The organism is Hyphomicrobium sp. B1 (genome assembly GCF_049532635.1).
GTDB lineage: Bacteria > Pseudomonadota > Alphaproteobacteria > Rhizobiales > Hyphomicrobiaceae > Hyphomicrobium_B.
Genome location: NZ_CP134871.1, coordinates 4,096,183 through 4,211,011 on the forward strand (window position 1 = coordinate 4,096,183; position 114,829 = coordinate 4,211,011).

Here is a 114,829-nt window from a genome sequence, read left to right on the forward strand (position 1 = left end):
GCATCATGTAATTCAGCGCTGCCGCCAGCCCAATCGCTTCGACGATCATCGGCGTGCCGGCCTCGAACCGGTGCGGCGGTTCGTTATAGGTGACGTTATCGAGCGTTACACTTTCGATCATATCGCCGCCACCTTCGTACGGCGGCATGGACTGCAACAACTGGCGCTTTCCATACAGGACGCCGATCCCCGACGGGCCATAGGTCTTGTGCCCCGTGAAGACGTAGAAATCCGCATCGAGATCGCGCACGTCGACACCCATGTGCACAGCCGCCTGGCTGCCGTCGATCAGCACCGGCACGCCCTTGGCGTGCGCGATACGAATGATCTCCTTCACCGGATTGATCGTGCCGAGCACGTTCGACATATGCGTCACGGCAACAAGCTTCGTGCGCGGCGTAATAAGCGCCTCGAGCTTGTCGATTATCAGCTCGCCGCGATCCGTCATCGGCGCCCATTTCAGCACAGCACCGTTGCGCGCGCGCAGGAAGTGCCACGGCACGATGTTGGCGTGATGCTCCATGATCGTGATGACGATCTCGTCGCCCTGCCCGATTCTGGGCTCACCGAATGACCGCGACACGAGATTGATCGCGCTCGTCGCATTGCGCGTAAAGATAATCTCGTCCGCATGCTCGGCGTTGAGAAACCGGCGCACCGTCTCACGCGCGGCTTCGTATTTGTCGGTCGCCGTATTCGAGAGGAAATGCAGCCCGCGGTGCACGTTGGCATATTCGTAGCGATAGGCATGATCCATCGCCTCGATGACGGACAGCGGCTTCTGCGCCGACGCTCCATTGTCGAGATAGACGAGAGGCTTGTCGTTCACTTCCCGAAACAGGATCGGAAAATCCGCCCGAATGCGCTCGACATCGTAAGGCGCGCCGGTGAGCCCCGCCTGCGACGCGGCGCTTCGGGAAGCGGCAATGCTGGTTTCATGTCCCATATGTTATCCGCCCAGACTTTCGGCCCTAAACTATCGGCCCGCCGAGCGCCCGAGCCACTGCGTAGCGTAAGCCGCTAGCGCGCCTCGAAGCTGCTCGTTTTCAACCTTCTCGATAGCTTCACCAATAAAGGATTCGATCATCAGCGCCCGCGCCTCTTTCTCCGGAATGCCGCGCGAACGGCAATAAAAGAGAAGATCGGGATCGAGTTCCGCCGCCGTCGTGCCGTGGCCGCAGACGACGTCGTCGGCGTAAATCTCGAGCTCAGGCTTCGAATCGAATTCGGCATCTTCCGACAGCATCAGCGCTTGCGACATCTGCTTACCGTCAGTCTTCTGCGCATCAGGGCGAACAATGATCTTGCCTTGGAACACGCCACGGCCGTGATCTTCCAGCACGCCTTTGAATAGTTCGCGGCTCTCGCAGCGCGGCACCGCATGATCGACGACAAGCGTCGTATCGATATGCTCCGCCCGCCGCGCGAGATAGGCGCCGGAAAGATCGATCTTGCCGCCCTCACCTTCGAAAATGACGTTGAGGCCGTTGCGCGCCAGGCCGAGCCCAGCCGAAAACTGGAAGCTGCGATAGGTTGCATCGGCGTCGAGCGTCACATCGCAATTCGACAGATGCAGAGCCTTGCCTTCGTCGACCGCGACCTTTGCATGATGCAGCGTCGCGCCTTTGCCAAGGACAACATCCGTCAGCGCATTGAGCTGCACGTCCTGCGCCGCGCCCGGCAGAACGACGTGCGCTTCGATCACGCTCGCCGACGCACCGGCTTCAACCGTCACGAAATTGCGCACGGCAACTGAGGAAGCCTCGGCACCTGCTCGAACGAAAACGATCATCAGTGGCTTTGCGACTGACGCGCCTTCCGTCACGCGCACGACGGCGCCGTCGGTCATGAAGGCCGTATTGAGCGTTTCAATCGCATCGCCGCCCTCCGGAGTGGAAACGAGAGCCGCACTCACGTCTTCCGTCGCCGTTGCCAACAACTCGCCAAGCGCCGCAACCTCGATGCCCGCCGCGTCGGCAAAATCGCTAAGCCCTGCTCGATGGTGACCATTCACGAAAACGATCCGATGCGCATCGACGTGGGCCAACGGCCCGAGCGCCACGATCAATTCCGCGATCGTCAACGGCGTTACGTCGTCGGGCGCAGCGGGAAAGATGTCTTTCACGTTGGCGCGAAGATCGGTGTATTTCCATTCCTCGATGCGCCGATGAGGCAGGCCAAGGCCACTGAAAGCCCCGATCGCTTGCGCGCGCCGCTCACGCACGACATCGGTTCCCGGCAGCTTTCCGGCCGCAGCCTCGAAGCTTTCCGAAATGGCCTGTTCGGCCTTCGTCTTCATCACTGCAACGTTCATATTAAGCCGCCTTGTGCGTGTATTCCGCGTAGCCGGACTTCTCGAGTTCGAGCGCCAGCTCTTTACCGCCCGTCTTCTGGATGCGGCCATCGGCAAGGACGTGCACCTTATCCGGCACGATATAGTTCAACAGCCGCTGATAGTGCGTAATGACGACGAACGCGCGGTCCTTGTCGCGCAGCGCGTTGACGCCCTCAGAGACGATGCGCAGCGCATCGATATCGAGACCGGAATCGGTTTCATCGAGCACGCACAGCGTCGGCTCCAACAGCGCCATCTGCAGGATTTCCGAGCGCTTCTTCTCGCCGCCTGAGAAGCCCACGTTGACAGGGCGCTTCAACATATCGACGTCGATGTTGAGCTTCTGGCCCTTCTCTTTGACGAGTTTTAAAAACGCCGGCGTCGTCAGTTCGGCCTCGCCGCGCTTCTTGCGTACCGCGTTGAGAGCCGTCCGCAGGAACGTCAATCCCGCGACGCCCGGAATTTCCATCGGATACTGGAACGCCAGGAACACGCCCTTCGCAGCGCGCTCGTCCGGCTCCATGTCGATGATCGACTCCCCATTCCACAGAATGTCGCCGTCAGTGACCTCGTAGCCGTCGCGCCCCGCAAGCACATATGCGAGCGTCGACTTGCCGGAGCCGTTCGGCCCCATGATGGCGTGCACTTCGCCCTTCGGTACGGTCAGCGAAAGCCCCTTGAGGATCTCACGATCCTCATCCGCGAGCTTCACGTGCAGATTTTTGATTTCAAGCATCTTTCACCACTCAAATTTCGAATATTTCATGCAATTTATTGCGCGTTTGATCGACGACCGAACGCAATTTATTCATGGCCGTGGGGCTGTTTCTAGCCGCTAAAATAGTTTCGCTGGCGACCTTGACCTCGGGTTCGAATTGGCTTTCCGGCGACGGCAAGACAAACGCTACGAGCACCGAATGAGTCGAATTGGAAATCACGAGACCGTTTCCGTTCCGAACTGCCGATATTCCCAGCGTTTTCCAGCCGGCGACTGTTTGCGTGATTTGGTCGTAGAACCAATCAGCAGGTTCCCCTTGAAAGCACTCTTTCACCCAACGCTTCCTTCCAGCGAAATGCCGATCAACTTCTGGCTCTCAGCCATAAACTCCATCGGCAATTGCTGCAGCACGTCGCGCACAAAACCGTTGACGACGAGCGCTATGGCCTCTTCCGACGAAAGTCCGCGCTGCCGGCAATAGAACAGCATGTCGTCCGAAATCTTCGACGTCGTCGCTTCGTGCTCGAAGTGCGCGCTAGAATTCTTCGCTTCGATGTACGGGACCGTATGCGCCCCGCACTTGTCGCCGATCAGCAGAGAGTCGCAGTTCGTGAAGTTCCGAACGTTCGTCGCTTTGCGATGCGCCGACACCAGCCCGCGATAGGTATTCTGCGAATAGCCCGCCGCAATGCCCTTCGAGATGATCCGACTCGACGAGTTCTTACCGAGATGGATCATCTTCGTGCCGCTGTCGACCTGCTGATAGCCGTTCGACACCGCAATCGAATAAAATTCGCCGCGTGAATAGTCGCCGCGCAGAATGCAGCTCGGATATTTCCACGTGATCGCGGAACCCGTCTCAACCTGCGTCCACGAAATCTTCGAGTGATGCCCGCGGCAATCGCCGCGCTTCGTCACGAAATTGTAGACGCCGCCCTTGCCCTGCGCGTCGCCCGGATACCAGTTCTGGACCGTCGAATACTTTATCTCGGCTTCATCGAGCGCGACCAGTTCGACGACCGCTGCGTGCAGCTGATGCTCATCACGCATCGGCGCCGTGCAGCCTTCCAGATAAGAGACGTAAGCGCCCTTGTCGGCGATGATCAGCGTGCGCTCGAACTGACCCGTCTGCTTCGCATTGATGCGGAAGTACGTCGAAAGCTCCATCGGGCAGCGAACGCCCGGCGGCACGTAGACGAACGAGCCATCGGAGAACACCGCCGAGTTGAGCGCTGCATAGAAATTGTCCGACTGCGGCACGACCGAGCCCAGATACTTCTTCACCAACTCGGGATGCTCGCGCACCGCTTCCGAGATCGAGCAGAAGATCACGCCAGCTTTCTTCAGTTCATCCTTGAACGTCGTGACGACCGACACGCTGTCGAACACGGCGTCGACCGCAACGCGCGAACCCTGCACGCCAGCCAGCACTTCCTGCTCTTTCAGCGGAATGCCGAGCTTCTTGTAAGTCTCCAGCAATTCCGGATCGACCTCGGCAAGGCTCTTCGGGCCCTCTGTCGATTTCGGCGCGGAATAATAATAGAGGTCCTGAAAGTCGATCTTCGGATAATGGACCTTCGCCCACGTCGGCTCCGTCATCGCCTTCCATCGCGTGAACGCTTCGAGCCTCCAGTTCAACAGCCACTCCGGCTCGCCCTTCTTGGCTGAGATGAAGCGAACCGTCGATTCATCGAGCCCTTTCGGCGCCGTGATGCTATCGATCAGCGTCTCGAAACCATACTTGTACTGGTCGACATCGATCTTGCGAACTTGATCGATCGTCTCCTGAACAGCAGCCATTTCTTCGTCTCTCTATTTACGCACCGCCTCGCGACGGCACTTGAAATCTGATCTTTACGCAGCGAGCGCCGGTGTGCCCGCGATTGCCTTCCAGGCGGCTAGAAACGCCGCAATATCATCTTCAGTCGTCGTCGGGCCGAGGCTGACGCGGATCGTGCCTGCCGCGATGTCCGGCCCCAATCCCATCGCCTCCAGAACATGGCTCGCGCCGACTTTGCCCGATGAGCACGCCGACCCCGCACTTACCGCAATGCCTGCAAGATCGAGCCGAATAACGAGCGTTTCCGCGAGCTTTCCGGGAAGCGCCACCGCTGTCGTATTGGCGAGACGCAGTGCACCTTCACCGACGATGACCACATTCGGGCTAACCCGCTTCAGTTCGGCTTCGAGCTTGTCTCGCAACGCGCCGACCGCATCGATCGAAGCCAGACTGCGAAGCGCAACTTCGGCAGCTGCGCCAAAGCCTGCAATCGCCGCAACGTTCTCGGTCCCAGCGCGACGGCGACGTTCCTGCCCGCCGCCCCTGATAAGAGGCACAAGGTCCACATGGTCACGATTGACGAGTGCGCCAACCCCTTTCGGGCCACCAAATTTGTGTGCGGAAATCGCCAGCGTATCGACATCGAGCGCGGCGAAATTAATCGGCATCCGGCCCGCAGCCTGTACCGCGTCGACGTGCATTTTGATACCGTGTGCCCGGGCGAGTTCGGCAATCTCGGCGACCGGCTGGACGACGCCGGTTTCGTTGTTGGCCATCTGAACGGCAATGACGGCCGGGCCGGCGAAACTGCGCGACGCGAGCAGCGCAGCGATGTCCTCGACTTTGAGCCTGCCATCCGTGCCGATCGGCAGCATCACAAGCTCGGCGTTTGAAGCCCGCGCAGGCGCAAGCACCGAATCGTGCTCGATGCCGCTCGTCAAAATCGTCGCCCAGGGCTGTGACAGCGCCCAGGTGTTGGCTTCGCTCGCACCGCTCGTAAACACGATCTCGGACGACTTCGCGCCGACCAAACGCGCTACGCTCTCGCGCGCCGCTTCGATGACAGCGCGTGCACGACGGCCTTCCGCGTGCACCGACGACGGATTGCCGGCAACATCGAGCGCCTCGATCATAGCGGCCTTAGCCTCCGGCAGAAGCGGCGCCGTCGCGTTGTAGTCGAGATAGGTTCGCGGACCGTCCGCGCGTGCAAACGCCAATCCGCGGCTGGCAACCGGACGCGCTGACATTCGGCCGCCTGCTACGACGTCAGCAAGTTTGACCGAACTCAAAAACTTCCCCGTCGCGTCGCTCAGCGCACTCCACAGCCCATGCGTCACGCACGGCGTCGCAACCGAGCAGCGCGGATCGTTATGCGAGCAGCGGGTGAAACGCGTGTCTTCCTCGACCGCGTCCATCACATCGGCGACGGAAATCTCATTTGCAGGCTTGGCGAGGCGATAGCCGCCAGAGCGCCCGCGGGCGCTCTCAACTAGCCCAGCGCGGCGCAACGGCACAAAAAGCTGTTCAAGATAGGAAAGAGGCAGGCTCTGGCGCTCAGCCACGACCGACAGCGGTGTCGCACCTTCATCGGCATGCCCGGCAAGGTCAGCCATGGCCATGACCGCATAACGGCCTTTGGTCGTTAATTCCACGTATCAATCCCCGGACTATCGTCGCCCCAAGCGGCGGCGGAATCCTTCACCACGCATCCTTAGCTTGCATCCGGCACCCCGGACTGTGCTAAGAGACCCGCCCTATCGGAAGGGCCCTGCGTTTTTGAACGCCAGCCCCTACATTTCGAACGGTTCTAAGGTTATGGAAATCCTGAGCGCTGGAGTCAAGGATTGAGAATTCGAGCCACAAGGATTTGAACGCCAAAACGCCGCAGGTCATCCTGGCGGCGGCATCCAGCCTCCGAATGCAGCCCAATTTCACACGAGCGAGACCGAGTAACGAATGCCCGAACTCATAATAAATGGCCCAGGCGGACGCCTTGAGGCCCGCTACCACCACGAGAGCAACGCGGATAGCCCGATCGCGCTCATCCTGCACCCCCACCCACAGTTCGGGGGCACGATGAACAACCAGGTGGTCTACAATCTCTACCACACGTTCGCAGCGCGGGGCTTTTCCGTGCTTCGCTTCAACTTCCGCGGCGTTGGCCGCAGCCAGGGCGTTTGGGACGGCGGCCCCGGCGAACTCGCCGACGCAGCCTCCGCGCTCGACTGGCTGCAGCTCGTCAAGCCCGACGCCAAGACCTGCTGGATCGCCGGCGTGTCGTTCGGCACCTGGATCGCGATGCAGCTCCTGATGCGCCGCCCGGAAGTCGACGGCTTCATCTGCGTCGCGCCGCCGTCGAACCTGTATGACTTCTCGTTCCTCGCGCCGTGCCCCTCGTCGGGCCTCATTATCAACGGCGATATGGACCGCGTCGTCCCGACCGCTTCGGTCGCCGAAATGGCAGCGAAGGTGAAAGTGCAGAAGGGCATCAAGATCACGCACGAGGTCGTGCCCGGCGCCAACCACTTCTTTGAGAACAAGACGGAAGAACTCGGCAACATCGTCGGCAGCTATCTCGACGAGCGCATGGTTCAGTTCGAACTCGATCGCGAGCGCAACAAGGAACGCGAGCGTGAGCGTGAGCGCGAACGTCAGCGCCAGCGCGAACTTGAACGGCTCGAATCCCAGAGCGCACCCGCTGCCGGCGCAAGCGGCGACGAAGAAAGCGACGACGAATAACGCCGTCTTATGTAGCCTAGTGAATGACGTGAGCGGTGGGATCAGCCCTGAGCCCGCCGCTCATTGGTTCTGGAACGCCCGTCGTGCCCGGAAACGTGATCGGCAGTCCGAGCGTCGAACGAACAGCCAGATAGGCCCACGCCTCCGCTTCGAGGCTATCGCCGTCAAGGCCGATTGCTTCCGCCGGAACGACGGCATGATGCACCTGCTCCGCCAGCATCCCCATAATGGTCTTGTTGCGCCGGCCACCGCCTGCAACGACCCACAACTCCGGTTCGCTCGGCATGTGCTCCCGCGCCTTCGCAATCGAGCGCGCAGTGAAAGCTGTCAACGTCGCTGCTCCGTCTTCGATGCTCAAGTGCTGGACGGCATCGAGCGCAAAGGCATTGCGATCAAGCGACTTCGGCGGCGTCTCGGCGAAATACCCGTCGCTCAGCAAGGAAATGATCGCATCTTCGTCGACCTGCCCCTGCCCCGCAGTAACGCCGCCGGAATCGAGATAGGCGCCAGTCTTGCGCAACATCCAATCATTGATCAACGCATTGCCGGGTCCAGTATCGAAAGCCAGCAGAGAGCCGTCGCGCCCGATCCACGTCAGGTTCGCGACGCCCCCGATATTGACGATCGCGACTGGCCGCTGCGGCAGCTTTGCCGTCAACGCCCGGTGATAGGCCGGAACGAGCGGCGCACCCTCTCCGCCCGCATCGACATCGGCCGCACGCAAATCATAGACGACCGGACAGCGCGTAAAGTTCGCCAGCAGATCGCCAAGCCCGAGTTGCACCGTCAGGCCAATCTCCGGCCTGTGCAGCACCGTCTGGCCATGAAAGCCGATCACGTCGACCGACGTGCGTTCGATGCCAGCCTCCTTGAAAAACTGCGCGACCGCAATGCCGTGGGCTTCGGTCAGCGCCCGTTCCGCATCCGCCAAAGAATACGGTCGCGCATCGCGGACATGCAGATCCCGCGCATCCGCTATGGCGTTGACCAGCACGCGGCGCATGTCATCGTCATAGGGAAACGTCATCGCCGGACCGCGGATTACGTGATCTTCCCCGTCCGTATCGATCAACGCCACATCGATGCCGTCGAGCGATGTTCCGCTCATCAGCCCCACCGCTCTCATCAACTTGCTCATCGCGACCTTCCCGTGCATGGTGCCGCCCCGCGGCGCAGGCCGCAAATCATCAAGTGGCGCAGCCGCAAATAGAAAGCGGCCGCGCCGCATACTAAAAAGCGGCACAGCTCAAAACATAGCCCGCGACGACTGAAGTGAAAGCCTGAATTGCAATGACGATACCGAATTCCGAATTTCTTAAGACTATGACCGAGCGCGGATTTTTCCACCAGTGCTCCGATATCGAGGGCCTGGACAAGCTCTCGGCCGATGGCCGTATTGTTGCTTACGTCGGATACGATTGCACGGCGCCGTCTCTCCATGTCGGCTCGCTGATCTCGATCATGATGCTGACCTGGTTGCAAAAGCTCGGCGGCAAGCCCATCGCCCTGATGGGTGGCGGCACGACCCGCGTCGGCGATCCATCCGGCAAGGACGAAACGCGCCAGATGCGCACCATCGATGAGATCGAAACCAACAAGAACGGCATCAAGCAGGTTTTCGAGAAGTTCCTGAAGTTCGGGGATCAGGGCTCCGACGCCATGATGGTCGACAACGCCGAATGGCTCGCGCCACTCAACTACATCGACTTCCTGCGCGATGTCGGCCGACACTTCTCGGTCAACCGCATGCTGACGATGGACTCGGCGAAACTCCGCCTCGAACGCGAACAGGAGCTGTCGTTCATCGAGTTCAACTACATGCTGCTTCAGGCCTATGACTTCGTCGAGCTGAACCGTCGCTATGGCTGCAATCTGCAAATGGGCGGTTCGGATCAGTGGGGCAACATCGTCACCGGCATCGACCTTGGCCGCCGCATGGGCGTGAAGGATCAACTTTATGCGCTGACCTGCCCGCTGCTGACGACGGCGTCGGGCGCCAAAATGGGCAAGACCGCTGCGGGCGCCATCTGGCTCAACGAGGCGCAGCTTTCCGCTTACGACTACTGGCAGTTCTGGCGCAACACCGAGGACGCCGACGTTGCCCGCTTCCTGAAGCTCTTCACGTTCCTGCCGCTCGATGAAATTGCCAGGCTCGAAAAACTGTCGGGCTCCGAGATCAACGAAGCAAAGAAGGTGCTGGCGACCGAAGCCACCGCGCTGTTGCACGGTCGCGACAAAGCCGAAGCTGCCGCTGAGACCGCGCGCAAGACCTTTGAGCAGGGCACGCTCGCGTCCGATCTGCCGACCATCGAAATCCCGCGAAGCGAACTCGATGCCGGCATCGGCATTCTGGTGGCGTTCGTGAAAGCCGGGCTCGTTTCGTCGAACAGCGAAGCGCGCCGGCAGATTCACGGCGGCGGCCTGAAGGTCAACGATGTAGCCGTCACAAGCGACAAAGCCAGCCTCACCCCAGCCGATGCGAGTGCATCAGGCTTTATCAAGCTGTCGCTCGGCAAGAAGAAACACATTTTGCTGCGACCGGTCTAAAGGACTGGTCTAGTGGCTGGTCGTCGTCGATGACCAACCATCGACCTGCGCCTCGGCCTTCGGCGCTTTTTTCTTGGCCTTCGACTTTGATTTCTTCGTCTCGGAAGATGGGCTGGGTGACACGACCGGAACCTGCCGCTTGGCGGCATCGCGAACCTGGATGGTCGGGTCCATCGACGTCATCTGGAAGATGTCGCGGAAGATGCCCGGCGCAACCAGCGAGAACGGGTTGACGATGACTTGCGGGGCATTCGTTTGCCCTTGCACCGCGAAGGTCATGCCAAGAACACCTTCACCCTGCGTGCCTGACAGGATCTGTCCGATCACCGGAATGTCGCCGAGCGCACCGTTGATGCCTTGCAGCGGAATATACGTGCCGCCGATGCTAACCCGCTTCGTCCGGAAATCGACCTTGCCGCGCAGCGTCGCGCCGAGCAGCGGCCCTTTCAGATAGGCTTCCTGCAACACGAATTGTCCGTAGCCGACAGAAAACGGCGCGCGCATTCTATTGAAATCGAACACTTCGCGAACAACGTGATCATTGCTGCCGATCGCAGGGCGGCCGCTGTCGGCGCTGCTTGCTAGTTCCGTAATGACTGGATCGCCCAAAATCCTGAAATTATCGACGACGAGAAGGCCGGTCTTTTCCGCCGGTCCCGAACCGTCAAGCGCCACGTCGAGACGCATCCGCCCGCCCTGCATGTTCGGATAGAAGTTGACGAGCTTCATCACCTGCCCGGCATCGCTCGACGTCACGATCAGATGTCGCGAGCCCGTGCTTTTATCAAGTGCCGCAACGAAATTGCCCCCGCCATCGAGCGTTCCCCGGGCGTCCAGGCTCGACAGGTTGCCGTTCCGCATTTCGGCTTCCAACTTGAGATTGCGCAGCGACACGTCCGAACTGCCAATGACGTTGGTCAGCGTGATCGAAGCATGCGAGCCGCCCGAAGCAGCCTTTGCCGTGCGATCCGGACCGTCCCCGACGCTGAAGAGCGATTTGAAGAAATTTCGGCCGTCGTAATTCGAGCCGTTGATGTTGACCGTCCAGAAGTCGTCCTTGCTGCGCGCCCCGTTGATATCGAGTTTCGAAATGACGTTGAGGTTGAGATCGGGAAACTCGAATTCCTTGATTTTGTTATCGGGGCCGAACACGACCTTGCCGTCGGCCGCGATGTTGTCGCTCAGCACCTTGAAATTCTGCAGCTCCGTGTCGCCGTCAGGCGTCTTCACGACATCCATATCGAGCGACGCCGTCCGGCCGGGCGCCTTGCGCCACTGAAGCTTGTCGAGCGTCATCTCGGCGCCGGTCAGATCCGCATGCACCTTGATTGCAGGCTCCGGCCGATCGCCCTTCTGGTACGTCACCTCGACGGGGACGACGCCGTGCACCATGTTGTTGACGTCGAGCCCGAGCTGCGTCCGGTCCGCCTCGTCAAGCTTGGCGACGATCTTGAGCGGTGGCTGGTCACCGGCATCCGGACCGAGCAGCCGCTGTCCCACGACTTTTGCCGGAACACCATTGACCAGAAGATCGCCCTTCGCATCGAGCGATGTTGCCGTGAGATTGAGGTCGAGCGAAAAGTTCTGCACGTCGAAGCGCCCGGCAACCTTGCCGAAACGCCCATCCGTAATGCGCGCCTTGCCGGTAATGGCCATGTCGTCGCCGCTGACGCCGTCATAGAATGGCATTTTAATCAGGAACTGCGCATTGACCTTGCCTTCGCCGGCTTTCGGCAACGGTGAAGCATCGCGAACGGCTTTGATCGGAAGCTGCTCAAGCGCTTCGATGAAGGGACCGAGATCACCGGTCGCTGTGAGCGCGATCTCGCCGTTCGGCCGCGGCGACAGAATATTGTCCGTCGTCATGCTTCCATCTTTGAGCGGCACCTGCTTCCCGTCCGGCAGTGTCAGTGTTCCTTCTGGGACGGCAACCGACAGGATATTGTTTTCCAGATGGATCGAAGCCTTGGGAGCCGCGATAGGCGGGATACCCGGCAACGTCGTAAGGACAACGTTCTCCGCCTCGAAATCGGCATTGGCCCGTTCCGTTGCGGTCTGGACAGTGCCGGGCTCGATGCCACCGACGTCACCGTTCGAAAACTTCAGCGTCCCGCCTTTGAAATCGACGGACTTCACATTCTCGCCGAACCACTCCCGCGGCCCCGTCGCCACCGCCCGCGGCCATAGCGCCTTGAGCGTGTTGAGCGGCATCGGCGAAACATGGAACTCTGCCGACATGCTCTGGCCCTGTGGCCCAGCTTGCATCTTCGCTTTGACCGTCGCCTCGCCGCCGCCGCCCGCGAGTTGGAATTCGCTTAGATCGACGGAACCGCGCCGCGGAACGATCGTACCGGTCGCGTTCCACTTGTCGATGGTGACGGGGGGGACCTTGAACTCCGGCGCTTCAAAGACACCATTCTTGCCGTCGAGATTGAACTGCCATGTCGGCGGTTCCCCGCTCTTGGCGACATCCGCCATGTTGCCTGTGAACATGATCGTGCCGTCGGCCCATTTGACCGGGCTCGGCTTCAGTTCCCAGCGCTTCTGCTTGCCGTCATAGGCAAGCTTGAAGATACCGGCCGTAACGTCCATCGGCTGAACCATATAGGGCAGCCGCGCCCGGCCCTTGCCGACTTCGACAGAAAGGTCCGCGGCTTCGATATTGCCGACCGTCGAAAGATCTACGGTCGCATCGCCCGAAACCGGAAATTCAAAGTTGCCCAGAAGTGCGAGAGGTGGCGCCGCAGACGCCAGCGTCGACGGCACCAGACCGCGCACGGTCGCTTTGACCTCGAGCCGGCCCGTCTGTTCGCTTTCGTCCGTCAGGAACGAGAGCGACCACGGCCCGCGCGCAGACGCGACGGTGGCGCGCCCCGAAATCACGCTGCGCCTGGCCGCATGATCGAAATCGACACTGGCCTCGTCGATCCGCCAGGAACTGCGTTGTCCTTCGTAATCGACGACGACGGTGGCGTTCGAGATGCCGAATTCCGTCAAGTAAGACGTCGCATCGAGACGTTGCCGCGCCCGCCGCGAAGATTCGGTCAGCATTTTCGCGAGATTGACTTTCGTACCCTTCGCGCCGTGCTGCGGCACAATCGTTGTGGCCGAGACCGCGGCAGGTGCCTCGCCCGTCGCTGGCTGCACTCCCGCGTCAGTTCCGGGATGCAGCGGCATCGGTTTGGGAATGGCTCGCTCGAACACAAACCCGGATTGCTCCGAATAGGCGAGCGCAATAATCGGATCGATCAACTCGATGCGGGCCGGCACGATGCGGCCCCGCATCAGCGCCCCCATCGAGATATTCACGGCCGCGAGCGGCGACGACAGCACTACATCGCCGCCCTTTTCGAGCACGCTGACATCCCGCAGACGGAATTCGAGTTCTCCCGTCGGCCCGAGCCGCAGCTCCGCGCCATCGATCTTCACCGAGCTGGTAACGAGTTCAGCGTTGATGCCCTGCTCAATCGGAGCGACGACGAAATCGAACGCGATCGGGCCATGCCGCAAGCGCACATACAAGACACCAATAGCGATCGCCGCGAGCAGCGTAAGCGGCATCACGAGATAGAACATGACGCGGCACCCACGAAAGAAATGCTTGGCGCCCTTCGCCATCGCAGTGTCTTTCCGCGGCATGGGCGGCGGCGAGGCCGAGACCTCGCGCTGCGGGATGGCCGACAGGCGTTGCGTAGCGTTTTGCTGCGCGTTTTGGTCAGCGCCGCGCCGAACAGCAGCGCGCCCGCCGGTTACCGGTCTCGTCAACTCCGCTCCTCAAAACCCCCAACCGGCCAGTTGCGGGCCGGTCACCCGTACTGTAGCTCGGAACGAACAGAAAATGCTTTCAATAGAAGGTCTAAACTCTCTGGCCCCCTCTCAGGCATAAAGCCAGCTACAAGGGTCAAAAACGACAAAAGAAAGGCACTTTCAAGATGATCGAGGACGGCAAAAAGGCGCCCGACTTCACGCTTCCCGACGACACCGGGGAAAAGGTCCGCCTCTCGAAGCTCAAGGGCCACCCGGTGGTCGTTTATTTCTATCCCAAGGATGACACCTCGGGCTGCACACAGGAGGCCAAGGACTTCACCTGCCTCGCCGACGATTTCGCCGCGGCCGGAGCAGAGCTGCTCGGCATTTCACCCGACAGCCCGACCAAACACCAGAAGTTCAAGGCGAAACACGAATTGTCCATCCGCCTGCTCGCCGACGAGCAGAAAGAGGTCGCTCAAGCCTATGGCCTCTGGGTCGAAAAATCGATGTACGGGCGCAAATATATGGGGATCGAGCGTTCGACGTTCCTCATCGACGGCAGCGGTAAGGTCGTCAAAAGCTGGCGCAAGGTGAAGATACCTGGACATGCCGAAGAAGTTCTGGCTGCCGTGCGCGCGCTCAAAATATAACCATACTGGGCATAATCGTCGCGACCGTTGATCTTCCGCCACACTTCTCGCTCAAGAGAGTGCCTCGGAACGTCGCGCCGGGGAATTTCCAGTGGAAAGCCTCCGGCGACACGGTGGACCAACGTTGGAAAAGTGCTACGCGAATCAAACGCGCTCGTCGCAAAGCGATTATGTGATGCGTTGAGTCGTTTCGGGTGCGGATTGTTGCTTAAGTTGTGTCAGAGGGAAGTCCGAGCATGTTGCCAAATTTCCGCCGTTCCGAGCCTGAGTTGTCGAAGTCCCCGACGCTGGCATCCGCTACATCTGAAACGGCCGCGCCGACGCCTCCCGCCCCGGTGTTTCAGCCCCGTCCATTCCTGACCGTTCCCCGCGCCGCTGCCGAGGGTCCGAAATCGGTCTCGGTGATTGGCGCCGACCTCACCATCACCGGCAATCTCATCTGCAAAGGTGAAGTCCAAGTCGACGGTATCGTCGAAGGCGACATCGAAGGTAGCAATGTCGTCATCGGCGAGGAAGCCACGATAACAGGCAGCATCACCGGTGATGAAGTCATCGTCCGCGGCCACGTCGTCGGAACCGTCCGCGGCAAGCGCGTGATGCTGCAGACCACCAGCCAGGTCGAAGGCGACATTTTCCATCAGTCGCTGTCGATCGAACAGGGCGCCTTGTTCGAAGGCAAGTCGCGCCGCACCAAGGACGATCCGCGCACGGCAGAAATCAAGGCGGAGCCAATCGGCTTTGTCATCCCGGCGCAGCCGCCTGAATTGCCGAACTGAAAGATCACAAAAGTTTACACGACCCCAAACCCCCAGAGGCCCTTCCCCCAGAGGGCTTAACTTCACCTTTCCGGCCGCCTGTTTGTACCGTTTAGTCGGCGGCCGGAAAGGCTTTCAAATCCCATTTTTCAGAAGCTGCGCGCCAAGAAGACGAGGCTACCGTCCGGCCCGGTCCGCTCGATCTCCTCAAAGCCGTTCCGATTGTAGAAGCTGACGTTCGCAGACCCTGCGCTCGTCACGACGTGCACACCCGGCGCATCCGCCGCCTTGGCATCGGCGATAAAACAACTAATCAGCCGCCCCCCGATCCCGCGATTGCGAAACTCAGGGCTGATGTTGACGTGGAGATGCGCCGGATAGCGCTTCGTATGCGCTCCGAGCATCGCGAAATACGGAATATCGCCAAACCGCGGCGTCCTCGCCGGATCGTCGATCGTGCCGACGAGATAGCCGACGATCCTGCCGCCGCCATCTCGCGCCAAATATGCAAACGCCGGATCGTGGACCAGATAACGCCCCAGCCACCGCTCGCGGAACGCAGCTCGCGCTTCGTCGCTCGGAAACGTTTTCGTGTTGCTCGATTCAAAAAATATGCGGTCGATCTCGGCCACCCTCTCAGGCGTCAGATCGACATCGCGGTATCGGCAAATCGAAACGGTCTCGGACATTCCCGCGCCTTAGCACATGGCGCGAAAGTCCACATCCCAATCAACCGGCAGCGTCGACCGCCGCCACGAGCTGTCTGCGGAACGTCGGCGGCAGGTCATACGGAATAGCCTGCTTGAACGGCGGCACATCGTTCGACGCCTTGACCGTCGGGTTCGGCGAAATCGTGCTCGCCGGATTTGCCCCGCCGTAGTTCGGGCTGAACGGCTGGCTCGGATCGTCCGGCAATTGCCGGATCGTTGCCGCAGGTGCGGCCTGCACCGGCAAACCATCACTCTCCATCTGCACGGCCGGCCCCTGCGCAACGTAAGCCGTCGGCGTCGTGCTCGCGGAATAGCTGTTGCCTGTATTGGCGCATCCGCCCGCCGAAAGCGCTGCCGCTCCGGCTGCAAAAGATGCAAGCACCGCGCGCACGGACGGAGCCGCCGGACGGTGAAAAGAAAACGCGGACATCACATACGCCTTCGTCAACGCAACAAACGCTACGCAAGTTCAACAGTTGTCCGGGATTGAAACAGCCAGGCGTTAAAGGCGCCCTAACGGCCGCCAGCTTTTGAAGCCGCTTGGGTTGCCGAGGTCTCTAAGAAAGCTTGGCTGCAGCCGGGATCAGCCCCGACGCCAGGATGCCATTGAACAGCGCCTGCACCGCGATAGCCGCTAGCAGAATTCCGAACACGCGAATGAGCACTCGTTGCGCCGTGATACCGAGGACATGGTTGAGTTGATTGGCCATCATCAGCAGAACCAGCGTGATGATCATCACCACGGCAAGGGTGATGGCGACGACAGCCAACCCCAGCGGCTCGCCGTGGACGTTGGCGGCCAGCAGGATACCTGCGCTCATTGCGCCAGGTCCTGCGAGCAACGGCGTCGCCAGAGGAAAAACCGCAACGTCATCGCGCGATTGTGCTTCCGCACCTTCCGGAGCCGTAAGTTTTATCGATCCGCCCGGCCGCGCAAAAATCATGTCGAGCGCAATCAAGAGCAGGATCACGCCGCCCGCCGCCTGCAGCGCCGCCAGTGACACGCCGAGCTGGCTGAGGATCGGACCGCCCAGCAGCGTAAAGAACGCCAGAATCCCGGAGGCGATCAGCGTCGCCCGCACCGCAATCGCCTGACGCTCGGCGTAGGCCATCTTTGGCGTCAGCGTCGCAAACAACACCGCGGCTTCGATTGGTCCGACCGTAGCAAAGAACGTCGTGAAACTTTTGAGGGCTATCTCAAGCATACGGCGACGCTACCTTCCAATCGAAACAGCCATCGACACAGCCGTTGACGCACATCCAGTCAGCGGTCCGCTCAGCACTTCGGCAGAAATCGCCAGCACTCGAATAATGCGTTTGCTAACAATGTATTTTCGCACATCTTCGCAATGGACAAGGAACGAATCTCACTTGATCATCATCATTCTAGGGAGGGCGCCCAATCACCTAATTCAAAGGAGATTGCTACGTGACCGAACGGGAAATGTCTTGCGATAACGGTTTCCGGGCTCAACTTGCAGGGTTCAGCCTGACGACCGCTGAAATTCTCTACCGTCTTCCAGACCATCCTTCGCTGCTGCAAAGCTATATCTGGCAGGAATACGACGCCGCCCCGCGTTTTCCGAAACTCAAATCATTCCTCGATTTCTGGGTCGCCAAACTCGAAGGCAAACTTTATCGCGTGACCGTAGCCCATTCCGAATTAATACGGCCGCGCGAATTACGGCTCATCGGAGCGGAATTGAAGCTGCATTGAGTCTCGGCGTTCGCGAGTGCGAGAGAGAGCGTTTTATATCTATGGCAGAACGCTGAACGAAAGCGGTCTGCCTTTCCGACTGCCACAATGAGCGCATGATTCTTCGCCTCTGCAAGCAGATCAAAATCGACTTTACAAAAGGGTAAGTACCTCCTCCTTACCGCTTCGGTTTAGCTTCGCGCCGTCGCACGAAATATCTCATTGGGTGGGACTAGATCGCAGCCGACATACACTTGGATATGCGTTAGCGAGGCATCTCGCAAACGGTGCGCTCCAGGCTGTCTCGACGGGATCAATCGAGGAGAAAATCATGAAGTTTTTGCTGGCAGTCGCCACAGTGGCGACACTCGCTCTCGGCTCTCAAATCGCAAATGCCGCTCCGAGCGTCGCTGCGCTCGACGGCGTTCACGGCTCAAGCCTCGTTCAGAAGACGGGCTACTATCATCGCCATCGTCATTGCGTATGGCGCCACGGCCACCGCCACTGCTGGTGGCGCTGAGCTTCGGTCGCCCCGAAACTCAGTTCTTGAGGCGGCGCGCAAGCGCTGCCTCTTTTTTTGGAATTTTCATTTCTCTGTTTTGACAGGAATGACGACGACCACGGCCATGCCCGGCGACATCGGCTCGAACGAAAGATCGCCATTGAGCTGAGCCGCGAGCATGCCCATCAGACGATTGCCGATGCCGCCGTTCGTGACGGTTTCGCTTCCAACGCCATTGTCCGCGATGGTGAGCCTGTACTGCAATCCGACGCGTTGAAAATGGACCGTAATATGTCCTTGGCGCTGTTCTGGAAACGCATGTTTGGAAGCGTTAGTAACAGACTCGTTGATGATCAGCCCAAGCGGCACAGCCTTTTCCAGACTGATCGAATGGCTTTCGACCTCGCAATCGAGCGCGATGGGCCGCATCGCGAGCCGCGAAAGGCGAAGATCTGCACAAAGCTCGCCGATATATGCCCTGGTATCTACGACGACCCGATCGTTATGAAGCTCCAGTCGGCGATGTACCCGCGCAATTGTCTGAACACGTTCAGCCGCCGATGCCAGCGCCTCGCGCGCCTCAGGGTTGGCGGACCGAGACTGAAGATTGAGCAACGTCACGACATTGGCAAAATCATTGCGCGTACGATGCGCAAGCTCGTTCAAAAGCAGATCGCGGTCCCGGACGGTGTCGCGCGCCTCCTCTTTTTCCGCCGCTAAAGCCGCAAGGCCGTTGTGCAGAGCCTCAACGACAAACGAAATCGCAAAACCGATAACGATAAAAAGGATCAACGCAGCTTGATCGCCGGTCTCAACAACGTCGAGTGAGTGGCGCGTTGGAAGAAGAAAGTATGCACAGGCTGCCGCGCTCAGCACGGTGGCAAGAAATCCGTTCCCGCGGTCGAACAGCGTGCCGCAAACGAATACGACGGGGATAAATATCAGAAAGGGATATCGATCGACCATTGTGCCTTCGAACGCGACCTGCACTGAAACTGTCAGCGCAACGAGAAGCACAGTGATCGTATAGCGTAGCGCCTTCGGCACAGAGCGGGCAGCAAGAGCAGCCCGGTGAATAGTAGCGACCCAAGTATCCATGCCGATCAATACGCTCCCGCCGCCAAAATCGTTCAAGTTGTCATATAGGACGTTCCAACGCCCGTCTCGCAATGCAACCGAGAGCGCTTCACCTACGTTAACAAGCGTCAGCGTCAAGATTTCCTCCCTGTCGGCATAACTTTTTTGACGCCAGCCACGATGGGCGTTAAGTCGGGTCCGTCAGCAGCGTGACGCGCGACGAGGGAGGGGAAATGCATCTGTGGTTGCGACTATTGGCACTCATCGGCTTGATTACGCCGGCATCTGCGGCGTCCATGGACAAGACGCTGATGAAGCTCGAACCTGAAGAACGTGCGCATCAGGCGTGCATTCTGCGCGGCATGGACACGCTCAAGCGCGCCAAAAAACTGAAAAAGATCGACCGGCTGAAAACGAGCATTCTTTCCCGAGCGACATTCGACGGCGCCACCGTAGTCGCCAAGGGCGCGGCCGTTCGGGCCGACGGCCACTGGTATCGGCTCAAGTTCACCTGCACTGTTGGCGAAAACCAGATGACAGCCACATCCTTCACCTACGATCTCGGGACCGAAATTCCGGAAGACCGCTACGAAGACCTGGGGCTCTGGAAATAATGGCAATCGCCGACCTATACGAGGCTATTGAGTAATCGTTTGCACATTTGGCAAATTCGCGAACGAGCTTCGTATCGCTGCCTTCACGAGAAATGCCATGTTCACGACGCTGCGATATGTTTAACGGACGCGGTCTACGGATCGCTCTCCGAATGGAGTAGCACGCCGCAAGCTTTCGGAACGTATACACCGTAATTAGTCTTTTCGGCGGAATGTCGAGGACCCGAATCTTGCGCTAACCTTCAAGGCGGCCGCAAAAGCCAAATTCCGGGGGCCTTTCATGCGCGCCCACATATATCCGCTTGATGCAGTCCGCTTTTTTGCAGCGCTCTGCGTCATGCTCTTTCATCTGAGCTTTTACGATTGGGCATCGACGAACTCCGTCGTCGGCCAAATGTTCGCAAACGCGACGTCCTTTACGCAGGCTGCGCCCTATACATCGTTCGGCTGGGTCGGCGTCGAGATATTCTTCGTCATTTCCGGCTTTGTAATCGCCAATTCCGCCAACAATTCGTCGCCCATTGCGTTCCTCAAAAGCCGGGTGCTCAGACTCTATCCGGCCGCATGGATTTGCATTTGCTTCACAGTTGCAGCGTGGCTTCTCGCGGGCGGCGTGTCGGGACGTCATCTTAGCGGAGAATTCTTGCGCTCCATCACGCTTTGGATTTTCGGACCATGGGTCGATGGCATCTACTGGTCGCTCGCTGTGGAATTGGTGTTTTACGCGATCATCTTTTTCCTTCTACTCAGCAGCCGGTTCGATTGTCTGACGCATGTGGCGTGGGCGTTGACGACGATCTCAGGGGCATTTCTGATCTCCGTCAGTTTTGTCCCGAGCGCCCACAAATCCCATCTTGGCTGGCAGATCGTGGCGTATTCGGACGTACTGCAGCTCCGATATGGATGTTTTTTCGCTTTCGGAATCTGGATGTGGCTTTTTTCGAGGCGCACGCTGGGAGCAGTCAACGTGTTCGGCATGGTTTCTGCGTTTGCGATCTGTATTCTCGAAATCGTAAGCCGCTCACACGATATGGCAAAATGGGAAGTGCACCCCGGTGTTCCTGTTTCCCAAGTCCTGCCTGCCGCTGTGTGGATCGGCACGATCATGTGTATGCTGGTGATCGTCCGAGACGACAAGCGCTTCACACCAGTGTCGCCCCGGCTGCAAAATGCCTTCAAAAACCTGGGGCTGATGACGTATCCGCTTTATCTCATTCATTCCGTCGTCGGGGCCTTCTTGATCCGAGTGATGGTGCGATCCGGAATAAATCCTTGGATTGCTTTGACGATCGCTGTTCTGTCGATGCTGTCGCTAGCTTACGAAGTTTCGCGCTATGGCGAGCCGCCTGTTCGCAGACTGTTGCGCGCAGCATGGGAGCGTGGCGAAGCCAGCCTGCGGAGTGTGCAATCGGTGGCGTTCCTTTTCAGATCCGGCGGCCGTATCGCGACGTAGAACCTCACGCACGTGAACCCGGAGCCGGGACACACGCACGAGAATAAATTTTTGCCTGCGAATATCGGCGGCCGATTGCGCCGCCTCGCTAACCAAAGGCTTTGAAACCTATCGCGATCTGTCGCGCGCTTTGATTTAAGATCGACAAATCGCCCCTCGATGAACGTAGCAGTACCGTGACACGGACAACGACCATAATTCTCATCCTGCTCTCGACGCTATTTGCATGCGCAGCGTCGGCTGAAGAATTGGCGTACACGTGCAATTATCAGCTTGGCTCCGAAGCGGAAGCGACCCGAAGAAAAATCGGATCCGCCATCATCGCCATCAACATTGCCGCCAAAACCGCCAGAGTCGATTTCGGCAAGGGCTGGTTCAAGACTATGACACTTCTGGTTGACGGCACGGATGTTAAGGAAACGTCTCCACCAGCAAGCGGCGACGAACTCGGCTTTTTCTATTTCGACTTGGCAGCCAACAGCGGCGGCTTTTCGGGTGGCGGTAAAAATCGCGAATTTTTCGACTCGTGCGTGCGCACCAAAATCTCTGACATTGTCGCCCAATCAAACCGAGCCGCGGGCGCGCCACGACAATCCGAGCCAATTCCAGGCCAGACGGCAGCGCCATCTACTCAGAAGGCCGAGCCGAACATCGAACCAAAGCTCGCCGCTAAACCTGAGCCAAACGAGGCAGCACCGCCATCGCCGCTGTCAACGTCGCCAAACATGCCTTCTGCACCTGCGGCGACGGACGAAGCCAGAGTCGAAGAGAAAGGCGGCAAAAACCTTGCGGCAGGCACGCCCACTCCGCTGCCTGAACGCAATCTCGGCTCCGAGCCGGAGAAAAATGCGTCCGAGCCGCTCTCCGCCGCTCCCTCGCCAAGCCTAGCTGCTGCGCCTCCACCCTCGGCACAGCCGACGACCGGCGACGAACACGCCGCCTCCGGCTCGGCAAAGGCATCCGAGCCGCCGTCGGAACCACGTTCCATGGAATCGCCCCAAAGCGCACCAGAGCCAGCGCCCGCAACGCCGCCCGCAAGCGTGCCCGCCTCGCCTCCTCCGGCCGACGCCCAGACCGCGGCCGAGTATAGAGGTAACATCAGCGGCACTGCGAAAGCGCCGACCGCGCAACCGGAGCCGAGCGCTATTGTCGAATCCGAGAAAAACGCGACGGAACCAACGCCCGCCACACCGCCGCCAAGTGCCTCGATAGCAACTGCTGACGCCGCGCAAACTCCTGCAGCAAGTACCGGCACAGAAGAAAAGCCGTTGCTACACGCCCAGCCGTCGCCGAGCGCGTCCACCGAACCTGCTGTAGCGATACCGACCCCAGCATCAAACCCTGGAGCAGAGGAAAAACCATCGCCACCCACCGCTCCGCCGCCATCCGCCGAGTCGACGGTCGCCGCCGTGCCTGCCGTCGAACCCTGCCGGGAAACGCTCGATAGCGAAACCCATGGGGCAGCGATCACGTTCGCGAATGCCAGCGCGATCCTCTCGAACGATAGCGTGGCCGAACTCAGAAAAATTGCCGAGATCGCCCGCAGTTGCACGAACGTGGCAATAGAGGTTGGCGGTCACACCGACACTTTCGGCACCCGCCTCGGCAATCGTGAGTTGTCGCAGCGTCGAGCCGATGCCGTCGTCGGCGTCCTCGTTAGCGAAGGCGTCCCTGCCGAGAAATTGCGCGCCATCGGGTATGGGCAGGATCAACCGATCGCATCCAACGCCACGGCCGCCGGTCGCCGTCTGAACCGCCGCGTCGAATTCCACATCACGCCCTTCAAGACATCGGGCTAAGCGTTCATCTTCTTAGGCACTGCGTCTAACGTAGCGCACGAACCTCTATTCGCTGCGGGGCTCCAATAGCGTAAATATGCGGCGCGGCCGTTCGCGGCATCGGGCCCGCGAGACGCGGATTGTCCATCACTTCGACCACCTAACCGTTAAAGGTTGCGATCGTCGCGCCAAGGCAACTCCCCGGATGATGGGCATTGCGACGTCCGATTGAAAACACGTTTTCGCGCGCTGTACCGATTGCGCTTGCATAGAAGCAGCAATTTTTCTATTGTTTCTCCGTTCGAGCTTCGCTGAAAATGACTTGGCCTCGCCCGCGAAGTGCGCGCCTGACCGACGACCTTCCCAACAAATCTCGACTGTCAGTCCCGGCATTGTCGGGAATAATCGCGCATAAACTAAGGATTTTACCTATGCAGACTGGTACCGTGAAATGGTTCAATGGCCAAAAAGGCTACGGCTTCATCCAGCCGGATGATGGCGGTAGTGACGTTTTCGTGCACATCAGCGCCGTCGAGCGTGCGGGCATGAACGGCCTTAACGAAGGCCAGAAGGTTTCGTTCGATGTCGTAGCTGACCGCCGCAGCGGCAAGTCGTCGGCCGACAACCTGCGCGCCGCCTGATCTCCACAAAGATCGGGACTTGGCCAGCCCCTGCTGGCCACGAACACGAACCGGATCAACGAAACCCGCGTCTGCTCGGCCAGCCGCGGGTTTTTGTTTGCCCGTCAAAATTAAGGAACGATTTCATGGCTATGCCCCGGAAAGACCTGTCGAGTGCAGCAACCGTTAAGCTGCGAAAGGCTCAGGAAGCATCGCAAGCGATGAAAGAACACGAAGCGGAACGCCAAGCCGTTCGCGCCAAGACTGAACGACTTCGCGCCGAGCGGCTCGCCCGGGAAGCAGCCAATCCGCCCGCGACGAAAAAGAAACGCTAACGACGTTCTTCAAAAACGCCATAACATCACGACAAAGCGCCCCGAATTGTACTTGCTCTCAGCGCTGCTGATGGCGATGCTGCGCCGGCACATCACGTCGATGGCTTATTTCCTGCAGGATCAGCCGTAGGGAAAATACTGGATGCCATTCCTCGACAAGGACGGCATTGCCCTGCATTACGAGAGCATCGCGGGCGCGGCTCGTCCCATCGTCTTCATCCACGGTTGGTGTTGTGATCACACGTTCTTCGCACCGCAAGCCGCCTATTTCGCTGCACTCGGACACCGCATAATCGCACCCGACCTGCGCGGCCACGGCCAAAGCGCCAAGCCCGAGCAATCGTATCCGATCGCTGCCTTTGCCGACGACATCGTCTGGATGTGTCGCGAGCTGAACGTGAAACGCCCGATCCTCGTCGGACACAGCATGGGCGGGATCATCGCGTTCGACATCGCGACGCGCTATCCTGATCTTCCGGCAGCCATTGCGATGCTGGATGCTGCCATCGTGTTGCCGGATGCCGCGCGCGCAGCGGTTCCTGTGTTTCTGGAAAGCTTGGAGGGCCCAGACCCAGCGAAGGCACTGCGCGACTTCGTTGGAACGGTGTTCTTCATCCCGACCGACGATCCGGATCGGAAACGCCGTATCCTGGACGTCATGGCGAAGGCCCCGCAGCACGTCATGGTGTCGGCCTACCGAGGCCTTGCGGACTATAATGCGGAAACAACGCCGAGCCGCGTCGCCGTCCCCTCGCTCTATATCGTCGCCGACGAGCCCTCGGCGCGAACCGACATGGCGCGCCTCCAAATGCTCATTCCCGATTTACATATCGGCCGGACGGTCGGATCAGGCCATTTCTGCCAACTCGAAGTGCCCGATCAAGTCAACGCCATGCTTTCGCGCTTCATCGCGACAGCAGTGCTCCCCGACTGAGCTGATCAACGCCACAGCCAACGCCATCGGCGGCCGGCTCCGCGTAGCGGAGTCGCCGATCGCAAACCAAAAATCCATCGGCGGCCGGTGGAGACGATCATGCGCCGACGGCCGGCTCTGCGAAGCAGAGTCGGAGGCGCCAATCAAACAAGGGCCAGGGCGGCGGGGCCTCGCTCTCATATCTTGTTGTACTTCGGATGCAGCCTTCGCCGCCCCGGGACAGTGCCAAGTCTTGTTCATGCACCCAGCGGCGGCCGAACCGGCATTCCGGGGCACTCGCAACCTGAAAGGAAGCGAGCTTCCTTTCGAGCCGTGAACCCACCATCCTCCCGTGCATCTCGAGTTGGAGCGGGAGTTGAACCGCGATACCACGCCATGGTGGTCCGCTCGCGGCCGGCAGGGATCCCCAGGCGCGCCGATATCGCTGGCGGCCCGGCACGCTCCCATCCGCACGCAAAACCCCATGCTCGAGTTTCGCGCCCTTGCAAGTCGCGGCGGGATGAGAGGGAGTATGCGGGAGCGCGAGAGAGCGGGGATAAGTTTGATCGCAAATTATTTCCGCTCAGCGTAAAGACGATTGCCCGGACGTCGCGTATCGTGCCGCAAACCAAGGGAGCGCCCGCCATGGACCTCACGCACTGGATCTGGCTCGCGACCGGCGCCTACGGCGTCCACGCTTTCGAGGAATTCGAGCTCGACTGGCGCAACTGGGCGCGCGCCGTCATCAAGCTGCCGGTCGAATGGCACGACTTCTACGTCGTCAATTTCCTTGTGATCGTGCTCGGCATCGTCGCGGCGGAACTCGCGACCGCGATGCCGGGCGTGGCGCTCGCGTTCCCGGCGCTGATGCTGATCAACGCCGTCTTCTTCCACATCGCGCCCTACGTCGTGACGAGAGGACGCTTCTCGCCGGGACTGATCACCGCCGTGCTGCTGTTTCTGCCGATCGGAACGATCTGCTACGTCGTCGCGAACGATGCGGGCGTGCTCGACACCACCAACCTCATCGGATCGTTCGTGCTCGCAGCACTCCTGATGGCCATGCCGATCGTGCTCCTGCACATCAAGTCGCTGGCATATTTTCGGCAGGACCGACCGTGAGCTGAGCGACAGCCGGTTAGTTGCGTGCGCGCCCTTGCAAGTCGCGGCGGGACGAGAGGGAGTATGCGGGAGCGTGAGAGAGCGGGGATAAGTTTTTTTACCCGTCACCGCTCCAACAAAGGAATTTGCGGCGCGGCCGTTCGCGGCAGCAGGCCAGCGAGGCGCGGATCGTTCTCCACCTCGACCATAAAGGCATAGGGCCGAAAGCCGGACCGCCGATAGAACGCCAATGCGTCCGGATGATCGAAGCTGCAGGTGTGCAGCCACAGCCTGCGAATGGGATGCGCCCACGCCGTGTCGATTGCGAAATCCATCATGAACCGGCCCGCGCCTTTGCCGATCGCATCTTTGACAACGCCGAACCACGTAATCTCGCACTCTTGATCTTCACGAAAATCCAATTCGAGCAGACCGATGCGCGCGTCGCCGTCGTGCAGGACAAAAACTTCGATGCCCGGATCGCTGAGGACGGCCGCCAACGCCTCATCAGTCAGCCGGAGGCGCGACCACCACAACCAATCTTCACCGACGGCGCGGAACAACGCGCGATAAGCATCGAGATCGGGGGATCTCCACCGCGATATCGCAAGCGACGACGAACCATTCGTGGCGCGCGAGGGCGTCGGCCGCTCGCACATCTCGACGAATGTCACGGCATTGACCAGCTTCCCCGCCGGTATCGGCGAATAGCCGTCTGGAAGTAGTGGGTTAGGAGTTTCCATCGCGGGAGGGTATGGCGGAACGCGACGGCGCAGGCAACGCGTCCAGCGGTCTCGGCAGACGGCGGGTCCAAAGCGCCCGCGAGTCGAGCGCGCGGCGTCTTGGCGACAACCGCGCGCCTCTTGCGATCACTACTCGTTCTTACCCTTTTCGCCCGTGCTCGCACCCAATGTTCCGCTGTCAGGCGCAGCTGGACCGGTATTGACGACAGCGGGAGGCGTCCAGCTGCCGTACATCGGCGGCAGGATCGACGGCGGCGTTTCCTTCGGCCAATACATTCGCATCATGAGCAGGAACTCGCCCTTCGGCGACGGCAGCCAATTCGCTACCTTGTCGCTCCCCGGCGACGCATGCTGGAAGTACAGCGTCAACGAACCGTCATCATTGAACTTCGGATTGTCACGCATACTAACCGTGAACTTGTTGAGCGGGTTCGGGTAGAACCAATAACCGCCGTCGTCGTAGTACATCGTGATTGACCAGAAGCCATCGACCGGCGGAGTTTGTCCCTTGGGGAAGGTCACCGTATAGGCGTTGGCGCCATTCAAAGGCCGGCCGTCACCGTCCATTTTCGCGACCGGATAGATGGCATCTTTGGATAGATTGGCCGGCCAACCGACAGCGGCGATCAAGGCGCGTTGGGCGTAATTGGTCCCATATGACCCGGCAGACGCTGGGATAAGCCAGCCGTTCTCTATTTTACCGCCCGTCTTCTGCAGGGCCATGATTTGGTCGTAGCTGATCTTCGGTACATCCGTCAGCGCTGCCTGCACGGCCGGATCGAGCTTTGAAATGTCGAATGGTTGACCTGGCACGAGACCGATTTTCGCCATCTCAGCGACGATGGCCTTATCCTCGGGCAGCGGCGGCGCTGCGCCTCCCATCAGCGTTGCCATCATGTTGAAGTAGGTCGAGACGTCCATTGCATTGATGACGTCCTGAGGCTTGTCCGTCATGCTGAAGCCCGGGTTGGAATCCACTTTTCCCGGAGGCGGCGTGTACGGCTTTCCGAATGAACTCAGAGGAACCAGCGAGTACTGCGCCTGCAAAGCGTTGACCGCTTTGTAATCCTCCTCGGTTCCATCAGCGTAAGTGCGCCCGAGGATCACCAGATAGCGCGTCGGCGATTTTATCTCAGTCATGTTCGCCGGCACGGTGCCGCTCCAGCCGGGGCCGGTGATCAAATAATTTGCAGCTTTTCCACCAGCCGTGCGCGCGCCGGGCGAGTCAATCACCGGCATCCAAAGACTGTACATTGGGAAGAGATAGTATCGCTTGCCCATGTCCGGGTGCGAAAACACCATCGGCTCGGCGCCGACGTCGGCCCAAGCTAATGAATAGAGAGTGTCAGCATTGGGAGCTGAAACGCCGCGATAGTCGCCAGGCGGGTAACGTTTTACGTTCGTAAAGTGCCCCATCGGCGCGCGAAGCTCTTTTGCTTCGGCAACGTTGGTCATTTGTACGCGCGTGACTTCAGTCGTGATCAGCGAATATCCGTAAATATATGCGTCTGTCGCGATCGCGCGAGCCTGTTCCGGGGTAAGAGGTTCAGCCGCGCGTGCTGAAGTTCCACCGAAGAGCAAACAAAAAGCAGCCACGGCGGCCAAGCAATTTGCGAAGCGGTATGCGACTCTCTCGTATTTTGACATTGAATTTTCCTATCTGAAAAACCGGCGTTATTCCGCCAAGCGAAGCGGAATTTCGGCGTGGAGGATGCTTCGCCGATGACCGCGTCGCGGTGATCGACATATGGGGAAATCTCAGTCGTCGAATTTGGAAAGTGTCGGCAGATCGCCTAGCCGCCCGAGCAGGCAGCGGGATCAATATCGATAGTTATGTGATTGGGTGGAGATCGCGGATCAAAATGCAGCACGGGCCGAGGAACGCCTCGGCCGAAATGACAACCCATCCCCACCTCCCGTCGGATAGGGTAGCGCCGCACCCATCTCAACTTTAGCATATGATTTTCGCAAGATCAGCCGACGGATGAAAAAAAATTGCTTTGGTAAAATCATGCGAAGGTAGGGCTGCCTTGGGTCATAACAGGACATTCATCAACACGAATTACCCCATCCCCCACCACACGCCCCCACTCCACACACCCACCTCCTCGCCGCCCACATCCCCGGCCACCGCCAGTTCCACCAGCTCCGCGTAAACCGCGCGCGTGCACAGCGCTTCCAATCTCCCGCGCACGAGCACGTAGGGCTTCAGCCCGCCGTCGGGTCCGCTCGTCTCGAACCGCAGCGGATGCTCCGCATCGACCGTTACAACGTCATCGAGGTTGGTGCGGAACGTCAGCCGCTGCGCTTTCCCCTCGCCCTCGGCCGCCATCTCGACGGCGAGGAACGGCGCATCCTCGACGTGAACGTCGACCTTCTCCGCAGGCGTCACGAGATACGTTCGTCCGTCGTCGTCCTTTCTCAGGATCGACGCGAACAGCTTGACGAGCGCGATGCGTCCGATCGGGCTCCCCTGATAGTGCCACGTCCCGTCGCGTCGGATCGCCATGCCGATGTCGCCGCAGTACGGCGGATCCCACTTTTCCACCGGTCTTATGCTCGACGCGCCACCTTCTGACGCCGCCCGCAAAAGCGCATCCAATCCGCCCGGTCGTGCGTCAGAATTTCCATTCCCGGACGCAACTTGCAGTTTTTCATTCGGCATTTCTGCCCGCGCCCTCAAGGTGCCTTCAGATGCACCTCATCCTAACGTAACATTCACTTGACCCTATGAGGGCTGGGCAGGATCGTCTAGGCTGATGCTTAAGGCCGAGTACGCAGCCGCTCGGCCATTGTTTTGTAAGGCGAATTCGCCACCAAGAATGACAAGAAGCAGCTGCGCGAGGCCCCCTTTATGAGCACTGTCGTCGAAACGCATACCGATATCGTGCCCCGGCTCGAAGCCGCTGCCGAGCGCGTACAGCGCGCCCACAAAGCGGCAGCCAGCGTCATATTCGGTCAGGATCAGGTGATCGAGCGGACGCTCATCACGATCTTGTCCGGCGGGCACGGCCTTCTGATCGGTGTTCCGGGTCTCGCCAAGACGCTGCTCGTCGAAACGCTCGGCCGCGTGCTGGGCCTCGACGCCAAGCGCATTCAGTTCACTCCGGACTTGATGCCGTCCGACATCATCGGCTCCGAAGTCCTCGAAGATGAGCCGGGCCGCGGCCGCGCCTTCCGCTTCATCAAAGGTCCGATCTTCACGCAGCTTCTGATGGCGGACGAAATCAACCGCGCTTCGCCGAAGACGCAGTCGGCGCTGCTGCAGGCGATGCAGGAGCATCACGTCACGGTTGCCGGTCAGCGCCACGATACGCCCGCGCCGTTCCACGTGCTCGCGACACAAAACCCTCTGGAGCAGGAAGGCACCTATCCGCTGCCCGAAGCCCAGCTCGACCGCTTCCTGCTGCAGATCGACGTGACCTATCCCGATCTCGTCGCTGAGCGGCGCATGCTTTACGCCACGACCGGCACGGAAACGCCGAAGCTCGAAACCGTCATCTCGGCACAGGAACTGATGGCGACGCAGCGCCTCGTCCGCCAGATCCCGGTGCCCGATAAAGTTGTCGAGGCCATTCTGAAGCTCGTGCGCTCGGCGCGCCCGGGCACCGGAGCGAACGCCGATACGGATAAGTTCGTCGCCTGGGGCCCCGGCCCGCGCGCCAGCCAGGCGCTGATGCTCGCCGTCCGCGCCAAGGCGCTGATCGACGGCCGCCTCGCCCCGTCCGTCGATGACGTCATCGCGCTCGCGGAACCGATCCTGAAGCACCGCATGGCGCTGACATTCGCCGCCCGCGCCGAAGGCGAAGATCTGAATCATATCATCGCGCGTCTCGCGGCGGCTGTGGAGTAGGTGCGGGATGGCGAGCCCAATCGGGCGAACAGGAACGTCTGGCGAAGGCAACAGCTCCGAAAGGCGGCGCGTCCTCACGCTTGAGCGCGAAGCCGTTACGCTTGTCGACCGGATGCCGGAACTGCTGATGGAAGCGGCGCGCATCGCCTCGACCGTCGCGCAGGGCATTCACGGACGGCGCCGCGCCGGACCCGGCGAAACGTTCTGGCAGTTCCGCCAATATCAGTCGGGCGAGAATGCGAGCCTCGTCGATTGGCGCCGCTCGGCAAGCTCCGATCATCTCTTCGTTCGCGAACGCGAGTGGGAAGCCGCGCACACGCTCTATCTCTGGCCCGACATTTCGCCGTCGATGGACTTCAAGAGCCATCTCGCGCCAGTCACCAAGCGCGACCGCGCGCTGGTGCTGACACTCGCCGCCGCCGAGATGCTTGTTCGCGGTGGTGAGCGCGTTGCATTGCTCGCGCAGATGCTGCCGACTGCCAGCCGCAACGCCGCGACGCGTATTGCCGAAACGATTGCCGCCAACGCCAATTCCGAAACGATCCAGAAAAGCTTGCCGCCCAACGCCGGCCTCAACCGCTTTTCCGGCCTGATCCTGTTCAGCGATTTTCTCGCCCCCGTGCATGCCATCCGCGAACGCCTTGAAGGGTACGCGGGCAATGGCGTCGGCGGACATCTCGTGCAGGTCATCGACCCGGCGGAAGAGACGTTGCCTTATCACGGCCGCACCGAATTCCTGACGCCGTCCGGCAGTCAGCGTTGGGTTGCCGACCGCGTTGAATCGCTCCGTCCGAAATATCAGGAACGCTTCGCAGCCCATCGCGCTGAAGTTGCCGAGATGGCGAAACGCTTCGGCTGGTCGCTGCTGACCCACCACACCGACCGCCCCGCCTCCGAGCCGCTGCTGTCGCTCTTGATGCGCCTCAACGGTTCAGCCCAGGGCTACCGTTGGATGTCGTCCAGCTCTGATGCCATCAGCTCCGACGATAAGGAGCGCCCCCGATGAGCTTCGGCCCGCTCGCTTTTCTCAATCCCTGGCTGCTTGCGGCGCTCGTCACGCTGCCACTGATCTATTGGCTGCTGCGCGCGGTGCCGCCGCGCCCGACGCAGATCGAATTTCCCCCGACCCGCATTCTCGTCGGCATCGAGAACGACGAAAAGACCGCAGAGAAGACGCCGTGGTGGCTGACGCTCCTGCGCCTCATCGCGGCGACGCTCGTCATTCTCGCGCTCGCCGACCCGATGCTCAATCCCTCGAAGGAAAAAGGCCTGACCGGCACCGGCCCCGTTGTCATTTTCGTCGATAACGGCTGGGCGGCAGCATCGCGCTGGCCTGAGCGCGCCAACATCATGCAACGCCTCATCAGCGAAGCGGAAAGCGGGGGCCGTCCCGTCATGCTGGTGCCGACCGCCGCCGCCACGAAGTTGCCCGCGATCAAGATCGAGCCGCCCGGCGAAGCGCGCAGCACGGCAGCGGCAATCGAACCGCAACCATTCGAACCTGATCGCGAAGCCGCCGTCGCCGCCCTGCAAACGGCGCTGTCTGACGCCGCCGTGAAAAATTCCTCGATCGTCTGGATCGAAGACGGCATCGATCACAGAGGCAAAGTCAGCGACGTCGCAACGAAACTGCAAAATCTAGCTGGTGGCGGTACGCTTTCCGTCATCGATGAAACCAAAGGTCGCGAAGCCTTGGGCCTCGTCGCCGACCTCGCCGAGCGCGGCAAGCTCGAAGCAACGGTGCTCTCGACCGGTGGCCCGGCGCGCGAAGGTGTGGTCAACGCCTTTTCGGCTCGCGGCGAACGTCTCGGTGAAGCGCCCTTCAAGCTCGGTCCCGGCGCAACATCCGCGAAAGCTAAATTCGAAATGCCGCTCGAACTGCGCAACCAAGTCGCTCGCATCGAAATCGCAGGCGAACGCTCAGCGGGCGCCGTCAGCCTGATCGACGCCATGACGCAATGGCACCGCGTGGGTCTTCTCTCAGGCGAAAGCCGCGAGGAAGCTCAGCCGCTGCTCGCGCCGCTCTACTACATCGAGAAGGCGCTGAAGCCTTACGCCGACGTCGTCGCTGCCAAAAACGCCAACCTCGTGGAAGGCCTCGACGCCGTCCTGAAGCAGAACATCTCCGTTCTGGTTCTCGCCGACATCGGCACGATCAGCGGCGAAGCCGAAGAAAAGGTCGACGAGTTCGTCAAACATGGCGGGCTGCTCGTGCGCTTCGCAGGACCGCGCCTCGAAAAGGCCGGCGACAATCTGCTGCCCGTCGTACTGCGCAGCGGCGGCCGCTCGCTCGGTGGCGCGCTCTCGTGGTCGTCACCTCAGGCGCTTGCACCGTTCGACGAGACCAGTCCGTTCGCCGGTTTGACCGTGCCGAAGGATGTCACCGTTACGCGCCAGGTACTGGCCGACCCGGCCGAGCTGACTCCTGACGTCGAGATCTGGGCGCGTCTGCAAGATGGTACGCCCCTCGTCACGTCCGCGAAACGCGGCAACGGCCGACTCGTCCTCTTCCACGTCACCGCCAACTCGGACTGGTCGAACCTGCCGATGTCCGGGCTATTCGTCGAAATGCTTCGCCGCCTCTCGACCATGGGAACGGTCGGCGCTGCAGCATCGGCGGAACCGCAGTCGGATACGGCCGCAGCCGATACCGCAACGAAAGCCAATACCGTGTCGGCAAGCGTGCTTGCACCTCTGAAGACGCTGAGCGGCGTCGGAACGCTCATCTCACCACCGCCGACTGCCGAACCTCTGAAGGCCGCCGAGATCGGCGCGATTCGACCGAACTTCGAGCATCCGCCGGGCTACTACGGCCAGGCCGCGGCACCTCGCGCCGTCAACGTGTTGACCGTGAAGAGCACGCTTGCGCCGTTCCCGGAACTGCCCGCGAGCATCGAGAGGTTGACGTATGACAACGCTGCCAGCACCTCGCTGAAGCCCGCGCTGTTGGCACTGGCGCTCGGCCTGCTGTTCCTCGACATCATCGCCGTGATGATCCTGCAAGCAGGCGGCATCGCCGGTCTCTTTTCCCGCCGCCCCGGATCGCGGCGCCGCACCGCAACGGCTTCCACGATCGTGCTCGGTCTTCTTGCTTTAGGCGCGGGCATCATCGCCCTCGGCACCGATGCGAAGGCGCAGGAATTTCCGTCCGAGTTTCGCGACGCCATTCCTCAGTTTGATGGCTTCAGTCCGGTAAGCCCGTCCCAGCAGCAAGGCCCGGTGATCGTACGCCCTCCCGCATCGCCCGCCGATAATGCCGCCATCGACGCGACGAGTAAGGTCACGCTCGCCTACGTGTTGAGCGGCGATCGAGAAACCGACGACACAAGCCGCGCGGGCTTGAAAGGCCTCGGCCGCGTGCTGCAAACCCGCACGGCTGTCGAGCCCGGCGAACCCGCAGCCGTCGACATCACGAAAGACGAGATCGCGTTCTATCCCGTGCTCTATTGGCCGGTGCTGAAGACGGCAAAGGCGTTGCCCGACGCAATCATCGCCAAGATCGACGCATATATGAAAGAAGGTGGCCTCATCATCTTCGATACCCGCGACTATGGCGACGGCGGCGCAGACATGCTGCCGATGGCAGGCCAAGGCGGCACCGCCATCCAGCGGCTGTTGAGCAAACTCGACGTTCCTCCGCTCGAACCCGTTCCCGAAAATCACGTCGTGACGAAATCGTTCTATCTGCTGCGCTCCTTCCCGGGCCGCTGGGACGGCGGCCAGCTTTGGGTCGAAGCGACGCCGAAAGACGAAAACGAATCCCACAAGGCTCGCGTTTCAGACGGCGTGACCTCGATCATGATCACGTCGAACGATCTTGCTGCTGCCTGGGCGCTCGATGACCGCGGTCGCCCGCTTTATCCGGTCGTGCCCGGCGGCGAGATGCAGCGCGAGATGGCGTTCCGCGGCGGCATCAACATCGTCATGCACGCGTTGACCGGCAACTACAAAGCCGATCAGGTCCACGTTCCCGCGCTGCTTGAGCGGCTCGGTCAGTAGAGGCATTAGGTTTTGAACTGGTCGATTACCTTCGCGCCCCTGATTCCGATGCCGATCCTGATCGGCCTGTCGGTACTGGCGACCGCGCTGATCCTCATTCTTCTTTTCCGCCGTTCACGTGGCGCTTTTCTGCGCGCTGGTGCGCTGGCGGCGTTGATCGCAGCGCTGTTCAATCCGATCCTGAAGGAAGAGCAGCGCGAAAGCCTCGCTAACGTCGCGATCGTCGTCCTCGACGAAAGCCCGAGCCAGAAGCTCGCCGATCGCACCAAGCAGATGGACGAGATCCGCGCCAATCTTGAAGCCAAGTTCGCCAAGATCCCGAACCTCGACATCAAATGGGTGACGGGCGGCGTGCCGTCCGATTCAGCGCCGCCGGGAACGAACCTTTTCACGGACCTGAATGCCGCGCTGAACGACACTGCGCCGGACCGCATCGCGGGCGTCATCTTCGTGACCGACGGCGAAGTTCACGACGTGCCAAAGTCCGCCGCATCGCTCGGCTTTGACGCCCCCGTTCACACGCTGCTGACCGGCAAGCGCGATGAATTCGACCGCCGCATCGAGGTGATCGAAGCTCCGCGTTACGGTCTCGTTGGCCAGTCGCGCGAAATCGAAGTTGCCGTCCGCCAGACCGGTACCGCCCCATCCGCGAACTCTGGCGCTGCGACGCTGAAAGTTCGCCGCGAAGGCCAACCCGACGAAACGATCCGCACCGAGGTCAACCGCAACGTCAAGATCGACATGCCGATCCCGCATACCGGGACGAACATCGTCGAAATAGAATTGCAGCCTGTCGACGGCGAGTTGACGACGGCAAACAATCGCGCCGTCGTTGCGGCCGAAGGCGTGCGCGAAAACTTGCGTGTGCTGCTCGTCTCGGGCGAGCCGCACCCAGGCGAACGCACATGGCGCAACCTGCTGAAATCCGACGCCGCCGTCGATCTCGTCCACTTCACAATTTTGCGTCCGCCCGAGAAGCAGGACGGCACACCGATCAATCAGCTCTCGCTCATCGCATTCCCGACGCGCGAGCTGTTCTCGGAGAAGATCAACGAGTTCGACCTGATCATCTTCGATCGGTACGAGCACCGCGGAATTCTGCAGCTTCTCTACTACGACAACATTGCCCGCTACGTGAACGAGCACGGCGGCGCGCTGCTGGTTGCCGCGGGTGACGATTATGCCGGCCCGTACAGCATCTATAATACGCCGCTCGCGCCGGTACTTCCTGCGGCACCGACTGGCCGCGTCCTCGAAATGCCTTTCAAAGCGAAGGTGACGGCCGAAGGCCAGAAGCACCCTGTCACGCGCAACCTTCCTGGCTGGAACGGCGCGCAGGTCGCCGACAATTCTCCGCAGCCGTCATGGGGCAAATGGTTCCGTCAGGCCGAGGTGACGCCGCTGCGCGGTCGCGTGCTGATGAATGGCGCCGAAGACAAGCCTCTTCTGATCCTCGACCGCAAAGGCAAAGGCCGCGTTGCGCTGCTAACGTCCGACCACTCCTGGCTCTGGGCGCGCGGCTACGACGGCGGCGGCCCGCACACCGACCTGCTTCGCCGCCTGTCGCATTGGCTGATGAAAGAGCCGGACCTTGAGGAAGAACGCGTCATCGCGTCCGCTAAAGGTCTAAAGCTCACGATCGAGCGCCGCTCGATGGAAGACAAAATTCCGCCTGTGAAGGTGCTGGGTCCCGGCGGCGACACGTCTACGGTCACGCTTCAGCCTGTGCCCGTCGAGCCTGGTGTCTGGCGCTCGGCCATCGATGTCAAAATGCCGGGCCTCTACAAAGTCGAAACCGATGGCCCCAACGGCCAGCTGACCGCCGTCGCCAATGCCGGCGTCGAAGACCCTCGCGAAATGAGCGAAGTCACTGCGACAGACCAGAAAATGAAGCCCATCGCCGACGCGACCGGCGGCGGTATCTTCTGGACGAAGCCGTCCGGCCTCCTCGCGACTGCAACCGATATCGACGTGCCGCGTATCTCTATGATGTCAGCGGCCAAGGTGATGGCGGGCTCAGACTGGCTCGGTCTGAAAGATCGGCAAGCGTTTCTGACCCGCGGCGTCAAGCTGACGCCGATGTTTACGGGATTTGCGGCGCTTTCGCTGCTACTCGCTCTCATCGCCTTGGCGTGGTGGCGTGAGGGACGATAATGAGAGGGCACACAACCCCATGGGCAGCGCTTCGAATACCCGGCCAATCGGCGTCATAGGCAACGACGAATTTGGAACGGCAATTGCCGAACGCCTCGCCGCCTGCCGCATTCCCACACTTTACGCAGCTCTGCCGGGTGCCTCACCCGCCATTTACGGCGAGCATCTGGAGCCAGTCTCGCCGACCTCGAACGGCATGGCGGACTGTCCAGTCATCCTCATCGCCATCGAGGACACCGAAGCGTTCCGCGGCCTGCTGATAGGCCGCGACGCGTCCGATCTCGATTTTGCTCCGCTGTCGGGCGCTGTCATCGTCGATCTCGGTGCGCGGACGCCGCGTGAACTCGATGCGCTGCTCGAACTCCTTGAGCCGCGAGGCATTTCGCTGACGGACGCGGCGTTGATCGGCGGCGGCGCCGCTGCTGCCGAAGGCCGAGCCAAAGTTCTTCTCGGCGGGGCCGAGATTGCGACCGAGATGGCAGCGAGCATCGTCTCGCTGTTCGGCACCGTCGAGCGTACTGGCCCGCTCGGGAGTGCGCACGCTGCCGCAGCCCTCATGGGCTACATCGAGGCCGCCCATGCCGTCGCCCGCGAGGAAGCCATGGCCCTTGGCGCCGCCTGCGGCCTGACGCCGGACATGATCGCCCGCGTCCTGTCCGAACGCGCGCCCCCGCACGGAATGAACATCGTGCAGATCGCCCGCCGCGCCGATCTCGCCCGCCGCATCGCCCGCGACCGCAACGCGGGAGCCGACATCATCGATCTCGCGGCTGAAAAACAGGCGCGCTCCAAGCGCGAAAACCGTTGATGACCTGCGGCGTCCCTGCCGCACGGATCGAGCGACAGCCCCGACTCGCGTAAGCATCTTGCACTTTCGTCGCGAGACTTCACCGCGAGCCCGTTCACCGCGAGCACTGGGGCCTCAAATGTCGCCGCTCTTTCGAATTGTGTATGCTACGCATGCCAACGGCACTCATCACAAGCTGGCGCTCGATGCGCTGGAAGCGATGACGCGCCCGGACAGCGCCGATTGGACCCGCCTGTTTCTGAAACACGTCGAGCGCTATCTCGAGGGCTCGAAAGCCCCTGACGTCACCTTCAAGGATTTCAAGAATCACGTCCTGCACGTATCCGAGAACTACTGGGGCGGCGCGCCGGAGAAGACGCAGGAGTGGTACAATCGCACCGTCTTCGAACTCAAAGCCGGTAATTGGCCGGAAGCCGTCTACGCCGCGGGCGTACTGAGCCACTACTTCACCGATCCGGTGATGCCGTTCCACACCGGCCAGACGGAAGCCGAGAATGCCATCCACCGCGCCACGGAATGGAGCATCAATCGCTCCTACAATACGCTGCGCGCACTCGGCGAAAAGCGCTTCGGGCGCTTGAGCATCGCCGTTCCTTCCGGCCAGAAATGGCTGCCTAAATTCGTCTGCGATGGCGCCGAGTTCTCGCACCGCTACTACGAGAAGCTGATCGCCCATTACGATATTCACAAAGGCGCTTCTCGTCCCGAGGAAGGCCTCGACGACATTGCCAAAACCGTCGTCGCGGAACTGCTGATCTATGCCTCCACGAGCTTCGGCAAGGTGCTCGACAGAGCCATCGCCGAATCCGGCATGTCCGCGCCTGAAGTGAAGCTGACGGCGGAAACTTTCCTCGCTATGACGCAGATCCCGAGGAAGTTCATCGAAAAGCGGCTCTCGAACGAAGAAGACCGCAAGCTCGTCGCTGCCATCTACGACGAATTGAAGACCACCGGCCGCGTCGACAAATCTCTGTCCGAAGACGATCGCACGATCCGCGATCTTCACAACGCCGAAGTCCTGGCGCCAAAGCTCGCCGAGCGCAAAGCCGCCCGCGCCGCCCGCATCAACGGCCCCGACGACACGCCACTGGAGCTTGCCGTCGCGAAGTCGGCCGCGACCAAAATGGACATTTCCGAAACGCCGCCGACGATCCCGCTGTCGAAAACACCGCCGCCTATGCCACGTGCCGCGCCGAGCATTGCCGCGCGCATGGAGCCGCTCTGGACGCCCTCGCAACAACGCGCGGCGACAGTACCGCCAACAGCGGCGCCCCCAGCGGCACACACGCCCGCTCCAACACCTGCCACGACAGTGGCGCCGATTTCACCCTCGCGGCCGTCATCCGATCGTCCGTCGGAAACACGCGTGTATCTGCTCGAAGGCGACGACCTCGAAGCGGCACCCTCCATCGGACCGAAAATCGCCGATCGCTTCGCGGCGATCGATATTCACACGGTCGCAGATTTCCTGAAGCAGGATCCCGAGCAGCTCGCGGAAAAACTCGACGACCCGCATTTCGATGCCGAAACACTTCTCGAATGGCAGGATCAGGCACAACTCGTCATGGCCGTACCGGGCCTCCGCGGCACGCATGCACAGTTGCTTGTCGGGGCGGGCTACAAGACGGCCGAAGCCGTCGCCGAAGCCGATCCGCTCGCACTGTCCGCTAGCGTACTGAAATTCGCGACCACATCGGCCGGCAAGCGTGTCCTGCGCGAAGGCCGCCCACCCGACATCGAAAAAATCAAAAGCTGGGTCGAGTTCGCCAAGCAGGCAGCAGCGGCCTAGCGCCATTCGGCTACGCCGAAAGATGTCATCCCTGGGCTTGTCCGAGGATCATCGGGCCACACTTGCCAAGCGCACCCCATCCGCGCAAGAATGTGCCCGTTTCCGAGGGGCGCCGGTTGTCCGGCTGAGATCGCGTAAGAAAGCGCGAGCACCCTTCGAACCTGATCCGGGTTATGCCGGCGAAGGGACGGGGCATTCCGCGGCAGAGCCGCATTCCGCACCTTTCCGGTCAACGCAATTCTGCGCGTGCGCGTGCAGCCAGGGAGCACTCCCTTACCAATGGAGTGGCCGAGAGGAGCAACGTCATGAACAAGCCAACCCGCACCGCCGACATCCAGACGCCGAAAGTCACTGTCGGCCCGATCAGCGCTTCGACGAAAGTCTATTCCTCGCCCGAAGGCCATGACGACGTGCGCGTACCATTCCGCGAGATCGCGCTCACGGATCTGAACGAACCGTCGTTCCGCGTTTATGACTCGTCCGGCCCCTACACCGATCCGACCGTAACGATCGACGTGGCGACCGGTCTCCCGCGAATCCGCGACGCTTGGGTTGCCGAGCGCGGCGGCACGGAAGCCTATGACGGCCGCACGATCAAACCGGAAGACAACGGCAACGTGACGGGCGCCCACGCTGCGCGCGTGTTTCCGACCGTCTATCAACCGCGCTGTGCCACGTCTTCCGCTCCCCTCACCCAATTCGAATACGCGCGCGCAGGCATCATCACCAAAGAGATGATCTACGTCGCCCATCGCGAAAACCTCGGTCGTGCGGCAGCGCTCGCGCGCGCCAAGGAAGCGCTCGCCGACGGCGAAAGTTTCGGCGCCGACATCCCCGAGCACATCACGCCGGAGTTTGTGCGTTCCGAAATCGCCCGCGGCCGCGCCATCATTCCGGCGAACATCAACCACGGCGAGCTTGAGCCGATGATCATCGGCCGGAACTTCCTCGTGAAGATCAACGCCAACATCGGCAATTCCGCCGTGACGTCGTCGGTCGAAGAGGAAGTCGAAAAGATGGTGTGGGCGATCCGCTGGGGCGCGGACACCGTCATGGATCTTTCGACGGGCCGCAACATCCACACCACGCGTGAATGGATCATCCGCAATTCGCCCGTGCCCATCGGCACCGTGCCGATCTATCAGGCGCTCGAAAAGTGCGGCGGCGATCCTGTGAAGCTCACATGGGAACTCTATCGCGACACGCTGATCGAGCAGTGCGAGCAAGGCGTCGATTACTTCACGATCCACGCCGGCGTGCGCCTGCCGTTCGTGCCGCTAACCGCCAATCGCGTCACGGGCATCGTTTCACGCGGCGGCTCGATCATGGCGAAGTGGTGCCTTGCTCACCACAAGGAAAGCTTCCTTTACGAACGCTTCGACGAGATCTGCGATCTGATGCGGAAGTATGACGTATCGTTCTCTCTCGGCGACGGCCTGCGGCCGGGCTCCATCGCCGATGCCAACGATCGCGCGCAATTCGCTGAGCTTGAAACGCTTGGCGAATTGACCAAGATCGCGTGGGACAAGGGCTGCCAGGTCATGATCGAAGGCCCAGGTCACGTGCCGATGCACAAGATCAAAGCCAACATGGACAAGCAGTTGAAGGCTTGCGGCGAGGCTCCGTTCTATACGCTCGGACCTCTGACGACCGACATCGCGCCAGGCTACGATCACATCACGTCCGGCATCGGCGCCGCGATGATTGGCTGGTTCGGAACCTCGATGCTCTGCTACGTCACGCCGAAGGAGCATCTGGGCCTGCCGAACCGCGACGATGTGAAGGTCGGCGTCATCACCTACAAGATCGCAGCACACGCCGCCGATCTCGCGAAAGGTCACCCCGCCGCGCAGCTTCGCGATGATGCGCTCTCGCGCGCCCGTTTCGAATTCCGCTGGCAGGATCAGTTCAATCTGTCGCTCGATCCCGACACAGCGATGTCGTTCCACGACGAGACGCTACCGAAGGACGCCCACAAGGTCGCGCACTTCTGTTCGATGTGCGGCCCGAAGTTCTGCTCGATGAAGATCACGCAGGACGTCCGCGACTACGCCGCCACGCTGAACGACCAGCAGATCGGCATGTCCGAGATGAGCGTGAAGTTCAAGGAGATGGGCAACCAGATCTACGTTGAAACTGATTCTAAAAATCCTCGTTGACGTGAGAAAGGGCACGAGGCGTGCTAAGATATCGGGCCTCTTCTGCCCGCCGCCAGTTTGTCGATAGATATAAATTATGTCTGGAACCCCTCACATTGGACGGTTTCTGCTGCCTTCATTACTGGCGTTTGAAACCCGCGACACCGGGATGTATGCGAGCGGAAAAATGCTCCCGTTTATCCTGGAAGAGCTCATCTCCCGCGGAATCAGTCAAATTCTCATCAAAGATCGCTGGAGGTACGAAAATGTTTTAGCCGAATTGCCCGCCATTTTTTCTAAAGCGCTACACTTTGTTGATGACAAGGAACATCGAGAGCTCTCGATGAAGATATTTGCGCCGGGCTTTGAAGAATTTGGAATTACGACTGACAAAAACCTGGGAAGTTTCACGAGAACTAAGCCCGAAAAACCCGAAGACAAAAAAGCCGTAGACGCATTAATACTTATCTGCAGTGAATTGCCGATCTTTTTGACTGCAATGAAAGAAAAGAGTCACTGTCATTTTGATATTCCCTGGACGAACGGGCATCTTGATAGCATATTAGAGAAATCCCGATCAATGGAGATGCGGTCAAATATCGCCGTATTAAAGGGCGTATTATCGCAATACCAAGAAATATCATATGGATCACTTAAGGCCCAGGTTAATACAGCCACTGAAATGACAGCTCTTTTCGAAGCCTTGCTTGAGAACGCACGATACAAATCCCTTTCTCGCGAGGTCGCCACGCTCGGATCACAAAATAGCGCCATAACAAAAACAACACACAACATCTCTCGTATCGCAAAAGAAATAGCCAATTCCAAGTTTGCAAAGGGTGTCATTGATTTTGGATCGACTGTAATTACGACTTACACAGGCGTTCCGCTGCCAAAAACCGAACTCGCCGAAACTTTAATGAAGGACAAGTACTTTCCTCCCGCCGCCGATATTTCAGAGCCTATCTTCGTCGCTCAAACAAAAATGATAGATGCGTACCCTGAGATCGACTTCCTAATCCCCGGGCGACCGAGAACAGAAAAGTCCCGGAAGGGCGGCGTCAATCGTCGTAGACCTCAAAAATAAATAGTCAGCAAACGCCCATTTGCTAGGATCGCGGTTGGCGGAAGCGGTGACACCAGCGCCGCCCGCCCAACGCCAACCGCGGGGGAAGCAATGGGGTTCAGGGTCTATCAGCTCGGTGAATTGTTCGGGATCATTCTGTTGCTCGGCTCGACGGCAATGCAGATGTTCTACCTCGATCCATTGAAGCGCGAGATCGAATGGCGCCTTGCCGCGTTCAGCACCCAGCAATCGGCACAGGTCCAGATCAAAGCCATTTACGACAATCGCATCGAGGTGCTGCAAGCTCTCAATGCGCCCGCGGAAAAAATCACAGGGGCACGAACCGCGCGCGACGAGACCCTGAACCGCTTCAAGTCGTCGGACGCCGATATCTCCGACTTCATGATCGCGAAGGAAGGTGTCGAGGATAACCTCCAATACATCGTGCTGGCGTTGTTTGCCGTCGGCACACTGCTTGCTGGGTTTGGCCGTGCCATGGAAATGCGTGCGCATAGGTCTTAGGCTTAAGGGTTCGCGCGATGCTCACGCTCTACTCTTACCCGACGCTGTTCGGCGTCGCCGACAACAACGGCTACGGCCTGAAAGTCTATGCCTTCCTGAAACTGGCAGGCGTACCGTTCGTGCACGAACACATCTTCGACGCCTCGTCCGCGCCGCGCGGTCAGCTTCCCTACATCGTCGACAACGGCGAAACGATCGGCGACAGCGGCGCCATCATTGCGCACGTCACGCGCAAGTACGGCGTGACGATGGATGACGCGCTGACACCCGCCCAGCGCGACACCGATCTCCTCGTCACGCGCCTGCTCGACGATCTTTATTGGGTCATGTCCTATTCACGCTGGAAGGACGAGCGCTATTGGAAGCAATTCCGCGATGCGTTGCTGCGCGAACATCCGCAACTGACGGAAGAGGGCCTCGCCGCTGCGAAAGAATTCAACGCCAAGCGCTATTACTATCAAGGGATCGGACGCTACGAGCCGGATCAGGCCATGGCGCGCGGCCTCGCAGACTTGCGGGTTCTGGCCAACCTCATCCCGGCCGAGGGCTTTGTTCACGGCCCCAAACCATCAACGATAGACGCCGGCATCTATGGCTTTATTGCCAACATCTATTTCTATGACATCGACACACCGCTGAAGAAATTCGTCGTAGCGCATGACAACATGGTGCACCACTGCCGCGCCATCCACGACGCCGTCACCGGCTCTACATGAACGGCGTTGTTGGGGGAGAAACTTCCCGACATTGCAACGACCCTGGAATTGACGCAGGCGCCGTCTGACTATGGTCATATCTGCACGCTAGCCGTTCCGGAAAACCATCAAGGATGTGCTGCATGCGAAGTTCGCTGTTTCTGCTCGCCCTGTTCTGCACTTGGCCGGGATATGCTATCGCCGACGATACGGCCAAGCCCCCAAGCAGCCCATCCGCGCCGATCGTCATCTCGCCGATCTTTGGGAAGCTCGTGATGTTCACGCTGCCCACAGACTTCACCACCGTTTATGAGCAGCCGACTGCCGACAACTATATTCGCGAAGCCGTGCTGAAAGGCGAGACAGCCGAGAAGTGGTCGCAGATGATCACTGTGACCGGCGCGAAAGCCGCCCCCACACACCCCGACCTCTCCGCACAATACTTCGCGGCGCAGATCGCGGCCGGATTTCAAAAGGCCTGCCCGAAAACATTCTCAGTAAAGCCGTTCGGCCAGACCGAGATCAGCGGCGAAGACGCATTCGTGGCCGTCGCGAGTTGCGGCAAGATCGATGCGAGCGGCGGCGACGACAGCGAAACTGCCCTCGTCGTTGCAATCAAATCCGCGTCCGCCGTTTACACGGTGCAATGGGCCGAACGCACAGCCGCGAATGCCGAGAACCTGACGATCGACGAGAGCAAATGGAAAGACCGGCTGGCGAAGCTCGCACCGATCCGCCTCTGCGCAATCAGACCGGACGAGAAACCGCCCTATCCGAGTTGCCTCAACAAATAACGCGAACCAGACTTAACAAAGCGTCATAAAACAAAGGCTTTTCAAAGCGCGCAAACAATGTCAGCTTATCTCATCTTTCAACAACAGAGAGGAGGTGATCCGATGTCGAGTGGGATCTTGAGGCGGTCGATGTCGAGGTCGCTCGGGCTTGCACACGGAACTCTCCTGGAGTGCGCCTGACACCTAAGCGGCAGACATTGCAACTCCGCTTTCAGACGATGATCTCACGGGGCCGCTCTCACGAGCGGCCCTTCTCTTTGCGTAGTTCCCTCCGAAAGCAGCTATCCACAAGACTATAGTCTGAGTACTGAATATTCATTTTGTTGTATCCAATACGCCACACGATTTTGGATTCGAGCAAAACTGATTCGTTTTCTGTGGAAGCCCCCGTCAAGGTCCAATAGCGTCCCTCTCGTGGGCAGTCGATCGGGGGGTCGATTGGGGGACCAAGCCCACATGATGCCGGAAACGCTACGTCTCTGATTATCAGCGTCAGACCGTGGTGAACGCCCAAGAACTTGCCGTCGCGCTGTTGTGCGCTCGGGCAGAAAGCTTGGTTTGCGGCGGGCCCGGGGGGGCCTTACAGGGCGTCCAAAATGAAATGGGTGGCAAACCCTGCCACCCATTTCATTTTTGTCGGTGCTATTCGCCGAACCAGAACTGCCACGTCTCTTTCAGCTTCTCGGATATCGATTTCGGTGGCTCGCCCGGATGCGCGGGCTCAAGCGCGTCGACCTTCTTTGGCTCGTCTATATGCGCTGTCCCCGAAACCGTCTTCACCGGTGAGGTCTCGGCCGCCGCGACAACGCTCACGGGCTTTGCCGCGCCGTCGACTGTCTCCGACACAGTCGCCACCGGAGATTTGACCTCCTGAGGCGCGGACTCCGCCGAAGATTGCTTTCCCGGAGCGGGCGCCGCTTCAGGAACGGATTGTGGAGCGGGCGGCGTCGCCGGAAAAGCCGGAAGCGGCGCAGCAGCCGGAGCGGACGACGCGGCTTCAGGCGATGGCGGCGCCGGCAACCCTTCCGGCTCGCCATTTTCCGATGAAGATGGCGCTTCGCTTGGCGGCGGCGTTCCACCAACCGTCTTGACGACGCTCGAAAGCGGCTTCTCGGCGCCGACTTGCGGCAGGCCCTTCGCTTCCTTCTCGATGGCTTGATCGTACTCCGCGACCGTCGTCACCGGAGACTTCGCGGTCATATGAACGATCTTGTAGCCCTTGACCTTGAGCTGCACGAGCAGCATCGGCAACGCCTTCGCCGTCGTTTTATGGATATCGTGCATCAAGAGGATGCCCTTGCCCCTCTTGTCGAGCTTCTGCATCAGCGACTTGACGAGATGATCAGCCGTTTGCGGCTTGTAGTCGACGCTGTCGATGTCGGTCGAAAAGATCGCGATGTTGCGCTTGCCGAGATACGCGACGGCCTCCTGCGTATCGACGAGGGTTGGAAACCGGAAGAAGGGTGCTATGGGACCACCGACCGCGCGGTGCACGGCGCTGACACCGCGCTCGATCTCGTCCTTGCCCGCATCGAACGTTTTAAGCTTGGCAATCGCCTTATGGCTCCACGTATGCGTTCCAATGGTATTGCCGGCCTTCGCGACCTCGCGAATGATCTCAGGATAGCCCAGCGCCATTTTCCCGATCGAGAAAAACGTCGCCTTGACGCATTCGTCATTCAGCGCCTTGAGGACCGCTTCTGTCGTGTACTTTTGCGGACCGTCGTCGAATGTCAGAACGACTTCCTTGTCCTGTAGGAAGTCGTACGCCTTGTAGTGCTCCATTCCGAAGCCCGGCCCGCCGGTCGTATCGATCTCGACGGTGCGGGAAACGCCAAGCGTTCCCGAACGCGGACACGCCGCTTCATCTGCCGCCGACGCCGGGCCATGCCCGAGAAGCGCCGTTAAGATAATGGCAAGCCCCACTCGGTGAATGACCATGACGACCTCCCCTTTTTGTTAACGAATCTAGCAGACTCCCGCGCTGCCGGAAGCCCAGACCCGCAGATTCTGCAGGGTACGTCGCATTAAGGCGTCAGGGATTGGATCGCGCCGAGCAAAAGAGGCAACCGTTCAGACAATTGACGCATGGAAAAATGCGAACCAAAAGCTCACTTCGTCAGTTTTGAAAGCGTAGCAACAGAAACGAGAAGAGTATTGTCATGACGGCATTTTCCCGTCCCCTCATCGCAGTCACGGCAGCGCTGGCTTCGATGCTGGCGGTCTCCGTAACAGCCAACGCCTTCCCGGCTGCAAAGCCCGGCGCAGCCGATGCGCCGTCCAACCTGATCAAGGTCCATGACCGGTACGACCGGAATGGCCGCCCGATTTATCACCGTCACTATCACCGGGGCCGTAATGTTGTGCATGCGCCCTTCACGCGCGTCGAAAGCGGACGCCGGACAGTCGTCGATGCACCGTTCGCACACGTCTACAGCGATCGCCACGGCAGAACGCACGTCGTTGCGCCGTTCGTGAATTACTGGGATTGATCGACACGAATCCACGATGGGAAATCCAGAGCGGGCCTCGCCACACGCGATGGCCCGTTTCTCTTTGGAACAAGCGTCTTAACGATTGCTGCCTCGGACCGCCGATTCCGCACCGCGGCGAAACAATCCTGGCGCCAGTGCTGACTTGGACATAATGTACCCAAACTAGCGTGATGCTGTGCCTCAGCGGGAAGGGCGACAGCAGTTCTTTTTTTGTTTGGGGGTAGACCGATGTTCAACCGCGTAGCGACGCCGGAACCACGCGTCGCAGAGCCAGCCAAGACACTCACGCCACACGCTTCATCGATCCCATCGATGGCACCCAAGACCCCGGCACCGCCGCTTTTCGGCTCGCCGATCCAGCAGACCGCCAATCACTCACACACACACGCCATCGACGCGCCGACATCGGTCCTCGGACAAGACATCACCATCTCGGGCCAGCAGCTCGTAATCAAGACGAAGGGCTCGCTGCTCATCGCCGGGCACATCCAGGGCGATGTTCATGGCGAAGCAGTCACCGTCGGTGAAACGGGCAGCGTCGCCGGCACCATCACGGCACGCACCATCACGGTGCAGGGCGAAGTCAGCGGCGCACTCAAGGGCTCGTCCGTGAACCTCAACGCCACCTCGCGCGTTGACGGCGACATCGTCAAGCAGACGCTTTCGATCGACGAAGGCGCCCAGTTCGACGGCAGCGTCCGCCGCGCCAAGGACATCAGCGAAGTGACGCCAGATCTCGGCTGAGACCTGACGTTTTTTCGATGCCATCCCGGTGATGATCGTACCAAGCGATCATCACCTTTTTTGTGCCTGGTGGCCTACGATAGCGGCGTCAGTAAAATCCGCGCCCCGGAACCGGCGTTACCTCGCTACAGGTCTCTTTGATCCGGATATCCTGGCCGATGAAACGGCAAAGACGCTGCTTGAACATCGGGTTGTTGCGAACCTCCGCCGCTGTCGCCTTAAACCCATATTCATGGGCTACCTGGGCAACCAGTGCGTCTTGGCAGTAGGGCGTGGAAAGCCAAGAGCCTTGCACTAGCTGAAAGCCGTTCTTGCACTGAATTCCTCCGGCGCCAGCCGACGTCGCCAATCCGCAAAACAGAATTCCGGCCACACCAGAAACGATCGTCAATCGCGGAGACATGGAAGCAGCTCCAATTAAAGATGCATTCGTCATATCGGACTCGCGACCGCCGGGCAAAGCCCGAAACGCCGACGGCCAGAACAAGCTCGGCCGTTCGGCGGGCTTGTTCGGCCCGGAGGCGCCGTTGAATGGCTGCGCCGCGAGCTTGAGGCCTATCGACGGCGTTCTAGCATCCACGCCGCACGCATTTCACAGCAAGGTTGAAATCAATGATAACGGTCTATGACGCCCTCGGCGGCAAATTGATCAAGCGCACAGAGCCGGGCGATCTTACGTCGAGCGTGTGGATCGACCTGATTAATCCCGGCGAAAACGAAGACAAGGGTATCGAAGACGCTCTCGGCATCGAAATCCCGACCCGCTCCGAAATGCGCGAGATCGAAGCGTCGAACCGCTTCTATTCGGAGAACGGCGCCTACTACATGACCAGCATTATCCTGCATCACAACGCACAGGATATGCCGATGACGTCGGTCATCACGTTCATTCTGTCCGGCAACCACCTCGTCACCGTGCGCTACGCCGAGCCGAAGGCCTTTCCGGTTTACGTCACCCGCGCCGCGAAAGGCGACGCCGATTGCGTGACGGGCGCGGGCGTCATGATCGGCCTGCTCGAAATGCTGATCGAGCGCGAAGCTGACCTGATCGAACGCGTGCAGGATGAAATTGAGCGCATCGCCCCGGTCGTCTTTGCCCAAAAGGGACAGGCCGCGCACAACCGGCGACTGGACGTCTTACTCAGGACGGTCGGCAAGGAAGGCGACATCACCGCGAGAGCACAGGAAAGCGCCATGTCGCTTCACCGCCTGTCGCTCTATTTCGCCAATGCCGCTCGCGAACGCCAAGACGACACGCGCGTGCTCAGTCGCATCGAAGCCGCCAACCACGACATCCTATCGCTGATGGAAAGCATGCGCTTTCTCTCGGCCCGCACCAGCTTCCTGCTCGACGCGACGCTTGGCATGATCTCGACGGAGCAGAACCAGATCATCAAGCTGTTCTCGGTCATGGCCGTGATGCTGATGCCACCGACCCTCGTCGCCTCGATCTACGGCATGAATTTCAAAGTCATGCCGGAGCTTGATTTCCCGTTCGGGTATCCGATGGCCCTCGTCTTGATGTTCATCTCCGGCTTGATCCCGTTCCTCTATTTCAAGAAGAAGGGTTGGCTCTGACGTCACATCGCCCAAGCCAGCAGCAACGATGCCAAGGCTGAAACGCCGAGCGTCGTTACGATTCCGAGGCGAAAAACGAACAGCAGCACGGCGGCAAGAACCGCCAACCCGACAGCCCGGGCATCGACGCTGGCGAGCAAGGGCACGTCGAGCCGCGCCGGCCCAAACCCCACTTCAGCCTGCACCCTGAAAAACACATGCAACGCAAACCAGAGCGACAGATTGAAGATGACGCCGACGACAGCCGCCGTGATCATTGATAAGGCCGCTTTCAGCTTCGGCGACGCCTTCAGCCACTCGATGTACGGCGCACCGGCGAAGACATAGAGAAAGCACGGCGCAAACGTCGCCCACAACGTAACGACAGCGCCGAGCACTCCGAACAGCAAAGCTGGCCCGCCGCCATGTCGCGCCGCCGCAAGGTAGCCGACGAACTCGGTAACGAGGATCAGCGGCCCCGGCGTCGTCTCGGCGAGACCCAGTCCGTCCAGCATTTCGCCGGGCCTGAGCCACCCGTATTTTTCGACGACATCCTGAGCCATGTAGGCGAGCACGGCATAAGCGCCGCCAAACGTCACGACCGCCAGCTTCGAAAAAAAGAGGGCAAGCCGCGCCAGTACATGATCGAACCCGAAAACCAGCGCCACGGCCAGCAGCGGCAGGAGCCACACTGCCAGCCAAAGCCCGACCGTGTTAAGTGTCGATGCGATCGGCACAACCAAAGTTGACGCCGCTGCTGCCGATGCGGAATTGCCGCCGCCGGAAGCCAGTGTCCGGCCCCAGCCCGCCAGCGCCGCCGCCAGCACGATGACCGGAAACGGCACCTTGAACAGAAAGATCCCAATGAACGATGCCGTAGCGACCAGCCATTCCGTCCGGCTCGTCAGCGCGCGCCGTGCGATCCGCCACAGCGCTTCGGCGACGATTGCCAGCACCGCCGCCTTGATCCCCTCGAACAGGGTGGCAACGATCGGCACCTGCCCGAAGTTGCCGTAGAGAATGGAGATCGCAAGGATCAGCAGGGCGCCCGGCAGAACGAACAGCAGCCCAGCCGTTAGACCGCCACGCACACCATGCATCCGCCATCCTGCATAGGTCGCGAGTTGCATCGCCTCCGGACCGGGTAGCAATGTGCAGAAGTTCAGCGCCAGCAGGAACGTCCCCTCGTCCAACCATCGCTTCTGATCGACGAGGACCTTGTGCATCAGAGCGATCTGTCCGGCGGGACCGCCAAACGACATCAGCCCAATACGCAACCAAACCGCGCGTGCCTCAGCGAATGATGGCGTCGGCACCGGCTGATCGTGCTGCTGTCGCCGGACATCCGCCATCGCATTCGATCCATCTCATCGCGCTAGTCTCTCGCGCATGGAGGGCCAATAACATGCGCGGACATCTCGCGACACGGCAGCCGACGAGAGCTCGGCAACGCGATTTAAAAGTGCATTTTCGAAAACGGGTAATCGGCGCATACGGAGCGTCCGTCCTGGCCGATCGAGATAGGCTTTTGATTGGTAAACGAAATATGACGAATGGCCCGTTAAGATTTTTGTTCCGTGAAAGATTGTTAAATTCTGCGACCTGGCGTCGCGCAACCTAAAGATGCAGTTAAAATAAATGATATATTTCCGACAGTTACCAATTATGGTTAAAAAGTGTTAGCAGCAACGGGTTGACCGCGGGAGCCAGTCGGTGCTCGTTGGCCGCTGCCAGGACGGGGGTAACCCCAGTCAACAAGCACGGGCAGCAGTACGAACTGGGTTCTGGAGTTCAGTAACGGGTCACACGGGGTTTTCCGAGACAGGGGCAACTTTCTCCCAACATACACGGACGGTGCCGCCACCGAGGCGGTTGACCCGTGATCGCTGAAGGAAGCGGATCACGGGCGGGGGAAACCGCCCATTCGACCCGAAACCACTGCTGCTCCTGATGAAGGAGTGCATTATGCGTTCAACTATCGCGGTAGCCGCGTTCACGTTGGCGGGAATCACAGCGGCAGCCATGCCAGCAAACGCGGCCTGGAAGTGCGAAGGCGCAGCCTATGTCTGCGGGCATTCTCACAAGAAAGCCGTCTATCGCAAGTCGTCGTATAAATCCTACCACAAGTCTTCTAAGTCGCGGTATGCCCGCAAAGTATCTCGCAAGCACTATGCACAGGGTTCGTCGCGTAAGCGCCACTATGCTTCTGGCGGCGGCTATGCTTCTGGCGGCGGCGGCGGCGGTATGGCGTCGTACTACTGGCAGGGCCAGCGCACGGCTTCGGGCGCGCGCTTCAACCCGGACGGTCTGACCGCGGCGCATCGCTCGCTTCCTTTCGGCACCCGCGTGCGCGTCACGAACCAATCGAACGGCCAGTCCGTCGTTGTTACCATCAACGATCGCGGTCCGTTTGTCGGCGGTCGCGTCATCGACCTGTCGCGCGGCGCAGCCCGTGCCATCAACATGACCGGCGCCGGCGTGGCCCGTGTCTCATTGCAGGTCTTGAACTAAAGACGCTTATGCTCTGACTAAAACGACGGGAGGCGTTGGATAACCTGCGCCTCCCGACGTTTTTCCGCCATTAGAATCGTCATAATCACAGTGATTCGGGGATGTTCCGGGGGGAATGTGCGTGCGCCGAAGCACTCGTGTGGCTTATGTTGCCGTTTTAGTGAGTTCAGCCGTTTTCGCTGGAAGCGGCTCATCACAGGCTCAATCGCTTTCAGAAGCTCTGTCGGGGCCGGCAAGCAACGCCGTCGTCGCGACGTCGGCGGCCACAACATCTGCCGCCACCGCATCCGTCGGCGTCTGGGCCACGAACACCCAGCCCGAGCCTGATCCGCCAAAACCGCCCGCCATCAAATTCGATCACTGGCGAGCCAAGATCACACTGAACAAGCCGGCGATCAAACGCGTCAAGGCGACCGCCACAGTGGCTACCCCGCCGTTCGGCCTGCACGGTCCGATTACCGAGGGCACCGCTAAGCCCCATGCCATGAAGGGCATCGCGTCGTATTATGGCTCGGGCAAGAAGACTGCTTCCGGCGAAGCGTTCGATCCGAACGCCCTTACCGCCGCCCACCGAACGCTGCCCTTCGGAACCCGTGTCCGCATTACGCGGGTCGACACCGGACAAAGCGTCATCGTTCGCATCAACGACCGCGGCCCGTTCAAACCCGGCCGTGTCATTGATTTGTCCCGCCGGGCCGCCGAAGACCTCTCGATGACGGATAAGGGCCTGACCGCCGTGAAACTCGAAGTCGTCGACCGGCAGGATCCGCCCCACGTCGTCGAAAACCTCGATCAACGTTCGGTGCGCCGGTAAACCTGCTCAAGGCGCGCCTCCAGCACGCTGATCTGATCGAGATACGCACCTTTGATGCATTCCGTATCGCGCCCACACGCGTCGCGCGCATCGAGAAATTGCCGCTGATAGGCTTTGAGACCGTTACGCTGGTAGCGGGTGCCGTAAGCGGCCTTCAAATCCCGATAGAGTTCGTTCATCCGCTCATCGAGCGCCGACAGCCGGCCGCTGCCGCAGATGGTCATCTCGGATGCGAATTCGGCGTTCCGGCAATCGAACTCCTGCGCCGCGGCCGGCCGAACGCTGCCCGCCATGATGGCGAGCGCCAGCAGCGAGCCCATGGAAATCGCCGCCGCCAATTTTGAAGTAACCGTGTCCGACATCGTGCCCATCTCCTCGGGTTGCGCGCCGAGGCGGCGCACCGCGTCACCCCAGCGGTGACGACGCGAGAAGAATGCCGAATGCATCGCGGAAACATGAGCCCGTCCGGCCCCAGTAAGCAGCAACGGGAAGAAGCCGGGAATTTACGTCCGATTCCGATTGCTTCCAGGCGGAAAAAATCGGTATTTTCCGGCAACGGCGGCGTCCCGTCGCCACGCATCGAAACTCGTGGGCCATGAAAAAAGTCGCCGACCAGATTGCGCCCGCCACCACTCGCACCGAGGCGCTCGACCGCATCAAGACGGCGATGGTCGAAAAGAAGCTAACGCAAGCCGAGCTCGCCGATGCTGCCGACTGCCACGAAAAGACGATCCAGAATTTGCTCGGCGGCCGCTCGGTCAGAGACCAGACGCTGTTTGACGTCTGCATGGTGCTCGGCCTCGATTTCCACGGCCTGCGGGACGCTTGGCACGGTGAAACGGTCGCCGTCGAAAGCGCCAGCGGTCCGCTCGAATTTGCTCGCAACGGCGGCGGCATCGCGCCGATCTACATGGGCGCCTACACACAAGCCGCCGTCGATCACTACATCGGCAGCTACCTGACGCTTCGCCGCTCCTTCTCGCTGCCAGATACCATCGTCGCCTACCGCACCGACATCAGTTGGGACCCGGAATGGCCGAGCCTGCTCTTCCAGGAGCGTGACCGGCCGGACGCTCCGTATGCCCATCGCGGCCGCCTCTACATTCCGGCATCATCGAGCTTCATCCACCTCGTCTCGCTGACGAAAGGCGCGATGCGCATGGTCGTCGTCTCCCAGCTCGATCGCGCGGGAGAGATGCGCGGCATCATCACGACTCTGAACAAACAGCGCGCGACCTTCATCCCGGTCGCAACGCCCATTCTGTATTCCCAGCGCCAAAACTTCGACGGCGACACCTTCGGCGAAGTAACACCGAAAAACAAAGCTTATGCGGAATACAAACGCCTGCTTGATGAAACCGTCGCTGAAGGCTACGCCAAACTCGTCGGATGATCTTGCCGCCACTCGTTGTCATCTTCCCCAAAAAAGAAATGGCCGCGAAAGGCGGCCATCTACGCAAAATTATAGGTTCCTCACCGAAGACGGCGGCACCTGCGCTAAGACTTCCGTTCAAAGAAGTAATTGTCGAGCAGGTATTTCAGACTGCGTGACCACGATTCATCCGTGTTGCCGCGAATATCGACGCTTTTGATGAACGTATATTTGTCTGTCGTCACGTCGGCGATGTAGACATTCATATTCAGGATCAGGTTTGAAACTTTCTGCACCGTGATCCACGCGACGCGATCGGCTTTCAGTGTCTTGCCGTAATCGGCCTCGCAGCCACCGCAATGCCCAACGGACTGTCCGCGCGCGATCTCGGCGCGAATATCGTCTGTCAACGGTACGATTTTATAGTCGCCGGACGTCACCAGCGCATCGGTGAACTGCTTACCGATCGCCGCCATGCGCTTGCGCTCCGCATCGGTCGTCGGCTCCAAGCCTTCGTTGTCGTTTTGGATGCGCACGCCGAGGAAAGCCAAGCGCTGCGGCGCGGCCTCGGCAATTGAAATCGGCAACGATGGCAGCAATAACGCCGCCATCAACGTCACAAAGAGAGTTCTGCAATTGATCATTGCTCGTATTCCTTCGAATTCCGAAAGGAATACCGCCGCGAGACCAATTTGTTGCAGGCAAATCCCACGATTGTGACCGGGAGATTTGCCCGACGAAGCTACTTCGCGCGTTTAACGCCACCGCCGAGGCCGCGACGCCCGGTGTGCCGCTTTGGCGTGGCAACCGTGCGGAACTGCACGCCATCTTCGACTGGTGGAAAGAAATAGTTCGCGAGGTCCACGGTTTCGAGCCGGCCGACGGCAGAACGAGCGACGTCCATCCACTTCTCCGCATGGTCGCGCCCGGCGCCGTGCAGATACGTGATGACATCCCAATCGGGCTGCATCGTCGTCTCGGGATTGAGCGTGCCCGTGATCGGACCACCGTCGATCAAATGAAAGCGATGTCGGCAGATCGGCGCCAAACGGCCCTTTGCCATGAGCGGCCCGGACGTTTCGCGCACCGCCGTCACGACTTCGATATCGCGCAACAGCGGCGCGTTAAACGTTAGCCGGTTGGCGTGATTGGAAATGTCGCGCGCCGTCGTGGGCAGATGTTCGTTCACGCGCGGCGACACCATCACCAGCAGCGTGTCCGGAACCGGACTTTCGCTCGCCAGCGTCACAATATCGGGATTGGCCGAAAAGCCTCCGTCCCAATAGGCCGCGCCTTCGATTTCGACGGCGTGATGCATAACCGGCAGACAGGCCGATGCCAGCACCGCATCGACGGTGATCTCATCTTCGCGGAAAAGACGTGCGCGACCCGTTGCAACATGCGTCGCAGCAATCAGCAGCTCGACCGGCGAGCGCGTGCGGATCAGATCGAAATCGACATGCTCGGTAATCAGCCGGCGGAGCGGATCGAAGCCCAGCGGATTGAATTCGTATGGCGACAGCATCGTCGCGAGATGCGTCGTCAATTGCGTCGGACGAACCAATCCGTTCAGAAACGGATTGAGACGCGTGAGATCCGGCACACCGGCTTGATGGATCGCATGCCAGATCTTGTAGAGCTTCTCGCGCGCTTTGGCACGAGAGCCTTCAGCCAGACCGGCTGCAAGCGCTACCGCATTGACGGCACCAGCACTCGTTGCGCTGATCCATCCGAACTGTAGCGTTTCATCCTCCAACAGACGGTCGAGAACGCCCCACGTGAAGGCGCCGTGTGCTCCACCGCCCTGAAGGGCGAGATTGATTTCGACAGGTTTAGGCAAATTGCAGTGCTCCCCGCAGGCCACCTAAAAATGAAAGCCAGCGCGTCTTCATATCATGACCGCTCGCGGCGAGCTTGTGTCAATGGCGCCGCGTCAGAACGACAGGCTTTCACCCAGATTATGCACTAGCGCGTAAATATAACACACGCGCTGCACGCCTTTCCTGCCCATCGTGTGGGCGGCCACGCTGTCATACTTGCTCAGAACACAAGCATACCTGCGCTGCATGGAGAGAAGACGCGTCACGACGAGGCATCGCAACGCTGCTTTCATTTGCGCGTGGCATATGGCCGCGACACGAAAATGGGCTGCCAGAAATTTATGCCGGCGCCTTCAATACCGTTTCGCTGATCTTCCTGACCGCGCTTTCCGGCCCATCGATACCGCGCACGATATGACGAATGCGCAATCCCTTTTCGTTTTTAAAGAACGTGAAGAGATTGTAGTTCGCTGGCGGCTCTTCGCCATGCGCGATCGCTGCTGACGCCGATGCTGCGCCGATGATCGGAACGGCTTTGCCGCGCGAATGTAGCCAATCGAGCCGCGGTTGATGATTGTGTCCATAGAGCACGAGTTCAGCATTCCCGCGTTCGAGCAAATGCGAAAGATGCGCCGCATCGCTCAATGCCCGTCGTGTCGGCGCGAGATCCGGCAATGGCGGATGATGGATCAGCACAACGCGAATGACGCCTTCTTGGCCAAGCGCATCAAGAAGCTCGCTGGCAATTTCGAGTTGATGGGGACCAAGCTTGCCGCCGGCATAAAACGGCGGTGTCTCGACGGCCGAGTTCAAGCCGACGAGCGCGAGCGGCCCGACGCGGCGGACGAACGGAAATGCCAGCGTGTCGTCTTCATCGCCCATATACTGCGCCCACCGACCAATTCCGGCATGACCATGCAGGCTTGAATAAATGTCGTGATTGCCGGGAACGACCGTCACGTCCCGAGGCGCCCCGACGGTCCTCAGCCAACAGAGCGCCGCTTCGTACTCTCCCGGCAACCCCAGATTGATAAGGTCGCCCGTGATGGCGATATGATCGGGCCTCAACGCTTTCGCGTCCGCCACTAATCTGTCGGCGACCGAACGCACGTGAACGCGCCGCCGCTTGCGCATCCAATTGGCGTACCCGAGCAGACGTTTTGCATTCCAAAAAGGCCACGCCGCCCGCACGGTAGACGGCAGGTGCACGTCGGAAAAATGCGCGAGCGTGAAAGCTTCGGTCATTGGCGGCAGGAACGATATATAGAGAAACGCACGTCTAGATCACCCTGCGGATGGGAAATGTCCAGCGACGGGCATTGCCGAAGGAGAGTTTGCCGTTGAAAGAAGACATTCCGCTGCTCGGTCGATGGATTGCCCGCGTGTTTCAAAAGTATTGGCGGGTAGCGCGTGGGCTGAACCTCTCCGTCGAAGCCTGTGTCATCGACGAAGCGGGGCGCACTCTTATGGTCCAAAACGAAAGTGGCAGCACCTGGGAATTGCCGGTGGGATTGGTTCATAACAGCGAAAATCTTGAAACGGCCCTCCGCCGCGTCCTGCGCGAGGTCGCCGACATCGAGGTTAACGGCCAACCGGATCTGTCGTTCTTCTATGCCAGGGGAAAAAATGAGCAAACGGGAGTGTACCTCGTTCGCCGTTGGCGGCGTGTAACCGCGCTCTCCACCCGCGAGGTGGGTTTTTTCCCGATCGAATCCCTTCCGCCGGACACGGGCGCTCAGACGGCCGAGCGAATTCGCCGCTCCGTCGAGGATCGCATGGCGCCGGAAGTATGATAGAAGCCGCGGCTGCATTCCTTCGGCCTCCAGCTTTCTGTGTTCGCGCATGTCCCCGTCCCTGACCATCCGCCCCGCGCTTCCCGACGATATCGCCGAGATATCCAAGTTGCATGCGCGCGTGTTCGGTCCGGGACGCTTTGCCCGCTCCGCCTATCGCGTGCGCGAGGGCAAGGGGCACCTGTCGCGGTTTTGCCTTGTCGCCTGTCTCGGCAAAACGGTTATTGCCTCGATCCGCACGACTGAGATCGCCATTGGCGGCAAGACGGGTGCGGTCCTGCTCGGACCGATCGCCGTTGACAACGAACACCGCAGCCTTGGCCTCGGCAGTAAGCTGATCGCGGCAGCACTGGAAGCTGCGCGCAACGGCGGCGCCCGCCTTATCGTGCTCGTCGGCGATCATCCCTATTACGGCCGCTTCGGCTTCAATCCCGTGCCGATGGGCCAGATCGTTTTTCCCGGCCCGGTCAATCCGCAGCGCATCCTGGCCTACGAACTCGCGGCCGATGCCCTCGCCGAGTATCGCGGTCTTGTGGTTGCAGAACCCCCTGCTCGAAAACCCGCCTGATTGGACCAAGGCCGTCTGTGATCGTAACGCCCTCGTAACCGAATCGCCGGAGGATTCCGCGCGGGCATCATCACACGAGTTGTATCAAGCATCGAAACGCGCCAGGGGCAGGCCCACGCAAGCTGCCTCGGCGACAGTCCCCTCGATGCAAGCCACGGAATGGGAAAGCCGGCGATGACCTCAACGTATCTCCTCTATCAGAGCTACGCAGCCGACCTCTCCAAAACGCTTGCCCGCATCAGTTCTCAGTCGGACGTTTCCACTACCGCACAGTATTATCAAGACAACATCGGCAAGGTGAAGTCCGTCGATGATTTCCTGAACAACCAGCGCCTGTTCTCATATGCGATGACGGCTTACGGGCTAAGCGACATGGCCTACGCCAAGGCCTTCATGAAAAAGGTGCTGACCAGCGACCTGAGCGACAGCAGTAGCTTCGTCAACAAGCTCACCGATCCGCGCTTTCTCACCTTCGCCAAGGCCTATCAATTCTCGACCGACGGCACCGTCGCTCAGCAGGCAGTGACCGCCCAGAATACCAACGACGAAGACGATACGATTGATCTCTACACGCAGGCGCAGGTCAACAAAGCGACCTCAGCCCAAACCGAAGCGACGTACTATCAGGCCAACATCGGCAACATCACGTCCGTCGATCAGCTGATGGCAAACCCTCGCCTATACGATGTCGCGGTCAGATCCTATGGCATCGATCCAGATCTTATTTCGAAATCGACGATCCGCGCGGTCCTAACGAGCGATCTGTCCGATCCCAACAGTGTCGCGAACACGCTGAACAATTCGAATTATAAAACGCTGGCTGCAGCCTTTAATTTCAATACCGACGGCACCGTCAACGGCACAGCCCAATCGGCAGCGAACACGGCCACAACCGTCTATCAATATTTCAACGCGACTGGCACGAACGCCAGCCAGCAGGCCGCCGATTACAAAACGCAATACTACAAATCGACTATCGGCACGGTGTCCAACGTTGATGATTTCCTCGCCAACAACGCCCTCGTCGATGTTGCGCTGACAGCCTTTGGGCTCACCCCCAGCCTCACATCCAGAACGCTGCTTAAGCAGGTGCTGACGAGCGATCTTTCCGATCCCAGCAGCGTCGCCAATCAGCAAACCAATACGGCCTACAAAAAGCTCGCCCAATCCTTCAACTTCAACACCGACGGCTCCATCAACGGCTCGATCCAAACGACAGATCAGCTCAACAACGTGGTCAATCTTTATTCGAACACCTTCGATGACAACCTGCAGGCCTCGAACGATCGCGCCATTACCGCGTATAAGAGCACGGTCGAAGGCATCACGACCGTCAGCGATCTCTTGAGCGGCACCGCATACTCTTTCATCATGGCCGCCTACGGACTCAATTCCGATACGACGTCGAAATATACGCTGACCAAGATACTGACGAGCGATCCCAACGATCCGCACAGCTTTGCGAACCAGTCGCACAACGCCGCCTACATCAAGCTGGCGCAGGATTTCAATTTCGACGCCGATGGCAATGCGAAAACGGCCAACGTTGCGCAAACCAACACCAATCTCGCGACAACGGTAACGGCATACACGAGACACAACGGTGGCGCGGTCGCCTCCGGCGCGACAGCCACACAGCAGCAGACATTGGCTACAGCCGAAAGCAATTACTACACATCGACGATCGGCTCGATCACGAATGTCGACGACTTCCTGAAGGACCAGCGCCTCGTCAACTACGCGCTCGATGCCTACAATTTAAAGGACGCCAATCTTACCACTACGGATTTGCGCAAAATCCTAACCAGCGATCCGACCGACCCGACCAGTTACATCAACAAGCCTGAAAATGCGCAGTATCGCGCTCTCGACGTCGCCTTCAATTTCGGGACAGACGGCAATACGCTCAGCGTGCCGATCAATCAGGTCCAGGATCGCAGCCAGATCGTCACTACCAAGGACGGTTACGTCGAGCAGACGATGGAAACGCAAGCGGGCGACCAGAGCACCGGCGTGCAGCTCGCTCTTTATTTCTTGAAAAAGGCTCCGACCATCACGTCAGCTTACCAGATCCTGGGCGACAAAGCGCTTCTGCAATTCACCCAGACCGCCCTTGGCCTGTCGAGCTATATGTCGAACGCCGATATCGATACCCAGGCCACGATGATCACTAAGAAGCTCAACCTCACAGACCTCCAAGACCCGCAAAAGCTGACCAAGCTCATCGCACAATTCTCAGCACTTTATGACATCAACAATTCTGACGTGACCTCGACTTCTCCGGTCCTCCAGATCCTGCAGGGAAGCTCCAACTCTTCAAACGGCATTATCACCATCGACCCGATCACAGTCCCGACCAGCTCCTGATCCTCGCAATTGCGGGGGGCCATTTAACGGATTTGCGTCGTTCCGCATGTAATGTGAAGCCGCCTGCACTGCGTGAACTCTGGGGTCAGCGCCCATTTTCTCGCGTGGTTCAAGGCTCTTTGTCCCGCTTGTGCCCTTTAAGCAGCAGCCGAGAGGATACGGTCGGATGGTCTTTCCGTCTCCGGCGCCAGAGATTAATCTAGCGATTGATCTTTGGCCGGATGTGCCACGCTCTCGCAGAGGACAGCCAGATGAGACCCCTCGCCATCTCCAGTGCCGCCGCGGCCTTGCTGGCCCTGTCGGTTGGTGCGGCCGGCGCGGAACCCCGTTCAGGTTCAGGGCCGCGCGGCCCAGCCGGAGACGTTCCGGTGGCGCCCGTCGATCGCTTAGGCCCAACGTTGCCGCCCGACACCATGCTCGGCCCCGATTCTGGCTGGAACGGCAGCAACAGCGGCGGTGCAGCCGGTCCCAACTATAATCTCGTGCAGCCGCTGTTCGGACCGCCCTTGCCGACGCTACCGAAACCGCGCCGCAAGCCGCGCATCATCCTGGGCCAATAACCGGCCGGTCCTCACCTCACCAACCGCCGAACCTCAGGCGGCCGGGCATGTTCTCGTCACGGCTCTTGCCGCCGCGGACCCCGCCATACCAAGCCGCCGCGAGGCCGATCAGCAGACCGATACCTGTCAGCAGCCCGGACAGCTCGGTGGCCTTCTTCGCTTTGTCGAGAGCTGCGACTGCATCCGCATAAGCCACATCGACTCTCGTCTCGGCATCGCTCAACGGAATACCGGCTTTTGCCGCGACGATGTTTGCCACGAACGATTTATCCTTCGGCGCCATTCCGCTACTGCCGACCGATTTCAGAAAAACGCCTTCGATGGTGCGCGTCTCGTCGGCCGTGAACAGCGGCACCGCCGCCGTCACCGGCTTACCTTCGGGTGGCGCCGACAGCGTCGACACTATTGCCGACAGTGGGCTTGACGATGTTCGATCCGAGAATTTGGCGACGGCCGACGTCGCGTGCAGGGCAAGACCGCTCGCGCCGACTGCGATCAGTCCCGCAAACAACACGCACACTGCCCACGCGACGAATCCTTGTACGCCGTCGCGAAATTCGACCTCGTCCGCAGGCACATCTGCAACACGCGGCCGCACGCGCGCCGCAACAAATCCGGCAATCAGGAACGAAGCGATCGTCGCGATCAAACTCCAAGCTGCCGCTACGCTTGCCGCCAATCCAGTGTGCGACTGACCCGGCCACGGCGACAGCAGCGACAAGCCACCCGCAAGTCCAAGGGAAATAAGTACCAGAGAAAACGCTGAACCTGCTGCCGCCCCGGCGAGAATACCTCGCCAGCTCAGGAAGGATTCAGCTGGGGTCGTCGCCTCGATTTCGATGACATCGGCCATCTGCGCATCTCCTTCGATCATCTAAAACCCAGAAGGCTCAGAAGAAACGAGATGACCACGATTAGTCCGATCAGATAGATGATCTCGTGCACTGCACACGTCTCCTCGCCAAGATTCGAGGTTTCAACAGTGTCGCGGCGTGATTGTTCCAGCCGAAAATACCGAAAGCGCACTGGGTCGTCCGTGTGCGCCGCACTCGTCAAGCGAACGGCGCTAGCACGACTGCGCGGCGGCGCGGTTCAAGGACCGGGAAAAATCGCCGAGCTTCGACCCGTGACCCAATAGGCGACGAGCCCAATCCATTCCTTGACGGCCAGATCCGTGCGCTGCAATCCCGCCGCGAAGCTGTCGAACGGACGGAACGCATCGTCCCAGTCGCGCGTGCGGAAATCGACTGGATATGGCACAACGTCGAAGCCGACCTTGCGAAACACGCCGATCGAACGGGGCATGTGATAGGCCGACGTCACGAGCAGCCAGCGATCTTGCTGAACGGGCCTTAGCAGCGCCTTCGTGAAGACGGCGTTCTGATAGGTATTGCGCGAGTCGTTTTCGATGATGATGCGGTCGGGCGCGATTCCTGCGTCGATGAAGAACTGCTTCACCGCATCCGCGATGCCATTGTCGCCGAACAGCGCCCCGCTGCCGCCGGTAAAAACGACCTTGGCCTCGGGCAGTTCATGAGCGAGCCGAAGCGTCTCGGTCAAACGCTCAGCGGCTTCGTTGAGCGCCAATCCGCCGCGCGCCCGCGTGATGGAAATATCCTCGAAGCCACCCAGCAGAATAATGCCGCTGATCTTCTCGTGCGGCACAGCCGGAACGCGCGAGGCGAAGCGCTCTTCGAGTGGCAGGACCAGAATGTTCCCGCCAGGCAGATAGCCGAACAGCACGATACCGGCGAGACCGACATAGAGCAGCCGCCGCCCCCACTTTGGACACCAGCCGAGAAGCAGCGTGCCACCGAGCAGCGCAAAGAACACCAGGTTCGAAGGCTGAATGCAGAAGAAAATAACTTTCGACGCGACGAAAAACATCAGCTTCGCTCCCCCTCGCGCCGAAACTCGTCAGATCAGATAAATGGGTCCTTCATCAGGATCGTGTCGTCGCGCTCGGGGCTCGTCGAGAGTAGCGTGACCGGACATTCGATCAACTCTTCGACGCGGCGAACGTATTTCACCGCCTGTGCCGGCAGATCGGCCCAGCGCCGCGCACCGTAGGTCGATTCCGACCAGCCCTCGAACTCTTCATAGATCGGTTCGATCTCGGCCTGTGCCGTGGCGCTTGCAGGCAGCCGGTCGAGCCGCTCGCCGCGAAGCTTATAACCGACGCAAATGCGGATCGTGTCGAAGCCGTCGAGCACGTCGAGCTTCGTCAGCGCAATGCCGTCAATGCCGGACACCTTGGCCACCTGCCGGACGAGGACGCTGTCGAACCAGCCGCAGCGGCGCTTGCGTCCCGTCACCGTACCGAACTCTCGGCCGCGCTCACCGATCTTCTCGCCGATGGCATCCGTCAGCTCCGACGGAAACGGACCCGAGCCAACACGCGTCGTATAGGCCTTCGCGATCCCGAGCACGTAGCCGACGTGGCGCGGACCGATACCGGAGCCGGTCGCCGCTTGCGCCGCAACGGTGTTGGACGAGGTAACGAACGGATACGTGCCATGATCGACATCGAGCAGCGCGCCCTGCGCACCCTCGAACAGAATGCGCTTTCCCTGCCGCCACGCATCGTCGAGGAATTCCCAGGTCACGTCCGAGTAAGGCAGAACCTTCGGCGCGATCGTGACGAGATCATCGATCAGCTTCGCCTTCGAAATCTCTTCCTGACCAAGCCCGCGCCGCAACGCGTTGTGATGCGCCAGCAAACGATCGACCTTCGGCCCGAGCGTCTCGGGCGTCGCCAAATCCTGGAATCGGATCGCCCGGCGGCCGACCTTGTCTTCATAGGCCGGACCGATGCCCCGGCCCGTCGTACCGATCTTCTCCGTGCCGGCTGCCGCTTCGCGCACGACGTCGAGTTCGCGATGCAGGGGCAGGATCAGCGCCGCGTTCTCGGCGATGCGCAGATTATCCGGCGTGATCGAAATCCCCTGCTCCCTTAGTCGCTCGATCTCGCTCACGAGCGCCCACGGATCAATGACGACGCCGTTGCCGATCACCGACATCTTGTCCGGCCGCACCACGCCCGACGGCAGAAGCGACAGCTTGAACGTCTTGTCGCCGATCACCAGCGTATGCCCGGCGTTATGCCCACCTTGAAAACGCACGACGACGTCGGCGCGCTCCGAGAGCCAGTCCACGATTTTGCCTTTGCCCTCGTCGCCCCACTGGGCTCCGATCACGACGACATTCGCCATAAGTCTTAAACCTTCTCAGCCTTCTCATGAATTGGCCCCGGCTCGAGCCAGGGCCATGCGGCACACCCGCTTGTTAAACCCGGGACTTGAAGCGCCCGCCTCAAGGCCCGTAAACGACCGACTTCGACGCAGGCCACGAAACCCGATAGCCATACTCGAGGATTTTCTCCTCGTCCGGCTCCAGCTTCGCCTGGAAGGCGATGACGCCGCGCTTGTCATCGACGTTGGTCGTAGTGGGCGACGCCTTGCCCGTCATCTCGACCTTGATGTCGTCGTTCTGCGAGACCGGAACGCGATCGAGAATCGTTACGTCGATCGGCCGCTCATGCATGTTCTTGACGTTGACCTGGAAATTCCGGCTATCGACATGCGACGTCGAAATCAGCCCGGTCTCGCCGCGCTTATCTTCCAGCACCGCATGCTTGACTTTCACCTGATCGTCAACGCCGAAACCGATATCGTGGTCTTCTCCGGGGCGCAAAAGTGGTAAATTTCCGGTTCCGACGAACGTCCCATCCCGGAAAAGATAGACGGTGCCCGGCAGCATGGGGCTCCCCTTGGCTACATTGATCCGGGCGTAAAGGTAGGCGTTGGTATCAACCTTCGGCACTGAGCGGCAGCCAAGCGTCGGCTCGCTGCTTTCGGACGCGATCAAGACGCGCTTGGGCTCGCCGTTCGCCGCCACGGTCACCCGTCCCGGAACCCCAAACGTCGCATCGAACGGCGCACTTTTGAGCTGTGCAACGGCTTCTTCAGCCGCGACGGGGGCGTTAGCCTCCGCACCCGCACCGAGTGTAGCGTCAAGCTCCGCATCCATCTTACGACGCGCCATCAGCGTCGGAGCGGGTGGCGGAGCCGGCATTGCCGCTACAGGCTTTGGCTCCGGCTCGAAATCGACGAACTGCGTCTCAATATCCGGCGCCGCAGATCCATCCGACGGACGCGCCGTCGAAAGTTCCATTGAAACGCCGTTCCAGTCCTCGCCTGTCACCTGCGAAATGGCAGCCCGCCGGTCGATCGAAAGCTTCGGCGGCTCGGTTTTGGTGCCCGTCGAAAGGCGCGCATCATAAAGCGGCGTCCAATGTGCATCCGGCACCTGATAGTGAATGCTCAAATCGACATCGAGCGGGCTCTGCGCGATCACATGAATGCGCACTTCCGTCTGCCGCGTACGCGCCGGAGCAAGCGACGACATCTGCGCCTTGGCGTCGGCGATCTGCCGGTCGATGTCTCGTGTCTTCTGCTCGGCATCGAGCGCGAGCTTGCCCGCATCGGTCGTTCCCTGCGCGATGAGCGCCAGAACCTTTGTCCAGTCATCGAGCGCCGTCGCAGGCTCGCCCTGCGGGGCGGGCCGCGTCGGCAATTGCGCCAGGTTGGCGATCAGCTTCTGCTGCGTCTTTGCCGCCAGCGCCTGCGCCTCGATAGTTTTCCGCTGATCCTTCAGCGTCTGTATCTTGTCTTCGAGAATTTTACGCTGCGCATCCGCCGCTTCGCTTTCAGCACGCTGCAGCATTTTCTGCGCCGTATCGACAGAACCGATATCGAGCTTACCGGACGCCCGCCCTTCGACGCGGATCGACCCGGGAATAGCGCTCGCCGGCAGGTCGCCGACGACAATGGTGTGCTCGCCCTTATCGAGATGCACCTTCGCCAGTCGCGTCACTTCTGCCCCCGACAGGAACACCGTCACCGCATCAACGGCCGACGTTGCCGGAACCTGAGCCGCAAATGCCGGTGCGGACAAGGCGGAAAACCAGACAGCCGCCCAAACAGCCGCTAAGACAAAGCGCATCGCGTTGAGACCTCTCGTTGATCGTTTCTGACACGTGGGGAAGACCGCACCCTAGCGCGCTGGTGAGCCCGGCCGATTATGACCGATGGTATGCGCGAGAAAAAGGCATTGACACGACCAGTTTTAACCAGTTTGCGAGCGGCATCGGCTCATTTTTAGGCCGCAATGACGGCACGGGCCTCCGCATAGGCCCAATCGAGCCAGGGCAGAAGCGCGGCGATGTCTTGCGTTTCGACCGTCGCGCCGCACCAGATCCGCAGACCCGCGGGCATTCCACGATAAGCCGCGATATCGAACGCCGCCGCTTCGGCTTCGAGTAACTGCACCATCGCGCGCATGACATCAGCGCGCACGCTCTCCGAGGCAGCAGCAAGTTGCGGTTCTACAAAGCGCATCGCGACCGACGTGTGCGACCGCGTCTGCGGATCGACGGCCAAGGGCGCAATCCAATCCGTCCGCTCGATCCAATCGTAAAGCAGCGCTGCGTTAGCGTCGGCACGCGCGATCGTCGCTTCTAGTCCGCCAATCTCTGTGGCCCAGGCGAGTGCATCGAGATAGTCCTCGACGCATAGCATCGACGGCGTATTGAGCGTCACACCTTCGAACACGTCGCGCAGGACGCCGTCGGCATTCCATAGCCGGAACAGCTTCGGCACCGGCCAAAGCGGCCGATGCGTTTCCAGCCGTTCGAGCGCGCGCGGCGACAGGATCAGCATGCCGTGCGCGCCCTCACCGCCGAGCACCTTCTGCCAGGAATACGTCAGCACATCGATTTTGCGGAAATCGATCCCTTCTGCGAGCAACGCCGACGTCGCATCGCAAATAACAAGTCCGTCGCGATCGGATGCGATCCAATTCGCGTCCGGGACACGCACGCCGGTCGTCGTGCCGTTCCAGGTGAAAAGGACGTCGCGCGAGAAATCCACCTGACCAAGATCAGGCAGATACCCCGGTTCGGCTTCGAACGTTCTGAGATCGGCAAGCTTTAGTTCGGATGTTGCGTCCCGCAGCCAGTTGCGGCCGAACACGTCCCAGGCAAGAACATCGACGCCGCGCTGTCCGAGCAAATTCCACATCGCCATTTCGAACGCGCCGGTATCCGAGCCCGGAACGATGGCGACTTCATAACCGGGCGGCAATCGCAGAAGCTCATGCGTGCGCGTGACGGCAAGCTTCAATCGCTCCCGACCCTCCGCCGAGCGGTGCGAGCGCCCGACCAGCGCATTGCTGAGTGCATCCGGCCGCCACCCCGGCCGCTTGGCGCAGGGCCCGGACGAAAAGAACGGCCTTTCGGGCTTGGTTTTAGGCTTTAAAGACTTGAGCATGGGCGCCTATTAGCACGCCCTCCGCACAAAGAAAAAGGCGGCCGCGAACGGCCGCCTTTCGGCACCAAAGCAACACAAGGGTGCACGCTTTCTAATCGAACTTGAGGCGGATGCCGGAGCGGAACTGCTGTACGACGGAATCCTTAAAGGTCAGCCGGTTATTGCCGAAAACCGAATTGCCGTCGATCGAAATGCCTCCGCTCTCCCAAAGCATCTGCCAGCCATTATCCCAAACGATCGAGTCCGTAAGATCGGTCGACACGCCTGCCTGAACTGCTGCGGCTACGTTGATTTGGTTTTTCGAGTCAGAGCCCCGAAAAGTTGGAGTTGTGGACGGGCTACAAGTCGGATCAGCCGTTGCATCGCAGGAATACTCTGTGTAGCTGCGCTGCAGGCGTCGCCACGAGATTCCGACGCCGCCCCCTAGGTACGGTGTGAAACGAGTGCCAGTGGGAATATCGTACAGCAAGCTGAAAAGCGCAGTCGTTCGGGAGAGTTTTACGGTGTCATCTCGGGACACATTGAACTGGTCACCGAACGCGTTCGATGTTGAGTAACTTGTCATCCCGTCAATCAGGTTAAAGTTCGGGGTGTAATCAATGGCGACGTCCCACCTTAGAGACGGCGTGATGTAGCGTCCGAACATGAGCCCGAATGTTTCCGAAAGAGGAAGATCGCTACTGTTTCTGACGGGCATATTCGGATCGCTATCCCGGAGCGTCGCATCCGTCGACAGATTGCCGCCCAGCGAGAGCCCGATATACCAATCGCTGTCCGCATCATATGTCGGGACGGGCGCAGGAGCAGGCACCGGGATCGGCACGCCGCCGCCCATGTCTTTGACGCCTCCCCAATCAGCAGCCATCGCAGGCGCCGCACCGGAAGCCATCACAAATATAGTCGCAATCCACGCAATGGTAGATTTCATCGCCCCACCCTTTGAAGTCGGCGCTCAAGACAAAACGCACGCCACTTGTGACTCTGCTCGACGCTACGCTTGCGCTAACAAAGCCAAGGGAGGGAAAAACGGTCTTCGGACGGTGTCCTGTGCGCTTCCCTTAAAGGGAAGCGCACGACGCAACAACGTGGACACACGTACGCGAAACACCGCAGTACAAACCGCACCTGTTGGCATTCCAAGCAGACGCAGCCCCCCGCGCCTGCCTACTCATTTACTTAGCGGACAAAACGCGTCCGCCCCCCTAATTCAGGTCGTAACGCACACCGATACGAAACTGGTGCGCGGTGATTTCTTTGAGCTTCTCGGCCGCCGTCGTGCCGTCGGCATCGAATGCCACCGTCTTGGCGTCGCCGAGGTAGAGAAAGCGGTATCCGAAATCGAGATAGACCGCGTGCCCCGTATTGACCTCGACGGGATCGGCATCTTTCGTGCTGCCCGAAACATACATCGTCCGGCCGCCCCACAGGCGCCACGAGATGCCGGCCATGGCTGCGGCCGCGAAGTTGTCGGTCGATTGTCCGCCGTATGACGATGTGCCCGCCGCCGTCGTGACCGTTCCCGAATTCGTTTCGTTATGCGCCCAGCCGATGCCGCCGCCGATATAAGGGACGAAACGCCCGCCGCGATTGAATTCGTAATAGAGGTTCGCAAGCACGACCGTGCTGTTGAAATCGACTTGCGAAGACCCGAAATCGAAATCGGTTTCGTTCTTGGCGTCGAACATATGATCGACGGTGATGTCGCCGCGGAAGCCCCACGCGTAATACTGGCCGATGCCGCCGCCGACGGTCCATGCGCCTTCCGACTTCGTATCGTGCGTGTCGAAATCGCTGAAAGACATGCCCGGCGTCGGATACCACGTGTACCCGCCATCGGCGCGCAGATACCACTTCCACGTAAATTGCTGAGGCATCGGCGCCATCGTCGGCGCAGTGTCGAGATCGGGCGTCCCGAGATCGGCCGCAGACGCCCCAACGGCGCCTCCGAACAGAAGCGCAGCGCTGACAAACGGAACTGTGCGCGCAAAAAACATACGGGTTCCCTAGGAACCGGTCCGCGCGATTCGCCGAACCGGATTTAAAATCGAACCCGAATATTGCCGAGAGTGTTTAAGGGAGCCTTAATCGCCGTCGAATTGTGGCACGCCTAGCCGTGGCCATAGTCCTAACGAAAGGTAAATGCCGCACGCTGACTTGTGGCCGTGCAGCCCTGTGCCTGCACTAAGTCTATTACCATCGAGAACGAACCCGAGGATGCCAGGACAAACGTCCCACTAAGCCGCGGCTGCTGCCGACTTCACGGCATCGACGATGTCGCCCACGATGCTGGATACGATTTTCTCATCGTCGCCTTCCGCCATCACGCGAATGACAGGCTCCGTGCCCGATGGCCGGATGACGAGGCGCCCGTTCTCGCCAAGCTTTGCTTTCGCGCCTTCGATCGCCTTGACCACGCGCGTGTCCTCGAGCGGCTGCCCGTTTGAATAGCGCACGTTCTGCAAAATCTGCGGCAACGGGCGAAAGCGATTGCAGACTTCCGATACTGTCTTTCCGGTCGCCACGACGCAGGCGAGAATCTGCAGCGCAGAAACCAGTCCATCACCCGTCGTCGTGAAATCCGACAACACGATATGGCCCGACTGCTCGCCTCCGACGTTGAAACCGTGTTTCCGCATGTATTCGGTCACATAACGGTCGCCAACCGGCGTGCGCGCCAGGGAGAGACCAATAGACCGCAAGTACCGCTCAAGCCCGAGATTGCTCATCACCGTCGCGACGATACCGCCACCCGCGAGCTTGCCGGTGCGATGCCAGCTTTCGGCGATCACTGCCATCAGCTGATCGCCATCGACGATATCGCCCTTCTCATCGACGATCACGACTCGGTCGGCGTCGCCGTCAAGCGCGATGCCAATGTCGGCGCGCAACTCCTTGACCTTGTCGACCAGCGTCTGCGGCGAAGTCGAACCGCAGTTCAAATTGATGTTGAGACCGTTTGGCTCGACGCCAATCTTGATGACTTCCGCACCAAGCTCCCACAACGCTTCCGGCGCGACCTTGTAGGCAGCGCCGTTGGCGCAGTCGATGACGATCCGGAGCCCTGCGAGGCGCAGCTGCTTCGGCATCGTCCGCTTGGCGAATTCGATATAGCGTTCCTGCGCGCTCTCGACCCGCGTTGCCCGTCCGATCCGATCGGCATCGACAAGCAGCGTCCGGCTGTCCGCGTCGATCAGATCCTCGATCTGCTGTTCCATATCGTCGGACAGCTTGTAACCGTCAGGGTCGAACAGCTTGATGCCGTTATCGTGCGATGGGTTATGCGATGCCGATAGCATCACGCCGAGATCGGCGCGCAGCGACCGCGTCAGCATGGCGACCGCCGGCGTCGGCATGGGCCCAAGCAGAAACACATCCATGCCGACAGCGGTGAAGCCCGACATCAGTGCGGCTTCGAGCATATAGCCTGAGAGCCGCGTGTCCTTGCCGATGACGACGCGATGGCGATGCGTACCGGACCGGAAAACGGTTCCGGCCGCCATGCCGACCTTCAACGCCAGTTCCGACGTCATCGGGTGACGATTGGCGAGACCGCGAATGCCGTCTGTGCCGAAATACCGCCGTGCCATGCTATCCTCCCGTAGAGCCGGAACGCTTGCAGCCGGCCTTTTTGGCCCCGGCGAAGCAATCCGGAATTGGCGGAGAAACGCGTGTCGCACCGAGACGACCTGCTTCCCCCTCACCCCTCGCCATCATAGATGCCCGAGAGCTGTTCCGCATTCCATCCCCATGGTTGAATGAAACAAAATTTTGCACGGAATTCCACTGAGGGTTGAAAACAGCGCTAATAAAGCCGCACCTACTGAGCGTCCTCGCGCGGGGTGGCGAAGCGACATGGAATCGGCCCATAGCTCGGCTATTGATGAATCGCGCGCCTCAGAGGGCTGAATTGGCGTGCGCGATCTGAGAGGTAACGCAATTATGGCAGTCTTTCTTGCGGTCGCAAACCGAAAGGGCGGCGTCGGCAAATCCACGGTTTCGGTGATGCTCGCGCACGGCCTGGCGGTCTATGGCAACAAGCGCGTCCTTCTGATCGACCTCGACTCCCAGTGCAACGCCTCACTGATCCTTATGGGCGGCCAGGGCTGGAACGAATCCCGCAAGGCCGGCAAGACGATCGCCGACTATTTCTACGATCTTTTCGACGGCATCCCGGCGAATGCGCGCGACTATGTCGCCAAGAACGTCGGCGACGTCTCTGCGGCAAACGGCAAGCCCGCGCCGATCTCGCTCGTGCCGGGATCTCTTCTGCTCGAGGATATCCAGGGCGAGCTGTACCTGAAGCAGGCGAACCAGAGCAACGTGCCCGAGGTCGTCGCCAACCGTGTACGCGGCCGCATGGAAAGCCTCATCCGCCGCTTCGAAGGCGACTATGACGTCGTCATTCTCGATTGTGCGCCAGGCCTCTCGTTCGCGGCGCTCGCGGCGCTCAAGACGGCTGACAAGGTGATAGTGCCATTCCGCCCCGACTACGTCTCGCAGCTTGCCGTCGACCGCGTCGCCATGCTGATCGAGGACATGCGCAACCTCGACGATCTGGCCGAGATGCCGCCGGAAGACCGCCGTTACGTCTGCCTCGCAAACTACGTGCGCAACGACGACCGCGACTATATGATGATCGAAGAAATTAGCCTCGTGCATCCTGTGCTCGAGACGTTCCTGCCGCAGCGCAACGGCATCGCCAACGCTTTCGACTATCTTGGCAAGCTCCGCCCGATCGACGCCAAATACGGCGATGCTGCCGGTGACGTGAAAGAGCTTCACCAGGAAATCGCGCGACTGGTGGAAACGGTCGCCGCGAAAAAGAAAGCCGCAGTCGCTGTTTCTTAACCGTTGAGAGCGAAAAGACGTCGATCATGAGCAAAGGCAAACAGCTCTGGCCCGGCGATGAGATGCTCAACTTCTTTCGTGCCCACATCCGGCGCGAAACGTCTCTCGATGCGGAAACAGCCGAAAAACTTGCAGCCGCGCTGACGAAGTCCGTCAATCGCATGCTGGTGTGGGAGGTCCCTGCCGACCTGCCGGAAGCTGCCGCGACGCCTCCTCCGCCACCAAAGATCGAAAGCGAGATCGCCGTTCAAGAGCGGCACGACCGCGCCGAGAACTTCAATCCATACCTGTTCTCCGCGCTTGTCGCCTTGGCGAAGCATGGCCGCGACGGCCTGATGCTGCGGCTGAAAGATATCAAGTCGGCCGAAAATCTACGTGCCTTCGCCGAAGCGCAACATGTCCCGGTTGACGCGTCGTTGAAACGAACCGACGATATCCGCAAGGCCATCGTGGCAGGCGTCGAACGCCGGCTCGCGGATCGCAAAGCCGCCGCAAGCTAACCGGCCGCAATCCTTAAACCGGGAGAAGCCTATTGGTGACCGACAGTGTGAGCGACGGACCCCCTCATCTCCGCCGCTCCGTCGGGCCGACTCAGCTTGCACTCTATGCGCTCGGCAGCATGGTCGGCTCAGGTATCTACGGCCTGATCGGCAAGGCTGCAGGCGAAGCCGGCTCCGCTGTCTGGCTGTCATTCCTGGCCGCGCTCGTTGCGGCGCTGCTGACGTCGCTGTCTTATGCCTCTCTCGGCTCACGGTACCCGCGCGCGGGCGGCGCCGCCTACGTCACCGACCGCGCCTTCGGCATTCCAGTTCTGAGCTTCACCATTGGTTTGGCGCTCGTTGCCTCCGGGCTGACGTCGGTCGCGACGCAATCAAAAATCTTCGCCGCCATCGTCGCCGATCTGGCTGGCTGGGAAGCCTCGTCGCCGAACATCATCGCCATCGGCTTCCTTCTCATTCTTTCCGGCATCGTCTTCCGCGGCATTCGCGAAAGCATGTGGGTGAACGTCGTCTGCACGTTGATGGAAGTCTCGGGCCTCCTCCTCGTCATCGCCTCCGGCCTCTCGTACTGGGGCACCGTCGACTATTTCCAAATCCCGCCCGAGCGCGCCGATCTCGGCCTCGGGGTCGTCGTCTTGCAGGCTTCCGTGCTCGCCTTCTTCGCGTTCATCGGCTTCGAGGATGCCGTGAACGTCGCGGAAGAATGCAAAGATCCCGAGCGCACGATCCCGCGCGGCTTGATCGTGGCCACCCTCGCCGCAGCGGTGCTTTACGTCGCCGTCTCGATCACGGCCGTTTCCGTCGTGCCGTGGCAGGAACTCGCCGCTGCGCCGAGCCCGCTGACGGCCGTCCTCGAAAAGAGTGCGCCGAGCATCCCGGCGGAACTAATGACGCTCATCGCGCTTTTCTCGGTCGCCAACACCGCGCTCGTCAATTACGTGACAGCCTCGCGCCTCATCTACGGCATGTCGGGACAAGGCCTGTTGCCGAGCTTTATCGGCCGCGTGCATGAGACCCGCCGGACACCGCACATCGCCATCGCAGCGTTGCTCGGACTGCTCCTGCTATTGGTCGTCGCCGGCCAGATTGCCGACCTCGCTGCGGCCACGGTCCTGCTACTGCTAGTGATCTTCATTGCGGTGAATGCGGCGCTCGTCGTTCTGAAGCGCCGCCCCGGTGAAGCGCGGGGCCGCTTCGAAATCCCGATTGCGCTACCGATTGCCGGTATCGGCGTCTGCAGCGTGTTGCTGATCACCCGTCTCGCGAGCGCAGACTGGCGCGCGCCGGCACTCGCCGCCGCGCTCCTCGCCGGCATTCTCGCGCTCTACGCAATATTGCGGCTGACGAAGGCAAGCCAGCGCTGATCAGTGCGCGGCGGCGGCAAGTTCGTCTTGCAGGCGCTGGTTTTCAGCCTCCAGATCGGCGATGCGGGACTGCAACCGGCCGATCGCGTCTTTCACTTCGTCGAACGGCAGCATGCGTGGAATATGCTGCGGGCAATTCAGATCCCACGCTTCGAGTGTGAAGACGATCGCCCGCTCCGGCCTGCCGCGGTAGCCCGGATCGCTGAGCTGCGACAGCAGCGCGTCGTCACCCTCGACCACCTTTGCGGTGCCCCAGAGTTTGGCGCGGCGCAGGTTCACATAGTCCATGATGAAAATGAACGCCTTCGCGTTCTCACCCAGATTGCCGACGGTGATGTATTGTTTGTTGCCGCCGAAATCCGCGAACGCCAGCGTCTTCTCGTCGAGAACCTTGACAAACCCCGCTGGGCCGCCGCGATGCTGCACATAAGGCTGCCCGTCGGCGCTCGCCGTCGCCAAATAGAACGAACGCGTTTCCGCAATCCGTTCCGCGAGATCTTCAGTGATCGCCGTCGGCCAGCCCCTGAGCCGCTCCATGCGCTCGTATTGCTGGCGCGACCCATGCCGAGCCTGCTCGGCCTTCACCGCAGGCGTAAACGCAATGTCAGACGCGACACGATCCACAGCACATACCTTTCGTCAAAGACCCGGCATACCGATGAAGCCAGGAAGTTTCTTGATGCGCTCGACCCAAGCAGCAATTGCCGGATATGGGTCGAGCGGTACGCCACCCTCCCAACCGAGCGCGACATAAGGCATGCAGGCGATGTCTGCGACCGTCGGCCTATCGAGAACCAGCCACTCCCGCTTTTCAAGATGCCGATCCATGATCGTCAGAATGCGCGCCGCCTTCTCTCGCGCCGCCGCGATGTCGATATTCATTTTGAACTTGTCATGCAGGCGCGCATCGCCCGGCCCGCGTGCGATTTCGTTCTCCGCCACCATGAGCCACTGCATGACCCGCGCCATCGACTCCGCGTCGGTGGGCAGCCAAGCCTCCCCGCCCCACTTACGAGCGACGTAAACGAGGATCGCCTGACTATCTCTGAGGATAACATCGCCGTCTTCAAGGACGGGCACCTGAGCAAACGCATTGAGATCGATAACGGGACTGCGCTTATGCGCGCCGCCCATAAAGTCGACTGGGATTAGCTCGACCGTGACGCCGAGCAGCGAACAAAGCAGTCGGACCTTGTAGCAATTTCCGGAAACATCGAGATCGTATAATTTCATCGCCTTTGCCCTCTCTCACCGTCTCTGGAGACCGGAGATAGGGCATGCTAGCCGGCGGCGGCAGTCCGGATTTCCAGCAAGGACCTTCTCGAAAAATGAGAGGGAGGATCGGCCACCGTGTCGTTTAGTCCAGCCCCTTCTCCGTTCCTGCCGAACACGCCCGCCAGACCTCGACGGCCTGCTTCGTTTCCGCCACGTCGTGCACGCGAACCATCTGAACGCCTGCCGCAACGCCCGCGATGGCGCAGGCCAGAGAACCCGGCACCCGGTTCTTGGCACCATCCACGTTGCAGAGCTGACCGATCATCTTCTTACGGCTCGCGCCGAGAAGCAGCGGCACGCCGAGCCCATGATAGAGCGACAACCCTGCCATCACCGCCACGTTGTGATGCAGATGCTTGCCGAAGCCGATGCCCGGATCGGCGACGATTTTCGACTTCGGAATCCCGGCCGCGATGCACGCCTGCACGCGGCTCTCCAGATAATCAAACACGTCGAGCACGACGTCGTCATACTGCGGATCGTCGTTCATCGTTTTCGGATCGCCCTGCGCGTGCATGATAATGACCGGCAGCCCCGTCTCGGCAGCAACCTCCAGCGCGTCCGGTTCGTGCGTGAAGGCCGAAACGTCATTCAGAATATCAGCTCCCGCCGCCGCCGCGCGCTTCATGACTTCAGACTTGCGCGTATCGACCGAAATGACGGCATCCGTCTTTGCTCGCAGCCCTTCGATCACGGGAATGACGCGTCGTAGCTCTTCTTCGACAGCGACATAGTCAGCCTGCGGTCGCGTGCTCTCGCCGCCAATATCGAGAATGTCGGCACCCTGTTCGATCAAACGCAGACCGTGTTCGACCGCATCGCGCGTCGAAGCAAACTCGCCGCCATCGGAAAAGCTATCGGGCGTAACATTGATGATGCCCATGATGCGCGGCCGGTCGAGTGACATACCGGCAAGCCGCGCCCGCGGTTCCGAAAGCTCCTGCAGAATATCGGCAGCAGCCAGCGCTTCCCGCCCCCAATCGCCGCTGAAGGCATCGCCGAGCACGACCGTCCGCCGCTTGGTGCTTGACGAGCCACGCGTCAGCACGTCGAGCGCGGCGAACGACAGCCGACCGCCAGCCAGCGGCAAGCCCTTCCACTCAGGCACATCCGCTTCGTCAACGGCGCGCCGCTCGCTCCGGTCCCAGAAGATGGCGGTGGGTTGCAGATAGATTGAGCGTTTCATTCCGGTGTGTGCCTGCCCGTGCGCGCATAACTCATGAAAAAGCGGCCGCGAAACAATCGCGGCCGCTTGGAAATTATTGGCCGACCATCGACCTCGCCACTTACTGCGGCTGAGGCTCAGGTCCGATGTCGATGCCGCCCTGCGGTTCTCCGCGCGGACGCGGCGGCTGACGACCGGCCGAGGGAACAGCCGAACCGGCGGGCCCCTTCGTACCGTCATCATCCGTCGGACGAGAGATCTTCTCGCCGCGCATGATCGTCTGGCACTCATCGCCCGAGATCGTCTCGTATTCCATCAGCGCCTGCGCCATCAGCTCCAGTTCGCCCTTGTGCTTCGTCAGCACTTCCCAAGCCGTGGTCTGGCCGGTGGTCACGATGCGGCGAACTTCTTCGTCGATGAGCTTGGCGGTCTCATCGCTCATGTTCTTCTGCTGCGTGATCGAATGGCCGAGGAACACTTCCTGCTGGTTCTCGGAATAGAGCAGCGGACCGAGCTTCTCGCTCATGCCCCACTCAGTCACCATCTTCTTGGCGATGTTCGTCGCCTGGCTGATGTCGCTCGATGCACCGGTATTCAAGTGCTCGCGGCCATAAATCAGCTGCTCCGCGACACGACCGCCGAACGCCATCGCGATCTTGCCCTCGCACCACTGCTTCGAATAGCTGAGGCGATCACGCTCCGGCAAACTCATCGTCACGCCCAGCGCCCGGCCGCGCGGAATGATCGTTACTTTGTGCAGCGGATCGTTGCCCGGCACGACAAGATTGACGATCGCATGGCCTGCTTCGTGGTAAGCGGTCGCGAGCTTCTCTTCCTCAGTCATGGCCATGGTCTTGCGCTCGGCGCCCATCATGACCTTGTCTTTGGAATCTTCGAATTCGGCCTGCGTTACGAGCCGTTTGTTACGGCGCGCAGCAAGCAAGGCCGCTTCGTTGACGAGGTTCGCGAGATCGGCGCCAGAGAAGCCGGGCGTACCGCGCGCGATCACCTTCGGATCGACGTCCGGCGCGAGCGGAACTTTCTTCATATGGACGCGCAGGATCTTCTCGCGTCCCATGACGTCCGGGTTCGGAACGACGATCTGGCGGTCGAAACGGCCCGGACGCAGCAAAGCGGGATCGAGCACGTCGGGACGGTTCGTCGCCGCGATGATGATGATGCCTTCGTTAGCCTCGAAGCCGTCCATCTCGACCAGCAACTGGTTGAGCGTCTGCTCGCGCTCGTCGTTGCCGCCGCCAAGACCGGCGCCACGATGGCGGCCGACAGCGTCGATTTCGTCGATGAAAATGATGCATGGCGCATTCTTCTTCGCCTGCTCGAACATATCGCGGACGCGGCTCGCGCCGACGCCGACGAACATCTCGACGAAGTCGGAACCGGAGATTGTGAAGAACGGCACGTTGGCTTCACCGGCCACGGCGCGCGCAATTAGCGTCTTACCGGTGCCGGGAGGACCGACGAGCAGACAGCCGCGCGGAATGCGTCCGCCGAGGCGCTGGAACTTCTGCGGGTCGCGCAGAAACTCGACGATTTCCTCAAGATCGGCCTTCGCCTCATCGACGCCGGCCACGTCTTCGAACGTGACGCGCCCGTGGCGCTCCGTCAAAAGCTTGGCGCGTGACTTACCGAAGCCCATGGCTCGACCGGAGCCGGACTGCATCTGACGCATGAAAAAGATCCACACGCCGATGAGCAACAGCATCGGGAACCAGCTCAGAAGAATGCTCGTGATCGATTGCACTTCATCCTCGGCGGGTCGCGCTTTGAATTTTACACCCTTCTCGCGCAAAAGCTTTACGAGGTTGGGGTCTTCCGGGGCGTAAGTCGAGAACGAAACGTCTCCGCTGCTCGCATCGCGCTTCGTACCCGTGATCCGATTACCTGCAATCACGGCCTCGGTTACGTTACCCTTATCGACGGCATCAAGAAATTCCGAATATTGAATTTCGTTGGTCCGGCGCGTCGTGCTCGGATTGCTGACGAGATTGTAGAGGGCAAGCAACAGGACGAACAGTGCCGCCCAAATCGCAAGTTTCTGATAATTCGGGTTCATATTTTTCCTTGATGGTGCCACCGGCACCAAATCGGCGCGTGCTCGGCGGCACTGCTGCCCCCAAAGTTAGACCCTAACATAGGTGCCAGCGTAACGCCGCACAAGTTCGGGCATTTACCAACCTTTGGCCTCCGACCGTACGGCCAATTCCTTAAGATCTGGCAGCGGCAACCAGGGGCTGATCTCGTATGCCTTGGGATCGAGCGGAGCTGCATCGAATAACGCGAATGGGGCAAGAGAAGGGGCCGCAAGGAACCTGTCCCCGATCCAAAATGACGGCAGCGCCTGTGCCGCACGGGTCGGCGGCCGACGGGCCGGCGCAAGGCGCGGCACGATGGCCGCATAGCCCTTTTCGCCCAAAGGCTTAACCGTGACGGTATCGGCCATATCGGCCTGATCCGGCGCAAACCGCACGACGAAACGCTGATCCCAGACGGTCGACTCACCGACGGACAGCATGATCTCGGCTTGTCCGAGCCGCCCCACCTCACGCCAGACGCGCACGAAGCGCGAGCCGCTCGATACTACCACTCCACCCAGTGTTGCCGCTGAGGCAGCATCGCGTTGCATACGCGCCACCAAGTCCTCAACCTCGAAAAGTTGCGGTGACGGACTTGCGCCGCCGTATCGCGCGATAAGCCGCGCGAGAACTTTCTGTCGCAGGAATGCCGGGCCAGCCTCGAATGCCCGGCGATCGAGCTTCGCGAAAACGTCGTTGCCGTATGACAGATCAAGTGATGCCACGAAGTGCGCTTCGGCGTAGGCCAAGGCCTCGCGAGCTTCGCCTAGGCGCCGGGCGGACGTTGCAATGGCCTCAGACGACAGACCGGCCTCTTCCATCTGCTCCAGCGCCGAGCGAACGCGCGCCCGCTCATAGCGCCGGTCGCGGTTCGTCGGATCTTCGGCATAGCTGATGCCGCGCTGAGCGACCGTCGCCAACAGCCGCGCTTTCGGAAAAGCCAACAGCGGCCGCATCAGCATGATCGCCGCGCCATCGCGCAACGGCCGTTCGCTACGCATGCTGGCAAGACCATCCAGGCCCGCCCCGCGCGCAAGCCGCATCGCAAACGTCTCGGCCTGATCGTCACGATGATGCGCCGTGACGATTGCGATGTTGGCCGCAGCAATCGTTTTCGCGTGCGTTTCGAGCAGACGATAGCGCGCCTCCCGTGCGGCGGCCGACAGACCCGAGGTCGGCTTTTCTCCGTCCCAACTCAGAATAGCGTGCGGCAAACCGTGGCGCCGCGCTTCGGCGCCGACCATCTCGGCTTCACGACGCGACTCGGTGCGTAGACCATGATCGACGGTGGCGACGGAGACGTTTGGCTTTAGCTCTTCGAAACGGGCACGCCATTCAGCTGCGAGCGCCATCAACGCCATGCTGTCCGGACCGCCGGATACCGCAAGCACGACATGATCGAAACGCGCGAGCTCCGCCAGCGCGGCATCCGCTTCGACAGTGCTAATCGGCGATTGCAAAGCTCTACGCACGGGCAAACTCTCAGCCGGCAAACGCCCTAAAGGCCGGCGAACACAGATTTATTGGCAGCCAATCCGCTGACGCTCGCTTTGCGCCCGGCCTTTGACGCTCTGCGGGGCGGTCGGAAATTTCGCGGCAAGCTCCGAGAACGATGAGCAGGCTGCCTCTTTCTGACCCAGCCTGTCCAGTGACATCGCGAGCTTCAACAGACTGTCGGGCGCCTTACCGCTCTGCCCATAAGTCTGATACCCCTTGAGAAACGCGCCCGCTGCCGCCTTGTATTGACCGCGCACAAAATACGTCTCGCCAAGCCAGTATTGGGCGTTCCCCGCGAGCGAGTCGTTGGGATACTTCTTCAGGAAATCATTGAAGGACGCTTCCGCCGAACCATAATCGCGCTGCAGCAGATAGCCATACGCCGTCTCGTAGGCTTGCTTGGGATCGCCCGGCGCTTCGCTTGTGGGCGGCAGAGCCGCCGTCGAAACGCCCGCGCCGGGTGGAGACGACCAGCCGTTGGGCTGCCCTTGCTGACCGTTCGCCTGCCCTTGCTGATCCTGCTTGTTCAGAAGCCCGCCGATGGCATCGTTGCCGCCATTCCCCGGCGAAACTGTCGTCGAGCCGAAACCTGGAATAGCCGCGGACTCGGCTTGCGGCGTTCCATTGCCGCTCCCGAGCGAAGCCGTGTCAGGTCCGCCCGGAAGGTCGGTTCGATGTTGCACGCCGCCCTGCGCTTGAATCTGGTCCGTGAGCTGCTGAACCTGTGCCGTCAACGCCCGGACCTGCGTTTCGAGGCTTTCGATCCGCGCGGTATCAGCACCGCTTCCGGCCGATGGGAAGGGTTGCGATGCAGCCCCACCGGCACCGCCGCCGTTCTTGGCAAGTGTCTCCAAAGTCCCGACAACCACCTGCATGTCGACAAGCTGCTCTTCCAGGGCATCGACGCGAGCTTTGAGAGCCGCGTCAGGAGAAGCATTCGCCACCGCGCCGCCCTTCGTCCCGCGCGCATCGTTCGCCTGCGCCATGGCTGGGCGAGACAAAAGCGGACCGGACGAGAGAGCCAGAACCGCAATCAAGGCGACGGCCTGAAAGGCGCCCATGCCAGCGTTCACGCCAGTGCTGTAGATTTGCGCAAGCTTGGCCATCCCCGGCTGTGCCCCTCGGATCAGTTGATGCGACACGTGCCGGAACAGGATTCTCCCGCCAGCCGGCTGCGGGAGCTTACCCCAGGTGTTCCCGCGTCTCCACCTACGCCGGGTCGCACTCCGCCATCAACCACCTTTCCCAACAACCTATTGAGAAATCTGATCGCCCGAATCGCGCAATTGCCGGCTTGCCGTTCCGGACGTGGAATTTGCCAAACCGGAACGCCGCGCACCGGCTTGCCAGCCGGAATAGACGTGCCAGTAGTTGATCAGGACCTCGGCATTGCGATTCTGCGCCCGGCAAAGGGCGTTGTTGCAGATTGCAACCTGGTCCAGATCTCCGGCGGCTTTGATCTCGATGCGATTCAGCGGCAGACCAGCCACCACGAGACGATCGCGAACCGCCTGGGCACGTTGCAGCGAGAGATCGCGAGCCGCCTTGCTGTCGCCTTCACCATCGGCCCGGCCGATGACCATGATAGACAGATCCGGCCGCACACTCAGCCAGCGCGCCTGCTGCTCGATAAGGCTGCGCGCCCGACCGCCAAGCGCGGCGCTGTTCTCAGCAAAAAAGACACGATCACCAACATCCAGCAGGAAAGCATGCCGATATTCCGACGTCCGTTCGGCCTCATCGGCTTTCAGCCGTTGGCGCGCTTCCGGATCGAGTTCGCCACGCTCGAGCGAGGCGAGCGCTCGCTTGGCGCGCGACGCGGCAGCCGTGCCGGGATATTCGTCGATAACGCGATTAAGGAGCCGGCGGCCCGAATCTTCTGCGCGGTCGGACAAGGCATCCAGACCGTCTTCGAGAAGTTCGGCTGCCCGAATGCCATCGGGATCGCTGTCTTGCGCACCGACATGCGATGCCAAGGCGCCCATCAGGCCCAGGACGCAACAAATCACGCCAGCCGCAACAATTGAAGTCCGCGAAATCCGCATTGAATAAGGGCGCCGCAACTAAAAATAACGTGGCGTCCTTATGCGAGGCCAATTGGGCCAAACTTTGCTGATAGCAAATGACGTTAAAGGTTTATTAACGTGTTGCCGAATTGAGCCACCCGGCAACCGCTATCAAACGAGACCGCTCAGGCATCGACTCGGCGGGACCGAGCACGTGGCGGCGGGCGAAACGACGCCCAACCGATCCCCCGCGGTTGATGTCCAGCGCTAACGCTGGCTGACGACGCCGCCGCTGTTGAGCACGGTCTGCGCGCGCCGGTTCTGCGACCAGCAGGAAATATCGTTGCAAACCGCAACCGGACGCTCCTTGCCGTACGAGATCGTACGGATGCGGGCGCCGTTGATACCATGCTGCGAAAGGAAGTTGCGCACGGCCGTCGCGCGGCGCGCACCGAGCGCGATGTTGTATTCGCGCGTACCGCGTTCGTCGGCGTGACCTTCGATGGTGATCGTGTACTGCGGGTACTGCTGCAGCCATTGGGATTGCTTCACGAGCGTTTGCTGCGCTTCCGGCGTCAGATCCACCGAGTCGGTCGAGAAGTAGACGATGTCGCCGACATTCTGGGTGAAGTCGCGCTGCGAACCGGGTGTTGCATTGCCATACTTGCTGGCGAGCGAGTCGGGCTGCATGTCTTTGTTGGCACATGCGCCGAGCGTCGCGGCAAGAATCGAAACGGCGGCAAGGCGCAGGCCCAAGCTCCGCGCAAACGTGGCCATCATTCCGCTAATCCCCTTCGTATCGATCTCGTCCCTTGCGCGAGTCGCACCGCGTACCGTCCGCCAAGAGATAGTGTTTGTCCCTTATGCCGATAGCGGAGCGTTCAGCCGAAAATATGGCCGATTCCGCAGCGGTAGCTCCCCGATCCGTCGTATTTCGAACTGGCAATCTGGGCTTTCCGCAGCAGCCTCTCACCGGATCTATTACCATCGGGTTTAGAGGTGTGTGTGCGACTAATTTGAATTACGACCACTTTTCTTTGTGTTTTCCCGGAATTATTGCGCGAGAGCACCAAAGAACTTGAGACTCACTTGTTCTGATCTTTTGTCAGCACAGTGACGACGCCTTGAACGACAGGCCTAAAAAGCTCAAGACCGAGTTGTTGACGGAAACCCGCCCACAACTCGGTCTTGAAGATCAATAATGAAAAACGCAGTACTAAGAAGTCAGGGTGCGCTTAGTGCGCAACCTGCTCCGAAGCGACGGGCCCGCCAAGTTTCAGCGGCGTCGTTTCTGCTTCACGGCGGCAAGCACCGAGAGCAACAGCAACCAAAACTGTAGCGAGAACGATTGCGCTCTTCATTGTAGTCTCCTTAAAGTTCCTGATTACGCGCTAAATTAGCGAGCAACCGAGTCGCTGGCGACCGGGCCGCCAAGCTTCAGAGGAACATGCTCAGCTTCGCGACGGCAAGCGCCGAGAGCGATAGCCGCAACAACTGCTGACAAAAGGATCAGCCCCTTCACACCCTGCATGGTCATATCTCCTGATACGATTCCGGCAAAAGCCGTACTCTGGGGTACCGGGAGGGCGGTCTTGGATCAAGAACGGAGGCGGCAAATCCCAAGTTTTCCAACCCCATAGATGCGAAAATGCAACGGGGCTTAGTGGGCAAAATTCAACACTTTTGCCAGCCGCGTTAAGATGCGCAACCCATTGGCATCGCGTATCTTTTCGAGTCCTTTTGCCATCGCCGTTAATATTTGTGACGACGCATTCGTAAACGCGATCTTAATTCAGCAGCGGCGACCACGCAGGGTCGGATGCAAACGATGGCGTCTTCACTTCGCGCTCGTTGTAGCCGGTGATGTCGACCGAATAGATTCGAGGCCCACCCGACTCGCCGTTGCTGACATCACGGAAGAACATCAGCACCCGGCCGTTGGGCGCCCAGGTCGGCCCCTCGTTGTGGAAGCCCGACGTCAATTGCCGCTCGCCCGAACCGTCCGGCTTCATCACGCCGATGATGAACTGGCCGCCCGCCTGCTTGGTGAAGGCGATGTAGTCGCCACGCGGCGACCAGACAGGCGTCGAATAGGTGCCATCGCCCCCTGAGATCGGATGCTGGTTGGAGCCATCCGAATTCATGACCCATAGCTGCTGCCGGCCGCCGCGATCGCTTTCGAACACGATCTGACTGCCGTCGGGCGAGTAGCTGGGGCTGGTGTCGATGCCGTTCGACTGCGTGAGTCGCCGTGGCTGCCGCGACCTCAGATCCATCTCGTAGATGTCGGAGCCGCCGTCCGGTCGGCCGAGACTCATGATCACGCGCTGGCCGTCGGGTGAGAATCGCGGCGCGAACGTCATGTTCGGAAAATCGCCGACCAGTTCCCGCTGTCCCGTCTCAAGGTTCATGATGAAAACCTTGGGCTGGCCATCGGCCATGTAGGCCATGTAGGTGATTTCCTGGTTCGTCGGCGAGAACCGCGGCGTCAGCACGAGTTCGTTACCTTGCGTCAGCAAGCGAACATTGGCGCCGTCCTGATCCATGATCGCGAGCCGCTTGATGCGGCGTTCCTTCGGTCCCGTCTCGTCGACGAAGACGATTCGCGTATCGAAGTAGCCTTTTTCGCCAGTCAGGCGCTCGTAGATGCTGTCGGCGATCATATGACCGATGCGGCGCCAGTTCCGGGACGCCGTTGAGAATCGCTGCCCCGTGAGTTGCTTTCCGCCTGCCACGTCCCAAACCCGGAATTCAGCGCCGACTCGCCCGTCGCCGCTATTGACGACGCGCCCCACGACTAGGGCGTCGGCCTGGATCGACCTCCAGTCGTTGAAACGCGGCAGCGCGTTGACGTCGCGCACCTGCTCCAGAAAAGACCCGTGATCGAGCGGCCGGAACAAACCCGAATTCCCAAGGTCGGCTTCGACCACGCCGGAGATTTGCTGCGCGAGTTGCTGATCGTCGCCAAGAAATGTCGGGATTGCGATCGGGATCGGCGCAATCGTGCCTTCCGTCTGCGTACCTTTGAGCTGCGCCATGGCGGGCGTCGTCGCCAACCCTGGAGCGAGCCCTATGGCGGCAGCGACGAACGTAGCGACAGAAAACAGCCGTTTCAGGCGGACTTTCAGAATCATTCAGGCTCTCTCATGCGTCACTGCCGGCAAACCGGGAGTTCAAAGATTGTCTCGCTTCGCGGTCGATTGAAGCAACTTTTAGGCGTTTACAACATTTGTCGCGGATCGAAAGTCCAGTCGATGATCTTCCAGCCCCCTTCGTACTTGTCCGGCGGCAGATGGAAAGGCGCACAAGTCCGAACGGCCCGAAGCGCCGCCTCGGCATAAACCTGCCCCGCCGTCGTGTTCGGTGCTGACGTCACCTGCGGCTCGCCTGCGAGTGTGCCGTCGGGATTGAGTTCCCAATGCAGCGCGACGACCGGCACTTCCTCGCCGCCGCCCGTTCCCGGCGGCCGCCAGCAGCCGTTGAGCTGTTGTTTCAGCATGCCCTTGAGCAGATCCTGCTCGCGGGCCGAAAGCACCGTATCGGTGCCCGTCGCCGTACCGGCTTCCTTGCCCGTGTCGAACGCGTCGTTCTTCGAGCCAGATGCCTGCTGACCCTTCTTCCGCTTGTCCTTGTCGAGCAACGCTTTCGGCGTCGCGTCGTCCGGCGACTTGTCAAGTAACGCGGCAATCTTGCTCGGATCGAACTGCTTCTTGGCAGCCTCGGCCTTCTTGCGCGCCTCTTCTTGCCGCTTCTTCTTCAGTGCAGCGAGCTTCTTTTTCTTTGCCTCTTCCGCAGCCTTCTTCTTGGCTTCGGCGAGCGCTTTTTTCTTCGCTTCCTCCGCTGCTTTCTTCTTGGCTTCCTCTTCGGCCTTTTTCTTTGCCTCTTCTTCGGCTTTCCTTTTAGCTTCTTCCTCGACCTTCTTTTTTGCTGCTTCTGCAGCCTGTTTTTCTTCTTCGGCCTTCTTTTCTTCAGGCGTCGGACCAGGCTCGGGCGGCGGAGGCGGCGCGTTCGCAGCCGGAGGCGGCGGCGTCTCCTGCAGCTTCTTCGCGATCGGATCGGGCTCGGACTTCGATGCCTCGGGCGGAGGTGGAGGCGGCGGAGGCTCTGCGGCGTCCGGCGGTTCGGGCTCCGGCGGCGGCTCCGTTTTCGCGACCTGCTCCTCGGCCGGGGGCGGCGGAGGCGGCGGCGCATTGGCGGGCTTTTGCGTATCGTTCTTGCTGTCGTCCGGCGTCGGCTTGTCGTTCGCCTTGGTTTCGAGATGCTTGGCGTCTTCGCTGCCCTGCTTCAGGCGCAGGAACTCCGACGGCGTGATGAGTTCAGCCGAAATCGCGGGTGTATCCGGGGTGAGCGGCGGCGAGGAATGCAAGCCGTAAAGCGCCCACCCGAGAAGGGCGGCATGAAAAAGAAGGGACAGAACAAGTCCGAAGGGCACGGTTCAGCACCCACAATCAACATAAGGCGGCGCGTCCGGCCGCCGATACTCACAAAACTGCGGCCCAAGTTGCGGCCCGAACTGCGACAGGAACCAGCCGCACACCGAAGCCTTCGCTGCCGACAGGCCTCGCGACGAACCGGTCTTGAGAGGGCGCTGACGCGCATCCATGTTCGTCATACGTATCGTCCTTTAGCGATTACGGGCGCTAAGTGCCTCCCTTCTCCCCGTTGAGAACGAACGACAACTTCTTGAAGCCGCCCTGATTGATGCGGCTCATGACTTCCATCACCGTACCGTAGTTCACACCCTTGTCGCCGCGCACGAAGATCGTCTCGTCGTAGCCGTTCTGCGCGATGGCCTTGAGCTTCGTCGCCAGATCATCGAGCGGAACCTGCGAATCGCCGATGTAAACATCGCCGTTAGCCTTCACCGTGACCGCCAGCGGATCTTTCTTCGGCGTCGGAATTTGCTGCCCCTTGGCTTCCGGCAGATTGACGTCGATGCCGGTCTGCAGCAGCGGCGCGGCGACCATGAAAATGATGAGCAGCACGAGCATCACGTCGACCATTGGCGTGACGTTGATCTCGCTCATCGGCATATGCTTGCCGCGACGCCGACCGCGTCCACCGCCTCCGCCCGCCTTGACGCTCATTCCCATCGGCTAAGCCCTCACGTCGATCTGCCGCGAGACGATCGCTGCAAATTCATCCGAAAATGCATAGAGACGCTGCGAGATCGCAGCCGAATCCGCCGAGAACTTGTTGTAGAAAATAACGGCAGGAATAGCGGCCATCAGGCCGAGGGCGGTTGCAAAAAGCGCTTCAGCGATACCCGGCGCCACAACCGACAGCGACGTATTCTTGGAAACCGCGATCGACTGGAAGCTCGTCATGATGCCCCAGACCGTGCCGAACAGACCAACGAACGGTGCTGTCGAGCCGACCGTTGCGAGGAAAAGCAGGCGTCGATCGAGCCGTTCCATCTCGCGGCTGATCGTAACGTCCATCACCTTCTCGACGCGAAGCTGAATGCCGCCGAGCGCGCGAATGTTGCCTTCGACAGAGCGCTTCCACTCCCGCATGGCCGCCACGAACAAAGCCGCCATCGTGATCGTCCGCCCGCGCGACAGATTGGTGTAGAGCTCGTCGAGCGACTGGCCGGACCAGAAAAGCTGCTCGAAACGATCGCTTTCGACGCGCGCTTTGCGGAACGCCAGAAGCTTTTCGAAAATGATCGCCCAAGACCAGATAGAGGCGAGCCCCAGCCCGCCCATGATGAGCTGCACCACGATGCTTGCGTGCAGAAAAAGTTCGAGAAAGGAAAAACCACCCGCTGAGACCGGTGCAACGGCGCTTTGGGCGACATCCGCGGGATTCATTTCACCATCCATGTCGTAGAACTGCGATACCCGTGCGCAATCGCACGAGCCTTGGAATTCCGGTAGCACCGGGAAACGCTCAAGGCGAACCCAATGATATGAGACGCGCCGAGCATCGGCCCGTTGAAGAAAGTGTATGACGGCCTAATGACGTCCACCCCGGCAGCAAGCGCCCCCGCCCCATGCGCATATGGAGCGGAGAGCTTTTGCCGCCCAATATGACCAAACGAGGGCTTACTACAGCCCATGACATCGCCGCATCCGCCCGTTTATCCACGAAAATTGCGGCCGTTGGCCTCAGGCGGAGCCAAGATGAGCCACTCAAGGTGCTCAATCCGTGTATGACCGCAATCGGCCGACGTCCGCCTATCCCTGATGCAGGCCCTTAGGATGCCGAGCTTTTCGCGCCTTCCGCGTAGGCGGCAAAAGCTTCCCGCACAGCTCCGCTGAGACGCAGCGGTTTCCCCGAAATCGCAACGAGCACCACGATGACGTCCGCGGACACGAGACGCACACCGTCGCGGCTGATCGTTTGCTCAAGCGTGACGCTTGCCCCACCCAGCTCTTTCACACGGGTCTCGACCTCCAGAAGATCGTCCATCCGTCCGGGGCGCGCGTAGTCAAACGTCATCCGTCTCACGACGAACGCCGCTGGCTCGCCACTGTCGGAGCCGTCGATTAAGCGGCGCGCGTCGGTGCCGAGCAACCGCAGAAAATCCGTGCGTCCACGTTCGGCATAGCGCACGAATGATGCGTGATAGACAACGCCGCCTGCGTCAGTGTCCTCGAAATAAACCCGGACCGGTAGAATATGCCGCTGGCCGTTCGCATCATTGATGATGCGGCCCGCGATATCCGGCCATTGCTCGACGCTCAAACTTCGCCTCCGTTTGCCCCGCCGAGGTCTGCGACCACGATTTCCGGCGGAGATCCGATCCGGATCGGCAGCGACGAGCAACCAAGGCCGCCCGAGACGATGAGATGCCGCCCATCCTCAACGATATGCCCGTAGACATAGCGCGACCCATAGATCGACGGAACGACCGGCGCATATCCTAAAATGCGCACCTGACCGCCATGCGTGTGGCCAGCAAATGTCAGCGACACGCGCTTTGAAACGCTCGGAAAGATATCGGGTTCGTGCACCATGAGAATGACCGGCGCATCATCCTCGATCGCGCGCATGGTCGCCGGAAGATCATCGACGCCCGCATAGCTCAATCCGCTATCCCGGCTCGGCACCACCTCGTCGCTTTCAACTTTGGGCGGTTTGAAAGCCCACTGATCGCCGAGCCCCGCAATCCAGAACGGATGCCCGTCTTTCTCCAGCCGAATGGCAGTGTTTTCATAAACCGGAATACCGACGGCTTTCAGCGCCAGTCCCGCCGGCGTCGGACCTGCGCGGCGTTTTTGAACCTCTGCCGACTGCCACCAGTCGTGATTGCCGAGAATCGCATGCACGCCATAGGGCGCTTTCAACTTCGCCAGCTCAGCAGCCCACGCCTCGTTGCTGACCGCGCCGGAATAGCTGCCAAGTTGCAAGCCGACGACAAAATCGCCGAGCATCAGGATGGCGTCCGGATTGAGCGCATTTGTCTGCGCCACGATGCGTTCGAGCCGTTCGGTCGACATCCACGGATCGCAAACATGCAGATCGGCCAGAATCGCCAGACGCAATGTCAGTCCCGGCGTCCAGTTCGGCGGCGTAAATGCGTAGGTCGTGACATGCTCGCGGAAGGCTTCGGCGACGGCATAGCCACTGAGCGCCGTCGAGCCGACGCCTGCGACGCCCGTCATCTTCAGCAGATCGCGGCGGCTAATCACTGCAAATCCCTCATAAATCTTCAGATTTGAAAGCCGAACCCCGACATTCGACAGCAAATGCTGTTCAAACCATGAACTTTTTTAAGTTTTGGTTGAGGAGCGGCGTTACGCCTCGCCTTCGCCATCCTCGAAAATCGGAAGCTCCGGCGAAGCCCCTTTTGCCGCGCTATTTACGCCCAGATGCCTGTAGCTTTTGAGCGTCAGAACTCGTCCGCGCGGCGTGCGCCCGATGAAGCCCTGCTGTAAAAGATACGGCTCGACGATCTCTTCGAGCGCGTCACGGGGTTCCGACAGCGCCGCCGCCAGCGTCTCGATGCCGACTGGGCCACCTTCATAATGTTTGAGGATGCAGCCCAGATAGCGATGATCGAGCGCATCGAGACCCTCGCCATCGACTTCCAACATCGTCAACGCCCGGTCGGCAACCTCGGCATTGATGACGACGGCACCCTCGACCGCCGCAAAATCCCGGACGCGGCGAAGCAGCCGCCCTGCGATGCGCGGCGTCCCGCGTGAGCGTTTTGCGATCTCGCGTGCACCGTCCGGCGACATCGCGGCCCCGAGCACGCGTGCCCCGCGCCCCACCACCTGCTCAAGCTCGGCAACCGTATAGAAATTGAGCCGCACCGGAATGCCAAACCGGTCGCGCAGCGGATTGGTCAGCAGCCCAGCCCGCGTCGTTGCGCCGACCAGCGTGAATTTCGGCAGATCGATGCGGACCGACCGCGCCGCGGGCCCCTCGCCGATCATCAGATCGAGTTGGAAATCCTCCATCGCCGGATAGAGAATTTCTTCGACCGCCGGATTGAGCCGATGGATTTCGTCTATAAAGAGTACATCGCGCTCTTCGAGGTTCGTCAGGAGCGCCGCGAGATCGCCGGCCTTCGAAATCACCGGCCCTGAGGTCGCCCGAAACCCGACGCCGAGTTCCTTCGACAGGATCTGGGCCAGCGTCGTCTTGCCGAGCCCAGGAGGCCCGGCGAACAGCACATGGTCGAGCGCATCCCCGCGCCCGCGCGCCGCTGAGATGAAAACCCTCAAATTTGCGCGCGCCTGCTCCTGCCCGACAAAATCGTCGAGCGACTGCGGGCGGATCGTCGCCTCGAAGGCATCCGCGTCCTTACGTGCGCTGCTGACAAGCCTGTCGGTCATGGTTTGTTCGTGAGGCTATTCGCCAGCGCCGTCAAGTCGGCGCGCCAGGGACCGTTGGAAACGCGGTGCAAAGCCTGACTTCACGCCTCTTCGCGCAGAATCCCACCTGCGATCAGCAGCGCACGCATACCGATGGCCAGCAACCCCGCCAGAAACGCCAGGAACGGCATCGCCGGTCCGGCGTGAAACGGAAAAATGATCACGCCCGCCATGAACCCCAGCACACCGGCCACGGCCGCATGCAGCCACGGGTACGTGCCGTTTTGCAGGACGAACGGCGTCAATCCCAGCGCTGCGACCGTCGCCGGCAATGCGCTCCAGACGAACGCATCCACCGCGACTTCGCCGATGGCTTCTCCACCGTGAGGCGGTAGGAAAAAATTCGTCGCCGGAGCGAGAAATTGCAGTCCGACAAAGATCAATCCGGCAAAGAATGGCGCCGCCAGCGACGTAATCAGAACCATCCAAAGCGTGCGCATGGTGTTGCTGATCTTGTTCTTTTCCATGCGCGAGACTGCTTTCCGGTTGCGGCGAAAATTACGACGGACGGCCTAGCGCGCCAACTCTTTGAGGCTGCGCTTGATGAGGGCGGCAGTATCGGCAGCATCTCCCAATTCCTGCGACGCGACCGCGACGGCGGCGTTGGCCTGCGCCGGGTTGTAGCCGAGATTCGTTAGCGCCGAGAGCGCTTCGGCAAATGCCAGACTCGACGGCGGGATGCTAGGCCCAGGAGCGGCCGCACCTGCCCCCGCTGCCGGAATGTTATGCCCGCCGAGCGAAAGCGCCGGCGCCTTGTCTTTCAATTCCAAAACGATGCGCTGCGCGAGTTTCTTGCCGACGCCCGGCGCTTCTTCCACCGCTGCCCAGTTGCCGAACGCCACGGCATTGGCAAGATCCTGCGGCGCCATCACGCCAAGCACGCTCAAGGCAACCTTGGCGCCGACGCCTTGGATCGTCTGCAGCGTACGAAACCAGCTCCGCTCGAACTCGCTCTGAAATCCGAACAGCCGGATCGCATCCTCGCGCACGTGCGTATCGATCGTCAGCGCCACGTCGTCGCCGACCTTCAGATTGCGCAGCGTCTTTGTCGAGGCCTGCACCTCATAGCCGACGCCGTTGACGTCGATCACGAGGTGGCTTTCGCCGATCGCATCGACCTTGCCCTTGAGCTTCCCGATCATATGAACTTGCCGATCATGTTCCCGCGACCTTGGCCGCAAACGCCGCTGCCCGCTGGCGACTGACACGATGATGCGCATGCGTGATAGCGATCGCCAGCGCGTCCGCCTCATCCGCACATCCGAACGTCGCCTTCGGCAGCAGGAACGAGATCATCGCCTGGATCTGATGCTTTTCTGCGTGACCCGCACCGGTCACCGATTTCTTGATGAGGTTCGGCGTGTATTCCGCGACGCGCAGCCCCAGGCGTGCGGGCGCCAGCAGCACCGCGCCGCGCGCCTGGCCGAGCTTCAGCGTCGAGCGCGGGTTCTCGTTGACGAACGTCTCTTCGACGGCGGCCTCAGACGGACTGAAGCTCTGGATCACGCTCGTAACCTCGTCGAACAGCGCCGAAAGCCGATAGGCAAGATCGTCATCCTTGGGCGGCGTAATCACGCCGGACGCCACATAAACGAGCCGGACGCCATCGCTTTCGATGACCCCCCACCCGGTCCGGCGCAACCCCGGATCGAAGCCGATAATGCGAATCGTTCGTTCCCTCATGCTCTTCGCATAGCACGAACCGCATAGGGCGCCGAAGGCGTCATCGGCGGTGGCGGCAGCGGCGGCGGCTTGGTGGCGTCCGCAACCTTGCCCGTCAGGATCGCATCAAGCGCTTCCGCCACGTCGGGCTCGGTCCAGTAGCCGGTATGGCCGCCTAGGCCCATGACATGATTATCGACGCGCAGTCCCGGCGGCGGCTGGATGCGACCGCCGATGTAATCGTCCACCCGGAAGAGATTGATCCAGCACTTGAGCTTCGATGCGATGCCGATCGGCACCTGCTTCGCAGCCGCGTATTCGTGGAAATATTTCTGATAGATGCTGCCGAGCGGCGATCCGAACGTCAGCAGCGCCGGGGCGGCATCACCGAGGCGCGTATAGTTCGGCCCATTATCGCGCAGATAATCGTAGACGATCACTGACCCTTGGCTGTGCGCCAGAAAGATCACGCCGTCATAGCCCTGGTTCTGCACGAAGTGTTCGAGCACCAGGTTGAGGCGCGACTGTATCCGCTCGCGCCGGAGCCGGCGGTTGCGAATGCGAAACACCGACGGGATGAAGTACGCGGCCGTCTCCTGCCTCGGCTGATAGTGATGATCGATCAGATCGCGCGCAAAGTTTGCAACGTTGGCGACGCGCCGTCCGAAGAAGAACGGCAGCACCAAAGCGACCACCGCCGCCACCGGCAGGATATAGCCCCTCAGCGTCACGAACATCTGGTTCTTGTCGAGATAAGGTTGCACGAAGACCAGCGCGAAGACGACGAGGAACGCGAAAATCAAAAGCCCGACCAGCGCTGGATTGAACAGCAGCCGCGGCATGTTCCGTGCCGTCTGTTCGAGATCGGAACGCCCGCGCCGCGCCTTGAATTGCCGGATTTCGATCAGCACGATCGAGGCTAATATCATCAGCAGCACGGTGACGGCGGTCGCCGCATAAATGAACTTGAAGCGACCGATCCAGTCGAGCTCGATGTTCGGCACCTGCACAAGCTTTGCAAGCGGACTGTCGGGTTGAATCTCGTGCGCGGCGATGGCCTTCTGGACAATGGGCCGCGCTTCCCGCAGCGTCGTGATCGTCTCAGCCCGGTTCAACACCGGATAGATCACGCTGACGACCACTGTCGTCCACAGCATGAACTGCATGATGAGGATGGCGATGCTCGTCGACAGCGTCCCGAGCCGCGAACGGTCGCGCGTGATCCGGGCGCGGACCCAGGCGAACCCGAGCAGCACCGCCGCGAACACCATCATCCCGCCCCAGAACCTCCAGCCCCAGATGATGATCTTGTAAAGACCGTCGATGTAGCAGGCCGCGTTCGTCGGTCCGCCGACGCAGTCAGCAACACCGCGGGCCAACATCCGCTGCGGACCGATCTCGAGTTCGGGAATGTACTGTAGAAGCACGAGCAGCGCGTTGTAGTACGTCAGCGCGAACACCGCGAGCGACGTCACCACCAGCCAGAACACGGTATCGTACCAGGAGTAATCCTGCTGCCGGCTGATCCGGTAGAAAACATAAAGCGACGTAATAAAAATTGCGCCCGTCATGACGAGCACCTGCGAGCGGACGTCCATCATTTCGGTCGTCACCGACACGGGCTCGAACAGGAACAGCGCGCAGATCGCTGATGTCACGATCGTGAGTGCCGCGCTCGGACCTCGGATCAGCCAGCCCGCGATCCAAAGCAGCTTGCGCAGGATCCACGAGGTCACATCCCGCGTCCGGTCGAGCATGGCATCGACAAGGTGATGGGATTCGAAGATGACGCGAAAGAGTTGCAGCAGCGTATTCACGCGCCCGGGCTGGCCTTCGGTCAGGTCCGCCCAGTGCAGTTCTACGGCTTCGATCTCGATGCCGCTGTTATGCGCGGCGCCACGGCGGATCACCGGAAACACGGGCGGTGGATTGCCGACCTCGGGCTCGGTCATGCGATTATATTCGTTGGCAGGCGAAACGCTGTATCCAGGCCGCGTCGTGGCCAGGGTATCGAGAACGGCATTGACGCAATAGCCGGGCTCAGTCTCGCCCACACCGTGGACAACGACCAGTCCGACACGAACCCGGCTTCCGCCCCCCGATGGTCCGCCCGCCGCCATGCCTACTCCCGTACACCGTGCACGCCCTAATCATAGTGCGTTTTGACAGCAAAGCACGCTTCCCCGGCTTTGCTGCCGCACCAAACTCGTAAGAACGCAAGATTTCGACTTTAGTGTTGCGGAATGAATAAATAACTTGGCGGCCCGCCGCCACCATTGAGGTTCAGGACGTAATGAACGCCACCTTCGCTCATCCGCTCTGGATTGTGGCAGGTCTGTTGCTGATCCTTGGCGGATTCCGGCTATTTCGCTGGGCCAAACGGAATGATACGCGCGCCGCCATCGCCGCCGCCACGACCGAAGCCGCAATTAACAAACTTCGCAAAAAGCCGGGTGCTGCCGCTCCAGGCCAGAGGAAAGCCTCGGCCGGAAGTAGTGCCCGTACCCGCTTCCGCAACTCGATGGCTCAGTTTTTCGGGATCGTCGGCATCCTGATGGTCATCGCCGGGCTGGTCGCGATGACGTTTGGTGTGTTCTATACCGCCGGATAGCTCTCAGCTCTCCAAGCGCCTCGGCCAAAGCGCTCCGGCCTATAGCCTCAGGCGGCCGTCAGCTTCTTCAACACTTCGTCGGAGATTTCGAAGTTGGCGTAGACGTTCTGTACGTCGTCGTCGTCTTCGAGCGCGCCAAGCATCTTCATGATTGTCTGCGCATTGTCTTCATCGACCGAAGTGGACAGGTTCGGCTTCCAGACGGCTTTGACGCTCTGGGCTTCGCCGAGCTTTTTCTCAAGCTCGCCTGCGACCGTCCCGAGGGATTCGAACGCCGTCGTGATCAGATGGCCGTTCTCGTCCGACTGCACGTCGTCGGCGCCCGCCTCGATCGCAGCTTCCAGCACGGCATCCGCAGATCCAGCACCCGGCTTGTAGGTGATCTCGCCGATATGATTGAACATATGGCTGACCGCACCCGTCGCGCCGAGATTGCCGTTGTATTTCGTGAACACGCTGCGGACGACGCCGCCCGTGCGATTGCGGTTGTCGGTCAAGGCTTCGACGATCACCGCCACGCCGCCCGGCGCGTAACCTTCATAGCGAACCGCCTCGTAGTTCGCGAGGTCGCCGCCTGCCGCCTTTTTGATGGCGCGCTCGATGTTGTCCTTCGGCATGTTTTCGGCGCGCGCTTCCTGGATCGCCAGCCGCAGCCTGGGGTTCATGTCCGGATCGGGTGTGCCCGACTTCGCGGCCACCGTGATCTCGCGCGCGAGCTTCGCGAAGAGCTTCGAACGCATCGCGTCCTGCTTGCCCTTGCGGTGCATGATGTTCTTGAATTGCGAATGGCCGGCCATGCTCGTGCTCGTTGCGTTTTTGGGATTGTGCTGAAGCCCCGTCTTTTGCGCAACGGCCGCGCGCGGGTCAAGGGCAGCCCTTCAAAGCCTCGTTCAGGCGACCGTCTCCCTCCAGAAAGCAGGCGTTGACGGCTCGAGATGCGGACCAAGCCGCAGCGGGGCGGCATGAATGGCCAAGCCAGTGGTGTCGTCCGTATCGACCGCGAACCCTGAAATCGACCCCGGCCCGACGGCCGGCTCGTAACGACCCCGCGGGATCCGCGTGAGAAAGCGATTGATCGGCTCCTCGGGATCCATGCCGAGCACTGAGTTGTAGTCGCCACACATTCCCGCATCTGAAAGATACGCCGTTCCGCTCGGCAGAATGCGGCCGTCGGCGGTGGGCGTATGAGTATGTGTTCCGACCACGAGACTGACGCGCCCATCGAGGAAATAGCCCATCGCCTGTTTCTCGCTCGTCGCCTCGGCGTGAAAGTCGATGATAACGGCGTCGGCTTCACGCTTTAGTGCACAAGCCGCCAATTCATTATCGACGGCGCGAAAGGGGCAGTCGTTTTCAGGCATGAACACGCGACCCATCGCATTGACGACGAGCACATCTGCGCCCGCCTTTGACTGCAGCAGAGTGGCGCCCCTTCCCGGCGTACCTTTGGGATAGTTGAGTGGCCGGATCAGCCGGTCATGTCGCTCGATGAAGACGAGCGTATCTTTCTGATCGAACGCATGGTTGCCGAGCGTCACGCAATCGGCGCCGGCGTCGATCAGATCGTTGAAAATCGCTTCCGTAATACCGAAGCCGCCCGCCGAATTCTCACCGTTGATGACGACGAAATCCAGGCCGAACCGCCGTATTAGCCCGGGTAATGCATCGCATACGACCGTGCGGCCCGCACGGCCCACGATATCTCCAAGAAACAGAAGACGCATGAAATGGTCCGACCAGAATTTATTGGCATTTTTGGGGACCCGAAGGCGTCAGGACCCAGTCGAGTTTTTCGTCATAGCTTTCGGCAGGCACCGCGTCGACCTTTTGTTCGTCGTAGGCGATCCCGACGGCGATGATCGGCTTTATTTTTCGCAAGCGGTTGAGCGTACGGTCGTAAAAACCGCCGCCATAACCCAGGCGATACCCTCGCGCATCGAACGCCAGCAGCGGCACCAGCACGACGTCCGGATCGACCTCCGGCTTGTCGTCGGTCGGCTCGGCGATCCCCCAGGCTGCAGGGGCCATCACGTCTCCGGGCGACCACAACCGCATAACAAGTGGCTTGCCCCGCCCCTGCATCACCGGCAGCGCCAGCTTGCAGCCTTCGGCCTGTAGCCACGTCATCAGCGGCGCCGGATTGATCTCGTCGCGGATCGCAGCGAACCCCGACACCGTCGCCTCGGGCTTTATGCCAAGGAAATCCAGACCTTGGGCGGCAACCAGCCGACTCGCCTCCGGCCCATGGCGCTCGAAGGCTTCCTTGCGACGCAGAAGCGCTTCGGCGCGCAGCTCTTTCTTTGCGTCCGCCATCATTTCGCTGTCTAACGCAAGTTGGTCCTGAAAGAAATAATGCCGCGAAGGCCGTTGAGACGATGATCCCGCGTGGTCCCTACGAGCGTAGGTGGGCACCATGTGTCCGGAGCCACGGCTCCGGTCAGGGACAGCGCCCGTGCGGATCTTATAGGCCCCCGGGTCATATTGTCCCTGACGAGCCCCGCAGCATCTGCTGATGTATGTGAACGGCTAAGAAAAATCCAGTGGTTGCTTCGGCATATGCACGAGCCCGATGGGCTTTCGCCGCCTTAGCCCTTGGCGCGCCGCTTCTCGGGCTCGGCGTCTTCGTCCGCCTCAAGGCTGCGGATCGCGGCCGAGCGCAGGTCTGCTGAGCTGCCCCCCAGCAGATCGTCAACATCGGCCCGAGTATCGAACAGCTCGTCCGTAATCATCAGCGCCGCCATGAGGATCAGACGCTCGTCGCCGACCGCACCATGCTCACGGACCAGTTCGTCCAGTTTTGAGTTGAAGTACGAGACGATGTCCCTCAGGCGCCGCTCGTCGTGTTCCTCGCAGTGGAACCGATAGGTGCGTTGATTGAAGGTGAACGGGACTTCGGCCATCCTGCCCGGCAACGCAGCCGGTCTCCCCCTTGAACGACGCTCACGATGACTCGCTTTCGCGCAGACTATGAAGCGAATCGAGAACCCAATCAATGCGATTGAGGGCGTCGGCGGTCCGCTGCTCAAGCTCCGCGATCCGCTGCTGGGCGGTCGCCAGCTCGGCTCGCAGGCGCGCATTCTCGGACCGCAAATTGAGGTCACCCGACGGCTTGCGGGCAGACTTCAGGTCTTCCGCGCGCTTGATCTTAACGGTGTTGCGTTCAGTCATGGCCTCTCATCGCCCTCGCGGGCGACACGATTGACGCATCGATCACCTTAGCTTGGGCGTTAGGTTACGTGGCTAAGGTAAATGTCGTCAATAAACGAGACCGTGTTTGCCCCCCTTTGACTGAAAAGAATCCTAGGAGCGTAACCCAAAGCACCGGGGTTGCCTGATTGACAGGCGGCCACCAAGTGACGTTAAAGACCCGCAAAACCTTGAGACTGATCGCGACGAGCCCGCAATTCGTCCGTATCCGTCACAATTTCTCACACCCGGAGGATCTCCAAGAATGGCTGTGAAGGTCGCGATCAACGGTTTCGGCCGCATTGGTCGCAACGTGCTGCGCGCAATCATCGAGAGCGGTCGGACGGACATTGAAGTCGTCGCCATCAACGATCTCGGCCCTGTCGAAACCAACGCCCATCTGCTGCGCTATGACAGCGTGCATGGCCGCTTCCCCAAGGAAGTGAAGGTCGATGGCGATACGATCGACGCCGGTACCGGTCCGATCAAGGTGACGGCCATCAAGAACCCCGCCGAGTTGCCGCATAAGGCTATGGGCGTCGATGTCGCGCTCGAATGCACCGGCATCTTCACCTCGAAAGAAAAGGCCAAGGCGCATCTCGAAGCCGGCGCCAAGCGCGTGCTCGTCTCGGCCCCGGCCGATAACGCCGATCTGACGGTCGTCTACGGCGTCAATGACGACAAGCTCACAAAGGAGCACGTCGTCGTCTCGAACGCCTCGTGCACCACCAACTGCCTCGCGCCGGTCGTCCATGTCCTCAACAACGCAGTCGGCATCGCGCATGGCTTCATGACGACGATCCACTCTTACACGGGCGACCAGCCGACGCTCGACACCCTGCACAAGGATCTCTACCGCGCCCGCGCTGCGGCGCTGAACATCATCCCGACCACGACCGGCGCCGCCAAGGCCGTCGGCCTCGTGATCCCGGAACTCGCCGGCAAGCTCGACGGCGCGTCGATGCGCGTGCCGACGCCCAACGTCTCGCTGATCGACTTCAAGTTTGTCGCCAAGCGGAACACGACGGCAGAAGAAGTGAACAACGCCATCGTTGAAGCCACAAAATCGAACCGCCTCGGTGGCATTCTGACGGTGACGAAGGACAAGCTCGTATCGATGGACCTGAACCACGATCCATCGTCCTCGACCGTCGCGCTCGATCAAACCAAGGTGATTGACGGCAACTTCGTTCGCGTCGTTTCCTGGTATGACAACGAATGGGGCTTCTCGAACCGCATGGCCGATACCGCAGTCGCAATGGCCAAGCTGATTTGAACGGGATTTTAGAGCGGGCGCCAGTGAACGGCGCCCGTTATTGTGCGTTTCACTGTTTAAACGGCCTACGGAGGCAAGTATGAGCGAAAAACTCGAAGACATCGCCCGCGCTCTCGTTGCGCCCGGCAAAGGTATTCTGGCCGCTGACGAAAGCACGAGCACGATCAAGAAGCGGTTCGACACGATCAAGCTGACGTCGACCGAAGACAGCCGCCGCGACTACCGCGAGATGCTGTTCCGCGCCACCGAAGGCATGAAGAATTACGTCTCCGGCGTCATCCTTTACGATGAGACCATCCGTCAGAAGGCCAAGGACGGTACGCCGCTCGTCGACATCATGAAGGCCGCAGGCTCGCTTCCCGGCATCAAAGTCGACATGGGTGCAAAACCGCTCGCAGGTCCGACGTCGAAGGTCGAAACCATCACCGAAGGCCTCGACGGCCTGCGCGAACGCTTCGCCGAATATTACAAACTGGGCGCCCGGTTTGCGAAGTGGCGCGCGGTCATCACAATTGCCGACGGCATGCCGACCTGGAACTGCATCAAGGCAAATTCGCACGCGCTGGCCCGCTACGCGGCCCTTGCCCAGGAAGCCAACATCGTGCCGATCGTCGAACCCGAAGTCCTGATGGACGGCGAGCATTCCGGCCACGACATCGATGAATGCTATCGCGTGACAGAGTGGACGCTGCGCACCGTGTTCCGCGAACTCTATGATGCCCGCGTCAATCTCGAAGGCATCGTGCTCAAGCCGAACATGATCATTTCCGGCCAGAAGTGCTCAAAGCAGGCGAGCGCCGCCGAAGTTGCCGAAAAGACGGTCAAGTGTCTGAAGGCGACGGTTCCCGCCGCTGTCCCTGGCATTGCCTTCCTCTCGGGCGGTCAGTCGGACGAAGCCGCAACCGAGCACCTCTCGCTGATGAACGCGTCCGGTCCGCTGCCCTGGCCGCTGACCTTCTCTTATGGCCGCGCATTGCAGGCCGCTGCGATCCAGGCCTGGGGCGGCAAGCCCGAGAACGTCGCCGCCGGCCAGCGCGCCTTCACGCACCGCGCCAAGATGAACAGCCTGGCTGCTCTGGGCAAATGGGACCAGAAGCTCGAAAAAGCGGCCTGATAAAAGCCGGATCAAAATCCCAGGCACGGCCTGAAACAAAAAGGGCGGATCGAAAGATCCGCCCTTTTTTGATGTCTATACCGGCTGCGCTCAGTTCAGGAAGATATTGGAAAGCGCATCTTGGATCGGATTAGTGTTTTTCTTTGCGCTCCGACGCGTCGGTCGAGGATCGTCAGGCGGATCGAACGCGCTGGCGCCCGGCTCCGAAGCTTCTGTCGGATCGATCGCTTCCTGCGCAATGAAGCGGACGGGCCGGCCCCGGATTGCAGACATCACCCGGCTGTCGATGCCGTAGACGTCGGGGAAGTTTTCCATCTGACCATCGTCACCCACACGAGCGGTGAAATAGACGAGGTAAACGGGCACCTCTTTCGACAGTGTGATGCTGGCGCCGCTATTCCAAAGCTCTCCGACCTTCTCAGGCGAATAACCTTTGTCTTCGCCCAGAATGACCTCCGCAGTTTTGCGAGGATCCTGAACACGCATGCAGCCGTGGCTTAGCGCCCGGGCATTCGCGCTGAAGAGGGTCTTCTCCGGCGTGTCGTGCATGTAGACGTCATGCTTGTTCGGGAAACGGAACTTCACCATGCCGAGCGGATTGTCCGGTCCCGGCGGCTGGATGAAGCTGTATTGCCGAACGTCCGCCGTTTTCCAATTCACCGAATTGGGATCGACCCTCTGGCCATTGTAATAGACCTGCAGCTTGTAGGCTTCGATCACATCCGCGCCGCTGTAACCACCGCCGCCACCGAACAACTGATCGAAGAATCCGAAGCCCGAATTGCCGGACGCCTGCCGGAGTCGCGGCATAAGCTCCTTGGCTTTGATGCCGTCCGGCATACCCCAGCTCGGGCGGAAGATCACATACTGCATTTTAGAAGACAGCAGCGGCGTCGGCCACGACGGCTGGCCGACAACGATCCTCTGCTTCAGCTCGATGCGATCGTCTTTCCAGATCTCGCTGGTAAACTCGGGAATGTTGTTCATGACATAGAACTTCCCGAGATTGGCCGGCAGCCACCGCCAACGCTCCATGTTGACGATGATGCGATCGACGTTCTCCGACGGGCTGGCGCGACGCTTGGGCTGCCCCTCGCTGTTGAGCGCGGTGCGCACGCGATTGGTCACGACGCCATTGGCCTTGAGACCGTTCGCCCGCTGGAAGGCGCGAACCGCATCGGCAAGCTGATCGTCGTAAACGCGATCGTTTGAAGGATTGTCGGCAGGAACTTTCAAGCGCTGCCGCAGCAGCGAAACCTGATCGTCCTTGACGCCGCGCTTCAGCGTTTTGCCCTTCGTCGGCAGTTTAACGAGTAGCGCCGTGTCGGCAGGTTCATCCGCGACATCCGTCGCCCCGCCACGCGCCTTCAACAGCGCTTGCCGGAGACGTTCGAAACCGATGTGCTTCGGATTGAGGCCACGCAGATAAGCGCCGGGATCGGACGCACTCGCCAGCTCTCGCATGACGGCCTTCGGCTCTTTGACCGGCGGCTTCATATCGAGAATGTTGCTGAGCGACACCGGATCGAGACGGCCGCCGCGCGCATACCGCGCATATTTCAGCGCCGAAAGCGTCAACTGAGCCTCCGCTGCTCCTTCCGAAGCGGACCCACTCCCGAGTGCCGGAATAGCGAAGGCCGATGAATCGAGACCCCAATCATCAGCGCCTTTCAACGTCGAGATGATCTCCTTCGCTTTGCGCGTGAACTCACCGCCATGAACCCACAGCGGCTCGGTATGGGAACCATAGTAATCGCGCGCGGCGGTCACATCATCATTGGCGCTGTTGCTGGCGAACGATTTATCCGAAAGCTTCCCGCGTGCCGCGAGAACGACCGGATTGACCGGCGGCGGCGCTGGCGGCGTGGCAACGGGCGTCGTCTCGATGGGCTTGGGCTGCTGCGCCGTATCGCTCGCGGGAGAAGCCGCAGGAGGTGTCGCGGTAGCAGCGTCTGGCTTGCTGTCGGTTGATGGCGCGGGCGTTGCAGCCGGCGCGTCGGCTGCAGGTTTATCCGCGGCAGGCTTGTCGTCCGCCGATGGCGTTACGATGGCCGTATCCGTCGTCGCAGGGGCCGGCGCGGCGTCGGGTTTGACATCGGCCGGTTTTGCATCAGCCGGCTTGGCATCGCCTGTCGCGGGCGCCGGTTGCGACTGAGGCGTCTCACCGGCCGCCGGAGTCACAGTCGCCGTTACCGACGGATCGGCATCATGTACGCTGCTCTTCGGTGAAACCGCAGGCTCGGCCGGAAGATTGCTCTTGGGCGGGTCAGCCGATTTCGGAATGGCAGCCGTTGTCGTCGGCGCCGCCGGCGTTGCAGCCGGAGCATCCGGTGACGAAGTCGGTTTCGGCGGAAAATACGTCGTCGTGCCGCTTGATGAATCCTGCGAGGTCGTCTCTGCCGCCATGACTGGCGCACATCCGATCCAGCAAACCCCCAATAAACTGACGCCGACTAGGCGAAGCGTGACTTGTTTGATCATTCCCCGTTTGGCTCCGATGGGCGAGAGACGCAGCATGCCGATCTTGCCGACACTACGTGAGCCCTCAAGTTGGCGGAAAAACGCCTAAACTCAGAGATGGGTGACCATGACCCGTTCCCGTAGTCTGGTAAACTGCGTTAAGGCCGTAATCCGGCGAAAAAACCGCGCTGTGGCCCTTAAAACTCGATTCGTCTTGAGTATAGCCCTGTTTGCTGCAACCCAGTGGACGAAACCCGGTCAATCGACGGCCTTCTTGTTTCCGCCGCATTCCGCACGGAATTGAACGATCAAAAACTGGAGTCTTTGGCGCGTGTCTACCCCAGCCAGCCTTTATCTGGATTTTCAGATCGACGACACGCCCGCCACACAGGCAAAAAGCGTGCTTTCGGCAGCGATCGAGGCCGCGCCCGTCGCAAGCGTGCTGCTGCGTCCCGGCCGAGGCGCGAAAATCGATTCCGAAACAGTGCGGCCGCTGATCGCCTTGGCGCAGGCACAAGGCATCGCCGTGCTCATCGCGTCGGAGACCGGCGAGACCAATATGCTCGGCGCCGATGGCATTCATCTGATCTGGTCACAAGATATCGTCCGTTCATTCAAAACTGCGCGCCAGTCCACCTCTGATGCCATCGTCGGCGCCGATGCCGGACGGAGCCGCCACGACGCGATGGAACTTGGCGAAAGCGGTGCCGATTACGTCGCCTTCGGCATCCCCCCTCATGTCGAAGACCGGGAAAAGGCAGCGCAACGCCAACGCGATCTCATCGCCTGGTGGAGTGAGCTGTTCGAAGTCCCCTGCGTTGCCTTCGATGTTCCCGATAGCATTTCCGCGCATGCATTGGCTGTCGTGGGTGCCGACTTCGTGTCTGTCAGCGTCACAAGCAGCGACACGGCAAAAGACGCAGCCGACCGCGTTCGCGCGTTTTCAGAAGCCTTACGAATCCCCGAGACTGCGACATGAGATTATTCCAGTCTGGATCGTTCGTCGGAACCGCACTGTGTTGGGCACTCGTTATCAGCGCCGCTCCCGCAGCGGCCGAAAGCAGCTCGTGGTTTTCGCGCGACGAGACGGTTGTTCCCAAGCTGACCCCGACGCCCAAGAAGTCGGAAGCCGAGCCGCCCTCCACGTCCGGACCGGCGAGCATGAAAACGCGCATTCCCTCGCTGGTTCCCCCGACCGGCGATGATGCCGCCTACACAGCCTTCGACCAAGGCCAGTACTTGACAGCGCTGAAGCTCGCGCAGGAAGCCGCAGCCAAGGGCGAACCGCAAGCCAATACTCTCATCGGCCGCATCTACCAGGATGGCCTCGGCGTCGAAAAAGACCAGCGCAAAGCCAACGAATACTTCAAGCGGGCGTCCGACATGGGCGACATCCAGGGCACCTTCGCGCTCGGGATGGCCTACGCTCAAGGCAAAGGCGTCAAGAAAGACTACACACAGGCTGGCGAGCTGTTCGAGAAAGCGGCCCTCTCCGGCAACGCGGACGCCAACTACAATCTCGGCCTGCTGTTCCTCAACGGCACGGGCAAGCCGCTAAACCCAATCCGCGCCTACCAGCACATTCGCTACGCCGCCGAAAAAGGCGTTCCACAGGCCGAATACGACCTCGCCGAGCTTTATCAGACGGGCACCGGCGTCGATGCCAATGCACTGGAAGCGGCACGCTGGCTCTCCCGCGCCTCCGAGCAAGGCCTCGCAGTCGCGCAATACGACTATGCCGTGCGTCTCCTCCAGGGTTTCGGCCTCACGAAGGACGAGGTGAAGATCCCTGCTCTGCTCAAGGCAGCGTCGGAAAAGGGCATCGCCGGCGCGCAGAACCGACTGGCCTACGTTTACCTTGATGGCATCAAGGTGAAGAAAGACCCGATCGAAGCCGCGAAATGGCGCCTGATCGCGCAAAAAAACGGCTTCGTCGACAAGGAATTCGACGCCATTCTGGCGAAAATGTCGAAGGCCAATCGCCTCAAAGCAGCGGTCGAGGCTTCCGCCTGGATGGACCGTATCGCGGTCGATCCGGAAATGTCGGCAGTGCCTTAAGGCTTTGCGCCGCCTTGCCATGACTGTGAAGAGCCGGTAGAGCGCGCGTCTTCGAAGTTTTTCTCGCGCCGATTCCGGATCTCACGACATGAGCAACGTATCACCGACCCTGAACGTCATGATTTCCGCGGCGCGCAAAGCCGGACGCAGTCTCATTCGCGACTTCGGTGAGGTCGAACACCTGCAGGTCTCGATCAAAGGCCCTGCCAATTTCGTCTCCGCCGCCGACCACAAAGCCGAAGACATCATCTTTAAGGAGCTGTCGAAGGCCCGCGTCGGCTACGGCTTCCTGATGGAAGAGCGCGGCGAGATCATCGGCGCCGACAAGACCCACCGCTGGATCGTCGATCCGCTCGACGGCACCACCAATTTCCTGCATTCGAACCCGATGTTCGCCGTTTCCATCGGCCTCGAACGCGAAGGCCAGCTTGTCGCGGGCGTCATTTACAATCCAGCGAGCGACGAGCTTTTCACCGCTGAAAAGGGCAAAGGCGCCTACCTGAATGACCGCCGCCTCCGCGTCGCCGCCCGCAAATCGCCCGCGGATGCGCTTGTAACGACCGGCATTCCCCACCGTGGCCGCACCGGGCACCCGCGTTTCCTCAAAGAGATGGAAATGCTGATGGGCGAAGTCGCAGGCATCCGCCGCACCGGCTCCGCCGCCCTCGATCTCGCCTTCGTTGCCGCCGGCCGCTTCGACGCCTACTGGGAGCACAATCTGCAACCGTGGGATGTCGCGGCCGGTATCGTCATCGTCCGCGAGGCCGGTGGCTTCGTCAGCGACCTGAAGGGCGGCGACAAGATGCTGGACTCGGGCGACGTCCTGGCTGCCAACCTCCACCTTCACAAAGCTTTCGGCTCTGTGCTGTTTACAAAGGGCTGACCCACGCCGGACGCCCCGGGCCAGCCCGAACTCCGGCATGATGTTGCCGGTTTTCGATGACACAGCGTTGCGCTAAGGTCTCGCAATGGGACAGCGGGGACGTTCCGGAGACGACGAATGGCCAAGATCCGCCCGGGCGATGCCTCGGCACTCGCACCGGTATCGCGGCGTTTGACACCGCCCGGTGTCTTTCTGCTGCGCATGACGATTTTCCTGACTTTGGTCGGCTTTCTTGCCGCCATTCTCTTCGATCAGTTGCAGCATTCGTTTTTGAACAACCCAGGCCTGAATGGCCTGATCCTCGGTACGCTCTTTCTCGGCATTATCTACGCCTATCGCCAAGTCTTCCGGCTCTATCCGGAAATCCGCTGGGTGAACGCCTTCCGTATTTCCGATCCAGGCCTGTCGATCAGCGCCCGCCCCGTGCTGCTCGCCCCAATGGCGACGATGCTGCGCGACCGCACCGGCACACTCTCGCTGTCCACGGCCGCAATGCGATCGTTCATGGATTCGATCGGCTCGCGCCTGGATGAAGCCCGCGACACCGGCCGCTACCTCGTCGGCCTGCTCGTGTTCCTAGGCCTGCTCGGCACCTTCTGGGGTCTGCTCGAAACCATTCAGTCGGTCGGCCACGCCATCGACACGCTCGACAGCAAAGCAACCGACAACGTCCAGCTATTCAGCGATTTGAAGGCGAGCCTCGCCGCGCCGCTGAGAGGCATGGGAACGGCCTTCTCGTCATCGCTTCTAGGTCTGTCCGGTTCGCTGATACTCGGCTTTCTCGAACTGCAGGCGAACCATGCCCACAACCGTTTCTATAACGAGCTGGAAGAATGGCTCTCGGGCATCACCGAATTGACGCCCGCCGGTGGTGTGTCATCGAGCGACTACGTCAATCGCCAGCTTCTGTCGGCCGTCGTCGACATGCAGCGGTCGCTGGAGGACTTCACCAACCGCCTGACGGAACAACCCGAGCCGACAACGGCGAAAGCCTCTGGACAAGCTCAGGAAGATGTTCGCGACCTCGCGCGCGGCGTCAATCAGCTCGTGACGCAAATGCGCACCGAGCAGAAAGTCGTCCGCGAATGGGTCGACGAGCAGGCGCAGCAACAGCAAGAGGTCGCCAGCATGCTGCGCAGCCTCGCCGATGCGATGAAGCGCGGGGGCTAGCAAATGGCGCGCGGACGCTCCCGCCGCAGTGGCGAGTACGGCGAGTTCTGGCCCGCCTATGTCGACGTACTCTCAACGCTGTTACTCGTTGTGACGCTGCTGATGTCGATCTTCATGATCGCGCAGTATTTCTCCGCACAGGAAGTCACCGGCAAGGATTCTGCTCTCCAGCGCCTCACCGCCCAGATCAGCGAATTGACGTCGATGCTGTCGCTGGAAAAAGGCAAATCGCAATCGGCACAAGACGAACTCGCGGCTCTGCAAGCCACGCTATCCTCACTCAAAGCTGAGAATGAAAAGCTGACCGGCGCAGGCCTCGGCGCGGATGAGCGCGCCAAATCGGCGGAAGGCCAGATCGCCGGTCTGACGGCCGCGCTGGACAAGCAGAAAAACCTCTCGAATGAAGCGCTGTCGAAAGTCGATCTGTTGAACCAGCAGCTCGTAGCGCTTCGCCGCCAGATCGCAGCCTTGAACGATGCGCTCGAAGCCTCGGAGAAAAAGGGCGCGGAAAGCGACAAGACTATCAAGGATCTCGGCGCCCGTTTGAATACGGCCCTTGCCCAGCAGGTGCAGGAGTTGAAGCGCTATCGCTCCGATTTCTTCGGCCGCCTGCGTACGTTGCTGAAAGATCGCAAAGACATCCGCGTCGTCGGCGACCGTTTCGTCTTCGAATCTGAAGTTCTGTTCCCGTCGGGCTCCGCGACGCTGACGCCGGAAGGCATGGCAGCGATGGATCAGATCGCCGAAGCCATCGTCGAGCTGCAGAAAGAAATCCCACCCGACATTGATTGGGCTCTGCAGATCAACGGCCATACCGACGCGCGCCCAATTTCGAATTCGCAGTTCGCGTCGAACTGGGAACTCTCCACGGCGCGCGCCGCCTCAGTCGTGAAATATCTCGTCTCGCGCGGCGTCCCCGCCGATCGTCTCGTTGCAGCGGGCTACGCCGAATTCCAGCCGGTCGATAGCGGCCACACGGAAGAGGCCTATCAGAAAAACCGGCGCATCGAGCTGAAGCTGACGAATAGATAGTGTCTCAAACGGCCGGCTTCCGGCCGCGATCGCTCAGGCAAGTCCGAGAAACGACCCGATGCAACGCACGATCTCGCCGTTGTTAAACGCGATATCGTACGCGAAAACTCCGAACCCGATAACGATGAGCGTGAGCGCCTTCATGACACGAATTATCAGCCTGCGGAAAGACTGAGGATATTCCGTTAGCACACGTTAACGGCCGGTTAACCCCGAGATCCGCCGTTCAGCCTATTCCGCCGCCTCGCGCCCGAACTGCAGCTCGGCGAGGTGGGCATAGATGCCGCCACGCCGTACCAGCTCGCTATGCGTACCGGCTTCGGCGATACGGCCGTTCTCCATGACGAGAATCCGGTCCGCCTTTTGCACTGTCGCCAGGCGATGCGCGATGACGATCGTCGTCCGGTCCTTCATCAGGTCTTCAAGCGCTCGCTGCACAGCGCCTTCGCTTTCCGCATCGAGCGCGCTCGTCGCCTCGTCGAGCAGCAGGATCGGCGCATCTTTCAGAATAGCGCGTGCAATGGCGATGCGTTGACGCTGACCGCCCGAAAGCGATGTGCCGCGTTCGCCGAGACGGGTGTTGTATCCATCCGGAAGACGGCGAATGAATTCGTCGGCCTGAGCCGCAGCCGCCGCGCGCCGCACTTCCGACAGCGTCGCGCCCGGCGTGCCATAGCGAATGTTTTCGGCAACCGTATCGGCGAACAGCGCAACGTCCTGCGGTACGAGCGCCATGCGATTGCGCAGCGCCGAGAGGTCGGCATCCTCGACGTTGACGCCATCAACGCGAACGATGCCCGTATCGGGATCATAGAAGCGCAGAAGCAGATTGAAGATCGTGGTCTTGCCCGCCCCCGAGGCGCCGACGAGCGCCAGCGTCTCGCCCGGTTCGGCGCGGAATGAAACACCATCGAGCGCTTTATCGCCCTTGCGCGCCGCATACGCGAACGACACGTTTTCGAACGCAACGCTGCCGATTGCGGGCTCCGGCAGCGGCGTCGGCTTCTCCGGCGAACGGATTTCCGGCACCGTTGCCATCATCTCAGAGAGGCGCTCCGCAGCGCCGGCTGCTTGGCTGATCTCGCCCCAGACTTCCGAGACTTCTGCGAGAGATGCCGCAGCGAATAGCGCATAAAGCACAAACTGCCCAAGCCGGCCGCCGGTCATGTCACCGGCAATCACCGCCGATGCGCCGTACCAGAGTACGGCCGTGATGCTTGCTACCGTCAGGAAGATGGCGATGCCCGTCAGCGCCGCACGAGCCCGCATCCGCCGACGTGCCGCAGCGAACGTCCGCTCCACCGAACGGTCGTACCGATCCGTCACGGCCTTCTCGTTGACGTAAGCCTGCATCGTCCGGTAGGCGGCAAGGTTCTCGGCCGCGTAGGCCGATGAATCGCCGAGCGTATCCTGCGCCTCGCGTGACAGGCGGCGCACAAGCCGCCCGAAGCCGACGAGCGGCAGAACGATGACCGGGATCGCCAAAAACACTAGCAGCGAAAGCTTGGTGCTGGTGATGAACATCATGATCAGCGCGCCGACCAGCATGATCGAGTTGCGCGCCGCTTGGCTCAGCGACGAGCCGGCAACGGCTTTGATCTGCGTGGTGTCCGCCGTCAGGCGGCTCATGATCTCGCCGGAATGATTGACATCGAAATAGGCCGGTCCGAGCTTCGCGAGTTGCGCAAAAACTTTCGAGCGCAAATCGGCAACCACCCGCTCGCCGATCCAGTTGACGAAATAATAGCGGGCCGGGCTCGCGATCGCGATGATGAGACCGATGCCGATGAGCGTTAGGAAGTAGCTGTTAATGAGCGCGGAATCGTTGCCGGCAAAACCCTTGTCGATCATACGCCTGACGGCGAGCGGAACCGACAGCATGGCAAGCGCCGAGACGACCAGGGCGATAATGGCGCCCCAGAGCGCACCCTTATGCGCGGTGATCAAGGGCATCAGCGTCTTCAAAGGCTTAAGCGACATGCGCCGGCGTTCCCGGGAAGGTTCATCCGTAGGTTGAGCCTGCTCCGGGCTCTGGTCTGCAACGTCGCTGCTCATGGGGTTCTGGTCCAAGTCGTGGGGAAACAAGATGTTTCGACCCTCAAGCCGCGGGGACCATGCCCCACCGCAGCCACGGGCTCAAGTGGCAATGGGACGCTGTTTGGCCTTAAGAAAATTACGATTTGCTTAGGTTTGCGACGCACTGCGGCTTGTGCGGGATAGCTATCTCGGCTAAACAACGCGGCAATTCAGTCCCCTCTTTGTCAAGACCGGGGCCGGAGCTCTTCAGGGCTTCGCCGTGATAAACGTATTACCAGACGGACCAAAGGCTATGAAGAAAGACGCCGATCTCCACCCCGACTACCACCAGATCAAGGTGGTCATGACGGATGGCACTCAGTTCATGACGTACTCGACGTACGGCAAGGAGGGCGACACGCTCACCCTCGACATCGACCCTAACACGCACCCGGCTTGGACTGGCGGCGATGCGAAGTTGATGGACCGTGGCGGCCGCCTGTCGCGCTTCAAGAAGAAGTTCGAAGGCATGTTCTGATCGCTTTTCGCGATCGAACGTATCGTCAGAAATCAAAAGGCCCGCTCTCATCGAGCGGGCCTTTTTGATTTTCGAACTGTCGTCGCGCTCAGCTGACTTTTGCAGCGAACGCCCGCTCCAGCAAACCGACCTGATGCGCAACCGGATTAACCGCTGCTTCCGGCGCGTCTGCTGCCGACGGCGTCGTCAGAATGCGATCGAGCTGTGAGATGCGATCGTGCAGAGCGAAGCTTTCCTCGATCAGGCTCTGCAGGCCCATCGGGAGCTCCGAATAGCCCTTGACGTGCGCCGGGCGGCCGAAGGCCTGCAACTTCACGCGACGCCGCTTCTTGCGCGCTTCGTCCTCGGTAATCTCACCTTCTCGAAGCGCACGGCGAATGAGAAGCCACGAAGCCAGATCCAGCAGCCGCGTCGTCAGGCGCATGCTTTCGGTTGCATAAAGGACGCCGACCCCGCCAGCGAGCGCCTTTGCTTCCTTGCGGCCCGGACCGTCAAGATAACTGGCTGTGCGCTCTACGAGCGCCATGCCTTCTTTGAAGATGTGGTCGAACTGTTCGGAGGACTGAAACCGCTCTCCGAACGAGACCGTTGTGGCGCCGCCAGACGGCGCGCCATCCACGCGATATACGTTACTCATGACCCTCAACGATACAAACGCTTACCCGTGTGCAACTGCTACCACGAACCGACACTAGAGCACCATAGTTAACAACCTCGCCCAAAACGGGGCGTTTCCAATCATGTTGTGGACAGTGCAAAAAAAGAGCCGCTCCGTTAGGGCGGCTCGAAAGTCAACAGGGAGGCGTCAAATGAGGCGGCAGAGGGGCCGCCACGATCCAGATGGCCTGGATTAACACCGAAAGTGCAGCAATATGCTTAAGGTTCAGTTAAGTGGAAACGTGAGCGGAGTGATGCGCTGTTAGGATTCGAAACAGCAGCGCCAAATTCATCGAATCCCAAAATTGGACAGTATGCAGCGTAATTCAAATTGATCGTTAGAGCGCACTTTACGATTTAAAAAGCGCGCGCGCCGCCTCTTCGTGACGCTTCTTGCGATCAACTTCCGCACGCACCCGAACGATCTCCGCCTCAAGATCTGCGATCCGTTTTTCGAGCTCTGCGACCGACAGCGTTTCGAGGCTTTCACCGATTGCTGTATCCTTTGGTTTTTTCGGCGGCAACAGATCGTCGAGGTCCATGACGCGTCCTCCGGCTCTTATGCCCCCACTCTATTGAAGATGCCGCCGCGGGTCGAGATCGGAGGCAGCAGAGAGGGCGCGTCTCCATCCCGCCTTGCCCCGGCGGCGCTTGCGGTGCATTCCTCTCGCCAGCCAAAATACCAAGAGAGCAAACGTGATGAGCCTTCCCACTACGATGAAAGCCGTAGCGATCAACGGAGCCGGCGGCCCCGAAGTCCTGACGATGACGGAACTGCCGCTACCCAAGGTGAAGGCAGGCGAAGTGTTGATCAAGGTTGCAGCAGCAGGCATCAATCGGCCGGATGTAATGCAGCGGCAGGGAAATTATCCCCCGCCGAAAGGCCATTCCGAACTCCCCGGCCTCGAAGTCTCCGGCACCATCGCCGCATTGGGCGAAGGCGCGAAACGCTTCGCCGTCGGCGACGCCGTACTGGCCCTCGTGCCCGGCGGCGGCTACGCCGAATATGCAGCGGTATCGGAACTCGCCTGCATCCCTAAGCCGGATGCTATTTCTTTCGTTGAAGCGGCTGCCATCCCTGAGACCTTCTTCACTGTCTGGCACAACGTCTTTCAGCGCGGACAATTGAAGGCCGGCGAGAAATTTCTCGTTCATGGCGGCAGCGGCGGCATCGGCGTAACTGCCATTCAGCTTGCCAAAGCATTCGGCGCCACGGTTTTCACGACCGTTGGCTCCGACGAGAAATGCGAAGAAGTCCGCAAGCTCGGCGCCGACATCGCGATCAACTATCGCACGCAGGATTTCGCTCAAGTCATCAAGACCGAGACGGCAGGCAAAGGCGTCAATGTCATCCTCGATATGGTTGGCGGCGATTACATCGAGAAAAACATTCGCTCGCTCGCCGACGATGGCCGTCTCGTCAACATCGCGTTCCAGAAAGGCTCTACCGCAACAGTCGACTTCATGCGCGTAATGCTGAAGCGCCTTACGCTGACGGGCTCGACGCTGCGCATTCGTTCGAACGAAGTGAAAGGCGAGATTGCGAACGCGATCGCCGAAAACGTCGTGCCCTTGATCGTTGCCGGCAAGATCAAAATCCCGCTCGACAGCACGTACCCGCTGGCCGACGCCGCTGAAGCCCACAAACGCATCGACAGCGGCGCCCACATCGGCAAAATCGTTTTGACGATTTTGTGAGACTTAATTTTACCAGTGGATCCGGGCCTAAGCCTCATCCAGAAGCTCGGTCCCATAGGAATTGTCGATGACGCAAAGCCACTTACCGCCAGCGTTCTTGCGGAAGACATAAGTCGATCGTCTGACCAGCGTTGTCTCTGTGCCATCGGCGCCCGACGTCGTCAAAATCGCCTCCGCGATGACAAGGGCCGCATCGCCGGCCTCGATAATCTTCATCTTGTCTTGAGTAATTTTAAGCGAATGGTTGAAGTGATCGGCAATCGCGACAAACGCCTTGCGGATGTCTGCTTTGCCCGAGACATTCAATCCTGGCCTGACGACAAGCGTTGCGTGATCGTGGTAGAAGTCCTTCACCGCGTCGAAATCTTCCGCCATGATTGCCTCATCGGCGGCCTCGATAACGCGCTTCAATTCGTGATCCGACATTTCCGTCCCGTTCGGTATTGCTGAGCCGTAGCTACCAAACAAAATCTTTCATCACCGCAACCGGCTTCGCGGCGCTGTCGTTTGCGAATAGGCGGCGCGATGCGTGGTCCATCGTTTCGTCTGACCGTACGGAGATTCCGCTCGCGATAAACACAGAACGGATACCGAATGCGGCCGCTCCCGCAATGTCGGTCGCCACGCCGTCGCCAATCGCCAGCACCCGATCCCTGTCGACCGCCGCACCGCGTTTCTCTGCGCCGATCTTGAGCGCGAGGTCGTAGATCGGCCGATATGGCTTCCCGGCGTAATTGACGGTCCCGCCCAGCGCCGTATACGCCGCTGCAATCGCTCCGGCGCAATAGATGATGCGGCCACCACGTTCGACCTTCAGATCCGGATTGGCGCAGATCATCGGCACATCGCGCGCACGAAGCTTCTCCAAAATCGCGGCGTAACTATCCGGCGTTTCCGTCTCGTCGTCGTAAAGACCGGTGCAGACCGAAACTTCGGCATCCTCGATGGTCGCGCCGGGCTGAGCCTTCAACCCCGCGAAGATCGGCAGATCGCGCGACGGCCCGATGTGCAAAATAGGCCGCCCCGCCCACGCGTCGATGAGACTGCGCGACACGTCTCCCGAACTGACGATGCCGTCATAAGCATCGCGCGAGACGCCGATGCTATCGAGCTGCTTGCCCACGCTCTCCCGCGGCCGCGGCGAGTTCGTCACCAACAGTGCTGTTCCACCCCGCTTGCGAAAAACCTCGCACGCCGCCACCGACGACGCGAACGGCCGCACGCCGTTGTGCATCACGCCCCAGATATCGACGAACCAGAGCTCGGATGTTTCCGCGAACGGCGCAATGGACGAGAGAACGGGAATGTCGGTCATCGGCAGGCCTTTA

General features: G+C 60.5%; 109 protein-coding genes, 1 other RNA gene and 1 riboswitch (1 of these 111 cut by a window edge). Of the genes, 47 read left to right on the forward strand and 63 right to left on the reverse strand.

Annotated features, from left to right (window positions below; genetic code table 11):
• The 6 genes in view from RLW55_RS19550 to RLW55_RS19575 are tightly spaced (at most 54 nt apart) and all read right to left on the reverse strand, a layout consistent with a single transcriptional unit that may run on beyond the window.
• Positions 1–946 carry the 5' portion of a cysteine desulfurase gene (locus tag RLW55_RS19550; protein WP_423415128.1) on the reverse strand. It extends 338 nt beyond the left edge of the window, so 946 of the gene's 1,284 nt are visible here — the first part of the coding sequence; the start codon lies at positions 944–946; its stop codon lies off the left edge, out of view.
• A 30-nt stretch (positions 947–976) separates the two neighbouring features.
• Positions 977–2,314, reverse strand: a complete 1,338-nt coding sequence (gene sufD, locus RLW55_RS19555; protein WP_423415129.1) for a Fe-S cluster assembly protein SufD — start codon at positions 2,312–2,314, stop codon at positions 977–979.
• A gap of 1 nt (position 2,315) precedes the next feature.
• Positions 2,316–3,071, reverse strand: a complete 756-nt coding sequence (sufC, locus tag RLW55_RS19560; RefSeq protein WP_423415130.1) for a Fe-S cluster assembly ATPase SufC — start codon at positions 3,069–3,071, stop codon at positions 2,316–2,318.
• A gap of 10 nt (positions 3,072–3,081) precedes the next feature.
• Positions 3,082–3,387: a hypothetical protein gene (locus tag RLW55_RS19565; RefSeq protein ID WP_423415131.1), complete on the reverse strand. Its 306-nt coding sequence runs from the start codon at positions 3,385–3,387 to the stop codon at positions 3,082–3,084.
• Positions 3,384–4,853 (reverse strand): Fe-S cluster assembly protein SufB, encoded by a 1,470-nt coding sequence (gene sufB, locus RLW55_RS19570; RefSeq protein WP_423415132.1) that lies wholly within the window; start codon positions 4,851–4,853, stop codon positions 3,384–3,386. Before sufB ends, RLW55_RS19565 begins: the two co-directional genes overlap by 4 nt.
• 54 nt (positions 4,854–4,907) lie before the next feature.
• Positions 4,908–6,485, reverse strand: coding sequence for an aminotransferase class V-fold PLP-dependent enzyme (locus RLW55_RS19575; RefSeq protein WP_423415133.1), 1,578 nt, complete (start codon positions 6,483–6,485; stop codon positions 4,908–4,910).
• A 304-nt stretch (positions 6,486–6,789) separates the two neighbouring features.
• On the opposite strand from RLW55_RS19575, the gene RLW55_RS19580 reads away from it, so the two are divergent.
• Positions 6,790–7,572 carry an alpha/beta hydrolase gene (locus tag RLW55_RS19580; protein ID WP_423415134.1) on the forward strand — a complete coding sequence of 261 codons (783 nt, stop codon included), beginning with the start codon at positions 6,790–6,792 and terminating at the stop codon, positions 7,570–7,572.
• A gap of 16 nt (positions 7,573–7,588) precedes the next feature.
• Here RLW55_RS19580 and RLW55_RS19585 read toward each other — a convergent pair whose 3' ends face one another.
• Positions 7,589–8,728, reverse strand: a complete 1,140-nt coding sequence (locus RLW55_RS19585; RefSeq protein ID WP_423415135.1) for an anhydro-N-acetylmuramic acid kinase — start codon at positions 8,726–8,728, stop codon at positions 7,589–7,591.
• A gap of 134 nt (positions 8,729–8,862) precedes the next feature.
• On the opposite strand from RLW55_RS19585, the gene tyrS reads away from it, so the two are divergent.
• A complete protein-coding gene (gene tyrS / locus RLW55_RS19590) occupies positions 8,863–10,119 on the forward strand; it encodes a tyrosine--tRNA ligase (protein ID WP_423415136.1) in 1,257 nt (418 codons plus the stop codon).
• A gap of 9 nt (positions 10,120–10,128) precedes the next feature.
• Here tyrS and RLW55_RS19595 read toward each other — a convergent pair whose 3' ends face one another.
• Entirely contained in the window at positions 10,129–13,884 is a 3,756-nt protein-coding gene (locus RLW55_RS19595) for a DUF3971 domain-containing protein (RefSeq protein ID WP_423415137.1), read from the reverse strand.
• 167 nt (positions 13,885–14,051) lie between these two features.
• On the opposite strand from RLW55_RS19595, the gene bcp reads away from it, so the two are divergent.
• Complete coding sequence (gene bcp / locus RLW55_RS19600) at positions 14,052–14,519, forward strand: thioredoxin-dependent thiol peroxidase (RefSeq protein WP_423415138.1); 468 nt, start codon at positions 14,052–14,054, stop codon at positions 14,517–14,519.
• A gap of 236 nt (positions 14,520–14,755) precedes the next feature.
• Positions 14,756–15,295: a bactofilin family protein gene (locus RLW55_RS19605; protein ID WP_414462087.1), complete on the forward strand. Its 540-nt coding sequence runs from the start codon at positions 14,756–14,758 to the stop codon at positions 15,293–15,295.
• A 128-nt stretch (positions 15,296–15,423) separates the two neighbouring features.
• On the opposite strand, the gene RLW55_RS19610 is transcribed toward RLW55_RS19605, so the two are convergent.
• The 3 genes from RLW55_RS19610 to RLW55_RS19620 all read right to left on the reverse strand — a co-directional run bounded on the left by RLW55_RS19610 (position 15,424) and on the right by RLW55_RS19620 (position 17,189).
• A complete protein-coding gene (locus RLW55_RS19610) occupies positions 15,424–15,963 on the reverse strand; it encodes a GNAT family N-acetyltransferase (RefSeq protein ID WP_423415139.1) in 540 nt (179 codons plus the stop codon).
• Positions 15,964–16,003: 40 nt separating this feature from the next.
• Positions 16,004–16,414, reverse strand: coding sequence for an adhesin (locus RLW55_RS19615; RefSeq protein WP_423415140.1), 411 nt, complete (start codon positions 16,412–16,414; stop codon positions 16,004–16,006).
• Between the two features lie 127 nt (positions 16,415–16,541).
• The gene (locus RLW55_RS19620) at positions 16,542–17,189 is read right to left on the reverse strand and encodes a MarC family protein (RefSeq protein ID WP_409562589.1); all 648 of its coding nucleotides are present in this window, start codon (positions 17,187–17,189) and stop codon (positions 16,542–16,544) included.
• Between the two features lie 224 nt (positions 17,190–17,413).
• On the opposite strand from RLW55_RS19620, the gene RLW55_RS19625 reads away from it, so the two are divergent.
• Together RLW55_RS19625 and RLW55_RS19630 are read left to right on the forward strand one after the other, a co-directional pair.
• Entirely contained in the window at positions 17,414–17,701 is a 288-nt protein-coding gene (locus RLW55_RS19625; protein ID WP_414462084.1) for an usg protein, read from the forward strand.
• Positions 17,702–18,011: 310 nt separating this feature from the next.
• Positions 18,012–18,200, forward strand: a complete 189-nt coding sequence (locus tag RLW55_RS19630) for a hypothetical protein (protein WP_409562587.1) — start codon at positions 18,012–18,014, stop codon at positions 18,198–18,200.
• Positions 18,201–18,266: 66 nt separating this feature from the next.
• Here RLW55_RS19630 and RLW55_RS19635 read toward each other — a convergent pair whose 3' ends face one another.
• The gene (locus RLW55_RS19635) at positions 18,267–19,397 is read right to left on the reverse strand and encodes a sensor histidine kinase (protein WP_423415141.1); all 1,131 of its coding nucleotides are present in this window, start codon (positions 19,395–19,397) and stop codon (positions 18,267–18,269) included.
• Positions 19,398–19,492: 95 nt separating this feature from the next.
• On the opposite strand from RLW55_RS19635, the gene RLW55_RS19640 reads away from it, so the two are divergent.
• From RLW55_RS19640 to RLW55_RS19670, 7 genes are all read left to right on the forward strand, one after another.
• Positions 19,493–19,873: a DUF930 domain-containing protein gene (locus RLW55_RS19640; RefSeq protein WP_013946719.1), complete on the forward strand. Its 381-nt coding sequence runs from the start codon at positions 19,493–19,495 to the stop codon at positions 19,871–19,873.
• A gap of 280 nt (positions 19,874–20,153) precedes the next feature.
• A complete protein-coding gene (locus RLW55_RS19645; RefSeq protein ID WP_423415142.1) occupies positions 20,154–21,326 on the forward strand; it encodes an acyltransferase family protein in 1,173 nt (390 codons plus the stop codon).
• A gap of 176 nt (positions 21,327–21,502) precedes the next feature.
• On the forward strand, positions 21,503–23,125 hold the full coding sequence (locus RLW55_RS19650; protein WP_423415143.1) for an OmpA family protein: 1,623 nt from the start codon (positions 21,503–21,505) through the stop codon (positions 23,123–23,125).
• A 410-nt stretch (positions 23,126–23,535) separates the two neighbouring features.
• Positions 23,536–23,745: a cold-shock protein gene (locus tag RLW55_RS19655; protein ID WP_414462079.1), complete on the forward strand. Its 210-nt coding sequence runs from the start codon at positions 23,536–23,538 to the stop codon at positions 23,743–23,745.
• 131 nt (positions 23,746–23,876) lie between these two features.
• Entirely contained in the window at positions 23,877–24,059 is a 183-nt protein-coding gene (locus RLW55_RS19660) for a hypothetical protein (protein ID WP_414464597.1), read from the forward strand.
• A 142-nt stretch (positions 24,060–24,201) separates the two neighbouring features.
• Positions 24,202–24,993 carry an alpha/beta fold hydrolase gene (locus RLW55_RS19665; RefSeq protein WP_423415144.1) on the forward strand — a complete coding sequence of 264 codons (792 nt, stop codon included), beginning with the start codon at positions 24,202–24,204 and terminating at the stop codon, positions 24,991–24,993.
• A 624-nt stretch (positions 24,994–25,617) separates the two neighbouring features.
• Positions 25,618–26,094: an HXXEE domain-containing protein gene (locus RLW55_RS19670; protein ID WP_409562581.1), complete on the forward strand. Its 477-nt coding sequence runs from the start codon at positions 25,618–25,620 to the stop codon at positions 26,092–26,094.
• A gap of 104 nt (positions 26,095–26,198) precedes the next feature.
• Here the strand turns inward: RLW55_RS19670 and RLW55_RS19675 are convergent, their stop codons facing one another.
• From RLW55_RS19675 to RLW55_RS19685, 3 genes are all read right to left on the reverse strand, one after another.
• Entirely contained in the window at positions 26,199–26,816 is a 618-nt protein-coding gene (locus tag RLW55_RS19675) for a GNAT family N-acetyltransferase (protein WP_414462076.1), read from the reverse strand.
• Between the two features lie 129 nt (positions 26,817–26,945).
• Positions 26,946–28,271 (reverse strand): DUF1254 domain-containing protein, encoded by a 1,326-nt coding sequence (locus RLW55_RS19680; protein ID WP_423415145.1) that lies wholly within the window; start codon positions 28,269–28,271, stop codon positions 26,946–26,948.
• Between the two features lie 607 nt (positions 28,272–28,878).
• On the reverse strand, positions 28,879–29,481 hold the full coding sequence (locus RLW55_RS19685; protein WP_423415146.1) for a DUF1285 domain-containing protein: 603 nt from the start codon (positions 29,479–29,481) through the stop codon (positions 28,879–28,881).
• 189 nt (positions 29,482–29,670) lie between these two features.
• Between RLW55_RS19685 and RLW55_RS19690 the strand changes: the two genes are divergently transcribed.
• From RLW55_RS19690 to RLW55_RS19740, 11 genes are all read left to right on the forward strand, one after another.
• Positions 29,671–30,669 carry an AAA family ATPase gene (locus RLW55_RS19690; protein WP_013946707.1) on the forward strand — a complete coding sequence of 333 codons (999 nt, stop codon included), beginning with the start codon at positions 29,671–29,673 and terminating at the stop codon, positions 30,667–30,669.
• Between the two features lie 7 nt (positions 30,670–30,676).
• The gene (locus RLW55_RS19695; RefSeq protein ID WP_423415147.1) at positions 30,677–31,675 is read left to right on the forward strand and encodes a DUF58 domain-containing protein; all 999 of its coding nucleotides are present in this window, start codon (positions 30,677–30,679) and stop codon (positions 31,673–31,675) included.
• Positions 31,672–34,668, forward strand: coding sequence for a DUF4159 domain-containing protein (locus RLW55_RS19700; RefSeq protein WP_423415148.1), 2,997 nt, complete (start codon positions 31,672–31,674; stop codon positions 34,666–34,668). Before RLW55_RS19695 ends, RLW55_RS19700 begins: the two co-directional genes overlap by 4 nt.
• 12 nt (positions 34,669–34,680) lie before the next feature.
• A complete protein-coding gene (locus tag RLW55_RS19705; RefSeq protein ID WP_423415149.1) occupies positions 34,681–36,822 on the forward strand; it encodes a hypothetical protein in 2,142 nt (713 codons plus the stop codon).
• Between the two features lie 19 nt (positions 36,823–36,841).
• A complete protein-coding gene (locus RLW55_RS19710; RefSeq protein WP_423415150.1) occupies positions 36,842–37,630 on the forward strand; it encodes an NAD(P)-binding domain-containing protein in 789 nt (262 codons plus the stop codon).
• Positions 37,631–37,748: 118 nt separating this feature from the next.
• On the forward strand, positions 37,749–39,419 hold the full coding sequence (locus RLW55_RS19715) for a DUF4332 domain-containing protein (RefSeq protein ID WP_423415151.1): 1,671 nt from the start codon (positions 37,749–37,751) through the stop codon (positions 39,417–39,419).
• 95 nt (positions 39,420–39,514) lie between these two features.
• Positions 39,515–39,624, forward strand: a riboswitch (TPP riboswitch).
• A gap of 100 nt (positions 39,625–39,724) precedes the next feature.
• Complete coding sequence (gene thiC / locus RLW55_RS19720) at positions 39,725–41,578, forward strand: phosphomethylpyrimidine synthase ThiC (protein WP_423415152.1); 1,854 nt, start codon at positions 39,725–39,727, stop codon at positions 41,576–41,578.
• Between the two features lie 76 nt (positions 41,579–41,654).
• Positions 41,655–42,644 carry a hypothetical protein gene (locus tag RLW55_RS19725; RefSeq protein WP_423415153.1) on the forward strand — a complete coding sequence of 330 codons (990 nt, stop codon included), beginning with the start codon at positions 41,655–41,657 and terminating at the stop codon, positions 42,642–42,644.
• A gap of 90 nt (positions 42,645–42,734) precedes the next feature.
• Positions 42,735–43,145, forward strand: coding sequence for a hypothetical protein (locus RLW55_RS19730; protein WP_423415154.1), 411 nt, complete (start codon positions 42,735–42,737; stop codon positions 43,143–43,145).
• A 17-nt stretch (positions 43,146–43,162) separates the two neighbouring features.
• Positions 43,163–43,861 (forward strand): glutathione S-transferase C-terminal domain-containing protein, encoded by a 699-nt coding sequence (locus RLW55_RS19735; RefSeq protein ID WP_423415155.1) that lies wholly within the window; start codon positions 43,163–43,165, stop codon positions 43,859–43,861.
• Positions 43,862–43,983: 122 nt separating this feature from the next.
• Complete coding sequence (locus RLW55_RS19740) at positions 43,984–44,634, forward strand: hypothetical protein (RefSeq protein ID WP_423415156.1); 651 nt, start codon at positions 43,984–43,986, stop codon at positions 44,632–44,634.
• A gap of 642 nt (positions 44,635–45,276) precedes the next feature.
• On the opposite strand, the gene RLW55_RS19745 is transcribed toward RLW55_RS19740, so the two are convergent.
• Positions 45,277–46,575, reverse strand: coding sequence for a polysaccharide deacetylase family protein (locus tag RLW55_RS19745; protein ID WP_423415157.1), 1,299 nt, complete (start codon positions 46,573–46,575; stop codon positions 45,277–45,279).
• A gap of 221 nt (positions 46,576–46,796) precedes the next feature.
• Between RLW55_RS19745 and RLW55_RS19750 the strand changes: the two genes are divergently transcribed.
• Complete coding sequence (locus RLW55_RS19750; protein WP_414462064.1) at positions 46,797–47,126, forward strand: hypothetical protein; 330 nt, start codon at positions 46,797–46,799, stop codon at positions 47,124–47,126.
• 231 nt (positions 47,127–47,357) lie between these two features.
• Entirely contained in the window at positions 47,358–47,873 is a 516-nt protein-coding gene (locus RLW55_RS19755; protein ID WP_409562564.1) for a bactofilin family protein, read from the forward strand.
• Positions 47,874–47,961: 88 nt separating this feature from the next.
• Here RLW55_RS19755 and RLW55_RS19760 read toward each other — a convergent pair whose 3' ends face one another.
• Entirely contained in the window at positions 47,962–48,276 is a 315-nt protein-coding gene (locus tag RLW55_RS19760; RefSeq protein ID WP_409562563.1) for a hypothetical protein, read from the reverse strand.
• 209 nt (positions 48,277–48,485) lie between these two features.
• On the opposite strand from RLW55_RS19760, the gene RLW55_RS19765 reads away from it, so the two are divergent.
• Positions 48,486–49,451, forward strand: a complete 966-nt coding sequence (locus RLW55_RS19765; RefSeq protein ID WP_423415158.1) for a magnesium transporter CorA family protein — start codon at positions 48,486–48,488, stop codon at positions 49,449–49,451.
• Between the two features lie 2 nt (positions 49,452–49,453).
• Here the strand turns inward: RLW55_RS19765 and chrA are convergent, their stop codons facing one another.
• Positions 49,454–50,782: a chromate efflux transporter gene (chrA, locus tag RLW55_RS19770; RefSeq protein ID WP_409562561.1), complete on the reverse strand. Its 1,329-nt coding sequence runs from the start codon at positions 50,780–50,782 to the stop codon at positions 49,454–49,456.
• Positions 50,783–51,395: 613 nt separating this feature from the next.
• Between chrA and RLW55_RS19775 the strand changes: the two genes are divergently transcribed.
• Together RLW55_RS19775 and RLW55_RS19780 are read left to right on the forward strand one after the other, a co-directional pair.
• On the forward strand, positions 51,396–51,941 hold the full coding sequence (locus RLW55_RS19775; RefSeq protein WP_423415159.1) for a septal ring lytic transglycosylase RlpA family protein: 546 nt from the start codon (positions 51,396–51,398) through the stop codon (positions 51,939–51,941).
• A 139-nt stretch (positions 51,942–52,080) separates the two neighbouring features.
• Positions 52,081–52,755 (forward strand): septal ring lytic transglycosylase RlpA family protein, encoded by a 675-nt coding sequence (locus tag RLW55_RS19780; protein WP_409562559.1) that lies wholly within the window; start codon positions 52,081–52,083, stop codon positions 52,753–52,755.
• Here RLW55_RS19780 and RLW55_RS19785 read toward each other — a convergent pair.
• A complete protein-coding gene (locus tag RLW55_RS19785; RefSeq protein ID WP_423415160.1) occupies positions 52,734–53,201 on the reverse strand; it encodes a lysozyme inhibitor LprI family protein in 468 nt (155 codons plus the stop codon). The two genes, RLW55_RS19780 and RLW55_RS19785, sit on opposite strands and share 22 nt — an antisense overlap.
• Before the next feature lie 149 nt (positions 53,202–53,350).
• Between RLW55_RS19785 and RLW55_RS19790 the strand changes: the two genes are divergently transcribed.
• Positions 53,351–54,148 (forward strand): helix-turn-helix domain-containing protein, encoded by a 798-nt coding sequence (locus RLW55_RS19790; RefSeq protein WP_414462057.1) that lies wholly within the window; start codon positions 53,351–53,353, stop codon positions 54,146–54,148.
• A 104-nt stretch (positions 54,149–54,252) separates the two neighbouring features.
• Here RLW55_RS19790 and RLW55_RS19795 read toward each other — a convergent pair whose 3' ends face one another.
• The 3 genes from RLW55_RS19795 to RLW55_RS19805 all read right to left on the reverse strand — a co-directional run bounded on the left by RLW55_RS19795 (position 54,253) and on the right by RLW55_RS19805 (position 57,192).
• A complete protein-coding gene (locus RLW55_RS19795) occupies positions 54,253–54,771 on the reverse strand; it encodes a DUF3280 domain-containing protein (RefSeq protein ID WP_409562556.1) in 519 nt (172 codons plus the stop codon).
• 98 nt (positions 54,772–54,869) lie between these two features.
• Positions 54,870–55,967, reverse strand: coding sequence for a patatin-like phospholipase family protein (locus tag RLW55_RS19800; RefSeq protein WP_409562555.1), 1,098 nt, complete (start codon positions 55,965–55,967; stop codon positions 54,870–54,872).
• 319 nt (positions 55,968–56,286) lie between these two features.
• On the reverse strand, positions 56,287–57,192 hold the full coding sequence (locus RLW55_RS19805; protein ID WP_423415161.1) for a metallophosphoesterase family protein: 906 nt from the start codon (positions 57,190–57,192) through the stop codon (positions 56,287–56,289).
• A 95-nt stretch (positions 57,193–57,287) separates the two neighbouring features.
• On the opposite strand from RLW55_RS19805, the gene RLW55_RS19810 reads away from it, so the two are divergent.
• The 4 genes from RLW55_RS19810 to RLW55_RS19825 all read left to right on the forward strand — a co-directional run bounded on the left by RLW55_RS19810 (position 57,288) and on the right by RLW55_RS19825 (position 61,235).
• On the forward strand, positions 57,288–57,740 hold the full coding sequence (locus tag RLW55_RS19810) for an NUDIX domain-containing protein (protein WP_423415162.1): 453 nt from the start codon (positions 57,288–57,290) through the stop codon (positions 57,738–57,740).
• Between the two features lie 49 nt (positions 57,741–57,789).
• Positions 57,790–58,308, forward strand: a complete 519-nt coding sequence (locus RLW55_RS19815) for a GNAT family N-acetyltransferase (protein WP_409562552.1) — start codon at positions 57,790–57,792, stop codon at positions 58,306–58,308.
• Between the two features lie 174 nt (positions 58,309–58,482).
• Entirely contained in the window at positions 58,483–60,675 is a 2,193-nt protein-coding gene (locus tag RLW55_RS19820) for a DUF1217 domain-containing protein (protein WP_423415163.1), read from the forward strand.
• Positions 60,676–60,926: 251 nt separating this feature from the next.
• The gene (locus RLW55_RS19825; protein WP_409562550.1) at positions 60,927–61,235 is read left to right on the forward strand and encodes a hypothetical protein; all 309 of its coding nucleotides are present in this window, start codon (positions 60,927–60,929) and stop codon (positions 61,233–61,235) included.
• 16 nt (positions 61,236–61,251) lie between these two features.
• Here the strand turns inward: RLW55_RS19825 and RLW55_RS19830 are convergent, their stop codons facing one another.
• The 8 genes from RLW55_RS19830 to glmM form a co-directional block, all read right to left on the reverse strand.
• Positions 61,252–62,088, reverse strand: coding sequence for a hypothetical protein (locus RLW55_RS19830; protein WP_409562549.1), 837 nt, complete (start codon positions 62,086–62,088; stop codon positions 61,252–61,254).
• 239 nt (positions 62,089–62,327) lie between these two features.
• Positions 62,328–63,122 (reverse strand): YdcF family protein, encoded by a 795-nt coding sequence (locus RLW55_RS19835; RefSeq protein WP_423415164.1) that lies wholly within the window; start codon positions 63,120–63,122, stop codon positions 62,328–62,330.
• 35 nt (positions 63,123–63,157) lie between these two features.
• Positions 63,158–64,447 carry an adenylosuccinate synthase gene (locus RLW55_RS19840; RefSeq protein ID WP_409562547.1) on the reverse strand — a complete coding sequence of 430 codons (1,290 nt, stop codon included), beginning with the start codon at positions 64,445–64,447 and terminating at the stop codon, positions 63,158–63,160.
• 100 nt (positions 64,448–64,547) lie between these two features.
• Positions 64,548–66,239: a mucoidy inhibitor MuiA family protein gene (locus tag RLW55_RS19845; protein ID WP_409562546.1), complete on the reverse strand. Its 1,692-nt coding sequence runs from the start codon at positions 66,237–66,239 to the stop codon at positions 64,548–64,550.
• A 155-nt stretch (positions 66,240–66,394) separates the two neighbouring features.
• A complete protein-coding gene (locus RLW55_RS19850; RefSeq protein ID WP_423415165.1) occupies positions 66,395–67,564 on the reverse strand; it encodes a phosphoserine transaminase in 1,170 nt (389 codons plus the stop codon).
• 91 nt (positions 67,565–67,655) lie between these two features.
• Positions 67,656–68,492: a hypothetical protein gene (locus RLW55_RS19855; RefSeq protein ID WP_423415166.1), complete on the reverse strand. Its 837-nt coding sequence runs from the start codon at positions 68,490–68,492 to the stop codon at positions 67,656–67,658.
• A gap of 274 nt (positions 68,493–68,766) precedes the next feature.
• Entirely contained in the window at positions 68,767–69,558 is a 792-nt protein-coding gene (locus tag RLW55_RS19860) for an outer membrane protein (protein ID WP_423415167.1), read from the reverse strand.
• Positions 69,559–69,798: 240 nt separating this feature from the next.
• Complete coding sequence (glmM, locus tag RLW55_RS19865; protein ID WP_409562542.1) at positions 69,799–71,151, reverse strand: phosphoglucosamine mutase; 1,353 nt, start codon at positions 71,149–71,151, stop codon at positions 69,799–69,801.
• Positions 71,152–71,503: 352 nt separating this feature from the next.
• Here glmM and RLW55_RS19870 point away from each other — a divergent pair, with 352 nt between their 5' ends.
• The 3 genes from RLW55_RS19870 to RLW55_RS19880 are packed head-to-tail and all read left to right on the forward strand — an operon-like array spanning position 71,504 to position 74,276.
• Positions 71,504–72,412 carry a ParA family protein gene (locus RLW55_RS19870; RefSeq protein ID WP_013946665.1) on the forward strand — a complete coding sequence of 303 codons (909 nt, stop codon included), beginning with the start codon at positions 71,504–71,506 and terminating at the stop codon, positions 72,410–72,412.
• 26 nt (positions 72,413–72,438) lie between these two features.
• Positions 72,439–72,912 (forward strand): hypothetical protein, encoded by a 474-nt coding sequence (locus RLW55_RS19875; RefSeq protein WP_423415168.1) that lies wholly within the window; start codon positions 72,439–72,441, stop codon positions 72,910–72,912.
• A gap of 35 nt (positions 72,913–72,947) precedes the next feature.
• Positions 72,948–74,276, forward strand: a complete 1,329-nt coding sequence (locus RLW55_RS19880) for an APC family permease (protein ID WP_409562539.1) — start codon at positions 72,948–72,950, stop codon at positions 74,274–74,276.
• Here the strand turns inward: RLW55_RS19880 and RLW55_RS19885 are convergent, their stop codons facing one another.
• From RLW55_RS19885 to RLW55_RS19985, 21 genes are all read right to left on the reverse strand, one after another.
• A complete protein-coding gene (locus RLW55_RS19885; RefSeq protein WP_423415169.1) occupies positions 74,277–74,900 on the reverse strand; it encodes a pyridoxamine 5'-phosphate oxidase family protein in 624 nt (207 codons plus the stop codon). It abuts the gene before it with no gap.
• Between the two features lie 15 nt (positions 74,901–74,915).
• A complete protein-coding gene (locus tag RLW55_RS19890; protein WP_414462042.1) occupies positions 74,916–75,509 on the reverse strand; it encodes a glutathione S-transferase family protein in 594 nt (197 codons plus the stop codon).
• 124 nt (positions 75,510–75,633) lie between these two features.
• Positions 75,634–76,737, reverse strand: a complete 1,104-nt coding sequence (gene folP / locus RLW55_RS19895; RefSeq protein WP_409562536.1) for a dihydropteroate synthase — start codon at positions 76,735–76,737, stop codon at positions 75,634–75,636.
• Between the two features lie 100 nt (positions 76,738–76,837).
• Entirely contained in the window at positions 76,838–78,790 is a 1,953-nt protein-coding gene (gene ftsH, locus RLW55_RS19900; RefSeq protein ID WP_409562535.1) for an ATP-dependent zinc metalloprotease FtsH, read from the reverse strand.
• Between the two features lie 114 nt (positions 78,791–78,904).
• Positions 78,905–80,281, reverse strand: coding sequence for a tRNA lysidine(34) synthetase TilS (tilS, locus tag RLW55_RS19905; RefSeq protein ID WP_423415170.1), 1,377 nt, complete (start codon positions 80,279–80,281; stop codon positions 78,905–78,907).
• A 48-nt stretch (positions 80,282–80,329) separates the two neighbouring features.
• Entirely contained in the window at positions 80,330–81,412 is a 1,083-nt protein-coding gene (gene ybgF, locus RLW55_RS19910; RefSeq protein ID WP_423415171.1) for a tol-pal system protein YbgF, read from the reverse strand.
• Between the two features lie 147 nt (positions 81,413–81,559).
• Positions 81,560–82,351 carry an OmpA family protein gene (locus tag RLW55_RS19915; RefSeq protein WP_423415172.1) on the reverse strand — a complete coding sequence of 264 codons (792 nt, stop codon included), beginning with the start codon at positions 82,349–82,351 and terminating at the stop codon, positions 81,560–81,562.
• Positions 82,352–82,579: 228 nt separating this feature from the next.
• The gene (pal, locus tag RLW55_RS19920) at positions 82,580–83,092 is read right to left on the reverse strand and encodes a peptidoglycan-associated lipoprotein Pal (protein WP_013946655.1); all 513 of its coding nucleotides are present in this window, start codon (positions 83,090–83,092) and stop codon (positions 82,580–82,582) included.
• A gap of 455 nt (positions 83,093–83,547) precedes the next feature.
• Positions 83,548–83,673 carry a hypothetical protein gene (locus RLW55_RS19925; RefSeq protein ID WP_256380101.1) on the reverse strand — a complete coding sequence of 42 codons (126 nt, stop codon included), beginning with the start codon at positions 83,671–83,673 and terminating at the stop codon, positions 83,548–83,550.
• A 35-nt stretch (positions 83,674–83,708) separates the two neighbouring features.
• Complete coding sequence (locus tag RLW55_RS19930; protein WP_256380100.1) at positions 83,709–83,843, reverse strand: hypothetical protein; 135 nt, start codon at positions 83,841–83,843, stop codon at positions 83,709–83,711.
• 256 nt (positions 83,844–84,099) lie between these two features.
• Entirely contained in the window at positions 84,100–85,446 is a 1,347-nt protein-coding gene (gene tolB / locus RLW55_RS19935; RefSeq protein ID WP_409562532.1) for a Tol-Pal system beta propeller repeat protein TolB, read from the reverse strand.
• A gap of 86 nt (positions 85,447–85,532) precedes the next feature.
• On the reverse strand, positions 85,533–86,744 hold the full coding sequence (tolA, locus tag RLW55_RS19940) for a cell envelope integrity protein TolA (RefSeq protein WP_409562531.1): 1,212 nt from the start codon (positions 86,742–86,744) through the stop codon (positions 85,533–85,535).
• A gap of 208 nt (positions 86,745–86,952) precedes the next feature.
• The gene (gene tolR, locus RLW55_RS19945) at positions 86,953–87,405 is read right to left on the reverse strand and encodes a protein TolR (RefSeq protein WP_013946652.1); all 453 of its coding nucleotides are present in this window, start codon (positions 87,403–87,405) and stop codon (positions 86,953–86,955) included.
• A 3-nt stretch (positions 87,406–87,408) separates the two neighbouring features.
• Positions 87,409–88,125 (reverse strand): protein TolQ, encoded by a 717-nt coding sequence (gene tolQ / locus RLW55_RS19950; RefSeq protein ID WP_024275511.1) that lies wholly within the window; start codon positions 88,123–88,125, stop codon positions 87,409–87,411.
• A 385-nt stretch (positions 88,126–88,510) separates the two neighbouring features.
• Positions 88,511–89,002, reverse strand: coding sequence for a YbgC/FadM family acyl-CoA thioesterase (locus tag RLW55_RS19955; protein WP_013946648.1), 492 nt, complete (start codon positions 89,000–89,002; stop codon positions 88,511–88,513).
• Positions 88,999–89,949 carry a metallophosphoesterase gene (locus tag RLW55_RS19960; RefSeq protein WP_423415173.1) on the reverse strand — a complete coding sequence of 317 codons (951 nt, stop codon included), beginning with the start codon at positions 89,947–89,949 and terminating at the stop codon, positions 88,999–89,001. The genes RLW55_RS19955 and RLW55_RS19960 overlap by 4 nt, the downstream gene beginning before the upstream one ends.
• A 105-nt stretch (positions 89,950–90,054) precedes the next feature.
• Positions 90,055–91,101 carry a Holliday junction branch migration DNA helicase RuvB gene (ruvB, locus tag RLW55_RS19965; protein WP_423415174.1) on the reverse strand — a complete coding sequence of 349 codons (1,047 nt, stop codon included), beginning with the start codon at positions 91,099–91,101 and terminating at the stop codon, positions 90,055–90,057.
• A gap of 80 nt (positions 91,102–91,181) precedes the next feature.
• Positions 91,182–91,607 (reverse strand): hypothetical protein, encoded by a 426-nt coding sequence (locus tag RLW55_RS19970; protein WP_409562528.1) that lies wholly within the window; start codon positions 91,605–91,607, stop codon positions 91,182–91,184.
• Between the two features lie 45 nt (positions 91,608–91,652).
• Positions 91,653–92,282: a Holliday junction branch migration protein RuvA gene (gene ruvA, locus RLW55_RS19975; protein WP_423415175.1), complete on the reverse strand. Its 630-nt coding sequence runs from the start codon at positions 92,280–92,282 to the stop codon at positions 91,653–91,655.
• Between the two features lie 13 nt (positions 92,283–92,295).
• Positions 92,296–92,823 carry a crossover junction endodeoxyribonuclease RuvC gene (ruvC, locus tag RLW55_RS19980; protein ID WP_409562526.1) on the reverse strand — a complete coding sequence of 176 codons (528 nt, stop codon included), beginning with the start codon at positions 92,821–92,823 and terminating at the stop codon, positions 92,296–92,298.
• Entirely contained in the window at positions 92,820–94,922 is a 2,103-nt protein-coding gene (locus RLW55_RS19985) for a hypothetical protein (protein ID WP_409562525.1), read from the reverse strand. Before RLW55_RS19985 ends, ruvC begins: the two co-directional genes overlap by 4 nt.
• A gap of 173 nt (positions 94,923–95,095) precedes the next feature.
• Between RLW55_RS19985 and RLW55_RS19990 the strand changes: the two genes are divergently transcribed.
• The gene (locus RLW55_RS19990; RefSeq protein ID WP_423415176.1) at positions 95,096–95,413 is read left to right on the forward strand and encodes a hypothetical protein; all 318 of its coding nucleotides are present in this window, start codon (positions 95,096–95,098) and stop codon (positions 95,411–95,413) included.
• 47 nt (positions 95,414–95,460) lie between these two features.
• Here RLW55_RS19990 and RLW55_RS19995 read toward each other — a convergent pair whose 3' ends face one another.
• The 6 genes from RLW55_RS19995 to RLW55_RS20020 all read right to left on the reverse strand — a co-directional run bounded on the left by RLW55_RS19995 (position 95,461) and on the right by RLW55_RS20020 (position 98,581).
• Positions 95,461–96,210, reverse strand: coding sequence for a YebC/PmpR family DNA-binding transcriptional regulator (locus tag RLW55_RS19995; protein WP_013946640.1), 750 nt, complete (start codon positions 96,208–96,210; stop codon positions 95,461–95,463).
• A gap of 93 nt (positions 96,211–96,303) precedes the next feature.
• Positions 96,304–97,137 carry a TIGR00282 family metallophosphoesterase gene (locus tag RLW55_RS20000; RefSeq protein ID WP_409562523.1) on the reverse strand — a complete coding sequence of 278 codons (834 nt, stop codon included), beginning with the start codon at positions 97,135–97,137 and terminating at the stop codon, positions 96,304–96,306.
• Positions 97,138–97,156: 19 nt separating this feature from the next.
• Entirely contained in the window at positions 97,157–97,729 is a 573-nt protein-coding gene (locus RLW55_RS20005) for a 5-formyltetrahydrofolate cyclo-ligase (RefSeq protein WP_414462035.1), read from the reverse strand.
• A gap of 32 nt (positions 97,730–97,761) precedes the next feature.
• A non-coding RNA gene (gene ssrS / locus RLW55_RS20010) (6S RNA) lies at positions 97,762–97,922 on the reverse strand.
• 76 nt (positions 97,923–97,998) lie between these two features.
• Positions 97,999–98,313: a cell division protein ZapA gene (locus RLW55_RS20015; RefSeq protein ID WP_409562521.1), complete on the reverse strand. Its 315-nt coding sequence runs from the start codon at positions 98,311–98,313 to the stop codon at positions 97,999–98,001.
• 40 nt (positions 98,314–98,353) lie between these two features.
• Positions 98,354–98,581, reverse strand: coding sequence for a hypothetical protein (locus RLW55_RS20020; protein WP_013946636.1), 228 nt, complete (start codon positions 98,579–98,581; stop codon positions 98,354–98,356).
• Positions 98,582–98,864: 283 nt separating this feature from the next.
• Here RLW55_RS20020 and gap point away from each other — a divergent pair, with 283 nt between their 5' ends.
• Entirely contained in the window at positions 98,865–99,875 is a 1,011-nt protein-coding gene (gap, locus tag RLW55_RS20025) for a type I glyceraldehyde-3-phosphate dehydrogenase (protein ID WP_423415177.1), read from the forward strand.
• Positions 99,876–99,954: 79 nt separating this feature from the next.
• Positions 99,955–100,989: a class I fructose-bisphosphate aldolase gene (locus RLW55_RS20030; RefSeq protein ID WP_414462033.1), complete on the forward strand. Its 1,035-nt coding sequence runs from the start codon at positions 99,955–99,957 to the stop codon at positions 100,987–100,989.
• Positions 100,990–101,079: 90 nt separating this feature from the next.
• Here the strand turns inward: RLW55_RS20030 and RLW55_RS20035 are convergent, their stop codons facing one another.
• Positions 101,080–103,395 carry a L,D-transpeptidase family protein gene (locus tag RLW55_RS20035; protein WP_423415178.1) on the reverse strand — a complete coding sequence of 772 codons (2,316 nt, stop codon included), beginning with the start codon at positions 103,393–103,395 and terminating at the stop codon, positions 101,080–101,082.
• Between the two features lie 385 nt (positions 103,396–103,780).
• Between RLW55_RS20035 and RLW55_RS20040 the strand changes: the two genes are divergently transcribed.
• The 5 genes from RLW55_RS20040 to RLW55_RS20060 all read left to right on the forward strand — a co-directional run bounded on the left by RLW55_RS20040 (position 103,781) and on the right by RLW55_RS20060 (position 108,592).
• A complete protein-coding gene (locus RLW55_RS20040; RefSeq protein ID WP_423415179.1) occupies positions 103,781–104,428 on the forward strand; it encodes a thiamine phosphate synthase in 648 nt (215 codons plus the stop codon).
• Positions 104,425–105,507, forward strand: a complete 1,083-nt coding sequence (locus RLW55_RS20045; protein ID WP_423415180.1) for an SEL1-like repeat protein — start codon at positions 104,425–104,427, stop codon at positions 105,505–105,507. The genes RLW55_RS20040 and RLW55_RS20045 overlap by 4 nt, the downstream gene beginning before the upstream one ends.
• A gap of 88 nt (positions 105,508–105,595) precedes the next feature.
• On the forward strand, positions 105,596–106,390 hold the full coding sequence (locus RLW55_RS20050) for an inositol monophosphatase family protein (RefSeq protein ID WP_423415181.1): 795 nt from the start codon (positions 105,596–105,598) through the stop codon (positions 106,388–106,390).
• A gap of 117 nt (positions 106,391–106,507) precedes the next feature.
• Positions 106,508–107,560, forward strand: coding sequence for a flagellar motor protein MotA (locus RLW55_RS20055; RefSeq protein ID WP_423415182.1), 1,053 nt, complete (start codon positions 106,508–106,510; stop codon positions 107,558–107,560).
• Between the two features lie 3 nt (positions 107,561–107,563).
• On the forward strand, positions 107,564–108,592 hold the full coding sequence (locus tag RLW55_RS20060; protein WP_423415183.1) for a peptidoglycan -binding protein: 1,029 nt from the start codon (positions 107,564–107,566) through the stop codon (positions 108,590–108,592).
• A gap of 231 nt (positions 108,593–108,823) precedes the next feature.
• On the opposite strand, the gene RLW55_RS20065 is transcribed toward RLW55_RS20060, so the two are convergent.
• Positions 108,824–110,572 (reverse strand): ABC transporter transmembrane domain-containing protein, encoded by a 1,749-nt coding sequence (locus RLW55_RS20065; RefSeq protein ID WP_423415184.1) that lies wholly within the window; start codon positions 110,570–110,572, stop codon positions 108,824–108,826.
• Positions 110,573–110,921: 349 nt separating this feature from the next.
• On the opposite strand from RLW55_RS20065, the gene rpmE reads away from it, so the two are divergent.
• Positions 110,922–111,146 carry a 50S ribosomal protein L31 gene (gene rpmE / locus RLW55_RS20070; protein ID WP_013946625.1) on the forward strand — a complete coding sequence of 75 codons (225 nt, stop codon included), beginning with the start codon at positions 110,922–110,924 and terminating at the stop codon, positions 111,144–111,146.
• An 88-nt stretch (positions 111,147–111,234) separates the two neighbouring features.
• Here rpmE and RLW55_RS20075 read toward each other — a convergent pair whose 3' ends face one another.
• Together RLW55_RS20075 and RLW55_RS20080 are read right to left on the reverse strand one after the other, a co-directional pair.
• Entirely contained in the window at positions 111,235–111,783 is a 549-nt protein-coding gene (locus RLW55_RS20075) for a DUF1465 family protein (RefSeq protein WP_013946624.1), read from the reverse strand.
• A gap of 370 nt (positions 111,784–112,153) precedes the next feature.
• A complete protein-coding gene (locus tag RLW55_RS20080; RefSeq protein ID WP_409562513.1) occupies positions 112,154–112,345 on the reverse strand; it encodes a DUF1192 domain-containing protein in 192 nt (63 codons plus the stop codon).
• A 157-nt stretch (positions 112,346–112,502) separates the two neighbouring features.
• On the opposite strand from RLW55_RS20080, the gene RLW55_RS20085 reads away from it, so the two are divergent.
• Positions 112,503–113,501: an NAD(P)H-quinone oxidoreductase gene (locus RLW55_RS20085; protein WP_409562512.1), complete on the forward strand. Its 999-nt coding sequence runs from the start codon at positions 112,503–112,505 to the stop codon at positions 113,499–113,501.
• Positions 113,502–113,528: 27 nt separating this feature from the next.
• Here the strand turns inward: RLW55_RS20085 and RLW55_RS20090 are convergent, their stop codons facing one another.
• Positions 113,529–113,927 (reverse strand): YybH family protein, encoded by a 399-nt coding sequence (locus tag RLW55_RS20090; RefSeq protein WP_409562511.1) that lies wholly within the window; start codon positions 113,925–113,927, stop codon positions 113,529–113,531.
• Positions 113,928–113,958: 31 nt separating this feature from the next.
• On the reverse strand, positions 113,959–114,816 hold the full coding sequence (locus RLW55_RS20095; RefSeq protein ID WP_423415185.1) for a TIGR01459 family HAD-type hydrolase: 858 nt from the start codon (positions 114,814–114,816) through the stop codon (positions 113,959–113,961).
• Positions 114,817–114,829: the final 13 nt, after the last annotated feature.

Bases quoted from the DNA above. Each gene is read 5' to 3' on its own strand.
- RLW55_RS20045 (WP_423415180.1), top strand. From the start codon at position 104,425: ATGAGATTATTCCAGTCTGGATCGTTCGTCGGAACCGCACTGTGTTGG.
- tolR (WP_013946652.1), bottom strand. From the start codon at position 87,405: ATGGGAATGAGCGTCAAGGCGGGCGGAGGCGGTGGACGCGGTCGGCGT.
- RLW55_RS20085 (WP_409562512.1), top strand. From the start codon at position 112,503: ATGAGCCTTCCCACTACGATGAAAGCCGTAGCGATCAACGGAGCCGGC.
- RLW55_RS19745 (WP_423415157.1), bottom strand. From the start codon at position 46,575: ATGGTCATTCACCGAGTGGGGCTTGCCATTATCTTAACGGCGCTTCTC.
- RLW55_RS19795 (WP_409562556.1), bottom strand. From the start codon at position 54,771: ATGATCAATTGCAGAACTCTCTTTGTGACGTTGATGGCGGCGTTATTG.
- RLW55_RS19640 (WP_013946719.1), top strand. From the start codon at position 19,493: ATGCATCTGTGGTTGCGACTATTGGCACTCATCGGCTTGATTACGCCG.
- RLW55_RS20000 (WP_409562523.1), bottom strand. From the start codon at position 97,137: ATGCGTCTTCTGTTTCTTGGAGATATCGTGGGCCGTGCGGGCCGCACG.
- RLW55_RS19790 (WP_414462057.1), top strand. From the start codon at position 53,351: ATGAAAAAAGTCGCCGACCAGATTGCGCCCGCCACCACTCGCACCGAG.
- RLW55_RS19845 (WP_409562546.1), bottom strand. From the start codon at position 66,239: ATGCGCTTTGTCTTAGCGGCTGTTTGGGCGGCTGTCTGGTTTTCCGCC.
- RLW55_RS19675 (WP_414462076.1), bottom strand. From the start codon at position 26,816: ATGGAAACTCCTAACCCACTACTTCCAGACGGCTATTCGCCGATACCG.
- RLW55_RS20055 (WP_423415182.1), top strand. From the start codon at position 106,508: ATGGCCAAGATCCGCCCGGGCGATGCCTCGGCACTCGCACCGGTATCG.
- RLW55_RS19695 (WP_423415147.1), top strand. From the start codon at position 30,677: ATGGCGAGCCCAATCGGGCGAACAGGAACGTCTGGCGAAGGCAACAGC.
- RLW55_RS19825 (WP_409562550.1), top strand. From the start codon at position 60,927: ATGAGACCCCTCGCCATCTCCAGTGCCGCCGCGGCCTTGCTGGCCCTG.
- RLW55_RS20065 (WP_423415184.1), bottom strand. From the start codon at position 110,572: ATGTCGCTTAAGCCTTTGAAGACGCTGATGCCCTTGATCACCGCGCAT.
- sufD (WP_423415129.1), bottom strand. From the start codon at position 2,314: ATGAACGTTGCAGTGATGAAGACGAAGGCCGAACAGGCCATTTCGGAA.
- RLW55_RS20080 (WP_409562513.1), bottom strand. From the start codon at position 112,345: ATGGACCTCGACGATCTGTTGCCGCCGAAAAAACCAAAGGATACAGCA.
- RLW55_RS19970 (WP_409562528.1), bottom strand. From the start codon at position 91,607: ATGGAAAAGAACAAGATCAGCAACACCATGCGCACGCTTTGGATGGTT.
- RLW55_RS19805 (WP_423415161.1), bottom strand. From the start codon at position 57,192: ATGACCGAAGCTTTCACGCTCGCGCATTTTTCCGACGTGCACCTGCCG.
- RLW55_RS19740 (WP_423415156.1), top strand. From the start codon at position 43,984: ATGCGAAGTTCGCTGTTTCTGCTCGCCCTGTTCTGCACTTGGCCGGGA.
- RLW55_RS19750 (WP_414462064.1), top strand. From the start codon at position 46,797: ATGACGGCATTTTCCCGTCCCCTCATCGCAGTCACGGCAGCGCTGGCT.
- RLW55_RS19815 (WP_409562552.1), top strand. From the start codon at position 57,790: ATGTCCCCGTCCCTGACCATCCGCCCCGCGCTTCCCGACGATATCGCC.
- RLW55_RS19820 (WP_423415163.1), top strand. From the start codon at position 58,483: ATGACCTCAACGTATCTCCTCTATCAGAGCTACGCAGCCGACCTCTCC.
- RLW55_RS19700 (WP_423415148.1), top strand. From the start codon at position 31,672: ATGAGCTTCGGCCCGCTCGCTTTTCTCAATCCCTGGCTGCTTGCGGCG.
- RLW55_RS20060 (WP_423415183.1), top strand. From the start codon at position 107,564: ATGGCGCGCGGACGCTCCCGCCGCAGTGGCGAGTACGGCGAGTTCTGG.
- RLW55_RS20050 (WP_423415181.1), top strand. From the start codon at position 105,596: ATGAGCAACGTATCACCGACCCTGAACGTCATGATTTCCGCGGCGCGC.
- RLW55_RS19710 (WP_423415150.1), top strand. From the start codon at position 36,842: ATGGGCAGCGCTTCGAATACCCGGCCAATCGGCGTCATAGGCAACGAC.
- RLW55_RS19760 (WP_409562563.1), bottom strand. From the start codon at position 48,276: ATGTCTCCGCGATTGACGATCGTTTCTGGTGTGGCCGGAATTCTGTTT.
- RLW55_RS19830 (WP_409562549.1), bottom strand. From the start codon at position 62,088: ATGGCCGATGTCATCGAAATCGAGGCGACGACCCCAGCTGAATCCTTC.
- RLW55_RS19925 (WP_256380101.1), bottom strand. From the start codon at position 83,673: ATGAAGAGCGCAATCGTTCTCGCTACAGTTTTGGTTGCTGTTGCTCTC.
- RLW55_RS19870 (WP_013946665.1), top strand. From the start codon at position 71,504: ATGGCAGTCTTTCTTGCGGTCGCAAACCGAAAGGGCGGCGTCGGCAAA.
- glmM (WP_409562542.1), bottom strand. From the start codon at position 71,151: ATGGCACGGCGGTATTTCGGCACAGACGGCATTCGCGGTCTCGCCAAT.
- sufB (WP_423415132.1), bottom strand. From the start codon at position 4,853: ATGGCTGCTGTTCAGGAGACGATCGATCAAGTTCGCAAGATCGATGTC.
- RLW55_RS19840 (WP_409562547.1), bottom strand. From the start codon at position 64,447: ATGGCGAATGTCGTCGTGATCGGAGCCCAGTGGGGCGACGAGGGCAAA.
- RLW55_RS19630 (WP_409562587.1), top strand. From the start codon at position 18,012: ATGAAGTTTTTGCTGGCAGTCGCCACAGTGGCGACACTCGCTCTCGGC.
- RLW55_RS19915 (WP_423415172.1), bottom strand. From the start codon at position 82,351: ATGCGGATTTCGCGGACTTCAATTGTTGCGGCTGGCGTGATTTGTTGC.
- RLW55_RS19735 (WP_423415155.1), top strand. From the start codon at position 43,163: ATGCTCACGCTCTACTCTTACCCGACGCTGTTCGGCGTCGCCGACAAC.
- RLW55_RS19685 (WP_423415146.1), bottom strand. From the start codon at position 29,481: ATGCCGAATGAAAAACTGCAAGTTGCGTCCGGGAATGGAAATTCTGAC.
- RLW55_RS19985 (WP_409562525.1), bottom strand. From the start codon at position 94,922: ATGGCGGCGGGCGGACCATCGGGGGGCGGAAGCCGGGTTCGTGTCGGA.
- RLW55_RS19615 (WP_423415140.1), bottom strand. From the start codon at position 16,414: ATGTCCGCGTTTTCTTTTCACCGTCCGGCGGCTCCGTCCGTGCGCGCG.
- RLW55_RS19875 (WP_423415168.1), top strand. From the start codon at position 72,439: ATGAGCAAAGGCAAACAGCTCTGGCCCGGCGATGAGATGCTCAACTTC.
- RLW55_RS19995 (WP_013946640.1), bottom strand. From the start codon at position 96,210: ATGGCCGGCCATTCGCAATTCAAGAACATCATGCACCGCAAGGGCAAG.
- thiC (WP_423415152.1), top strand. From the start codon at position 39,725: ATGAACAAGCCAACCCGCACCGCCGACATCCAGACGCCGAAAGTCACT.
- tolB (WP_409562532.1), bottom strand. From the start codon at position 85,446: ATGATTCTGAAAGTCCGCCTGAAACGGCTGTTTTCTGTCGCTACGTTC.
- ruvA (WP_423415175.1), bottom strand. From the start codon at position 92,282: ATGATCGGGAAGCTCAAGGGCAAGGTCGATGCGATCGGCGAAAGCCAC.
- RLW55_RS19665 (WP_423415144.1), top strand. From the start codon at position 24,202: ATGCCATTCCTCGACAAGGACGGCATTGCCCTGCATTACGAGAGCATC.
- tyrS (WP_423415136.1), top strand. From the start codon at position 8,863: ATGACGATACCGAATTCCGAATTTCTTAAGACTATGACCGAGCGCGGA.
- ruvB (WP_423415174.1), bottom strand. From the start codon at position 91,101: ATGACCGACAGGCTTGTCAGCAGCGCACGTAAGGACGCGGATGCCTTC.
- RLW55_RS19775 (WP_423415159.1), top strand. From the start codon at position 51,396: ATGCGTTCAACTATCGCGGTAGCCGCGTTCACGTTGGCGGGAATCACA.
- bcp (WP_423415138.1), top strand. From the start codon at position 14,052: ATGATCGAGGACGGCAAAAAGGCGCCCGACTTCACGCTTCCCGACGAC.
- RLW55_RS20090 (WP_409562511.1), bottom strand. From the start codon at position 113,927: ATGTCGGATCACGAATTGAAGCGCGTTATCGAGGCCGCCGATGAGGCA.
- tolQ (WP_024275511.1), bottom strand. From the start codon at position 88,125: ATGAATCCCGCGGATGTCGCCCAAAGCGCCGTTGCACCGGTCTCAGCG.
- RLW55_RS19645 (WP_423415142.1), top strand. From the start codon at position 20,154: ATGCGCGCCCACATATATCCGCTTGATGCAGTCCGCTTTTTTGCAGCG.
- RLW55_RS20075 (WP_013946624.1), bottom strand. From the start codon at position 111,783: ATGAGTAACGTATATCGCGTGGATGGCGCGCCGTCTGGCGGCGCCACA.
- RLW55_RS20095 (WP_423415185.1), bottom strand. From the start codon at position 114,816: ATGACCGACATTCCCGTTCTCTCGTCCATTGCGCCGTTCGCGGAAACA.
- ruvC (WP_409562526.1), bottom strand. From the start codon at position 92,823: ATGAGGGAACGAACGATTCGCATTATCGGCTTCGATCCGGGGTTGCGC.
- RLW55_RS19990 (WP_423415176.1), top strand. From the start codon at position 95,096: ATGAACGCCACCTTCGCTCATCCGCTCTGGATTGTGGCAGGTCTGTTG.
- chrA (WP_409562561.1), bottom strand. From the start codon at position 50,782: ATGGCGGATGTCCGGCGACAGCAGCACGATCAGCCGGTGCCGACGCCA.
- RLW55_RS19855 (WP_423415166.1), bottom strand. From the start codon at position 68,492: ATGAAATCTACCATTGCGTGGATTGCGACTATATTTGTGATGGCTTCC.
- RLW55_RS19755 (WP_409562564.1), top strand. From the start codon at position 47,358: ATGTTCAACCGCGTAGCGACGCCGGAACCACGCGTCGCAGAGCCAGCC.
- RLW55_RS19850 (WP_423415165.1), bottom strand. From the start codon at position 67,564: ATGCTCAAGTCTTTAAAGCCTAAAACCAAGCCCGAAAGGCCGTTCTTT.
- RLW55_RS19690 (WP_013946707.1), top strand. From the start codon at position 29,671: ATGAGCACTGTCGTCGAAACGCATACCGATATCGTGCCCCGGCTCGAA.
- RLW55_RS20035 (WP_423415178.1), bottom strand. From the start codon at position 103,395: ATGGCGGCAGAGACGACCTCGCAGGATTCATCAAGCGGCACGACGACG.
- RLW55_RS19660 (WP_414464597.1), top strand. From the start codon at position 23,877: ATGCCCCGGAAAGACCTGTCGAGTGCAGCAACCGTTAAGCTGCGAAAG.
- RLW55_RS19725 (WP_423415153.1), top strand. From the start codon at position 41,655: ATGTCTGGAACCCCTCACATTGGACGGTTTCTGCTGCCTTCATTACTG.
- RLW55_RS19655 (WP_414462079.1), top strand. From the start codon at position 23,536: ATGCAGACTGGTACCGTGAAATGGTTCAATGGCCAAAAAGGCTACGGC.
- RLW55_RS19620 (WP_409562589.1), bottom strand. From the start codon at position 17,189: ATGCTTGAGATAGCCCTCAAAAGTTTCACGACGTTCTTTGCTACGGTC.
- RLW55_RS20015 (WP_409562521.1), bottom strand. From the start codon at position 98,313: ATGGCCGAAGTCCCGTTCACCTTCAATCAACGCACCTATCGGTTCCAC.
- RLW55_RS19860 (WP_423415167.1), bottom strand. From the start codon at position 69,558: ATGTTTTTTGCGCGCACAGTTCCGTTTGTCAGCGCTGCGCTTCTGTTC.
- RLW55_RS19715 (WP_423415151.1), top strand. From the start codon at position 37,749: ATGTCGCCGCTCTTTCGAATTGTGTATGCTACGCATGCCAACGGCACT.
- sufC (WP_423415130.1), bottom strand. From the start codon at position 3,071: ATGCTTGAAATCAAAAATCTGCACGTGAAGCTCGCGGATGAGGATCGT.
- ftsH (WP_409562535.1), bottom strand. From the start codon at position 78,790: ATGAACCCGAATTATCAGAAACTTGCGATTTGGGCGGCACTGTTCGTC.
- RLW55_RS19930 (WP_256380100.1), bottom strand. From the start codon at position 83,843: ATGCAGGGTGTGAAGGGGCTGATCCTTTTGTCAGCAGTTGTTGCGGCT.
- RLW55_RS19730 (WP_423415154.1), top strand. From the start codon at position 42,735: ATGGGGTTCAGGGTCTATCAGCTCGGTGAATTGTTCGGGATCATTCTG.
- RLW55_RS19605 (WP_414462087.1), top strand. From the start codon at position 14,756: ATGTTGCCAAATTTCCGCCGTTCCGAGCCTGAGTTGTCGAAGTCCCCG.
- RLW55_RS20020 (WP_013946636.1), bottom strand. From the start codon at position 98,581: ATGACTGAACGCAACACCGTTAAGATCAAGCGCGCGGAAGACCTGAAG.
- RLW55_RS19765 (WP_423415158.1), top strand. From the start codon at position 48,486: ATGATAACGGTCTATGACGCCCTCGGCGGCAAATTGATCAAGCGCACA.
- pal (WP_013946655.1), bottom strand. From the start codon at position 83,092: ATGATGGCCACGTTTGCGCGGAGCTTGGGCCTGCGCCTTGCCGCCGTT.
- RLW55_RS19585 (WP_423415135.1), bottom strand. From the start codon at position 8,728: ATGCACGGGAAGGTCGCGATGAGCAAGTTGATGAGAGCGGTGGGGCTG.
- gap (WP_423415177.1), top strand. From the start codon at position 98,865: ATGGCTGTGAAGGTCGCGATCAACGGTTTCGGCCGCATTGGTCGCAAC.
- RLW55_RS19610 (WP_423415139.1), bottom strand. From the start codon at position 15,963: ATGTCCGAGACCGTTTCGATTTGCCGATACCGCGATGTCGATCTGACG.
- folP (WP_409562536.1), bottom strand. From the start codon at position 76,737: ATGAAACGCTCAATCTATCTGCAACCCACCGCCATCTTCTGGGACCGG.
- rpmE (WP_013946625.1), top strand. From the start codon at position 110,922: ATGAAGAAAGACGCCGATCTCCACCCCGACTACCACCAGATCAAGGTG.
- RLW55_RS20005 (WP_414462035.1), bottom strand. From the start codon at position 97,729: ATGATGGCGGACGCAAAGAAAGAGCTGCGCGCCGAAGCGCTTCTGCGT.
- RLW55_RS19890 (WP_414462042.1), bottom strand. From the start codon at position 75,509: ATGAAATTATACGATCTCGATGTTTCCGGAAATTGCTACAAGGTCCGA.
- ybgF (WP_423415171.1), bottom strand. From the start codon at position 81,412: ATGGCCAAGCTTGCGCAAATCTACAGCACTGGCGTGAACGCTGGCATG.
- RLW55_RS20030 (WP_414462033.1), top strand. From the start codon at position 99,955: ATGAGCGAAAAACTCGAAGACATCGCCCGCGCTCTCGTTGCGCCCGGC.
- RLW55_RS19835 (WP_423415164.1), bottom strand. From the start codon at position 63,122: ATGTTTTTCGTCGCGTCGAAAGTTATTTTCTTCTGCATTCAGCCTTCG.
- RLW55_RS19670 (WP_409562581.1), top strand. From the start codon at position 25,618: ATGGACCTCACGCACTGGATCTGGCTCGCGACCGGCGCCTACGGCGTC.
- RLW55_RS19680 (WP_423415145.1), bottom strand. From the start codon at position 28,271: ATGACCAACGTTGCCGAAGCAAAAGAGCTTCGCGCGCCGATGGGGCAC.
- RLW55_RS19785 (WP_423415160.1), bottom strand. From the start codon at position 53,201: ATGCATTCGGCATTCTTCTCGCGTCGTCACCGCTGGGGTGACGCGGTG.
- RLW55_RS19580 (WP_423415134.1), top strand. From the start codon at position 6,790: ATGCCCGAACTCATAATAAATGGCCCAGGCGGACGCCTTGAGGCCCGC.